This window comes from Winogradskya consettensis (genome assembly GCF_018332715.1).
GTDB lineage: Bacteria > Actinomycetota > Actinomycetes > Mycobacteriales > Micromonosporaceae > Actinoplanes > Actinoplanes consettensis.
On the sequence record NZ_BOQP01000057.1, the window covers coordinates 1 to 110,305 of the forward strand.

Consider the following 110,305-nt stretch of genomic DNA (forward strand, 5'->3'; position numbering starts at 1 on the left):
ATCCGCGTCGGCCATCCGCGCCGGCCAGACCTCGGCCCGGCTGCCGGGAACGACCGTGCCACCCTCGCTCGAACGACCCGAGTGGGCGGGAATCGACCAGCTGATCGGCGCCTATACCGCGCCTTCGCGACTCACTTCGGCTCTTGACGGTTGTCGGCAACTCGACCACGATCACGCTGCCACACGCCCCGCCCGCCCTGTTCTACGCGGCTCGGTTAGCCGGGCTCCCCTGTTCCGGAGCCCCCGAGATCGCCAACGACACCGGATATCCGATCGTCATCCGCTCCGTAGCCGGCCAGGGGCCGGTCACCGTCGCGTTCTACGGCCGCACGGGCACGCGCACCGTGACCTCGTCCGCCGATGGCGCCACCCGGACCGTCACCACCGGAGACGACCCGCCCGCGACCGGCTCCTGCCGTCAGCCCTCGTCGTAACGACCCTGCGCGGCGAACAATTCGTCACGGTGGCGCCCGAACCAGCCGAGCAACTCGGTGAGCGGCCCGGCCAGGCTCACCCCGAGCTCCGTCAGGCTGTACGTCACCTGGGGCGGCACGGTCGGCTCGACATCGCGGGCAACCAGCCCGTACCGCACCAGCGCCTTCAGGTTCTGCGACAGCATCTTCTCGCTGATCCCGCCCACCCGCCCGTGCAGCGCCGAGAACCTGTACGGCCCACCCATCAACGCCGCCACAATCAGCGTCGACCACCGATTGGTCACCTGATCCATGATCGGCCGATACGCACACTTCTTGTCGAACGTGTCGTTGGCCAGCAACCGCTGCGCCACGCCGAGCTGGTGGGGTTCCGTCACGCCACCAGCGTACTTCCCGAAAGTAAGCTGCTTTCCAGCAGTGAAGGCGAGTCATGGTTGCGGTGTTGTAGCGGCAATGTCGCGAAGGAGCTCCTTTTCGCGGTCGCGCAGATCGGCGGCCCGCTGGAAGTCCTCTTCGTCGATCGCTTTCTCCTTGGCGCGCCGGATCCGAAAAATCTCCCTGTCCAGCTCGGAACCCTCCGGCTCCACGTCTCGCAGGGGCGCGGCGGGGGACTTGCGGCGTAGGTTGGCCGTGACCGGTGTGGGGGTGTCGTCGAGGTCGGCGAGGCGCCCGGTCTGCAGGTGGCTGATGTCGCCGTTGTTGTCGAGCGCCGCGGCGAGCAGCAGGGGGAGCGACGTGCCGTGCACAGCGACGTCAGCCGGGTCGTCGAGCAGGGTCTCGTGTCCGGTCCTGATCTCGGTCTCGGTCTTGGCGGACGGCTCGACACGGTAGATCAGCCAGTGCAGCGTCCGGGTCGTGCCGTCGATGGCGGCGCCGATGCTGCGGCCGTCGGGCAGGTCGATGATCGTGAGCAGGGCCGGGCGCGTCTCGCCTCGATACATGCGGCCGTGCTCGGCGATCGGGCGCAGGCGCCAGGCCCCGTCGAAGAGCGTGCCCGAGCCGATCCGCCGGTAGAGCGCGGCAAGATCGGCGGAGGCGTAGAACATGCGCCGGTCGGTGGGAGCGGTGGTGACATGGTCGCGGATGACCCGGTCGATCACGTCGTCGATCAATGGCTCGGCCGGTGTGAGGTGCCAGCCGGCGATCGGGCGCAGGGCCCCGCCCGGATCCTGGGCGACCCCGACCAGACCGGCGTGCAGGGCAACCGTATGGATCTCGCCGTCGTTGACGTTCACGATCACGCGCGAAAGCGTGGCCGGAACGCTGCTGCTGCGAATTCCGGGCCCGTCATAACCCATCCGCCCTCCGGACGTCAGGTCGCGCGGTTCGTCGAGGGGCAGCTCCAGCAACGGGTTCGGCCGGTCGACGCTCCCGCCCCCTTCAAGGTAGGGATACAGCCGCGCGATCCACCCGGTGATCACCTTCGCGCCGTACGCATCAGCAGGGTTGTAGATCCTCCGCCAGAAAGCGACATCGACGTTGCCGCCCGCCGCCCGCACGAACTGGTCGGCGATCGGCCCCAGCGAATCACCCCACCGCTCCAGCCCGAACCGCCCCAGCCCGTCCACCCGCTCCCGGATCCTGCGCCAATCGTCCACGGTCCCGGTCAGCGTGATCTCCGGAATCCCGCAGACACAGACCAACCACACGGAAAAATACGGAGAGTACGCATCCAGCAGCACGATCTGCCCCGCCATGCGCTCCACGTCCGTGCTGGTGGAGAAGTCGCACGCGAAGAAGTCATCGACATCGAGCTGGCTGCTCAACCCCTCCACCAGCCAGCGCCACGACTCGGCGTCCGTCGGCATCGGCCCGACATGCCGGACCTCGAGCCGCTTACGCCCCGGATGCCCCACGAGCCGAGCCCGCAGATCCTCCGCGTGCAGCCGCACATGCTGAGATACACCCTGCGCGATGGTCAGCCACACCGCGTCGGGCGACAACAGCAGGGGCCGATGCCCGGCAAACGCCTGCCCCACGGCACTGAGCAGAGGATGCACCCCGTCCGGGTCGACGACCGCCACCCCCGGATCCCCGCCCATGGTCAACGCATCCGGAAACAGCCCACCGAGCGGCCGCACCGGCAGCACCTCAGCCGCCCGGACCACATCATCAACCCCAAAACTGACCACCTCCGAACCCTATCGACCGCTGCTGCCTCCGACCGCCTACCTCTGTAGCGTCCTTTGTGGATTGCCAGATGCCGGCTCAGAGATGTCTCGCCGCCCACGGACGTGATCCCCGTATTCATCACCGGCCACCCCTTCGTTGACCCAGCGGCCGGGATCAGCGCCGGTCAGGCGTTCCGCGAGCAGGAGTGCTTCCCGTTCGTCGCCACAGGTTCCGATTTCGCGGCCCTCACCGGCATATGCCTCGTCGACGGGATCCAGGGACCAGAAGTTGGCAAGGTCACCGGCGTTCTCGTCATCCGGGTCCCGAACGGTGTGCAACGAGATCCGGCACTGCCCGTCTTCGGGGCTGATCGCCACCCATCGGATCGCACGTTCGCCGTGCACCTCCGTGCCGCCGAGGAACTGCTCAACAGCTCTCCCACGTCGCAGAGCCGTTACGGAGAACTGCCGGGTCAGGTAGCGCATCCGGGGATCCTAGTAAGTCACGGTCGGGCTACTTGCCGAGCACCGCTGCTCATGTCCAGGATGCACACCGCGTTGCCGAACGGATCCTCCAGAACAGCGCACCGGCCGATGGCGATGTCGAACGGCGGCTCGCGAATCACACAGCCGCCTTGTTCATACGCCGCCACCGCAGCCAGCACGTCGTCGACGAGGTAGTGCACGCTGACATCGCAGGCGAGGTCCATGGTGTGCAGCACGATCTCGGCGTCGGTCTCCGGCATCCCCATCCCGACGGACGACTCGTCGTACCAGAGCGGCCGCAGACCAAAAACCCGGGCATAGAATGCCGTGGCCGCTTCGAGGTCACCCACCCGCACCATGACGCAGTCAATCTTCCGCAACATTCCCGCCTCCATGCGCGGCCGGGCTCCCCCAGGAGCGCAGTGGACGAACCGAGTCGGGTGCAGCATGGTCCACAACCTCGCCAGAGAGCACAGCTCTGGCTGCGTTCGAGCACGGTTACGTCATGACCGCGGGGCCGGGCGCCGAGCGCGACCGTCCGGCACACCGCTCGACCGAACCGGCTCTGCTTGCCCCGGACTGGTGTGTCGAAACGTCGCTGGCCTCAGGGTGACGGGCACGGCGCGGTCTGCGTCGGTGGTTCACTTGCGGAGGTATGGCGCCAGCGGGGGTCAGCTGATGGGGACGTCGGTGAGGCGGAGTTTGTCGGGGACGTCGAGCGTGACCGATTTTGTGGCCGGAGGTGGGGCGGGGAACCAGAGGGAGAGGGTTTGGCTGCTGCCGGGTGGGATGGGCCGGCTGAGGAGGCGGTCGCAGAGGCAGCGGTGGTCGCCGGGGTGGAGTTCGTAGTCGAGGCTGTAGGAGGTGGTCGTGCCGTCGAAGAGGCGGATGCCGGCGGCGCCGTAGCGGGCGTACGGGTCGAATTCGTCGCGGGCGGTGAAAACGCCCTGGCCGAGGAAGTCGTGGATCGTGGCTTTGTCGGGGCCGACGGTGGTGGCGATCAGGTCGAGCTGCAGGAACGGGCCGCTGAGCCGGGCTCGGCCGGGGGTGAAACGGATCGTGCCGCGGTGCAGGGGGAGCGACACCTCGACTCCTGCCGCGGCCTTGCCCACGGCGCCTGTTGTCTTGGGTAGCGTGGTCTTGGCTCGCTGGGCGGCGGACCGGCCGTCGCCTTGGAAGGAGATGGTCACCCGTCTGTTGCGGGCACGGCTCGCGGCGTCGGTGTTGGGCACGGCCGGCTGGGTTTCGCCCTTCGCCGCGACGGTCTTGGGCCATGTCGCGTCCGGTAGCGGGCCGGTGATCGCTGTGGCGACCGCCTCGGCGCGTTGCTTCGACAGTGTCTGGTTGTGAGCGGTGCTGCCGCTGTCGTCGGTGTGCCCGGTGACGGTGAGCGGGCCGGCGCCGGCTGCTTTCACGTCCGCCACGGCTGCGGCGATCGTCTTGCCGGCCTGGGCGGTGAGCTGCGAGCTGTCCAGTTTGAAGAGCACGTCGGTGTCCAGGTTGAGGTCGACGCCGTCAGCGCCGCTGCGGGTGCGCAGACCGACGTCGGAGCGGTCCGAGTAGGCGTCGAGCGCGGCGCTGACCGACACCGCACCGGTCAGGTCGAGCGGTTCCTGGGTGCGGCCGAGCGAGTCGGGCCCGGTGGGCGGGGCGGGCACCGGGCCGGCGACGATCGGCACGTCGGCGAAAACCCCCGCGTAGGGCAGCATCACCGACAGGCTGGTGACGGTGGCCGGGACCCCGGAGAAGGCGGCCTGCAACGGGCGGGTCTCGCCCCGGTCGATCCGCACCCTGGTGGTGCAGACACAGTTGCCGCCGGCCTCGGCGGTCAGATAGACACGGCGCCCCGCGGTGTCGACGAGGCGGGCGCCGTCGAACGAGGTCGTCTGCGAGGCCGAGAACTGCCGGCCCACCTGCGCCGAGCCCGCACTTTCGAGCGTGGTGGCGATGCTCAGCACCACGACGTCGCCGCTGCGGATCAGTGGCCCGACCCCCATGGTGAGCACATCACCGCCGGCGTCGACCCGTCGCGTCTCGATCGGCACGGGCGCGAGGGAGGGGCCGGAGGATGACGAGGAGGCGCCGGCCGCGGCAGGAGCCGGACCCGATGAAGCGGGATCGGGTGACGAGGAGGGGGAGGGGGCTGAACATCCGCAGAGGAGCAGCCCGGCCGCGAGCGCGGCCAGTAACCGTCTCATCATCAGACCTCCTCGCAAGCGGCTCGATACCCGCCACCATAGCGGCGTTCGCCGGCCGCACGCCGACCTCGGGTACTCCCCTGTGGATAACTATCGGCAGGCCCGGCGGACACTCGAGCCCCCGGACAGCCGCCCGCCGAACAGCCGGACAGCCGGATAGCCGGACGGACGTTGGTAACGCTGCGAAAGTCTTGAAACGGGTGAGGACCTCCGGGTGAAGTGGAGCTTGTCGAGAGTTTGTCCTTCCCGCCCAGCCAATAGTCGTACCGCCGCGCCGGATGGGCCACGAAGGTGTCGATCGAGGGCGGTGCGGTCATCCGGAACCTCCATGTGGACAGCGACGCCGTCATGGAAGGCGTCAGCGGTTGTCGACGATGCGGCGCATCTTGCCGAGGGAGCGTTCGACGCCGTCCGGCGGGATGACGTCGACGGTGACGCTGACGCCGATGGTGTTCTTGATGTGGGTGGCGAGTTCCTGGCCGGCTGTGAAGGCGGTCTCGGGGACGGCGCCGGGGCGGCGTTCGACCTTGATGGTGAGCTCGTCGAGGCGGCCCGTGCGGGTGAGGACGCATTGGAAGTGGGGGGCCAGGGCGGGCGTACGGAGGATGAGTTCTTCGATCTGGGTGGGGAAGAGGTTGACGCCGCGCAGGATGATCATGTCGTCGGTGCGGCCGGTGATCTTTTCGAGGCGGCGCATGGGGCGGGCCGTGCCGGGGAGCAGGCGGGTGAGGTCGCGGGTGCGGTAGCGGATCACCGGCATGGCCTGTTTGGTCAGGGAGGTCAGGACGAGTTCGCCGAGGGCGCCGTCCGGGAGGACCTCGCCGGTCAGCGGGTCGATGATCTCCGGGTAGAAGTGGTCCTCCCAGACGGTGAGGCCGTCCTTGGTCTCCACGCATTCGCTGGCCACACCGGGTCCCATCACCTCGGACAGCCCGTAGATGTCCACCGCGTGCAGGTCGAGCTGCTCCTCGATCTCCGTCCGCAGGTCCTCGGTCCACGGTTCGGCGCCGAAGATACCGACCTTCAGCGAGGTCGTACGCGGGTCGATGCCCTGCCGGTGCATCTCGTCCACGATGGCCAGCATGTAACTGGGGGTGACCATGATGATCTCGGGCTCGAAATCGGTGATGAGCGTGACCTGACGCTCCGTCATGCCACCGGAGACCGGGATGACCGTGCACCCGAGCTGCTCGGCCCCGTAGTGCGCGCCGAGTCCCCCGGTGAAAAGTCCATATCCATATGCGATGTGTACGCGGTCAGCAGGCCGCCCGCCCGCCGCACGAATCGACCGGGCCATCAGGCGGGCCCACGTGTCGAGGTCGTCGCGGGTGTAACCGACAACGGTGGGCCGGCCCGTGGTGCCCGACGAGGCGTGCAACCGGGCGATCGAGGTGCGCGGCACGGCGAACATCCCGAACGGATAGTTGGCGCGCAGGACGGCCTTGTCCGTGAACGGGAAGCGCGCCAAGTCAGACAGATCCGCGATTTCGGGAGAGTCCCATGCGCCGCGGTAGTGGGGGACGTTCGCGTGAGCGTGGGCGAGCGACCAGCGTAAGCGGGACAGCTGAAGGTCGCGGAGCGACGAGACCGAGGCGCGTTCGATCGGCTCCAGGGAATCTGGAAGTGGCGTTCGGGATTCCATGGTCAACCTCTCGTTTCGGCGGCTGATGGATGCTGGGTCAGTCCCGGATGCTGAGCCCGTCGAAGGCCACGGTGGTCAGGATGGTGGCTAGTTCGCCGGCGTTGCCGCGGGCAGGGCTGTACCACTCGGCGAGGGAGTTGACCATGCCGAAGAGCACGCGGGCGGCCGTTGCGGGATCGATGTCGGGGCGGATGCCGCCTTCGGTCTGGGCGGCTTTCACCAGGGCCGTCACCTCGTGGTCGAAGGCGCGGCGGCGGGTGAGCGCGTCCAGCTCCACCTCGCTGTTGCCGCGGACCCGCAGCAGCAGGGTGACGTAGGGCAGGCGGCCGGCCAGCACCAGCACGCTCAGCCTGATCAGGGTCTCCAGGCGTTCCAGCGCGGTCGCCTCGTCGAGGCCGCGCACCTGGGTCATGGCGTCGTCGAGGCCGTCGAGGGCGTGGTCGATCGCCATCCGCAGGAGCTCCTGCTTGCCCCGGACGTGGTGGTAGATGCTCGATTTGGTGATCTCGAGGCGCCGGGCCACGTCATCCATGCTGGTGGCGTCGTAGCCCCGCTCGTTGAACAGCTCCACGGCGGCGTCGAGCACGGCCTGCACGTCATGGCCCGGCCGGCCGCGACGCCCGCCAGAAATCTGTGCCATCTCGCCTCCAGACAAACTTTTGCCGATAGAGCCCTTGATTAACCGACCGAACGGACGGTAGATAATAGGTACAGCCAATCGCAAAGGAGCGCTGGTGACAACCCCCGCTGAGTTCTACCAGAGGCACCGCGAGCTGCTCGACCGTGCGATCGAGGCGGCCGCCGACCGCGACTACTGGTCGGCGTATCCCGAGTCGCCGAGCAAGTCCGTCTACGGCGAGGAGGCTGCGCCGGCGGGGGAGGCCGCGTTCCGGGCCCTGCTCGGGGCGGAGTTCCCGATCGAGGTGCCCGGTGCGACCACGACCGTGTCGACTGAGCCCGGTGCGTACGTTTCCTATCCGAAGGGTGACCCGGGCGACCTGGTCGCGGCAGCGCGCGCAGCGACCCCGGGATGGCGTGCTGCCGGACCGCAGGGGCGTGCCGGAGTCGCCGCCGAGATTCTGCGGCGGATCAACGCGCGCATCTTCGAGATGGCGCACGCGGTGCAGCTCACGACCGGGCAGGCGTTCGTCATGGCGTTCCAGGCCGGTGGAGCCCACGCGCAGGACCGTGGCCTGGAAGCCGTTGCGGTCGCGCTCGCCGAGTCGACCCGTATCCCGGCGGCCGCACAGTGGTCGAAACCGCAGCGGGGCGGGGATCCGTTGCGGCTGGAGAAGACCAGCACGGTGGTGGGACGCGGGGTCGCGCTGGTGATCGGCTGCACCACGTTCCCCACCTGGAACAGCTACCCCGGCCTGTTCGCGAGCCTGGTCACCGGCAACCCGGTGATCGTCAAACCGCATCCCGGCGCGGTCCTGCCGCTCGCCATCACCGTGCAGATCGCCCGCGAGGTGCTGACCGAGGCGGGCCTGGACCCCAACGTGGTCACCCTGGCCGTGGAAGAGCGCGGCGACGGTATCGCGGCGACGCTCGCCACCCATCCGGACGTGCGGATCGTCGACTTCACCGGATCGAGCGAGTTCGGCAACTGGCTGGAGGCGAATGCCCGGCAGGCCGTCGTCTACACGGAGAAGGCCGGGCTCAACACGGTGATCGTCGACTCGACCGCCGACTACCGGGGGATGCTGCGCAATCTGGCGTTCTCGCTGTCGCTCTACAGCGGGCAGATGTGCACGACCCCGCAGAATCTGCTGGTCCCGGCGACGGGCATCGACACGGACGCCGGGCACAAGAGTCCCGCGGAGTTCGGTGCCGATCTGGGTGCGGCGGTCGACAAGCTGCTCAGTGATCCGCAGCGGGCGGTCGGCACGCTCGGCGCGATCGTCAACGACGGGGTGCTCGCCCGGCTGGCCGAGGCGGGGACGCTCCCGGGCGTGCTGCACCCCTCACAAGAGATCGAATCCAGTCGTACGCCGCTGATCGTGCATCTTGATGTCGCCGACGAGAAGATCTACACCCGGGAGTGGTTCGGGCCGATCTCGTTCGTGATCACCACGGCTTCCACCGCGGAGAGCATTTCGATCTTCGAGCAGACCGTCGGGCATCACGGCGCGCTGACCGCACTGGTCCACTCGACATCCGATGAAGTTCTGGGGCAGGTTCGCAATGCCGCGCTGGATGCCGGCGTGCACCTGTCCGAGAATCTCACGGGCGGGGTGTTCGTCAACCAGACGGCGGCGTTCAGCGATCTGCACGGCACGGGCGCGAATCCCGCGGCGACGGCATCGCTCAGCGACGCGGCGTACATAACGGGCCGGTTCTACACCCTGCAGTCGCGGCGGCATGTCTCGTGAGTGACTTCGAGGACACCATCGCGCGTGATCAGCGGATCGAGCCCGGGGACGCCATGCCCGACGGCTACCGCAGCACGATGATCCGCCAGATCGCCCAGCACGCCCACTCGGAGATCATCGGCATGCAGCCGGAGGGGGAGTGGATCACCCGGGCGCCGTCGTTGCGCCGCAAGGCGATCCTGCTCGCGAAGGTGCAGGACGAGGCCGGGCACGGGCTGTACCTCTACTCGGCGGCGGAGACGCTGGGCGCGGACCGCGGTGACCTGACGCGGCGGCTCATCGAGGGCCGGCAGAAGTATTCGTCGATCTTCAACTATCCGACGCTGACGTTCGCCGACGTGGGCGTGATCGGCTGGCTCGTGGACGGCGCGGCGATCTGCAACCAGGTGCCCCTCTGCCGCAGCTCGTACGGTCCCTACGGGCGCGCGATGATCCGCATCTGCAAGGAGGAGTCCTTCCACCAGCGGCAGGGCTACGAGCTGCTGATGACCATGATGGGCGGGACGCCGGGGCAGCGTGCCATGGTCCAGGACGCGGTGAACCGCTGGTGGTGGCCGTCGCTGATGATGTTCGGGCCGCCGGATGACCGGTCGCCCAACTCGGCGCGGTCCATGGCCTGGAAGATCAAGCGGCACAGCAACGATGAGCTGCGCCAGCGGTACGTCGACATGAGTGTCCCGCAGGCGGAAGCCCTCGGTGTCACCCTTCCGGATGACGAACTGCGCTGGAACGCCGACCGCGGGCACTATGACTTCGGCACGCCGGACTGGGCCGAGCTGACCCGGGTCATCTCTGGCGACGGGCCCTGCAACGCCGCCCGGATCGAGCGCCGCCGCCGCGCCGACGAGGACGGCGCCTGGGTCAGGGAAGCGGCAGCCGCGCACGCGCGCAAGAGGGAGAAGGTCGTCGTATGAACCACGAGTGGCCACTGTTCGAGGTGTTCGTCCGAGCCAGACGCGGGCTCAACCACGTGCACGTCGGTTCCCTGCGCGCCGCCGACCACGAGATGGCGGTGCACCACGCCCGCGACCTCTACACGCGGCGTAACGAGGGCGTGAGCATCTGGGTGGTGCGCTCCGACGACGTGGTCGCGTCGAGTCCCGAGGACAAGGCGGCGTTCTTCGAGCCGAGCGGCGACAAGTCGTACCGGCATCCCACGTATTACACGATCCCCGGCTCCGTGCCGCACATCTGAGGGGGTCCACGATGTCCTTCGACGACGCCTATGAGGCGCTGACCGATCACGACGACGACGCGCGGTGGGCGTACGGCACGGGGTTCGCCGACCCGCTCGCCGGGGTGGACACGGCCGTGCCCGCCGGTGCCGACCGGGCCGCGCTCGCGGACTACTGCCTGATGCTCGGTGACGACGCGCTGATCATGTCGCACCGGCTGCAGCAGTGGGTGACCCGCGCGCCGGAGATCGAGGACGAGCTGGCGATCGCCAACATCGCCCTGGACCTGCTCGGCCAGGCCCGGCTGCTGCTCAGCCGCGCGGCCGTCGTCGAGGACGCCGGCCGGGACGAGGACTCCCTGGCCTATCTGCGGGAGCAGGCCGGCTTCCGCAACGTGCGCCTGGTGGAGCGCACCGACGACGACTTCGCGCACCTGGTCGCCCGGCTCGTCGTGTTCTCGTCGTGGCGGCTGGCCATTTTCGATCAGCTGACCAAATCGGCCGACCCGGTGCTGGCCGCGATCGCGGAGAAGGGCACCAAGGAGCTGACCTACCATCGCGAGTACGCCGCCCAGTGGGTCGTGCGGCTCGGCGACGGCACGGACATCTCGCACATCCGCATGCAGGACGCGGCCGAGGCGGTGTCCGCGGCGGACCTGTTCACACCGCACGAGACCGAGCTGAGCATGGCGGCAGCGGGGTTCGGCGTCGACCCGGCGAGCACCCGCACCGAGGTCGAACGGGTCTGGGCACAGGTCCTCGACGCCGCGAAGCTGCAGGCGGCGCCGTGGGGTGGCGGCGAGCCGCGGGGCGCGCACACGCCGGCGATGGCGGACATCCTCGCCGAGCTGCAGGGAGTGGCACGGGACAACCCGGGCGGCACCTGGTGACCGCCTTCGCCGTGGCAGCCCGGGTGCAGGACCCGGAGCTGCCCTGGCTCACCCTCGCCGACCTGGGCATCCTGCGCGAGGTCGAGGAGCTGGCCGACCGGGTGGTCGTGACGATCACCCCGACGTATTCCGGCTGCCCGGCCATGGGCGCGATCCGCGACGACCTCACAGGTGCGCTGCGAGCGGCCGGTTACGGGCGGGTCGAGGTGCGTACGGTGCTCACCCCGGCCTGGACCACCGACTGGATCACCCCGGCCGGCCGGGAAAAGCTCACCGCAGCCGGGATCGCCCCGCCGGGTCCCGCACCGCGCCGAGCCGCCGGGCCCGTGCCCCTGACCCTCTTTGCGGTACGTCCCCCGGTGCCCTGTCCCCGCTGTGGCGCCCCGGATAGCGAGCAGATCGCCGCGTTCAGCGCCACCGCCTGCCGGGAACTGCGCCGCTGCCCCGCGTGCCGGGAGCCGTTCGAGCACGTCAAGGAGATCTGAGGTGCCCTTCCACCCGCTGCGTGTCGCGACCGTCGACCGGCTCTGCGCGGACGCCGTCGCCGTGACCTTCGACGTGCCCGCCGGGCTGGCGGCGGAGTTCGACTTCCAGCCGGGACAATCGTTGACGGTGCGCCCGCCCGCCGCGGACGAGCGGCGTACGTATTCGATCTGTTCCGCTGCCGGTGCTCCGCCGCGGATCGGGGTGCGGGAAGTGCTCGGCGGCCTGGTCTCGTCGTGGCTGGTGCACGACGTGCGCCCGGGTGACGTGGTCGAGGTGGCGCCGCCCAGCGGGACGTTCACCCCGGATCTCGCGGCGGGCGGCCGGCATGTGCTGATCGCCGCCGGATCAGGGATCACCCCGGTGTTGTCCATCGCGTCATCGCTGCTGAGGCACCCCACTTCTCAGGTCACCATCTTTTACGGGAACCGGCGTGCGGACACCGTCATGTTCGCCGAGGAGCTGGCCGATCTGAAGGACGCGAACCCGTCGCGGCTGGAGCTGGTGCACCTGCTGTCGCGGGAGGAGCGCGAGGTCTCGCTGCTGTCCGGGCGGCTCGACGCTGCCAAGTTGCGCACCCTGTTACCGCTGCTCATCGACGTGGCGGCGGTGGATCACTGGTGGTTGTGCGGGCCGTTCGGGATGGTGACGGACGCTACCGAGGTGCTCCGGGCGTACGGGGCCGATGTGGGTGTGATCCACCGTGAGTTGTTCTGGGTGGATGAGCCACCGCCGGTTGTCGACCGGCCCCCGGTGGAGCTGGGGGAGAGCCGTGAGGTGACGGTCATGATGGACGGCCGCTCCACGACGGTCCCGGTCGCCGACGGCGACACGATCCTCGCGAGCGCCCAGCGGTCCCGGCCCGACCTGCCGTTCGCGTGCAAGGGCGGGGTGTGCGGAACATGCCGGGCCATGGTTACCGAGGGCGAGGTGGAGATGCGCCGTAACTTCGCTCTGGAGCCGGCGGAGGTGGCAGCCGGGTTCGTCCTGACCTGTCAGTCGCTCCCGTTGTCACCCAAGGTGATCGTCGATTACGACACCTGATCCCCCGTCAGGGCCACCCCGGCGGTTCAACTTTCCGTGGCAATGTGAAGAAACAAGCAGGACACATCCTGTGGCGGAGCTATGTGCGTAGTTGGTGCATGAAGTTGCCCGCCTATGAAGGGATGACGGCATGCGGTTACGGACAGTACTCAGCCTCGCAGCGGCAGGCGTGGTCGGCGCGGCCGGCCTCGTGGTGGCCCCGTTGACGTTCGCCGCGCAGGCACCCGGAAACGCCTGCGCCGACGTCGAAGTGATCGGCGCCCGCGGCACCACGGAACGACCGGGGCTGGGCATCCTGCTCACCCCGCTCGCCCAGCAGCTCACCCGCGAACTGCCGCAGAGCATCAGGACCACGGCGGTCGACTACCCCGCCAACTTCAACTACACCGCCAGCGTCCGCCAGGGCGTCACCGCACTGGCCGGCGACGTTCAGCGCACGGCCGCGGCCTGCAAGAACACCCGCTTCGTCCTCATGGGCTACTCGCAGGGCGCGGACGTCGTCGGCGATGCCCTGACCAGCCAATCGGCCCTGCCCACCGCGCTGCAGGACCGGGTCGCGGCGGTCCTGCTCTTCGGCGACCCCACCTTCACCCGCAACGAACCCTTCAACGTCACCGACGGCACCCGCTCCGGCGTCTTCCCCCGCGGCGCGGGCCGCCTGAACACCTTCGCCGACCGCACCCAGTCCTTCTGCAACCGCAACGACCAGTTCTGCCAGGGCGGCACCAGCCTCGCCGCCCACCTCGACTACGCCAAATTCGCCGACGACGCCACGGCTTTCGTCGGCGAACAACTCGGCTGACCCCACCCCGACGCCGCCGCCCCGCTCGTCGGCCAGGGGCGGCGGCGCTTCGGCCTCATCCCGGCCACATCGAAGACCCGGCGTGGTTTGGGATGCCCGGTCTGGCTGGGAAGACCCGCGTGGTTGGGGATGCCCGGTCCGGTTGGGAAGACCCGCGTGGTTGGGGATGCCCGGTCCGGTTGGGGATGCCGGGCGCGGTTTGGGATGCCTGGTCTGGCTGGGGAGGCCCGGCGCGTAGGTGGGAGGCCCGGTCTGGCCGGGGAGGCCCGGGATGGCTCGTGGGAACCTCAGGATGGCTCGTGGAAACATGGCGGCTGTAGTCATGTCCGTGAGGTGAGGTCGATGAGCACCGCCAACCCGCCCGCCCGGCTCGGATGGTCCCTCGGGCTCGGCGGGACAGCCCTGCTGGCCGCGGGCCTGTTCCGGATGACCCCGCCGTACCGCCGCCGCCGGAGCATGACCGGGCGGATTCTCCCGGCCACCACCGGTCCGTCGTTCGGACAGTTGGTGCTCGGCGGTGGCGGCTTCGTGGTCGCCGCCCTGCCCCTGTTCTGGATGGGCAAACTCCCGGCCGACATGCCTTCCAGCAAAGACCCTGGCATCGACGCCCATCCGGACTACGCCCGGGTCGCCCGCCGCGGCCGCATCGCCGGCGTGGCCATCTCCATTCTGGAGATCGCCTGGATCATCGCCTGCGCCGCCCTGTCATGACGGGTATCAACTGGCGCTTCCCACCCTGGCTCGGCCGCGGGGCGTACCGATCAGCAGGCAACCCAGCAGTAGACCGGCCACCCGGCCCGGATCGCCTCGCGGGCCAGTCCCGCCACGCCCGTGACGACCCGCAACGCGACGTCCGCAGCCAGCTCGTCGCCGTCCCGCGTCACACTCGCTGACCACTGCGCGGCCAGCGCTTCGAGCTGAGCAGCGTCGGCGTGCAGCAACCGGCTGGTCAGCTCGTCGGACAATGCGAACACCGCGCTGCCGTCGTTGACCCACGGCGCCACCATCCGCGGCACACCGGCTTCCCATAGCTCCTCGACGGACCGGCCGGACAGCGAGCTCTCCCACATGACAACGGCATCGTCGGCGCTGAGGAAAGAACCCACGACGCCGCCCGCCGGCCCCCGATTCCGCGTGGCAGCAGCCTCCGAGTCCTCAGTCGCCAGGAAGAACGTCACGTACTCGCTCACGGCCCCACCACGAACGGCCGCCACGAGTACCGCACGGCAAGCGTCGGGTCCCCGGCGAGGAAGCCCGTGAACGCTCGCACGACCTCGTCGCAGGTGCTCCATACCATCGGGAAATACACCAGGGGTCCGCTCGCCCCACCGGTCAGCCCTCCGGTGGACCACGGGCTGTCCTCGCCGGCGTCCGTGTCGATGTCCGGATAGCGGTCCAGCAGCGCCCGCACGTAGGCGGCGATGCGGGCGGTGGGCTCCACCCGATCATCGGGCTCGACGTACTGGTCGTAGAGCTTGTCGAACTTCGCGGCCGCAGCGACATCGTTGGCCGGCCGGTCCCCATCCCAGACTGCGAGGTCGTACGACATGGCCGGGATCATATGGCGGGGGTGCGACACTTTTTTGCGGGGCCGTGTCGATCCGCGCGCCGCTCGTTCGACGTGTGGGGGCGAGGGCCGAGGGACGGTCCCGCCCGATGAGGGAGAACCCGATGCCGAGGTACATGCTGATCATGCGAGGCACCGACGAGACGACCGCGGCCATGATGGCCACGCCGTTCGAGGAGATGCTGGCCACGACGGGCCGGTTCAACGAGGAGCTGATCAAGGCGGGCGTGCTGCTCGCCGCCGAGGGGCTGGACGATCCGGGGCAGGGTGTGGTGGTCGACCTCGGCGGCGAGAGCCCGGTGGTCACCGACGGGCCGTACGGTGAGACCAGGGAACTTTTCGGTGGTTTCTACCTGCTCGAGGTCGCCTCGCAGCAGGAGGCGGTCGAGTGGGCGAAGCGGATCCCGGCCTTCCCCGGCTCGAGCATCGAGATCCGCCGGGTGCCCGGCATCGAGGAATTCCCGCAGGACAACGAGTGGGTCGCCAAGGAACGCGCCTGGCGCGAAAGCGGCGCATCCGTCACGCACTAGTGAGCGTCGCGACCCATTTCCTCGGGTACGGCTTCTGCGCCGCCAAGGCGCCGGGAGACGACCCCGATGAACCGGGTCTTGCGGCGGATCACGTCCCACGGCTCCCGCTCGTCGTCGGCCCAGTCGCGGAGCAGGGCGTACAGGGTTCCGTACGGCGAGCTGTCGGCCAGCACGCCGGTGAGCAGGTCGTACATGGAGTCCAGCGAACGCCCGACGAAGTGCAGGACGCCGCCCGACATCTTCTCCTCACGCATGTGGCGTGTGTACCGAACCCCGGCCCGCCGCGACACCGATATTCCGGTGGACGCCCTCTCCCCGTCCACCGGCGCGGCCTCCGCCCGAGCCGGCCGCGACATCGGCCGAGCCGCAGCCCCCGAGGTGGCAGCATTCTGGCCGTGACCCGGCAACCCCGGGCCGCGGCAACCCCGGGCCGCGGCAACCCCGGGTCGTGCCAACCCCGGGTCGTGCCAGTCTCAGGCCGCGGCGGGGAGGTCCTCGGTGGTGAGGAGGCCGAGGACCGTGGCGTGGTCGGCGGGGCGGCCGAAGAGGTAGCCCTGGCCGTGGTCGCAGCCGATGCGGCGCAGGACGGACCATTGGGCGTCGGTTTCGATGCCTTCGGCGACTGTCTGCATGCGGAGGGCTTTGCCGAGGCCGACCATGGCGTTGACGAGGGCGTGGTCGTCGGGGTCGGTGTCGACGCCGTCGACGAAGGACTTGTCGATTTTGATGATGTCGACGGGGAGTTGTTTGAGGTAGCTGAGGGAGCTGTAGCCCGTACCGAAATCGTCGATGGCCAGGCTGACGCCGAGGCTGCGCAGGGCGCCCAGGGTCTCGATCGCCGCGGTGATGTCCGCCATGAGCATGGATTCGGTGATCTCGAGGGTGAGGTGGTTCGCGGGGATGCCCGCGTCGGAGAGGGCGGCGGCGACGTCGTCGACCAGGCCGGCGTACTGAAACTGGCGGGCGGAGAGGTTGACGTTGATCCTCAGGTGGGCGGCGGCGGGCGTTTCGGCACGCCAGCGCGCGAGTTGTGCGCAGGCGCGGCGCAGGACCCAGCGGCCCAGCGGCACGATCAGGCCGTTCGCCTCGGCCGCGGCGATGAAACAGTACGGGCTGAGCAGCCCCCGCTCCGGATGCCGCCACCGCACGAGCGCCTCGACCCCCGTGACCCGCCGGGTGCGCATGTCGACGACCGGCTGGTACAGCACCTCGAACTGGTCCTCGGCGAGGCCTCGTTCCATGTCGACGCGTTGCTGCGCCTCTTCGAGCACCGAGCGTGACATCGACGGGTCGAACACGGCGTAGGCGTTGCGGCCGGCCCGTTTCGCCGCGTACATGGCCAGGTCGGCGTCGCGCAGGAGCTGCTCGGCGGGGCGGGTGCCGCCGGCGATGCCGATGCTCAGCGAGCACGTGACCTCGCGGCTGCCGAGGCGGATCTGTTCGCGGCCGGCACGCAGCAACCGTTCGGCGAGCGCCACCGCGGCCGGTTCGTCGGTGTCCTCGAGCAGCACCGCGAACTCGTCGCCGCCGAGCCGGGCGAGGACGTCGCCGGGGCCGATCTCGCGGCTGAGCCGGGTGGCGATCGTGGCCAGCAGTTCGTCGCCGAGGCTGTGCCCGAGGTCGTCGTTGATCAGTTTGAAGTCGTCGAGGTCGAGCAGGAGCACGCCGATCTCGGTGTCGTCGATCCGGGCGACGGCCTGAGCGAGCCGGTCCCGGAACAGTGCCCGGTTCGGCAGGCCGGTCAGCGAGTCGGTGAACGCCTGCCGGCTGAGCTCCTGTTCCAGGGCCCGGCGCCCGCCGATGTCCCGCAGACTGATCACGGCCGCGCGCAGGTCCGGGTCGCCGTGCCGGTTGGTGCCGATGACGTCGAGGTGCACCCACGTGCCGTACGCGCCCTGGATCCGCATCTCGATGCGGCTGGTCCCGCCTTCCGGGGCCTCGAACAGCGCGGCCATCCAGGACCGGGCGAGGATCCGGTCGTCGGGGTGCATCAGTTCGCCGAGCAGTTCCCCGGTGAACTCGGCGGGTGCCCGCCCGAGAACGGTCTGCACCGACGGGCTCACGTAGTGGATGTGGAAGTTCCTGTCGATCGCGAACACCGCGTCGGACGACGCCTCGAGCAGCAGCTCGGCGCGGTGCTCGACCGAGCGGCGCCGGGCGTGCAGCCGTCGCCGGTTCTGCGCCCCGACCGCGCACAGGGCGGCGACGCTGGCCAGGATCGCGGCGAGCGTGACGACCGCGACGGCGTTGACGCCGACGCGCAACTGCACCAGCCCCAGCAGTCCCACGACCGAGGTCACGCCGACCGCGACGACCACGGCCGGCCCGTACAGCATCGACGAGGTGATCAACAGCAACGCCACACACGGCAGGTACGCCGTCACGCCCTGCTCGTCGTTCGCCGCGAACAGCCACAGGATCGGCAGCTCGGCCACCCACCAGAGCAGAAGCCACCGGCGCAGCCGATGAATGCGGACGTAACGCCGCCACGGGAGCGCCACCGCAGCGGCCTGCACCACGGCAGCGGCGACCAGCAGCGGCGCCACCCACCATCGGATGTCGGCCGCCCAGTTCACGGCCACGCGTACCGAGGCCAGCAGGGTCACCCCACCGGCGATCCCCGACCCCAGCCGAACCTGCCGCGCCCAGTACTCCGCGGTGTGGTCGTCGATCCCCGGCCGTTGCATGACGCCCATGATCGGCAGCCCCCACGGCCAGGTGAGGACATCCAGCTACAGCTCGGTCACGGTACGCGTCTGTGAGTTGTAACTGCGTGCGGCGACGAAGCTTCCGCGCGCGGGTGGCAGGTCGGCGAGTAGATGAAGTGCTTCGTCATGGGCGGTTTCGGTGATCTTGAGGGCCAGGCTGACGTGCGGGACGAAGTCCGGTGGCGGGGGCCAGGGGTTCGCGGCGGTCAGGGAGGTCCAGATGGCGGTCTGGAGGGCGCGGAGTTCGGCGGTCGGTGTCACCTCGCGGACCAGGGCTCGCCCGAGGATGCGCACCCGTCCGAGTTCCGCCGCGACCGGTAGCCGTAGCGGGCTCAGCCCCTGCAGCGACTCGGCGGTGATCATTGTCAGGTGCGGGCGGTTGGTCGGGTGGGGGTGGGTGGCGAGGCTCGGCAGGCCGGCGGCGGCCAGGAGTGACCACAGATGGCGTACGCCGGCCTCGAGCTGCTCGTCGGGCAGCAGTTCGACGGTGTGCACGTCACTACATCTACCAGGCCCAGATCTACCAGGCCCAGGCCTCCGGACCCGGGCCGCCGTTGCCGATCGGCGGGAAGATGTCGTCGAGGGCGCTCAGCGTCTCCGCGGAGAGCGTGGTCTCCAGGGCGAGCAGGGCCTGATCCAGCTGCCCGGGAACGCGCGGGCCGACGACCGGCGCGGTGACGCCGGGCCGGGACAGCAGCCACGCGAGGGCTACCGCGGTCGGTTCCAGGCCCAGCCCGGCGCACAGCTTCTCGTAGCGTTCCAGCGCGGCGACGTGCGGCTCGACCCGGACCGCGGCGTCGCGGGCCGTGCGGACGCCGGTGTTCTCCCGTTGTTTGCGCAGCGCCCCGGAGAGCGCGCCGAAATGCAGCGGAGAGTACGGCAGCACGCCGATCCCCAGCTCGATCGCCGCTGGTAGCACCTCGAGCTCCACGTGCCGGGTGAGCAGGTTGTATTTTGCCTGCTCGGAGACGAGACCGAGATAGTTGCGGCGATCGGCGGCGGCCTGGGCGCAGGCGAGGTGCCAGCCCGCGAAGTTCGACGAACCCGCGTACCGGATCTTGCCCTGCCGGGTGAGGATTTCCAGGGCCTGCCAGATCTCCTCCCACGGGGTGCCGCGCTCCACGTGATGCAGCTGGAACAGGTCGATCCAGTCGGTCCGCAACCGCCGCAGCGAAGCCTCGCAGGACGCGATGATGTGCCGCGCCAGGATCGCGTGGCTCTCGCTCTCGGTGGTCAGCCAGCCGAAATTCATCGTCCCGAGACAGACCCGCGACACCTGCAGCCCGGTCCGCCCCAGCTTCGTGTACCTCATGGCCCGATCCTGGCTCCGGGTACGCGGTGAGGGGTAACCGTTCGACTGTGCTCGAATGGTCGCATGCTCACGTTCGAGCTCACCGCCGCCGAGGTCCGCGTCGGCCACTCCCCGATGGCGGAGACCATGGCGAGCCTGGTCGCGCTCCAGGAAACGGACAGATTCTGGATGTACGCGTCCTGGCGCGCCCGCGTCACTCCGGCCCTCGCCGCCCTGGGCCTGAGGACCCTGCCTGCCGTGGTCGCGCACCCGCACGTGTGGCTGCCCGACTTCCTCACCCCGGTCCCCGCGATCGGGCTTCCCCGCCCCCGGCTCCGCGACGAGCTGGCCCAGATCGCGGCGACGCCGCTCGACCTGGTCGCGTACGAGATGGACCTGGCCTGGAAAGGCAGCGAGCCGCCGCCCGAGATCTCGATCTTCGCCACCGATCCGGCGCGGGGCCTGGCCGAAACGTACGCCGGCCAGGCCATGACCCTGCTCCCGTCAGCCTTCGCCGGGCCGAAGGTGTTCGCCCTGACCTCATCACCACGCGGATCGGCCCTCTGGTACCCACCGCGCGGGTTCGGCACATTGTGGAACGCCCCGGGCCCGGTCCCGGGAGCCGCGGTGTCGGCGCTGCTCGGTGCCACCCGGGCAGCCGTGCTGACGCTGGTCGCCGCACCGCACAGCACGGGCGAGGTGGCTGCGACGCTCGGAATCTCGCCGGCAACGGCGTCGCACCACCTGACGACTCTGCGCGATGCCGGGCTCGTCGTGGGCAGCAGGGACGGACGCCAGGTTCGTTACGACCGCTCAGATCTGGGCGATCAGGTCTGCGGCGACGCCTGACCCAACCACCGTTGCACCGCGGCGAAGTCCGCGTCCGTCAGGCCGGCGAGGGGATCGACCCGGTGCACGAGCGCGCGTCCGGGGTGATTCGCCGCCACCCAGCGCCGGTCGGCACCGGTCGTCTCGTCGTCCAGCCAGACGAAGGGCCGCCCGTCCGCCCACCGGGTCAGCGCGATCGTCTTCCAGTGCAGACCGTCTCCGGGGTCCTCATCCTCGTCCGGCCAGTCGACGACGGGCAGCCGGGGGAGACCGAGCAACGGTGCCACCGTCTCGTTCGCCTCGTGCATCCAGGTGGTCGCCCAGACCAGCTCGCACCCCAGCCCGATCAGCCGCCGCCCGTCCGCGGGATCGAGCCGGTCCAGCAGCGGGTTGCCGCCCTCACCCTGCGCGGTCGCCGGCCGGCTGCCCGGCCGTGCGCGGAAAGGGATCAGGGGGCCGTCGACGTCGAGGAAGATCAGCGGTGGCACGCGTGGACGGTAGCGGTCGAGCGGATCGAGGTGGCCGGAGCCCGACCGTGGTCGCGAACCGGCCGTCGCGGAAGGACGGCTGCGGCACTGCCGGCCCGCCGGTTACGCGCCGGTGATCGGGAGGGCGGTGGCGATGGGCCAGGCGAGCAGGAGGGAGCCGGCGGCGGCGGTCAGCCAGCGGGAGGCGCCGGCGCGGTTCAGGAGGGTGCTCCAGGCTGCCTGCCACAGCATGAGCAGGGCCAGCAGCGGCACTACCAGCAGGACGAAGGACGAGGTCAGGCCCGTGATCGCCGCTCCGGTCAGGGCCAGGAGCGTGATCGCCGACACGGCCAGGGTGGCGTGGACGTTGCCGTTGGTGGCGCGCTCGGTGGCGTACGTGAGGAGGGTGAAGGCGGCCCAGACCGCCAGGAGCAACCACCAGCGGATGCCCGTGGGCACGACGTGGGTCACGCCGAGCTGCAGGGGCACAGTGATCGCGCCGGCGGCGTACACCATGATCAAGACCTGGATCTTCGGTCCGGCTCTGCGTCCGGTCTTTGCCCTCATCGTGTACGCGAGGAGCAGCGCGCCTGTCACCCCCATGAGCCCCACGACGTAGCCGCCCAGGTCCAGCGGCAGCCTGTTGCTCGGCAGGATCGGGGCCAGCAGCGCACCCACCAGTGCGGCACCAGCGGCAACCACGCAGACGCGGCCGACCAGCGGCGCATCGAAGCGGAACCATCCGGCCGGCGGTCCGTCGGGACGGTCCGATGCGGCGATCGGCCGGCCGGCCAGTGGTGCGTCGGGGCGGTCCGGTCCGGCGATCGGCCGGCCGAGGAGGAGCCATGCGAGGGGGAACAGGCCGATTGCGAAGGCGAGCAACAGGAGCACCGCGCCTGCGGGACGCCGCAAGGGGGAGGGGAGCCCGCCGGGATCGGCGGGTCTGCCGAGGGATTGGTCGAGCCAGGCCGCGGTTTCGCGGTGGGTGCGGGGCGCGTACAGGATGGAGATGTGCTCGACGGCGGGGACGACCACCAGGGAGCGGTCGGGGCTGACCGCGGCGGCGGTGGTGGCGACCTCGTGGAATGCGGGGAATTCCAGAGCGCCCACCATCAGGAGCAGGTGCTGCGGGTCGCCGGTCCGGGCGATCGAGGCGTAGGGCAGGGAGATGGCGACCGTGGCGCTGATGTCCGGATGGCTTGCGGCGTAGCGAGTGACGGTTGTGGCGCCCATGGAGTGCCCGACGAGCGCGATGCGGGCGGGGTCCACATCGGGCAGCGAGCGCAGATGGGCCAGCGCGACGTCGAGGTCGTGCTGCAGCGCGTCGTCGCCGTCCGGCATGGGGTGCGTGTTGGCGCCGTGCCCGCTGAAGTCGAGCAGCACCACCACATAGCCCCGCGCGGCGAGCGTGTCCCCGAACGGTGCCATCAGCCGCGCCGACCCGGCGAACCCGTGCGCCACCACCACCCCGGGATGCCGGTCGCCGGGCGGATGAACCTCGTCCAGCGGCACCCCGCCGACGACGGCGTGCGCGTGGTGCGTGTCCCCGCCCGCGCCGGCTGACAACCACACGCCCGCGGTGGCGAGCAGGAGCGCGGCGATCGCCACGATGATGGGCAGGCGTCGATCGTTGGGCACGTCAGACCGTACCGTGTCGGACCTGGTTGAGACCGCCGTCCACGTCGTACTCACCCATGACCTTGTTCTCGCCCGCCGGGTCCGAGCAGGGCGTCGAGGGTGAAACGGGCGCCGAGCGACGCCGGACCTTTCGTGGCGCCGTCCCCGGCGAGGATTCGCAGGGCTGCGCCGACCACGAGCGGCGCGGTGATGGCGTAGATGTCGCGGCCGGCGTAAGTGATGCGGCGTTGCTCGCCGCCGCCGATCGCGACGACCTCGATGTGGAAGGTCTGCGCGGACCGGCCGTGCGCGTCCACGGCGGCCGGGCCGGAGGGGTCCGCGGCGTGCAGGTCGTCGACCGCGTTGGTGGTCATATAGGTGTCGATGTCGGGGATGTCCAGGTGGGTGGGGATGGTGGCGCTGTCCGCCATGGTGAACTCGGCGACGACCGGGCGGATGCCGATGCTGAACGCGAAGTCGGTGCGGGGCTGGGCGCCGTCGCGGAACTGCAGTTTCCCGCCGGTGTGCACCGGGCGCAGTCCGCCGCGACGCTGGGAGGAGGCCCGGCCCGTCGCGCGGGTTCCCGGGGTGGGGCGCCAGCCGCTCAGGGCGTACGCAATGGTGAGCCTTTCCGTGCCCTGGAAGGCCACGGCAGTCGCGAGCAGGTCACCGAGGCCGCCGAAGAACCCGGCTGCCGGGACGATCGGGACGGGTGCGCCGGCGTAACGGTCGAAGGTGCTGGTGACGACCTCGAGCTCCGCGGTGACGTCGAGGTACGGGATGCCGGCCCGGACCGCGGCCGTGATGGTCGGGTCGGCGGTGGCGGCGAACGGGCCGGCGCAGTTGATGACGGCGTCGGCGTCCCGCAGCGCCGTGTCCAGGTCGGTCGTGCGGTCGCAGGCAACCGGGGTCACGCCGTGGTGCTCCAGCTCGGCGATGACAAAACGGCCGGTGTGACCGGCGGCGCCCGGTACGGCGATTCGGTAGGACATGCCACCAGGATCGCCGTCGCGGACGCCGGCCGGGAGTGTCCCGAACGCCGTTACCCGTACAGTTTCGGACAGGCGTCCCTCAGAGCCGTCTCAACGAGGGCAGAGGACGCTGGTGACCATCGTGAGGTAGGCCGCGCCGGCATCCGGAACCGGTGGCCGGCCCGGGACCTTGCGCTGGTGGTCAGCAGTTCCCGCTGTTGCTGAGGTCGCAGGAGCCGACCGCCGAACAGCGCGGCGTCGAAGCGGGCGAGGTCGGCGGTGGTGGAGATCATCGCCCTCGGTCTGCCCACGGCGGCCGACGACCACCGCCGGGTCCTGGCCGTGCTGCGTTATCTGAGGGCCTGACGTCTACGCCGTCACCCGTACAGTTTCGGACATGCATTCTGTTGCCCTCGCCGTCACCGACGGCACGCCGCTGTTCGAGCTGGCCGCGGCGTGCGAGGTGTTCGGCGTGGACCGGGAGCTGGCCGACCCGTGGTACTCGTTCACGATCTGCGGCGACGACGGCGCGAGGGTGGGCGGCTGGCTGAACGCGGGCAGTTCGTGCTGGCCGAGGCGGGGCTGCTCGACGGCCGCCGCGCCACCACCCACTGGGCGCACACCGCCCTCATGCAGCGCAGATATCCGGCGGTGCGGGTCGACCCGGGCGTCCTCTACGTCGACGACACCGACGTCCTGACCTCCGCGGGCAAGGCCGCGGGCATGGATCTCTGCCTGCATCTCGTACGCCAGGACCACGGCACCGCCGTCGCCAACACCCTCGCCCGCACCCTGGTGGTCCCGCCGCACCGACCCGGCGGCCAGGCGCAGTTCATCCCGGCCGCGGTCGCCCACGGCGCCGGCCACGTCCTGGGCGACGTCCTGCCCTGGGCCCTCGACCGCCTCGACCGGCCCACCACGGTGCGTGACCTGGCCCGCGAGGCCCGGATGAGCTGCGCCGCCACTTCAGCGGGCAGCTCGGCGTACCCCCGGAAACCTATCGCCGCACCTTCCGCGCCGGTTAGGACAACCGGGCCAGGGCGAAGATCTGGCTCTCCGGCGGGCCGCCGGCCGGGGTGAAGTCGACGGTCTCGATGCTGTCGAGAGTGAAGCCGGCCTCGGTGAGTGTGGCGGCGAGCTGGTCCTGGGGGTAGCCGGTGACGTGGACGGGGACGCCGAGGAACTCGACGGGGAGGCTGTCGGCGTCGAGGTTGACCATGCCCAGGGCGAACAGGCCACCGGGCTCGAGCCAGCCGGTGATGCGGGCCAGGGTTTTCTCGATGTCGGCGCGGCTGAGCATCAGCAGGGAGAAGAAGGCGGTGACCGCCCCGAACGGGCCGTAGTCGTCGGGGAGCTCGCGGATGTCGGCGTGCCGGAACTCGGCCTGCGGGACCTGCTCGCGGGCCAGGCGCAGCATGCCCTCGGCGATGTCGACGCCGATGACGCGGTGACCGGCCTCGGTGAGCAGTTTCGCGGTGGGCACGCCGGTGCCGCAGCCGAGGTCGAGGATCGCGCTCGGGGGCAGCTGCGCGGCGATCCGTTCGACGAGGGCGGTCTGGAAGGGATTGTGGCTGTGCTCGCCCTGGTAGAGCTCGGCGAGTTGATCGAAGGCTTCCATGCGCTGGGAACCTACCAATCCACCAGCGCAAATACCATGTCCCTTTCGGACAGAACCGGCCCGGGACGTCACGTGGACGACCCGGGCCGGGATGCTGAACCTCGCTGGTGGCTACTGGCCGCCGGAGCGCCGGCGCCGGGTGACGCTGAGGACCAGGAAGCCGGCCAGGATCAGGACGGCGCCGCCGAGCACGGCCGTCATGACGTTGGCGCCGGTGAGGGCGAGCTTGTTCTCGTTCGACGCCTGGATGTCCTCGTCCTCGAGGTGCTGCGCGGTCGGCGCGACCGCGTCGGGGGCACCGTCGTCGTCAGAGGAGTCGCCGGTGGTCGCCGCCGCGGAGGACTTGCTCGGCTTCGGCGTCGAGGTCTTGTTCCCCTGCACGTTCTGCGCCGGGGTCTCCTCCTCGGCCTCGCCCGACGAGCCGCTGTCGCCCGACGAGCCACCGCTGGTCGAGCCGCCGCTGGTCGAGCCACCACCGGTCGAGCCGCCGCTGGTGGAATCGTCCGAGTCGTCGCTGTCGGCCGGGGCCTCGGTCGTCGGTTTGACCGTGGTCTTCGTCGGCTTGGGGGAGGTGGTCGACTCGGCCTGGCCGTCGGTGCCCGTGGCGGGCTTCGTCGTCGGCGGGATGGTCACGGTCGGGGACTTCGGCGGCGTGGTGCCGGTCTCGGTCTCCGGTGCGGCGCTGCTCTCAGCCGGATCCGGCTGCTCGGCACCGTTACCGCCACCGGCGTTGTCGCCGCCGCCGTTGTTGTTCCCGCCCCCGTTGTTGCCACCGCCGTTGTTGCCGCCGCCCCCGTTGTTGCCGCCGTTGCCCTGGTCGTCACCGTCGTCGCCCTGGTCATCGCCGTTGCCGCCGCCCGCGGCGGCGTTGACCTTGAGGCGGACCGCGTCGATGGCGGGGGTCTCGTTGGCGCGCTGCATCATCGGCACGCGGTGCGAGCCGTCACCGGCCCACGAGGCGCACTGGGCGGTGCCCTCCTGCGGCAGGCCGGGGACCTGGATCGTGACGGTGTCGGGGGTCGCGCCGCCCTTGCCGTCCTCGGTGGCGACGAAGAACGCCGGGACCGGGGAGGGGTCGACGGCCTCGGTGGTGCTCTCCAGCATCCGGCAGGCGGTGTGGAAGTGGCCGCGGACCAGGCCCTCGGCGGTGAGCACGGAGCTCTCGACGTAGTAGCCGCCCTGCCCGGCGGCGAGGAAGCGGTCGCGGACCAGGTTGCGGGTGCTGACCTTCAGCGTGAAGGGCTGGCCCACGGTGACCTGCTCGGGGGAGTCCGTGATCAGCAGCGTGGGGTTCTTCGCCGCCTCGCCGACCTCGCCGAACTCGGTGGACACGCAGCGGTCGCCGTCCTGGAAGCCGGTGTGCGCCGCGAGCTTCGTGTTCTCGCAGGTGTTCTCGAGGATCTCGAGGCCGTTGACCGTCTTCTTGATGGTCGCGCCCTCGGTGCACTCGGCAACCGGTTCCGGCTCGGGGGCCTTCTCGCCCTTGGCCAGCTGCCCGTCGCCCTTGTGCTGCAGCTTGCCGTTCTTGTCGACGTAGTCGCCGATCTTCGGGTCGGTGGCGCTCTTCGCGCCGCCCGGCTCCTGCGACGAGGCGGCGGCCGGGGCGGAACACGCGGCGACCTTGGTCTCGTCCGCGTTGGCGAACTGGGTGAAGCCGATGACACCGCCGATCGCCACGAGGACCGCGGCGCCGGCGATGAGACGACGGTCGGGGCCGCGGCGGGTAGCGGCCCGGCGGGAAGACGACCTTCGCATGGGTGATACCTCTTCTGTAGTCTTTCGCTCATCGTCAGCAACCTTTTCCAGGATTACCGACGCCCTTTCGGGCCCCATATGAGCTGGCTCCCGAACGGTAGGTGCCCGGGAGCCGGAAAGCCATTTCACGCCAGAACCTTTATACATTCTTAGGCGTAAATTAAAGAAGAAATATGTGAGCTCACCCGATCCGCGGGCATCAGCCGTTCGGCTGATCCGAGGGGTTCAATGCCAGCCCGACTTTTTCTCGCGGGATACGCACGCGAGGGTGATCAGCATCAGGCATCGGAGGGGGTCCGGGCAAGGGCCGCGGGGCGAGCGGGCCACCAGAACCGGTCACCCAGGAGGGTGGCCAGGGCCGGGACCAGCACCGTACGCACGAGCAGCGTATCGAGCAGCACACCCACGCCGACGATGACGCCGATCTGGGTGAGCGTGATGATCGGCAGCACCCCGAGCACGCCGAAGACCGCGGCCAGCAGGATGCCCGCACTCGTGATCACCGCACCGGTGGCGGCCAGGGCGTGCACCATTCCGTCGCGCGTACCCCGCTGGGCGGCCTCTTCTCGTGCTCTTGTCACCAGGAAGATGTTGTAGTCGACGCCGAGCGCGACGAGGAACAGGAACGAGTACAGCGGAACCTGGTTGTCGAGTCCCGGATATCCGAGAACGGTGCGGAAGAGCAGCGATCCGGCGCCCAGCGCTGCCCCGAAACTCGCGATCACGGTGACGATGAGCAGCACCGCCGCGACCGCCGCGCGCAGCAGCACACCGAGGACCAGCAGCACGATGAGCAGGATGACCGGAACGATGACCTCGAGGTCGTGGCGCGACGCGTCCCGTTTGTCGAGCGCGGTCGCCACGCTGCCACCGACCAGCGCGTCGGCGGGGAGGTCCGCTCTGAGCGTACGGATGGATTCGTAGCTCTCGGGGGTGTCGGGTGCGGCCGTGAGGGTCGCGGCGATCCGGACCACCGTCGCGGTCTGCTCGGCGATCCTGGCCTGGGCGACTCCCGCGGTCGCGGTGACGGCCGCGAGGACCTCCTGGGCGTGCGCGGGGTCGGTGAGCACGACGGCCGGGTCCGCGGCTCCGGCGGGGAACGACCGGCTCAGCGTGTCGAGGCCTTCGACGGACTCGGCCTTGACCCGGAACTGCTCGGTCTGCGACAGGCCGAGCTGGGTGCCGGGGATGCCCGCGGAGAGCGCGCCGAGGATCACGATGGACACGACGGTGACCAACCCGGGACGCCGTGCCACAGCGTTACCGACCCTCGACCACAGACCGTGTCTGAGCTCGTCGCCGACCTTCGGGATGAACGGCCAGAACAGGCCACGGCCGCAGACCACCAGCGCGGGCGGGAGCACGACCAGCGCGAAGAGCGCGGCCACGCCGATGCCCAGCGCGGCGGTGACACCCAGCGCGACCGTGTCGCCGAGGCTGGCCAGCAGCAGGGTGAGCAGGCTGAGCACGACGGTCGCGGCGCTGGCGATCACGGCCGGCCCGGCACCGCGCAGGGCCCGGCGCATCGCCTCGCGGCGGTCCTCGTGCAGGTGCAACTCCTCGCGGTAACGGGAGATGAGCAGCAGCGCGTAGTCGGTGCCCGCGCCGAACACCAGGACGGTGACGATGCCGACGGTCGAGTCACCCACGGTCAGGTCCGTGTGCCGCGAGAGCACGGCGATCAGGCCGCTGGCCACCCGGTCGGCGACGCCGACCACGATCAGGGGCACAAGCCAGAGCAGGGGGCTGCGGTACGTGATGAGCAGCAGCACCGCCACCACGACAACCGTGACGAGGAGCAGGTTCGTGTTGGCGCCCGTGAAACTGTCGGCGATGTCCGCGGCGAAGCCCGCACCCCCGGTCACCTGCGCGGTCAGGCCGTCCGGCAGCCCCTGCGCGGCGCTCGCCCGCAACTGCGCGACCCGGTCGATGAGCTCGTCGGCCGGCAGGTTCGCGGGCAGGTCCACGGCGACCAGGGCCGCGTCCTTGTTCGGGGAGAAGATCGGCTGTCCCTTGAGCGCCGTGGCGTCAGCGGCGATCTTCGCCTGGTCGGCGGCGGTCAGCGCGCCGCCGTCGCGGCTGTAGACGATCAGCGCGGGATTGCTCTGCCCCGAGGGCAGCTCGCGCTCGATCGCGGCGACCCGGGTCGACTCGGCGCCGCCGGGCAGGACCGCGGTGGGATCGTTCGAGGTGCGGACCGAGCCGGAGAAGCCGAGCACCGCCCCCGCCGCGAGCAGGGCGACGGCCAGCACCAGCCAGGCCGTCAGCCGTCCGGTCAGGGTTCGCAACACGACAAATCCTCTCGATGGCAAAGTATCTCGACCATCGAGAGTCTTACTGAGCCGGGCACGATCTGCAACACTGGGGTACGTGTACCGGGCGCGAGAGACGAAGCGGGACCTCCTCCGCGAGGAAATCGTCAACCTCCTGCGCTCCTACAGCGTCCGTGCCCAGCACGTAGGGCAGGCATTCGCGCAGCGCAACGGTTTGCACCACACGGATCTGCAGGCGCTGATCGCGGTCATGCACGCCGAGGGGCACGGCGATCCGCTGACGCCGGGGCGGCTGGGGGAGGAGCTGGGGCTCTCGTCCGGCGCGACCACCGCGGCGATCGACCGCCTCGAGCGGGCCGGGCATCTGCGCCGCAGCCGGGAGAGCAGTGACCGGCGGGTGGTGCATCTTCGCTACGGGGAGCCGGGGATGGCGCTCGCGCGGACGTTCTTCGGGCCGCTCGGGCAGCGTACCGATCAGGTCATGAAGGATTTCACCGACGACGAGCTGGCGACCGTGCAGCGGTTTCTGGCCGGGATGGACGACGCGCTCCAGGCGCACCACGACGACGTGCGCGGTTAGCGATCCTCGCGTGGCACACGCTGCGGCCAGGTGCGGGGTTCAGCAGTCACGCGCGGTAGGGGCGGCCGGTTCCAGGCGGATCGTCAGGGTTGTCGCCTCGCCGGTCACCGACGTCGAGAGGCGGCTCTCGACCGGCGTCGCCGCGACGGACCTCGGTGGGGTCGCCGCCATGCCGAAGCCCGCGACGATGGCGGTGAGGGAGGTGAGCCCGATGGCGAGGCGCTTCACGGTCGTCGGCATGGTTCCACTCTTTCCCCCGACGGTTGAAGCTGCAACGTTCTGGAGGCTGAGAGTTTCCTGATGATCCCGGCGCTGAGCGAACGAGCTGTCCAGAATCTGCGATCCGCGTACGAACGGGCGGTCGACGCCGGTGCGCCCGTCGTGCCGGCCGGTGATGTCCCCGCGGCGGCCGGCGGTCTCTACGATCCGGATCTGCGCGAGGTGCGGTGGCGGGTGCTCGCGGCGCGCGGGCTCGACGCGGGACCGCAGTGGGGTGACTCGCTGTCGGTGGCGCTGGACCGGGCCGGGCGGGCCGCTGACGGTGCGGTGCTCGGGACGCGGCTGCTGCGGTCGTGGTGGACGGGGCCGTCGCTACCCTGGGGGTCGGGCCGGCGGTCGTCGGACACCCGGCCGGCCGCGCCGCTGATCGGGGCGCTGTCCTCGATCGGGGTGCTGGGCGGGCACGGTCCTCGGCGGACACTGGCCCGGCGGACACTGGCACGGCGGATGCTGGACCGCGACGGCGGGATGATCGTGCCGCTGATCGAGTACGAGAGCAAACGCCAGGCCGTACGGCTCGGGCATTCCGTCGTGCAGAGCAGCGCGGTGCTCCTCGCCGTCCTGAGCTTCGACGCGCAGATCACGAGCCGCGGCCGGGCGCTGCACCCGCGATATGTGGCGAGCAACCAGGGCGGCCGGATGCTGCGCGACAGCGGCGTGACCCTCGCACCCGCGTTCGAGGCCGCGGTGGACATCCTGGACGAGGGCGGCGACGCCTTCACGTTCCTCCCCGCCGCGTTCTCCGAGGCTGCCCGGGACCTGCTGGACATCGCGCTCACGCTCGGCGCCCCGAACCCCGGCACGAGCCACGTCGTCGAGGCGACCCGGGAGACGGCGTGCCCGGCCGCTGACGTTCTGGTGTCACGGTTGTCGTGAGTGCGTACCGTCATCGGATGGATCTTCTGGTGGTGGGCGGCAGCGGATTTCTCGGCCGGGAGGTCGCCCGGCAGGCGCAGCTCGCGGGGGACCGCGTCACGGCGACGTTCCACAGCGGGCCGCGGGAGATTCCCGGCGTCGAATGGCGCGGGCTCGACATCAGGCACCGGGCCGCGACGGTGGACCTGGTCGGGCGGGTACGGCCGCAGGTGGTCATCAACGCCGCATACCTGCAGACAGACTGGGCGACCACCGCGGACGGCGGCATGCACGTCGCTGACGCCGCGGTGCGTGCCGGTGCGCGACTCGTGCACGTCTCCAGCGACGCGGTCTTCTCCGGGCGGGCACCCCGCTATGACGAGACGTGTACGCCGGACCCGGTCACACCGTACGGAGCCGCCAAGGCCGCAGCCGAAACCGCCGTGCGCGGCCTGGCCCCGGCAGCCGTCATCGCCCGCACCTCATTGATCATCGGCGGCGGGGAGTCCCTTCAGGAGATCGCCGTGCACGGGCTTGCCTCGGGTGCGCGTGAGGGCGTGCTGTTCACCGATGACGTGCGCTGCCCGGTGCATGTCGGGGACCTGGCGGCGGCGTTGCTGGAGCTGGCGCGGTCGGCGTACTCCGGGATGCACCACCTCGCCGGCGCCGACGCGATCAGCCGCCACCAGCTCGGGGTCCTGATCGCCCGCCGCGACGGCCTCGACGAAACGGCCCTGCCCACCGGCCTGCGCGCGGCTTCGGGCCTGCCGGGCGCCCTCGACGTACGCCTCGACTGCTCCCTGTCCCAATCCCGTCTGACCACCCGCCTGCGCGGCGCCCGCACCTTCCTGAGCTAGCGCCTCTTCTTCTTGCCGGGGTCGAGGTCGATGCGGTGCCGCAGGGCGGGGACCCAGTGGCTGCCGTAGCGTTCGCGCAGGTCGGGGCGGCGCCAGTCGTCGCCGGTGATCAGGTCGCGGCAGGTCATCGCCGGGCAGCGGCAGACCATGGTGTAGTCGTGGTCGGCGGTGCTGGTGGCGTAGTCGTTGATGAGCTCCTCGCCGGCCCGGACGGCTCGGCGGGTGACGAGGGTGTAGGGCTCGTCCCACCACAGGTTGGGGTCGCAGCTGTGGTTGGCCTTGCCGTTGGGCTGCCCGGGTGGGAGGACCAGGTGCGAGTCGTCGAAGACCGTGATGGTGTCCACGTAGCTTGTCGACCCCGTCAGTAACTGCTGCAGCTCCTGGCCGGTGACGAGGTGGCCGCCGAGCCGGGAGAGCGCGGTGCCGGCCGGGATGTCGTCGGCGGCGAAGAGCCCCTCACCCGCGATCGCCGATGCCCGGACCCGCACCGCGGGATGCAACCAGCACTCGGATTCCGGCATCGGCCACATGCCACCACGCTGGCCCTGCCCGCCCCCGACCGCAACCCCCGCGCGGCTCAAAGGCCCCCGGCGGCTCACAGGCCGCGCATCTGCCAGGCGTCGGTGATCAATTCCGTGAGGCGTTCCGCGTCGACCTTCGCCAGCCGTAGCATCACCAGTGGCAGGCCGTCGTACCCGGATGTGGTGAAGAACAGCTCGGGCTCGCCGAGCAGCAACGCCTGCTTCTCCGCCTCGTCGCCGACGTAGAGCACCGCGATGTCCGTGCGGATCACCCGCGGCTTCCCGGGCAGCCGTTCCGGATAGGACCAGACGAATCCCTTGTTGCCCACCCGGAAGTCGAAGCCGTCGCTCTCCATCTCGGCCACGCCGGTCAGCCCGAGCGCGACCCGGCGCACGTCGCCCGCGTCACAACCTTTGCGCATCCGCACAGGCTATCCGGGGGTTCGCAGGACCTCCTCCAGCGGGCGCCGGGGCGTGGGGCGGCCCGGACGGCCGTACCCGATGCGCAGGGCGATCTGTGGCACGCCGTCGCGGCGCAGCGAACGCCGGAGCTGGTCGCGGGCGGCCGGGACCTCGATCGGCTGGGAGATCATCGAGGTGGCCAGGCCCGCGCCGGTCGCGGTGAGCAGGACGCGTTGCAGGGCGAGGCCCGCGGCGACCTGGTCCACGGGGCGGTCGCCGGTGGTGCCGAGGATCGCCACGAGCGGCTCCGGTTCGAAGTCGCGGCCGGGGGTGCGGCGGCGGTCTCCGTACGGTCGCTGGGGGAGGAGGTCCTGGGGCTCGGGCAGTGGGGCGCCCGCGCTCACCGGGACCCCGTCGAAGGCCGCGGTGACGTATGTCCATCCGGCGAGTTCCGCCTGGTAGCGGGGGTTGCGCCGGAGCACCCTGTCCGCACTGCGCGCGATCTCGCCGAACGCCGTCAGCGCGGTTGTCCCCACGAGCAGTTCCAGCCACGCCGTCCCGGTCCGGGCGGCGTCGATGAGGCGTACCCGAAGCTCGGACGGCACCGGATCCGGCCAGAAAGGCCGCCGGTTGCTCATCCGCCGGGCCATCACCGAGGCAAGATCGACCTCACCGTAGGTGGGCGGCCGCGGCGTCGCGGGTGTCAGTCTCGCGATCATCTCACCGTACGCCCGGAGCGCGATCGCCGCGGGCCGGCCCGCCGCCGTGAGCGCCAGCCCCGCGTTGAACGTCGCCGCCCCGCAGGCCAGCCGCACCGCCCACCCGGTGCTGTCCGCGATCGCGAGCTGCCGCGAGCGGTCCGCGAGCACCTCGATCCCACCGTCCCGCAGCCGGAACGCCCACGGCTGCGAATTGTGCAACGAGGGCGCCCGGATCGCTGCGGACGCCGCCAGGCGCAGGTCGCCACCGGCATACCCGGCCATGGTTTCGCTCATTCCTCTACGGTCGCGCCGCCACCCGCACGGGGGTCAGGGCCGAAGGTCCCGAACCTGTGGACATCCTTGCCCGGCCCGTCCGAGATCCCGGTGTCGTCGAGGTGGTTGAACACGTGCAGCACGGCATCCCCGAACCGGAACAGCAGCCCGCTCTCCCCCCAGCCGGCGATCTCGTCGAGCGGGAGGTCACCGCTCAGGCTGCCACGCGATCTCCACCTGCCGGTCGTCGTCTAACACCAGCACGACGGGCAACCCCTGGAACCAGCGGCCGGTCGCCGGATCATGCCCGGTCCAGCCCGCCGCCAGCCGCCCGCCCGATCAGCGCGACCAGCGCGGTGTGCTGGTCGCGCAACTGGTCGCGCGCCGCGACGTACCGTGCCTGCCGGTCCGGGCCCGCCACGTTCATCATTTTCCTCCCGGGGACGCTCGCAGCTGAGGGTATTCCGGCAGGGCGAGGCTGGTGGAAGCGGAGGACAACAGGGCGCGTTCCGCGACGGTACGCAGTGCCCGGGTGGCGGTCAGGCGGTGGACGCCGTGCAGCACGCGCAGACCCCAGCGGGAGTCCGGCAACGCGATCCCGGGGACCCCCGGAGGCAGCTGCTGCGTCCTCTCGACGTGCGTGCGGAGCACTTTCTCGTACGCCCGGAAGGCGCGCGCCGGGTCGAACGGGGTGCCGCCGTCGCGTTCCGTGGCGAGCTCTCCTGCCAGGACGTGTGCTCCCAGCAGGGCGAGTGTGGTGCCCATTCCCGTCGGGGCGCCCCAGGCGGTGTCCCCGACGAGGGCGACCCGGCCGTGGGACCAGCGCGGGACGCGTACCTGCTCGATGCGCTCGAAGTAGAACTCGTCCGGCCGGGCGGCGAACCCGTCCAGGATGCGCGGGGTTTCCCAGCCGACGCCGGCGAACCGCTCGCGCAGCACCCTGATCTGCGCCCCCGCATCGAGCCGGTCCACTCCCATCGGCGGGGCCATGAAGGCGAGAGTCGCCCGCGTGGAGCCGACGTTGTCCGGGCGCAATGACGCGACGCGCCTGCCCGTGGCGGTCAGCCATCGCCACCACCGGTCGTCGTTCCCGGCGCGGTCGATCGTGCCGTAGGCGACGTACTGCCCGAGATCGTGGTAGCTCGCCCCGGAGCCGGACGGGAGGACGAGGTCACGGGTCCTGGACCGGCGGCCCTCGGCGACCACCAGCAGGTCGTACCGCTCCCGGCGACCGGTGGCCGTGACCACGTCGACGCCGTCGCCGTCCTGGGCGACCTCGACCAGGTGATCGCCGTAACGGTGCTCGACCCCGCCCGCCGTGGCCCGCAGCAGCAGCGCCGAGAGCTGTCCCCGTAGGATCTCCAGCTCGGCGGTGGGCCCGTCCTCGCCGGGACGGGCGGGAAAGACGGCGTAGACGCTGCCGTCCGGGCGCAGGAAGCGTGTCCCCAGCTCGCCGGTGCCCGCCGCGGCCACCTCGGCACGCAGCCCCATCCGCCGCAGAACCTCATGGCCCGCGCCCCGGATGTCGACGTTCTGGCCCGCGCTGCGCTGCTGCGGGGCACGTTCGAGCAGGGTCGTGGCGAAGCCGGCGCGCCGCAACCCCCAGGCCAGAGCGGGCCCGGCGATGCCGGCGCCGGTCACGAGGACCCGTGGTGGGTTGCTGTCGGTCATGCTCATGGGACCTCCTTGAAAAAGACTCTCTGAGAGAGTGACTCGCTCAGGAAGCTACTGCATGATCGAGTAGAGTGCACCCATGGCGGTCCCGGGCGAACACACCGACTCCCTCTTCGTGCCCGGCCGGCGGTCCAGGCTGCTGCAACTGCTGCGCACCTACACCGACACCCACGTCGAGCTGACCCGGCATCTGGCCCGCACGCTGGGCATCCACGCGAACGACGCCGTCGCGATCGCGGAGATCCTGTGGGCCGAAGCCACCGGCGACCCCCTGTCACCGGTACGGCTGTCCGAGCGCATCGGCCTCGCCTCCGGAGGCACGGCAACGCTGCTGAACAGACTGGAGACGGCCGGTTTTGTCGTCCGCAGCCGCGAGGACACCGACCGCCGCATCGTCCGATTGCGCCTCACGCCCCAGGCCCGCTCCCGGACCGAGGAGTTCTTCCTGCCGACCGGCGAGCACCTCAACAACGCCCTGGACGGCTACGACGACGCCACCCTGGAGAGCATGGAGCACCTGCTCACCGAGATCGTCGCAGTGACCGCAGCCCGCAACGAGCAACTCCGCGCAGACCTCAAGCGCGTGTCGTCAGGCCGTCAGGGGACGTAGCCGCCTCGACGCGTTCGCCCGTGGTGGTCATGTCCGACTCCCGCGCGTGCGAACCTAACATTTTCTGAGCCGGGATAAATCGTCCGCACGACGGAATGGTTCTCGTCGAGGGGGGCTTACTAGGCTCGGATCATGACGTTTCCGGCCGATCTGGTGCGCGACGAATGGGTCGCCGAGGGCCTCGAGCACGGTACGGCGAACGAGGTCACCGGTGGGGTGTGGCGGGTGCGGCGGGACGGCGGGCCCGTGGTGCTGAAGGTGGCGACGCCGCGGCGGGAGGGGGCGTTGCCGCATCTGGCGGCGAGTGCGGAGCCGGGGCACTTCAACTTCTGGCGCAGGGAACCGTACGCGTACGAGGCCGGGCTGCCGGGGACGGTGTTCGCCGAGGGTGGCCTGTCGGCTCCCGAGTGTCTGTCCGTGGAGGAGCGCGCGGATGGTTCGGTGGCGATGTGGCTCGAGGACGTGCCCGGTGCGGCCGGCACGACGTGGGGGCCGGCGGAGCTGGGGGATGTCGCGTACCGGCTGGGGGTCGCCCAGGCCGCGTGGGTGGGGCGGGGGCCGATGGAGGCCGAGTGGCTCGCCCGGGATTTCCTGACCGAGGGCGGCCTCGGGCTGCCCGTTCCGGATGACCTCGACTGGGACCATCCGGCGGCGGTCGCGGCGTGGCCGCCGGAGCTGCGGGCCGGGCTGCGGCGGTTGTGGGAGCGCCGTTTCGAGGTGCTGGCGGCGGCGCGGGCGTTGCCGAGGACGATGTGTCACCACGACGTGTGGGCGATGAACCTGATCGGTGCGCAGCGCGGGCCGGTGCTGCTGGACTGGGCGCACGTGGGTCCGGGCCCCATCGGTGAGGACGCGGCGAACCTCGCCCTGGACTCCTTCTCGGACGGTTTGCTCGACCTGAAACTCCTGGACGAGGCCCTGGAAACCGTGACCGACTCCTATGTACGCGGTACGCGCGGCACCCTGCACCCGGACGACGTCCGCCGCGCGATCCGGGTCGCGGGCGCGGCGAAGTTCTTCTGGATGGCGCCCCGGATGCTGGCCACCGCGGGCACCGCCCAGACCGGCTACGACAGACGTGACCTCGCGGAGCGCTTCGCCGGCCGAGCCCCGATCCTCCAGGTCATCGCCGAATTCGCGGACAGCGTCTGAGCGCGCCGGGCCATGACCCGGGCCGGCGGTGAGCCCCTGATCCCCGGAAAATGAGGCGACAGCCGCAGCGCAGGGGGATTAGCCTCCGCCGGATGCATGAAGCCTCGAGCTCCCTCACCTGGCGGCCGCTCACCAGCCAGGACGCCAGGGCGGGAGCAGACCTGCTCAACGCCATGGAGACCGTCGACAAGGTCGGCGAGTACTACGACGAGCAGGACGCCCTCCAGGAACTGACCGACCCCTATGCGGAGCTGGAACGCGGCAGCCTCGCCGCCTTCGACGGACCCGTCATGGCAGGCTTCGTGAAAGTTCGGTACCAGCCGGACGCGGACCAGGTCCATCGGATCGTCATGGACGGCGGGGTGGCCCCCGGCCACCGGCGCAGGGGCCTCGGCGCCAGGCTGGTGAAAGCCGGGGTGGCGGCGGCGAAGCGGCTGCACGCGCTGCACCACCCGACGCTGAGGCTGGTGGTCGACATCCATCGGCTCGAGGGTATCGCCGGTCTGGCGGAACTACTGGGCCCGCAAGGCTTCCTGCCGGCCCGCTACTACCAGAACATGGAGCACCCGCTCGGTGACGCGATCCGTGACACCGCGATCCCTGCCGGACTGCGGGCCGAGCCATGGTCGCAGGACAACGACGAGGAGTTCCGGCTGGTCCGTAACGAGGCGTTCAAGGATGACTACCTGTGGGCGCCGCTGCCCGCGGATTCCTGGCGCAGCGAGGTCATCAACCAGGCATTCCGGCCCGAGGTCAGCTTCCTGGTCCGGGACGTGGCGGACGGGACCCCGGCGGGCATGCTGGTGACGATGTCCTGGGACGCCAACACGGCGGCCACCGGCATCCGCGACGCGCGTTTCATGCTCATCGCGACACAACCGGGCTACCGGAAGCGTGGTGTCGCCGGTGCACTGATCGGGCGCGGGCTCCGGGCCGCAGCCGGCCACGGTTACGACCGGGTCGTCGTGCAGGTGGACTCGGCGAACCCGTTCAGCTCGTTCAGGCTCTACGAAGCGGCCGGATTTACCCCTACGCAGCGATTCGTGCGCTGGACGCTCGACGTCTGAGCCGAACGCCAGGCGGTCGCGGCGGGTCACCCGAGGGGGACGCGCCAGGTGAGGATCGTTCCGCCGGTCGGGGCGGGGGTGATGGCGAAACTGCCGCCGAGGTCGCGGGCTCGTTCGGTCATGTTGATCAGGCCGCCCCGGGCTGCGGCGGGGTCGGTGCCGATGCCGTTGTCCTCCACTCGGATGAGGACTTCGCCGTCGGCGGCGCGCGCTGAGACGCGTACCGATGAGGCTTGAGCGTGTCTTGCGGTATTGGAGAGGGCTTCGCGGAGGACGGCCAGGAGCTCCGGGACCACGTCGTCGGGGACCGCGCTGTCGATCGGGCCGGTGACGTCGAGGGTGGGGCGGAAGCCGAGCGTTTCGGCGGCGGCCTGGACGGTGTCGCGCAGTTCGGTACGCAGGGTCGTGCCCGCGGGTGCCCGCAACTCGAAGATGGAGCGGCGGATGTCGCGGATGGTGGCGTCCAGGTCGTCGACGGCCGCGTTGATCCGCTTGGCCGCCTCGGGGCGCAGTGCGTGCGGTGCCACGCCCTGGAGCTGCATCCCGGTCGCGAAGAGCCGCTGGATCACGACGTCGTGCAGGTCGCGGGCGATGCGTTCACGATCCTCGAGGACGACGAGCAGCTCGCGTTCCTCCTGGGCGCGGGCCCGTTCGAGCGCGAGAGCCGCCTGCCCGGCGAAGCTCGACAGCAGCGCCGGATCGTCACTGTTGTCGCCGGCCAGCCCCGCGACGATCAGCACACCCTGCGGCAGATCCGCCCGCGTGGCCGCCGACGGCGAGCTACCCGCGAACGCCGGGGTGGTGACGGTGGGTGGGCCGCTGGGGGAGGGCGGGCCGGCGGCGAGGGGGGCGGCCATGGCGGGGCCGTCGGGGACCGGGGCGGGCCAGTCGGCGACGTCGCGGAGGTTGACGGTGCCGGTGTGGAGGGCGTCGACGTCGACGGAGAGGATGCGGCCGACCAGGCCGTCGGCGCCGTCGGCGACCTCGATGCGGTAGCGGGCGTCCTCGAAGCCGGGGTCGGCGAGCAGGACGAGGACCAGCTCCGCGCCGGCGATCTCGCGGGCCCGGCGGGCGATCAGCTGCAGTGCCTCCTGGCGGCGGACCGTGCCCAGCAGCACGGAGGTGATCTCGGCGGCGGCGGAGAGCCAGCGTTCGCGGCGCTGGGCGAGGGCGAACAGGCGGGCGTTGTCGATCGCCACACCCGCCGCCGCGGCGAGGGCCACCACGATCTCCTCGTCGTCGTCGGTGAACTGGGCGGCGCCCTGCTTCTCCGCGAGGTAGAGGTTGCCGAAGATCTGGTCGCGGGTGCGCACGGGGACGCCGAGGAAACTGTGCATCGGGGGATGCTCGGGCGGGAAGCCGTAGGAGCGGGGATGCTCGGTGATGTCCGGGAGGCGTACGGGCTGCGGGTCGGTGATCAGCAGGCCCAGCAGGCCACGGCCGTGCGGCAGGTCGCCGATCTTCGCGTGGTTCTCCGGGGACAGGCCGTGGGTGATGAAGTCGGAGAGCTGCGTCTTGTCCGGCGCGAGCACGCCCAGCGCGCCGTACCGTGCCCCGGCGAGCGCGCACGCCGCCGCGACGATGCGTTGCAACGTGCTGCGCAGGTCGAGGTCGGACCCGATGCCGACCACCGCGTCGAGCAGGGCACGCAGCCGTTCCCGGCTGGCGACCACCTCCCCGACCCGGTCGAGCATCTCCTGCAGGAGCTCGTCCAGCCGCACCCGCGAGAGCGGCGTCAACCCCAATGAAGGCGAGCCCAGTGAAGGCGAGCCCAGCGAGAGCGGGCCGGTCGGTGCGGGCCCGGGCTCGTCGCGTGGAAGGGGCTCGTTCATGGGCCCGATAGTAGTGGCCGCCTCAGGAGCGGAGCGTAGCTGCGACGCGCCGGCCGCGGACGATGAGGACCGGGCAGCCGGCGTGGTGCAGGAGTTGCATGCCGGTGGAGCCGAGCAGGGTGTTGGTGATCGTGCCGTGGCCCCGGCTGCCGACGATCATGAGCCGGGCGTCGTGGGAGACGGCGACGAGTACGGCCGCCGCGCCGTCCGGGGAGACCACGGCCTCGGCGTCGACGTCGGGGAACCGGTCCCGCCAAGGCGCGAGCTGAGCCTCCAGCCGCTCGGTCTCCTCGCGCTCCCGTTCCGCGGCACCGACGGGCAGGGACGCCCCCGCAGCCGCGAAGGAAACCCCGCGGACGACAGCGAGCGGAGCCCCGCGCCCCGCGGCGGCGGAGAACGCGGCTTCCAGGACCGCCTCGGCGGAGTCGGAGTCGTCGACGCCGGCGACGATCGGGCCGGGCATGCCGGAGCGGCCCCGCACGACGACGACGGGTGTCCTCGCGTACGTGGCGACGCGCTGGCTGACCGATCCGAGCAGCAGGCTCGCGAACCCGCCCCGGCCCCGGTTGCCGAGCACGATCAGCGCGGCGTCCTCGATGGCGAGCAGCGCCGGCACGGGGTCCCCGTCGACGGCGACGGCCTCGATCGGGATCGCGAACGGTGCGGCCGCGCGGGCCTGGAGGACGGCGGCGTCCAGCACCGGGGCGGCATGGTGGCGGTCGTCGTACGCGTACAGGATGCGCAGTGTGGTGTCCTGGCGTGCGGCCTCTCGCGCGGCCCATCGCACGGCGGCCTCACCCGATGCTGTTCCGTCCGTAGCTGCAACGATCATGCTTCTCAGTCAACGCCGGGCAGCGTCACCGGGGAAGTGCCGAAGGTCCCGGGTTCAGCTGGTGATGTCCCGGCCGGCGAAGCGTGCCCAGGCGGCGCAGAGGAACACCACGATGTACGCGCCGGCGGTCAGCAGCCCTGGCTGCAGCGCGCTGAGCGAGACCGGGTCGCGCAGCAGCTCGCCGAAGTCCTGCCAGTGCTGGGTGAGCAGGTACGGGTGGAGCCAGTCCAGCTGCGGGATCTGCCCGAGCACGAAGCTCGCGACGGTCAGCATGGTCAGCGCGATCGTGGCCCCCATCGGCTGCTCCGTCAGCGTCGACAGGAACAGTCCGACCGCCCCGAGCGCCGTGAGGCAGACGCCGAGGTAGAGGCAGACGCCGAGCAGGCGGAGCAGCCCCGCGCCGAAGCTGATCGAGGTGCCGGAGAGCGTGGTGACGTCGCCGCCGCCGAAGAGCAGCAGCCCGGCGAGGATGCCCGAGGTCGCGACGACGAGCGGGGCGAGAAAGGCGCCCATGACGATCCCCGCGTACTTCACGGCCAGCAGTCTGATCCGCCCGACCGGGACGGTCAGCAGGTAGCGCAGGGTGCCCTGGTTGGCCTCACCCGCGACGGCGTCGCCGGCGAGCATCGCGATCGCGATCGGCAGGAAGAGCGTCAGCTCCACCCCGACCCCGGCGAGCGCGACGAAGAAGCCGTTGCTGAGGATCTGGGAGAAGAAGTCCGGGCCCCCACCCTGGCCGCGACCGGTGCTGTCCGGCGTTGCCACCTTCATGGCGACGGCAATGACGACGGGTACGGCTGCCAGCGCGGCAAGCCCGGCCTGGTTACGCCGCCGGACCGCGATCAGCCGCACCTCGGACGCGAGGAAACGGGACGAGACGCGGCGCCGGACCTTAACTTGAGACATCGAATCCCCGCCCGGTGAGCTGCACGAACACGTCTTCCAGGCTGGGCGCCTGCACGGTGAACCCGCGGACCGGCACCCCGTCGTGCACCAGCGCCGCGACGACCTTCTCCGGTGCCGCCGCGCCCAGCCGTCCCGAGGCCTCGGCCGCTGTCTCGGTGACCTCGGTGAGCCCCATCGCGCGCAGCACCGTCGCCGCGGCCCCGGGCTGATCGGTGAGCACCCGGGCCATCGGTGCGGCGTCGGCGCGCAGCTTGCCGAGCGGCTCCTGCGCGACGAGTTTGCCGCGGTGCATGACGCCGACGTGCGTGCAGACCTGCTCCACCTCGGCGAGCAGGTGCGTGCTGAGCAGCACGGTCGACCCCTCGGCGGCGAGCGCGGCGACCAGGGTGCGCACCTCGCGGGTGCCCTGGGGGTCGAGGCCGTTGGTCGGCTCGTCGAGAATCAGCAGCTCACGGGGCACGAGCAGGGCCGCGGCGATCGCGAGCCGCTGCTTCATGCCCAGCGAGTAGGTGCGGTACCGCTTGGTCGCCGCGGCGGAGAGCCCGACCCGGTCCAGCGCGGCGGCGATGCGGGCCTCGGCGGTGCGACCCTCGGCCGTACGGTCGGCGGCGTCGACCCGGCGCAGGTTGTCCCGCCCCGACAGGTACGGGTGGAAGCCCGGCCCCTCGACCAGCGCGCCGACCCGGGGCAGCACGTCGGCCGCCCGCTCCGGCATCGCCCGGCCGAGCAGCTCGTGCCCGCCCGCGGTCGGCGCGATGAGCCCCAGCAGCATCCGGATGGTGGTGGTCTTCCCGGAGCCGTTGGGCCCGAGGAAGCCGAACACGGCCCCTCGCGGGACAGCCAGGTCGACGGCGTCCACCGCGACCTGGCTGCCGAACCGCTTGGTCAGCCCGTGTGAGGCGACCGCGAGGTCTGTCATGTCACTTGCCCGCAGCCTCGTACAGCTTCTCCGGGGCGACGGCGCCGACCAGGACCCGGCCGTCATCGGTGAGCAGCGCGCTGAACAGGGCGCTCTGCAGCAGCCGGCCGCTGCCCCACGTGCCGCTGACCTTCGGCAGGCTGTTCGTGATGGCGTCGAGCTGAGCGGTGTCGGCGCCCTGGCCCTTGCCCGCCGTGGAGCCGCCGTCTTCCTTGGGCAGCGTCGCGACCAGCACCGACGTCCAGCCCTCGCCGACGACCTTCGTGCCCGCGGCCTCGGCCTTCGCGTCGGCGGCGGCCTTGTCGTCGAGCGACCCGTGCTGCTTCTCCAGCTCCGCGGCGCTCGGCTCGGTCACCTTCGTGCCGGCCGGCGGGGTGAAGACGAACTGCTCCGGGTCCGGGGTCTCGAAGCTGACCTGCTGGAACGCGATCCGCAGCGCCGGGGTGTCGACACCCTTGGCGTAGACATCGACGCCGAGCGGGATGTGCTTCTCGCCGTCGATCGCCAGGCGGACCTGACCGACCAGCGACGCGGCGTCCTTGGGCGTGAGCACCAGCTCGTAAGCGTCCCGCCCGGCGACCTTGGCCGCGCCCGTCGTGGTGACGGCCGTGCTCGGGCCGACCGCGGCGAGGGCGGCGTCAGCGGCCTCCTGCGGGGTCTGCGGCACGCCCGCCGGCAGCGCCTTGTCCTTCTTCGTCAGGGCGTCCGCCGGGATCTTCGCGTGCACGGCGGAGTTGTCGCTGCTGCGCCACGTCCAGACGTCGGTGCCGTTGCGGATCACGTCGGTCTCGCCGAGCGTGCCCAGCAGGGCGAGGCGGACCTTGTCCTCCCCGGCGTACCAGACCCGGGCGGTGTTGCTGCCCGACACGAGCTTCATGAGGTCCGCGCCGCTGCCCGACCCGCCGGTGACCCCGGGCAGCGTGGGCAGCCCCAGATCGGCGGTCTGCACGACGGTGCCGGACAGCCCGTCGACCTTCGCGCTCTGCACGTCGACCAGCAGCTGGGCGGCGCTGCGCTCCGGCAGCGTGGGGTCCGCGCTGGCCGCGATGGTGCCCGCGGCGGCGCCGCCCCCGATGACGACGACCGCGGCCGCCGTCGGAACCAGCCAGCGCAGTGCCGGCCTCGACCTGAACACACCACTCATGGTGTCCACCCTCCGTTGTCCTGCTCACAGAGTGCGCCGGGGAGCCTGTGACGCCGCTGAGAAGACCACCTAAGGGTAATGCCCTGATCAGGCCTGGGCGGTCGGGCGCACGACGATCTCGTTGACGTCGACGTCCGCGGGCTGGTCGATCGCGAACTCGACGGCCCGCGCGATGGCGTCCGGGGAGATGGCCATCGCCTCGTAGCTCGCGCGGACCTCCGGGGCGGCGATGGACGAGCTCACGAAGTCGGTGGCGGTGACGCCGGGGGAGACGGTCGTGACGCGCAGCCCGGCGCCGGCCTCCTGACGCAGCCCCTCGCTCATCGTGCGAACGGCGTTCTTCGTGCCCGCGTAGACGGCCATCCCCGGCACGACCTTGAGCCCGGCAGTCGACAGCGTGGTGACGAAGTGCCCGCTGCCCTGCGCTCGGAAGACGGGGAGGGCCGCTGCCACCCCGTACAGAAAACCTTTGATGTTGACGTCGATCATGTCCTCCCAGTCCTCGACGCCCAGGTCGTCCAGGGGTGCGACGATCCCGACGCCGGCGTTGCCGACCAGCACGTCGAGGCGGCCGAACCGCTCCTGCGCGAGGGCGACGAGGCCGGCCATGTCGGCGCGTCGCCGCACGTCGGTCCGCAGCATGACGGCCTGGTCACCGATGCGGGCCGCGAGGTCGGCCAGGCGGTCCTCCCGCCGGGCGCCCAGAACGAGCCGGTGCCCGGCCTCGGCCAGCCGCAGCGCGGTCGCCTCACCGATCCCGCTGCTTGCCCCGGTGACGGCAATGACCTTGGTCATGGTGATTCCTCCGGTACGCGTAGACTCAAGCGGACAGCTGTCCACTTGTTCCTCCGACGTTAGCGGACATGTGTCCGCTTAGCCAGCGACCCGGGAGTGTGCCCTGTGACACCGAGGCGATCGGACGCCGAGCAGAACCGCGCGAAGATCCTCGAGGTCGCCATCGCGGCGCTGGCCGTGACGAGTGACGCGACCCTGCAGTCGATCGCGAAGCAGGCGGGCGTCGGGCAGGGCACGCTGTACAGGCACTTCCCGACGCGGGAATCGTTGCTGCTCGCCGCCTACCGCGACGACGTCGAGCGCCTGATCGGCGCTGCCCCGGCCCTGCTCGCGGCGAACCCGCCCGTCGTGGCCCTCCGGTTGTGGTTCGACCGCCTGGCCGCGTACGGAAGGATCAAGCACGGGGTCGCGGAGGCCGTGCACGCCGCCACCCGGGCCGAGCTGTCCGGGGTCTACTACGACCGCGTGATCGAGGCGATCACCTCGCTGCTCACCGCCGGGCAGCGGGCCGGAGCCCTGCGGCCGGACCTCGACGCGGAGGAGGTGCTGCTGCTCGTGGGGTTCCTGTGGCGTCTCGAGAACGAGGACTGGGAGAACCGCTCGCGTCACCTGCTCGACATCGTGATGGACGGGCTCTCGCTGAGGCCACGCTGAGATCGGATTCGCCGGCTGGCCCGCACGTGCCAAGGTAGGGGAGTGCGGGTGCTGGTGGTGGAGGATGAGGAACGGCTCGCGGTCGCGTTGCGCCGGGGGCTGCAGGCCGAGGGATTCGCCGTCGACATAGCCGGTGACGGGCAGGACGGGCTCGAGCTCGCCCGGCACGGCGACTACGACGCGATGATCCTGGACGTCATGCTGCCCCGGCTCTCCGGCTACCGCGTCGTGCGCCAGCTGCGTGCCGAGCGCAAATGGCTGCCGGTGCTGATGCTCTCGGCCAAGGACGGCGAGTACGACCAGGCCGACGGGCTCGACTGCGGCGCCGACGACTACCTGACCAAACCCTTCTCGTACGTCGTGCTGCTCGCCCGGCTGCGCGCGTTGCTGCGTCGCGGCACCCCGCAACGCCCGGCCGTCCTGCGCCACGGCGACGTCGAGCTCGACCCGGCCCTGCGCAGGGTCACCGTCGCCGGCGAGGAGGTCGTCCTCACCGCCCGCGAGTTCGCGCTGCTGGAATACCTGATCCGCCGCCCCGGTGAGGTCGTCTCCAAGACCGAGCTCCTCGACCACGTCTGGGACGCCGCCGTCGACACCGCCGCGAACGCCGTCGAGGTCTACGCCGGATACCTGCGCCGCAAGATCGGCCGCGACCGCCTGGAGACCGTCCGCGGCGCGGGCTACCGCCTGTCCGGAGCCTGATGTCCTGGGTACGCCGCCTCAGTTTGCGGGCGCGGCTGTTGCTGGTCTCCGTGGTGATGCTGGCGCTCGGGCTGGCCGGCGGCGGGGTGGTCCTGGTCGCGACCATGCACTTCACGCTGCAACGCACGGCGACCAGCGAGGCCCTCGAAACGGCCAGGGCGGTGGCCGGGCTCGTGGACTCGGGGACGCTGTCCGACCCGGTTCCGGCCTCGCCGACCGTACGCGTCCAGGTCGTCGCCGCCGACGGGAGCATCGTGGCGGGATCCGCCGGCGCCGACCGCCTGACCCCGATCCTCTACGCCCGGGAGCGCAGCGCGCTCGGGGACGGCGAGGGCATGTACATCCCCGGATACCGGATCGGGCTCGACGGCCGGGCGCGGGTCGTCGCCGTCACGGCGGGCCCGGTGACCAGCCGCGTCACCGTCCTGGTGGCCCGGCCCACCCAGGATCTGACCCAAAGCGTCGACCTGCTGCGCACCACGCTGCTCGTGACCTTCCTGCCCCTGGTCGGCCTGCTCGCCCTCGTGTCGTGGCGGCTGGTCGGCGCGGCACTGCGCCCGGTCGAGTCGCTGCGCGCCGGCGCCGAGGACATCACCGGCGGGGCGCGGCCGGGGCGGCTGCCCGTGCCGGACTCGGGCGACGAGATCCACCGGCTGGCCGTGACGCTGAACGACATGCTGCACCGCCTGGAGACCGCCCGGGCCCGGCAGCGCGCGTTCGTCGCCGACGCCGCACACGAGCTGCGCAGTCCACTCACGAACATGCGTACCGAACTGGAGGTCTCGCAGCTGCTCCCGGACGACACGGACTGGCCCGCCCTCGCCGGTGACCTGCTCACCGACGTCGAACGCCTGAGCCGCCTCGTCGACGACCTGCTCCTGCTCGCCCGCGCGGACGACGCCACCACCCGGGCCCTGCCGCCCAGGAGCGAGGAGGTCGAGCTCGGGCAGTTGCTCGCGGAGGCGGCGGCCCGCTACCCGGCGATCGAATACGAACGCCCGGCGGCGCCGCTGCGGGTGACCGGCGACCGCGACGCCCTCGCCCGGGTGGTCGCGAACCTGCTCGACAACGCCGTGCGCCACGCGAGCTCCGCCGTGCGGCTGGCGGTGACGGCCGACGGCGCGTACAGGAAGATCACCGTGACCGACGACGGCCCGGGCATCCCCGCCGCCGACCGGACCCGCGTCTTCGACCGGTTCACCCGGCTCGACGACGGCCGTGCGCGCGACGCGGGCGGCTCCGGTCTCGGCCTGGCCATCGTCCGTGAACTCGTCCGCCGCCACCACGGCACGGTCGCCCTCAAGGGCACGGTCCCGCCCCCCGGCCTGACCGCCGAGGTTCGCCTCCCGGCGACCCCGTAAATTCCCCGGGAACTTTTCCGGGCCCGGTGCCGACCAATGACCGGGTCCGGCGCTGCTGCCGGGCCGACCCGAGTCGGAAGGCCTGAGATGTCCCTGCTGAAGCGTTCGGGTGTGGTCGGCGGTCTGGTCGCCGCGTTCGCCCTCGCTCTTGCCGTGCCCGCATCCGCGCATGTGACCGTCAACCCGGGCACCGCCACGCAAGGTGGCTACGCGAAGGTCACCTTCCGGGTGCCGAACGAGACGGACAGCACGAACACCACCAAGCTCGAGGTCACGCTGCCCGAGGAGACCCCGATCGCGTCGGTGTCGCTCAAGCCGGTCCCCGGCTGGACCCTCGCCGCCGAGAAGGCCGTGCTGGCCAAGCCGATCGAGGCGCACGGCGCGCAGATCACCGAGGCCGTCCGCAAGCTCACCTGGACGGCGACCGGCGACGCGGCGATCAAGCCGGGCCAGTTCCAGGAGTTCGACGTCTCGCTCGGCCCGCTGCCCGAGGCCGACCAGATGGTCTTCAAGGCCCTGCAGACCTACTCCGACGGTACGATCGTCCGCTGGATCGACGAGCCCACCACGGACGGCACCGAACCCGAGAAGCCGGCCCCGGTTCTCAAGCTCACCCCCGCGGCCGCCACGGATACCGCCGCGACGACTCCCACGGTCAGCGCCGAGGCCGAGACAGCATCGGACGACGGCAACGGGTCCTGGACCGGGATCGCCGGCATCGTTCTCGGGCTGGTGGCGCTGGTGCTCGGGCTGCTCGCGTACCGCCGCTCCGGCTCGCCGGCGCCTGCCTCGGTTTCCACGCCGGCCCCGGTGCAGGGCGGCAAGCCCTCGGCTCAGGGCGACAAGTCCTCGGTCTCCGCGACCAAGGCGGAGTGACCGGCGGCGGGGTGACCGGCGACGGAGCGATCGGCGGCGGGGTGACCAGCGGCGGAGCGATCGGCAGCGGGGTGACCGACGACGAGGTGACCGGATGGGCGCTCGCCGCCGGCCGTGGTGACGCGGACGCGGCGGCGGCGTTCATCCGGGCCACCCAGCGCCAGGTGTGGCGGTTCCTGCATCATCTGGCCGCCCCCGGCGAGATCGAGGACCTGACCCAGGAGACGTATCTGCGTGCCCTGCGTAGCCTGCCGTCGTTCGCGGGCCGGTCGAGCGCGCGGACCTGGTTGTTCACGATCGCCCGGCGGGTCGCGGCCGATCAGGTGCGCGCGGCGGTCAGCCGCCCGCGCACCGCGGTCGTCGAGGACTGGCAGGCCGCGGCGGACGCCGCCGGCGCGGCCCACCAGTCGCGCTTCGAGGACGACGTCGCGCTGCGGGACCTGCTCGGCGGGCTGCCGGGCGAGCGGCGGGAGGCCTTCGTCGCGACCCAGCTGCTCGGGCTCTCGTACGCCGAGGCCGCCGAGGTCTGCGACTGTCCGATCGGGACGATCCGCTCCCGGGTGGCCCGGGCCCGCGAGGACCTGATGGCCGTCCTCGCGGACCGGGACCGCTCGCGCCCCGCGATCTGAAGCCCACCGGCCTGATTTCTTACCCGCCGGTGTAGGCCTGGTAGGTGCGGTCGGCGCTCGCCCGGGCGAGCGCCGGGTCGTCGCCGTTCGCGATCGCGGCCTCGGCCCAGGCGTCCGCGGAGAGCCGCATGAATTCCTTGCCCTCCGCTGTCGCGACCCACGCGGCGGCGGCCTCCGGATCCAGGGTCGCCGACGGGTCGCTGAGGTAGTTCGCCATGCCGAGGAAGCCCGATTCCCAGCCCATCCCGGTGGCGGCGGGCCCGTACTGGTCCCAGAGCTCGTCGGTGACGTGGGCGACGTGTTCCAGCTCGAAACGCGTACGGTCATCGCCCTCGGCGGTCAGCCGGATCTCCACCCAGCTGACCTGGCCACCGAACTCCCAGGTGGCGGAGTATCCGTGCGGCTTGTCGCACCGGGTGATGGTGCCCCCGGCGTTGCCCTGGAACTGGAACCGGCCGCCCTCCACGAGGTCGCCCTCGATCGGCAGGAACCAGCGCGGGATGCGCTCGGCGCTGGTCACGGCGTCCCACAGGTCCTCGAGCCCGGTGTCGTACACCTGACTGAGGGTCGCGACCCGGGCCTGCCCGGCCTCCAGGACACGATCGCCGACGGTACGGCTGACGGCGCTGATCTGCTGCTTGACATCGATCACTCGGAGTCTCCCGGCCTGCTCTCACGCGTACGTTGCGCTCCTGTATAGCATAAGCCCGCACTTATGTTACTGCGCGACCCCGCCACACCCTGCCACGCTGAACCCATGCGAGCGCCCGCAGCGGCAGCGTGCCTGATGCTCCTGGCCGGCTGCACGCACGACACCCCGCAGCCCGCCGCTCCGGCTGCCGTGCCCAGCTCGCCGGCCCCGCCCACACCGTCGATCTTCCCGTCGAACCCGCTGCCGCCGCCGCCCTCCCCGTCGCCCGCACCCTCCCCGTCCTCCGCCGCGCCGGGGGCGACCCGCCCGAGCGGGTCGCCGGCGGCCACAGCGAGCACGGGCTGGGAGATCACCGTCTACTACACGGCGGTCGAGAAGCTCCACGACGGCAGGCCCGAGCAGGTCACCGGTTGCCGGAAGCTCGACTGCGCCCACGGCGACGAGGATCTCGGCGAGTACCCGGAGGACTTCGTCGACGCCGTGGAGGAGGAGGGCACCGGGCGTACCGAATCAGGCAGGTATTTGAACTGGTCCTATGACATCGGCTACTGGCTGGACACCGCCCCGCGCGACACGAACGGCCACGCACTTCACCCGTTCGTGTCCGCGGCTGCCGACCCCGGCGTCCTGGCCCGCGGCACCCGTTTCCGCATCGCCGGCTGCGGCACCGCGGACGACGGCTCCCGCCCCGCGGCACGCGTCTGCACCGCCCTGAGGAACGCCGCCTGGCAGGTCACCGACGAGTTCACCCCGGGCCTGGGCGGCAGCCATCACATCGACGCCTACATCGGCGAGGAGACCGGCCGCGACTTCACCGGCTCGCCCTGGTACCTCACCCTGCGCAACGCCACCCTGGCCGTCACCCGGCCGTGAACGCCCGGACCAGGCCGGGCTCGGATGGTACGAGCCCGCTGTCAGGACGCGTAACGCTCGCGGGACCGTTCCCGGGCCTTGGCCGCCTCGATCTCGCGATCCTTGGACGGCGCGGTCGTGACCAGCTCGTCGAGCAGCGCAGCCGTGGCAGCCGCGACGGCCTCGACCGCGCGATCGTAGGCCGCCTGGTTGCGTTGTGAGGGCTTGGCCGCCCCGGCCACCTTCCGGACGTACTGCAACGCGGCGGCATGCACCTCGTCCGGCGTCGCGGGCGGCTCGAAGTTGTGCAGCTGACGGATGTTCCGGCACATGCACCCAGCTTAAACCAGCGCGCTGGGATCCTCGGGGGGAGAGATCCCAGCGCGCCACGGTTTCACTTACAGGTTTTGGCTCCCGTCGCGTACGCCAGGCCGAAGCCGGACGCCGACGAGTCCATGAAGACCACCTCGCGTCCTACCCCTGCTGACGCGAACATCTGTGCGCCCGGGCTGCACGACGCCGGGCCGATGTACTTGCCCTGGAACGTGTACTGCTTGAGTTTCGGGTTGAGCGAGTTGTCCGGGTAGCCACCGGTCGCCATCCACGCCTCGACCGGCGCCTCCTCGGTGACGGTGAGGACCGTGCCGGACAGCGCGACGGTGTCGGCGCGGATCGCCTGCGGGGAGTTCTCCTCGAACAGCAGGTGCGGGGTGCGGGTGGCGAAGTCGAAGAGCCGAATGGAGTCGTGGTACGCCCCCTGGCTCCACTGCCCGTCGACGATCGTGCCGTAGTCGCGGTCGGTCATCCAGGCGACCGCCGTGGCGGACAGGTCGGGGTAGCTCACCCGCTCGGCGCCGAAGTCGCCGCCGGCGTATGTGGTCTTCCCGGTCGTGACGTCGTGGACCTCGGCGCCCAGTGACCAGTAGATGCCGTTGGCGTCGGGCTGCTGGAAGATCTCGTAGCGTACGTAGGAGATCTTCCCGTCCTTGACGCTCGGGGCCGTCGCGGGGCCGAACCAGTCGGGATGGGCGAGGGTGTGCACGGCCGGCGAGCTGCCGCGCAGGTAGCGCACGACGTCGAGGTAGCTCTGCGCCGGGTCGTACTGGCTCCACGCGACGAGGTCGCCGTCGAAGCCGAGGCCGTTGATGCGGTACGGGGAGCTGTAGAGCTCCTTGACCCGGCCGCCGCCGATCGGCGCCGACAGGATGCGGTTGGTCTCGTACGTCGGTGATGCGGGGTCCACGGCGACCGACAACCACACGACCCGCTTGCCGTCGGTGTGCGGGAAGCTGTTGATGCTCCCGTCGTCGGGGGAGATCCGGTACGGCGTGCCCTTGCCGTTGGTGCGGCCCGCCCAGATCGAGGTCGGCTCGGTGCGGTTCGCGTCGGATCGCGGTACGGCGAACCAGCCGCCCGCCGTGCTCGCCGTCATGTCGGCGTACATGCCGGTGTTGAGCCGGTCGATCAGGACCTCGGTGCCCTTGCCGTACAGGGTGGCCTTCCACTTCGCGGTGATCCCGCGCGAGTCGAACGCCGTCCGCACCACCTTGAGGTCGGCCTTGCCCAGGCGGAACGACGTGGCGGAGGCGAGCACCGCGTCACGCGCGTCGACGAAGTCGGACATGGGCGTCAGGTAGTCGGTGAGGGCGCGATAGACGATCTTGTCGGCGGTGGTCTTGCCGAGCTTCTGCCGCAGGTCCCAGAGGGCACCGGACACGATCGTCGAGTTGAGGTGCACACCGCCGTCGTCCATCGACGGTGTGTCGATGAGGTGCTGGAAGTCCGCTGTGGTGGCACCGTCGTCGAGGTCGCGCAGGGCGCACGTGGCGGGGGTCAGCGTGCGGCAGAGGTCGCCGCCGATCAGGCTCGCCTGCGGGTCGGACATCGGCGTGCCCGACGCGTCGACGTCGATGGCGTTACCGAAGTAGTCGGCGATCGCCTCGTTGAGCGCGCCCGATTGTCCCGCGTAGACGAGGCTTGCGGTGTGCTCGACCACGCCGTGCGTCATCTCGTGGCCCACGACGTCCGGGTCGGCAGCCAGCGGGAGGTACTCGTCGTCGCCGCTGCCGTACACCATGCGGGTGCCGTCCCAGTACGCGTTCACCCACGGGTTGCCGCCGTACGTGATGCCCACGACCGAGTCGATCGGCATGCCGGCGTCGTCGAGGCTGGTGCGCCCGAGCTTCGCCTTGTACCACTCGTAGACCTTCGTGGCGTCCCAGGCGGCGTCCACTGCGCCGGCGGCGGTCAGGTCGGCGCCGAGCGTGGTCGACGCGGAGGTGAACGGCGCCAGGCCCTCCGGCCACGCGCCGCCCATCAGGTCGTAGTAGTCGCGGCCGCGGGCGTCCCAGGTGGTGATCGGCACCGTCGTGCCGTCCGGCTGCTGGTGGGTCCGGTCCTGCAGCAGGTACGAGCCGGCGTCGGACCGGACGAGCGGGAGCGCCACGGTGGCGCCGTGCAGGGTGGTGGCCTGGCCGACGACCGGCGCCGTCCCGGTGCCCGCGGCTTTCGACTGCGTGCCGGCCGGTGCCGTGGTGACGCCGTCGGCGGCCAGGGCGGCGGCCTGCTGGCCGGTGACGAAGGACTTGATCCGGCTGACGCTGAGCAGCGGCATCCCGTTCGCCGCGCCCACGTACACGTCGCGGAGCACGGGCTGACCCGTGACGACGTCCGCGCCCTTGACGAGCACGCGCCGCGCGAGCAGGCCGGTGCCGGTCGGCATGACCAGAAGGCCCTGGTCGGTGCCGGTGAGGTCCGGGGCGGCCGTGGTGCCGGGCCGCGGGATCGAGGCCACGACGGCCGAGCCGGGGTGCAGGCTCTTGCGCACCTCCTCGACCGCCCGGGACACCGCCAGCGCTGCGGGGATCGGGGTGACGGTCGTGTCGACGTCCAGCTTCGTGAAGTAGGTGCCCGAGGTGCCGGTCACCGTACGCCTGCCGGCCGTCTTCTCCGTACGCACGACGTACTGGGCGCCGAACACGGGCAGGCCCTTGTACCTCTGGTCCAGCCGGACCGTCTCCCGTTCGCCCTGCGTCTCGACGCTCGCGGTGGTGAGCGTGCCGGCCGGATCGCCGATCCTGTAGCGGTCCTTGTGGCTCGCGAGGTGAGCCTTCGCGGCCTTGTCCGGTGCGACCGTGGCGTCGACCGGGTCGGTCACATCGTCCACCAGGGCAGGGGTGTCCGTCGCGGGCGCGGCAGTGACCGGTGCCGGGTCGGCCGGCGCCGGGGACGCCGCGTTCGCGGCGTGCGCGGTGGTTCCCAGGATGGCAGCCGCCGCCAGCACGGCGATCGTGGGTAGTGCCTTGGCTCTACGCAATTCGTGCTCCTGCAAGGTGGGGAACAGCTCGGTTCGCCTACCTCACCCCGGTGCCGGATTGCGCCACAAGAAGGACCTTGCGCATTTGCGCACATGAGCAGGTGCGCCGCCGGGTCCATGCCGGACGGCCTTACAGATTTGTAATCTCCGATTCATCGCAGCGAGAGCGCACCCGGGCATGCTCGGATCTCAGGGGCTCAGAAACATGGATGTGACGGACGTACCGTGGTCGGCAACCGGTCTTGATCCGCTGGCCGGCCGCGTCCTGGAATACCTGGTGGCGGTGCGATCGGCGGACCGCGACGAGGCGGCGTCAGCTGTCGGGGTGTCACCGTCCGAGGCGGAGCGGGCGCTGCGGCACCTCGCGGACGCGGCACTGGCGACACAGACCGGCGGTGCGGCACCACGATGGACGGCCGCGCCGCCGAGACCGTCGCTCGGCGCCCTGCTGGCCCGGCGGCGCGCAGAGCTGGCCCGCGTCGAGGACCTCGTGGAGCGGCTCTCCGAGACACACGAAGCGGTGTCCGGGCCCCGCGCCACGGACGTGGTGGAGGTGCTGAGGAGCGGGGACGAGGTGCCCGCCCGCTATCGCCAGCTGCTGATGGGAAGCTCGTCCGAAGTGCTGCATCTGGCGAAACCGCCGTATGTGACAGGTGCGTCGGCGTCCACCGGGGCGGTGGGGGTGACGCCCGGCGTGCAGATGCGATCGGTGTACGAGACGGACGGTTTCACCGACTCGGTGTCCCTCATGACGGCTCTGCGCGGGACGGGCGAGGGCGGGAAACTGCGGATGACCTCGCAGATCCCGGTGAAACTGGTGATCTTCGACCGGGCGGCCGCGCTGCTGCCGATCTGGGCGGACCGCCCGTCGTCGGGTTCGCTGGTGGTTCACTCGCCCGCACTGGTGATGGCACTCGTGGCCCTGTTCGAGAGCGTGTGGGAGCGCGCCGAACCGGTGTCACTGACGAGACGGCACGACCTGCCGGACGGGGACCGCGGGCTCCCGGCCTCGGGACGGGACCTGCGAACCCGGGAGATCCTGCGCATGATGGCGGTCGGCATGAAGGACGAGACGATCGCCCGGATCCTCAACGTGAGCCGCCGCACCCTCCAGCAGCACATCAGCGACGCGGGTGCGGTGCTCGGCGCCCGTACGCGCTTCCAGATCGCCCTGCTGGCGGCGAAGCAGGGCTGGCTGAGCGACCGGAGCGACGGCGCGGATCACCCGAGCTGAGAAATCCGTTCAGGTCGAACCGCGGGTGATGAGCGCGGTGGGCAGCGTGGTGGGTTCGGCGGGTGCCGGCGATCCGAGCAGCATGGCGACGATGGCTTCGGCTGCGGCCGTACCTATGCCGGTCTTGTCCTGAGCGACAGTGGTCAGTCCTGGCGGGACCAGGGCCGCCACCTCGATGTCGTCGAAGCCGATGATCGCGATGTCGGCGGGTATGCGCAGCCCGGCCTCGTGGATGGCCCGCATGGCGCCGACCGCCATCTCGTCGCCGGCGGCGAACACCGCGGTCGGGGAGCGGGGCAGCAGCCGTTTCATGGCGGCGTAGCCACTGTCGAGATACCAGTCGCCGGACGCGATGTCGGCGTCGGCGAGGGTCCGGCCCGCCTCGGTGAGGGCGGCGCGGAAACCGGCGAGTCGTTCGGCGGCCGGCCAGGTGTCCGGGGGGCCGGTGATGGTGGCGATGCGGTGGTGACCGCGATCGATCAGGTGCTGCGCGGCGAGCCGGCCGCCGCCGGCGTTGTCGGACGTGATCGAGGTGCACGTCGGGCCGGTGAACCGCAGATCCAGGGCGACGCAGGGCACCTCGGCGTCGACCAGGGCCAGCACGGCCGGATCGCGGCTGCCGTTGTCGATGATGACCACGCCGTCGACGCTGTGGCGCTGGACCGCACGCAGGAAACGCTGCCGGCTGTCGGGCCCGGCGCTCCGGTCGGGGGCGAGCATGAGCAGGTGCAGTCCCTGGGCGCTCAGCGCGCTCTTCAACGCGACGAGGATGTCCTGCAGGAACGGGTGCCGCCAGCCGGGGCGGCGGTGGTCGGTGTCCCACACGAGTCCCACCATGTTGGACTTCTTGGTGGCGAGGGTGCGGGCTGACTCGTTCGGCAGATAGCCGACCTCGGCGGCCATGTCGAGGACGTGCCGGCGGGTGCCGGGGCTGACGATCTCCGGGGTGTTGAAGACGCGGGACACCGTGGCGACGGAGACACCGCACCGACGTGCCAGTTCTTTGATGCTGGACATGACTCGAAGCTCCCATGTAACCGGTTTCATCACCGTATCAAGCAGATATCACACCGGTCAATGTGTTGATCTCGCGTTATTCGTTCGTCACTTGACAGAAGACGCATTGATGGGGTCAAACTCTTGGCGTCACGGGATGCACCTCAATCCTTTTTGATCGACCTCGAAACAATCATGCTCGGCACAATGTAACCGGTTTCATGAAACCGGTTACATCGCCATGGAAAGGAGATCGCCCATGCGCTTCTCACGTGCCCTGGCCACGGCTGCAGCGGCAACCCTGCTGCTGACCGCCTGCGGATCAGGCGGCGGTGAGAGCGGCGACGGCGCAACCGTCACGCTCAACGTCAGCCTGTTCGGCAACTTCGGCTACCAGGAGCTCTACAAGCAGTACGAATCGGCGCACCCCAACATCAAGATCAAGGAACACACGGCTGCCTACAACGACCACCACCGCGACCTCGCCACCCACCTCGCCACCGGGTCCGGCGCCGGCGACATCGAAGGCGTCGACATGGGCTTCATCGCCCAGATGCGCGAGGTCGGCCAGCAGTTCACCGATCTCGGCACCGACCGGCAATCCGAGTACCTGCCCTGGAAATGGCAGGCGTCGCTGACCAAGGACGGCAAACAGATCGGCTACGGCACCGACGTCGGCGGCCTGGCCATCTGCTACCGCCGCGACCTGTTCCAGCAGGCCGGCCTGCCCGCCGACCGCGACGCTGTCTCCGCCGCGTGGGCCGGCGGCTGGGACAAGTACCTCGAGCTCGGCAAGCAGTACACCGCGAAAGCACCGAAGGGAACCGCGTTCTTCGACGGCGGGGGAGCGCTGTACAACGCCGTCATCGGCCAGGCACCCGAGGGCTTCTACAGCAGCGACAACACCATCGTCGTCGCCACCAACCCCGAGGTCCGCAAGGCCTGGGACCTCGTCGTCCAGGCGATCCAGAGCAACCTGTCGGCGAAACTGATCGAAAGCTCGCCGGAATGGAACAATGGCTTCGCCAAGGGCCAGTTCGCCACGATTGCCTGCCCCGCCTGGATGATGGCCAAAATCAAGGATCAGGCCAAGAGTTTCGCCGGGAAATGGGACGTCGCCGCGGTTCCCGGGGGCGGCGGTAACTGGGGTGGCTCGTACCTGACCGTTCCCAAACAGGGAAAGCACGTCGCCGAGGCCAAGGAACTGGCCGCGTGGCTCACCGCCCCGGAACAGCAGGCCAGGAACTTTACCTCACAGGGCCTGCTGCCCTCGATCCCCGCGCTCTACGACAAGCCCGAGATCGCCGGCTACAAGGACCCGTTCTTCAACGACGCACCCGTCGGCAAGCTCTTCACCACCGCTGCCAAGGAATTGAAACCGCAGTACCAGGGCCCGCGCACCGGTGACATCCAGACCACCATCCGCGACGGCCTGGTCCGCATCGAACAGGGCAAACAGACCTCCGACCAGTCCTGGCAGCAGACCGTCAGCGACGTCGAACGCCTCGCCAAATAGCCGACCACGCACGGCCGGCGGGCACCGCGAGCGCGCACCGCACCGCCGGCCACCGCGGCGACGAAGGACCACCCATGGCCATGCCACACCTCAGCGCCCGGCTCGACACCAAGGGCTCGCCCTACCTCTACGTACTCCCGTTCTTCCTGCTGTTCGGCGCGTTCGGACTGTTCCCGCTCATCTACACCGGCTACGTCTCGTTCAACGACTGGAACCTGCTCGACGCCGGGGAGCACCGGTGGGTGGGCCTCGCCAACTACAGCGAGCTGTTCCACGACGCGTACTTCTGGAACGCCCTCGGCAACACCCTCAGCATCTGGGTGCTGTCCACCGTGCCGCAACTGCTCGCCGCCCTCTGGATCGCCCACCTGCTCAACCACCGCCTACGGGCACGAACCGGCCTGCGCATGGGCGTCCTGCTCCCCAACATCACCTCCATCGTGGCGGTGACCATCGTCTTCACCCAGATGTTCGGCCGCGACTTCGGCATGGTCAACTGGCTGATCGGCCTCACCGGGATCGGGCCGATCGACTGGCAGGCCAGCACCTGGAGCTCGCATCTCGCCATCTCCACCATCGTCATGTGGCGCTGGACCGGCTACAACGCGCTGATCTACCTCGCCTCGATGCAAGCCATTCCCCATGACCTGTACGAAGCGGCCGAGCTCGACGGCGCCTCGTCGTTCCAGCAGTTCCGCCGGATAACCGTGCCCATGCTGCGGCCCACCATCATCTTCACCACCGTCATCTCCACCATCGGCGGCCTGCAGATCATGGCGGAACCCCTGCTGTTCGCCGGCACGTCCACACCCACGGGCGGCTCCGACCGGCAGTTCCAGACCATCGCCCTTTTCATGTACGAGCAGGGGTTCCGCGAATTCCGGTTCGGTTACGCCTCCGCGATCGCCTGGACCCTCTGCCTGATCATCGCCGTCTTCGCGATCGTCAACTTCCTGCTCACCCGGCGCATCGCCAATGACGAGAAATGAGCCGTCATGACCATTCTCGCCACACCACCGACGGCCCCCGCTGAAACCGAAGAACCACGCCCGGCCCGCCGTCGCAGCTTCGGCTACCCCCGCAGGGCCTCGATCTGGACGTACGCCGCCCTGCTCGCGATCGTCGCCGGCTCGGTCTTCCCGCTCTACTGGTCGTTCGTCGTGTCCTCCCAGACCAGCGAAGCCGTCGCGCAGGTCCCGCCCGTCCTGATCCCCGGCGGCCACCTGTTCGACAACATCGCCCGCGTCTTCGACTCCACCGACTTCGGTCGCGCCCTGCTCAACTCGTTCCTCGTCAGCGGCTCGATCACCATCTCCGTGGTGTTCTTCTCGACCCTCGCAGGCTTCGCCTTCGCCAAACTGCGCTTCCGCGGCCGCAAGGTCCTGCTGGTCCTCGCCATCGCCACCTCGATGGTCCCCCAGCAACTCGGCATCATCCCGCTCTACCTGCTCATGGCGAAGATCGGCTGGACCGACCACCTCGCCGCCGTCATCGTCCCCGGCCTGGTCACCGCGTTCGGCGTCTTCTTCATGACCCAGTTCCTCGGCCGCGCCGTCCCCGACGAACTCCTCGAAGCCGGCCGCATCGACGGCTGCACCACCTTCGGCCTCTACTGGCACGTCGTCCTGCCCATCGCCCGCCCCGCCGCCGCGGTCCTCGCCCTGTTCACCTTCATGCAGGCCTGGAACGACTTCTTCTGGCCGCTGGTCGTCCTGCAGAACAACGCCACGGTCCAGGTCGCCCTATCATCGTTGGCCAGCGGCTACACCACCGACTACACCCTCACCCTGACCGGCACCCTGCTCTCGACGCTCCCGATCCTCGTGATCTTCATCGTCCTCGGCAGGCAGATCGTCGGCGGCATCATGCAAGGAGCAATCAAGGGATGACGACGCCTTTCGTATGGGGGGCCGCGACCGCGGCGTATCAGATCGAGGGAGGGGTGGCGGAGGACGGCCGGGGTGACTCGATCTGGGATACGTTCTGCCGGCGGCCCGGGGCGATTGCTGACGGGACCTCCGGGGAGGTTGCTGCCGACAGTTATCACCGGTGGCTCGATGATGTGGAGCTTCTGGACGGCCTGGGTGTCGGCGCTTATCGCTTTTCGGTCGCGTGGCCGCGGGTCATGCCGAGCGGGGCGGTCAACAAGCCGGGGCTGGACTATTACGACAGGATCGTCGACGCGCTGTGCGAGCGTGGCATCCGTCCCTTTGTCACCCTTTATCACTGGGATCTGCCTCAGGAACTGGAAGACAAAGGCGGCTGGAGAGTACGCGACACCGCGGACCGTTTCGCCGACTACGCCACGGTCGTCGCGGAGCGCCTCGGGGACCGGGTCGAGGACTGGATCACGCTCAACGAGCCGTACTGTTCCTCGATCGTGGGTTATGCCGAAGGCCGCCACGCACCCGGCGCGACCGAAGGCCACGGGGCTCTCGCGGCAGCGCACCACCTGCTGATCGCGCACGGCAGGGCAACAACGGCAATCCGCACCGTACGCCCGGAAGCCCGCGTAGGCATCACCCTCAACCTGTCCCCGGCGGTCCCCGCGAACGACACCCCGATCGACCGCGCCGCCGCGGCCCGCATGGACCTGCTCGTGAACCGCCAGTTCACCGACCCGGTGCTCGGCGGCGCGTACCCGGACGGGTTCGAGAAGCTCTTCTCCGGCGTGAGCGACCTGTCCTTCCGCCGAGACGGTGACCTCGACATCATCGGCGTCCCGCTGGACTTCCTCGGCGTCAACTACTACTACCGGATCCACGCCGCCGACGCGCCGTACGACCAGCCGGACCCGGGCCTGCGCAGCGCCAGCGACATCGGCGTTCGCTCGGTGCCCCGCGACGGCGTCCCCACCACCGACCTGGGCTGGCCCATCGAACCCCAGGGCCTGTACGACACCCTGACCGGCCTCGCCGAACGGTACCCGGCCCTGCCCCCGGTCTACGTCACGGAAAACGGTGTCGCCCAGCTCCGCGACGACCTGAACCCCGACCCGGCCCGCATCGACTTCATCACCACCCACCTCGACGCCGCCACCCGCGCCGCCGCCGACGCCCCCATCGACCTCCGCGGCTACTTCTACTGGTCCCTGATCGACAACTTCGAATGGGCCCGCGGCTTCGGCCCCCGCTTCGGCCTGGTCCACGTCGACTACCCCACGGGCAACCGCACCCCCCGGGCGAGCTACGAGTGGTTGCGCAGGCGGATCGCCGGGCTGTAGATCTTCAGAGGGCGAGGTGGTCGAGGGGGAGGGCGCGCAGGAAGTCCCCGGCGTCGAAGGCCGTGCCCGCGGTGACCAGCCCGGTGGCCGCGGTCCGGCCGTCGAGGATCCGTGTGACCGCCTCGCCCGCCAGGGGCGCACTGAACGCGTAGATGTCGCGCCCACCGGCCGACACCCGGCGCTCCTGGCCGCCACGCCGGACGACCACCTCGACCATGAACGTCTGGGCCTGCCCGGGGTGAGCAGGGGGCGGCCCGACGTGCAGGTAGCTGCTGATGCCGCGGGTCGGCAGGTGCCGGGCGATGCTCACCACGTCCGCGGTGGGGAACTCGGCCTCGACCTCCAAGGTGCCGAACGGCGGCGGAAAATCCCAGGTCCCGACCGGTCCACCCCGCCGTCACCGAAGGCGGCGGTGGCCAGTAGGTCGCCGAGACCGCCGAAGAAGCCGATCGCGGGCAGGACCAGGGTGCCGGCCGGCGGCCGGGCGTCGTCGAACATCCGCCATGCGACCAGCGTCTCCCCGGCGACGTCCAGAAACGTTACTGTCCGCTTGGTTGACGACACGGGAGAATCTTGCTCAGCAGGGTGCCGCGCGGCGCGAAACCCTGGGATGAATAGAACCGCACGGCGTCTGCGTTGTGCGCGAAGATGCCCGCGTACAAATCTCGATGCCCTGGGTCAGGGCTGTGGCTTCGGCGGGCGGGTCGGGCAGGGGGACGATCTCGGCGGAACCGGCGATCTCGCCCGCGATCTCGGCGAGCAGGAACCGGCCCTCGGGGAACGACCGCTCGAAATGCGCGCGGACGATCGCGGCGTCGGGAACCCGGTAGACGTCCGGGTCGAGGCTGACATGCCACTGCGCGTTGGCCAGCCGCAGCGTGACCAGTGCTGGGACGTCGGCGGGCAGAGCGGGGCGGATCACCGGCTGCATGGGTGAACGTTACCGGGCGGCTGTGCCAGGGACGGCCCGGCGGGGAGCGGGTAGGTTCTCGGCGTGACCGTGGACCTCGAGGAACCCGCCGTCGACGTGCCCGAGGCGACTGAAAGGCCCCGCCGCCGCCGGAGGTGGGTCGCGCCGCTGCTGGTGCTGCTGTTGCTGGGGCAGATGGCGGCCGTCATGGTGGTCACCGCCGTGCAGCAGACGCCGACGATCGACGAGCCGGTCTACGTGGGCACCGCGGTCAGTTACCTGGAGCAGCACAGCCTGCGCTACAACCCCGAGCATCCGCCGCTCGGGAAGCTCATCATGGCGGCGGGGCTGGTGTTCGCGCATCCGAAGCTGGATCCCGCGTTCCGGGGCAACCAGAGCCTGCTCGGGCGGCACGTGCTCTACGAGGCGGGCAACGACCCGTACGAGCTGATGTTCCTGGCCCGGTTGCCGATGATCGTGCTGACGCTGCTGTTCGGGCTGGTCGTCTTCGCCTTCGCCCGGGATCTGACGGGGACCGCCGGGGGAGTGCTGGCCCTGTCCCTGTACGCGTTCTCGCCCGACCTGATCACGCACGGTTCCCTGGCGACGCTGGACGTACCCGCGATCGGGTTCCTCGTGACGGCGGTGTGGCTGACGTGGCGGGCGCGCAGCTCACGGGCGTACCTCCATCTGGGTCTTGCGGGGGTTGCCCTGGGGGCGGCGATCGCGACGCGGATGAGTGTCATCCCGGCGGTGCCCGTGGTGATGCTGCTGGCGTTCCTGAGCCTCAGGAAGCAGCGGCGTTCCTGGCTGAGCGCGGTGGCGGCGGCCGTGGGTGTGGCCGTGCTCGCCGTTGCCGTCGTCTGGGTCTGTTACCTCGTGATCGATCCGCGGTTGCGGTTCCTGACGCCGACCGGGATGCCGGAGATCCACGGGTTGCGGGCGCTGTTCGTCGACCTGCTGCCGTTGCCGGAGCCGTACCGCGACGGTATGCGCATCCAGTTCGGGTTCGAGGACTCGACGTTCCAGGGGTTCCTGTTCGGCCGGCTGTACGAGGGTTCGCTCTGGTACTACCTCCCCGCCGCGCTGCTGGTGAAGACGCCGCTCGGCATGATCGCGCTGTGGCTGGCCGGGAGCGTCGCGGTGCTCGCCGTGCCCCGGCTGCGCCCGGCCGCCGTCTATCTGCTCGTCACACCCGCGCTCCTGCTGGGCCTGGCGATGACCGGTGCGCGTGACTTCGGCAGCCGTTACGCGATCTTCCTGCCGATCTTCCTCGCCGTCGCCGCGGCTGCCGTGGTCACGGTCCGCTGGCGGTGGGCGCACCTCGCCGCGGGGCTGCTCGCACTCTCGGTCGCGGTCAGTTCGGTGCGGACCTTTCCCTACTACCTGCCGTACGCCAACGAGGCGTTCGGGGGACCGTCGCGGACGCACCTGCTGCTGCACGACTCGAACGTCGACTGGGGTCAGGACCTGGGCCGGCTGGCGGACCGGCTGCGCGAGCGGTATCCCGGCGAGCAGGTCTGGCTCGTGTACAAGGGCGCGGGCGTGCCCTCGGCGTACGGAATCGATGCCCGCAACCCGCTCAAGACGCCGCCGGCGGACGTCCATGGCCTGCTCGTGGTCTCGGACAGCTCGGTGGCGAAGGCGACCGGCCGGCTGAAGGCCCTGCTCGCCACGAGCGGCGCCCCGGTCGACGAGGTCGGTCACTCGATCAGCATCTACCGCCGCCCCTGATCGCCGCGGTGAACCGGGCCGCCACCTCTGCCACGGCGGCGTGCAGCTCGGGGCCCTCGTCGACGGTGAAGTCGATCGGCACGGCGGCCAGCCACTCCTGCGCGTACATGGCCGGGTTGCGGGTGCTTCCGGTCAGGACGCACCGGTCGCCGTCCGCTTCGAGGCGCCCCATCGGTGGCCGGATGAACGGTGCCACCCGCTCCAGGGGTGCGTGGAACACCACGCGCGTCGGGTATTTCCAGCCGCTGCCCAGGTTCTCCTCCAGCGAGGCGACCGGGTCGAGGTCCGGGGGTGGGGTGAAGCGGTGTGCGGTTCTGCGTACGGCGTGGATACGGTCGACGCGGTACGTGCGGATCGCGTCCGCGGCGTGGGAATGGCACAGCAGGTACCAGCGGCCGTAGCGCACCACCACCGCCCACGGGTCGACCTCGGCCTCGAAGGTGCGCGACGTGACGACGACCCGGCACCGCTCGGCGATGGCCCCGACCAGGGCACTGGCGATGGCGGGATCCGGGCGTGCCGCTCGCGGATCAGGAGCGGCCGACGCGTACGCCCGGAGCGCCGCAGCCTGCCGCCCGATGCCCTCGGGTAGCGCCCGGATCACCTTGCTGAGCGCCGACCCGGCGACGTCCTCCGCGTCGATCGCCGCACCCCCGTCGAGGACCGCCATGACGAGGCTGAGTGCCTGTTCCTCGGTGAAGACCACGGGTGGCAACCGGGTGCCACGGCCCAGCCGGTAACCGCCGTACGGTCCCCGCGTCGATTCGACCGGGACGCCGGCCTCGCGCAGGATGCCGACATATCGCCGGGCCGCGCGCTCGGTGACGCCCAGGAGGGCGGCGAGCTGGTCGGCGGTCGTGCCCGGGCGGGCCTGCAGGATCTCGAGCGTACGCAGAGCACGCGCGGTGGGACTCGAACCGTTCGGCACGCCCGGACGATACCGGAAGCCGATTGTCCGGAACCGGCTCTAGGTTGATCCCATGACTGCAGAAACACTCATCCTCGTCGGCGGCCTGTGGCTCGACGCGTCCGCATGGAACGACGTCGTGACCGAGCTGGCGGGCCAGGATCGGCACGCTGTCCCGGTCGCCCTGCCGGTGAAACCCGCGGACACCCTCGGCGATCAGGTGGCCGCGGTGCTCGCCGCCGTCGACGCGGCACCCGGCAGGTCGGTGGTGGTCGGGCACTCCGCCGCGTGCAGCCTGGCCTGGCTGGCGGCGGATGCGCGGCCCGACCGCGTGGCGAAGGTGGCGCTCATCGGCGGCTATCCGGCCGTCGACGGCTCGACCTACGCCGACTTCTTCGAGGTCAGGGACGGACTCATGCCGTTCCCGGGGTGGACGCCGTTCGAGGGCCCCGACGCCGCCGACCTCGACGGTCCGGCGCGGCAGGCGTTCGAGGCCGCCGCCGTGACCGTTCCTGAGGGGGTGGCCCGGGGCGTGGTGCACCTGGGCGACGAGCGCCGCTACGACGTGCCGGTCGCGCTGATCTGCCCCGAGTTCACGCCCGACCAGGCCCGGGAGTGGATCGCCGGGGGTGACATCCCCGAGCTGGCCCGCGTGAAGAATCTCGACCTGATCGACATCGACTCCGGCCACTGGCCGATGCTCACCCAGCCGCTCGCGCTGGCCCGGATCCTGGCCGCGCTCTGACGCTGCGTGACATCTTTCCGGATTGGTTGCGGCGGTCCCGGGGTACCGGACGGGCCATGAACGACGAGCAGGCCCGGCTGGAACAACGGGCGTCGGACCTGATGAACCTGAACGCGATCGCGCTGGAGGAGACCGAGCAGAGCCTGCACGCGAGCGCCGATCGCCGGACCGACGACGAGGCGAGCGCCCCGGCTGCACGAGCTGGCCGACGGCGTGTCGGAGACAGCCGCTCAGATCGCCGCCCGCGCGCGCCGGCTCAGCCATCCCGGCCCTCCGGCCTGACCCGCCGCCCGGCCTGCATCCCGCCCGGCGCCTAGGGGCGCCGGGCGAATCTCAGCCCGCGGTGAGCTGCACGCGCAGCTTGGCCAGGGTCCGGGTGATCAGGCGTGAGACGTGCATCTGCGACACGCCGATCTTCGTGGCGATCTCCGACTGGGTCAGGTTGCCGAAGAACCGGAGCGACAGGATCATGCGTTCGCGTTCGTCGAGAGCGGCGATCGCCGGGCCGAGCGCGATCCGCAGCTCCGCGAGCTCCATGTCGTGGTCCATCACGCCGAGTGTGTCGCCGAGCGTGGTGGTCCCGTCCTCCGTGACCGGGGTCGAGAGGCTACGGGCGCTGTAGGCGCGGGCACCCTCGAGGCCTTCGAGGACCTCTTCCTCGGTGGTGTTCAGATGCGCGGCGATGTCGGCGACCGTGGGTGACCGGCCGAGCGTGTGGTGCAGGGTGTTGCTCGCATCCGTGATCGCCAGCCGGAGCTCCTGCAGGCGGCGCGGAACGCGGATCGACCAGGTGCGGTCGCGGAAGTGCCGGCGGATCTCGCCGAGGATCGTCGGGACCGCGAAACCGGCGAACTCGATGCCGCGCTCGGGGTCGAACCGGTCCACCGACTTGATCAGGCCGACGACCGCGGTCTGGATCAGGTCGTCGTCGGGCTCGCCCCGCCCGGAGTAGCGGTGGGCGAGGTGATGGGCCATCGGCAGCCACGCCCGCACGGCTTCGTCGCGCAGGGCGTCGCGTGCGGGACCGGGTGCGGTAGTTGCCAGTTCCCGGAGCAGCTCGGACGCGGCCTCGGGGACTCGGGTGCTGGTGAATGTCATGTCGCATCCTCTCGACGAGCGGTCTCGGACTACCCGTCTGTCGTCAGAGTAAACGACGCAGCAAACGACGCAACATGCTTGAGAGAGGTAATTGTCACTGGGCAAACGTCGCGGCGAGCGATCCGAGCAGCGTCAGGGCCTGCGCGCTGCGGGAGCCGGGCTCGGCGTGGTAGACCACGAGCTGCTGGCCGGGCGACGACCGTACGTCGAACGCGTGCATCGCCAGCGTGAGCGGGCCGACCTGCGGATGGACCACGCGTTTGGTCTCCGCGGTCTTGCCCCGCGCGTCGTTGTGGGTCCAGAGCTCCCGGAACGCGTCGCTTTCCCCCGTCAGGGTGCGGATGACGCGATCGAGCACGGGGTCGTGCGGCGACGCCCCGGATGCCAGGCGCAGGCCGGAGGTCGTCGCCCGTGCCACCTCGGGCCAGTCCGGGTAGAACGCGTACGCCGACGGGTCCAGGAAGACCTTGAACGCGAGGTTCCCGACCGGCCCGAACAGCGCCTCGCCGATCCGGTTCGCGGCGAGCACGTCGTACGCGCGGCCCAGCACGAGCGCCGGGTTGTCCGGCCACATGTCCATGAGCTGCCGCAGCTGCGGATCGATGTGCTCGGTGGCGTGCCCGGGATCCGCGCGGGGGCTCAGGCCGGCCAACCGATGCAGATGTGTACGCCCGTCCTCGTCCAGCCGCAGCGCGCGGCTGAGCGCGTCCAGCACCTGCACGGACGGGTGGCGCTCGCGGCCCTGCTCCAGGCGCACGTAATAGTCCGCGCTCACCCCCGCGAGCAGCGCGACCTCCTCCCGGCGCAGCCCGGGCACCCTGCGGACCCCGGAACTGATGACGCCGGCCTGTTCGGGCGTCACTCCGGCCCGCCGGCCGCGCAGGAACTCACCGAGTGCGTTGGTGGTCATGTGCCGACGGTACGGCGATGGACCGCCCGTCATCCTGGGTGCGCCGCACCCACGCTGCGCCGGGGTCCATATCCATCCATAGTGGTAACTGTTGTGGTCTGCCGTTCGCGTTTGGTGCCAAATTCGCTCAGAGGGTTTCCCTGGACCCCGTCATCACCGCATAGTGATCGAGGGGGCACTATGAGTGAACATGATCTGCCACCGCAATTGTTGACCGAGATCGGCAGTCCGGCCCGGGAATCCCGTCTGACCGTTGTGGACGAACTGGCGCGATTCGCGGCGGGCGACGACCTCGCCATGGCGGCCGCCGCACGGCAGGCGCTGCTGCGCATGGCGGAGGACGACAGCCGCAGTGTGTCGGCTGCGGCCGTCGCCGGGCTCGAACGCACGGCTGTCCGGCTGAACCCGGAACGGGTCGACTTCGGGCAGGTGGCGTCCGGCGCGCCACAGCTGGTCGCCGACGTCCTGGTCAGTGGTCCACCGCTCGCGGTCGCTAACACCACGGTGACCGTGTCCGGCTCGGGCCTGCGCGCGATGATGGTCGGGCGCCGGCTGCGGGTGGTGTGGGAGCCGCAATCGGACTGGCTGGACGGTTCGGTGACCGTACGCGGGCCGGCCGGCTGGGCCGACGTTCGCGTGACCGGCCAGCGGACGGCGACCGAGCCGACCCCGGCCACCACCCGCAACCTCGGCGACGTCCCGGCGAGCCGGATGACCATGCTCTCGGGGACACCCGAGCCCCGGAGACGACGGCACCGGACCCGGGCCACCGCCCTCGCCGGGGGTCTGACGGCGTTCATCCTGCTCGGCGGCGCGGGGGTCGCGTGGGCCATGAACGGCAGCGGCGAGGGCGATCAGCAGACCGTCGCGCCGCAGCCCGCCCCCTCGGCCGGCGAGCACGACCACGCCACGACCGGGCCGGCTCCCGAGGCCGGCCCGCAGGTCGCGCCGCCTCTGGCCACGGCGACTCCGGGACCTGCGGGTGTCAACCGCGTACCCCTCGCGCGAAGCGTCAAGAGCGTGGCCAAACCCGCGGCGATCGCCACCGTCGGGGTGGGCACCGAGCCGGAGGGCGTCGCCGTGTCGCCCGACAGCCGGACCGTCTACGTCGCCAACCAGCACTCCCACGTCCTGTCCGTGGTGAACGCCGCCAGCCGCAAGGTGACCTCCGTGCAGCTTCGCGCGACGCCCCGGTTCGTGGCGCTCGCGGGCGATGGCCGGCTTGTGTTCGTCTCGATGTACGAGGACGACAAGACGGGCAGCGGGGTCGCGGTCGTCGATGCCAAGTCGCTCGAGGTGGTGCGCTATCTGACGACCGGCGTGCAGCCGTACGCGCTGGCTGTCGGCCCGGACAACCGGGTCTGGGTGCCGATCCACAGCAAGCAGTCGGTCGAGCTGTTCGCGGTCGGCGACCAGCGCCCCGAAGGCCGGATCATGGTCCCGCCCAACCCGCACGCCGTGGCGTTCTCCGCGGACACCATGCGCGCGTTCACGCCCAACCACGAGTCGAACGCCGTCGGCGTCATCGACATGCGTACGGACAAAGTGGTCAAGACCGTGCCCGTCAGCAAGGCGCCGCACAGCATCGCCGTCTCCCCGGACGGGAAGATCGTGCTGGTCGCGGGGTACGACGCGAACACCGCCGACATCATCGACGCGCGCACCCTCGAACGCCGCGGCCCGTTCAAGGTCGGCAACAAGCCGCAGAGCGTCGCGTTCGCCCCGGACGGCGCGCACGCGTACGTCGTGAACGAGGGGGACGGCACGGTGTCCGTCCTCGACGGCAAGACCGGCGAGGTCACCGCGACCGTCCGGGTGGGAGGCAGCCCCCGGGCGATCGCGGTGTCACCGGACGGGTCCTCCGCGTACGTGTCGAACGGCAAGGACAACACCATCACCGTGCTCCGAGTGGGGGAATGAGCAGATGACCTCCGCAGGCTGGATCGCCCTGGCGATCTCCATCTTCGGCGCCTTCGCCTACGCCGCGGGCTCGATCCTGCAGGCGGTCGGCGCCCGGCGCAGCGTCAACACGGTCAAGACCCTGGGCCACCCGCTCTACCTCATCGGCGTCACCCTCGACATGGCCGCCTGGGTCGGCTCGATGGTCGCCCTGGGCACCCTCGCCGTCTACCTCGTCGAGTCCGTGCTCGCCAGCTCCCTGGCCCTGACCGTGCTCGCCGCGCGCATCTTCCTCAAGTCCCACCTGCGCAACCGCGACATCGTCGCCGTCGCCGTCTCCATCGCCGCCCTGACGGTGATAGCGATGTCGGCCGGCCCGCAGGAGGCCGTCGCGGCGTCGACGGGCCTGCGCATCGGCTTCCTCTCCGCCGCCGTCATGCTGGCCGGGATCGGCTGGGCCGCTGCCCGGGCCGCCCCGCCCGGGGTCGTCGCGGCGATCGCGGGTCTCTCCCTCGGCGGTGCCGCGGTGGCCGGTCGCGCGCTGCCCGTCCCCGACCAGCCGATGGCGGACATCCCCGCCACGCTGCTGAGCGTGGCGACCGAACCGCTCACCTGGGCGCTGGTCACCTTCGGCGTCTCGGGCATGGTGCTCTACACCCATGCGCTGCAGAAGGGTCAGGTAGGACCGGTCACCGCGGTGCTCTGGATCGCGGAGGTGATCGCGCCGTCCGCCGTCGCCCTGGCCCTGCTCGGCGACACCGTGCGCGCCGGGTGGGAACTGCCCGCGGCGCTGGCGGCCCTGGTCACCGTCGGCGCGGCGGTGATGCTCGCCACCGCACCGGCCACCGACGCGACCGCCCGGCCGCAGGAAGCTCTCCCTGCCGCACCGGCACGGCCCGCGCTGTCCCGGGCACCGCAGCGGGCGGTTGCCGCGGGCACGGTGGCCACAGCCGACGGTGGCCGGTTCGCTCCCCGCGGCGCGCCCGGCGTGTTCGCCGCCGCGACCGCTTCCGCGCGGCAGCCGGACATGTTCGCCGCCGCGACCGCTTCCGCGCGGCGGCCTGACGTGTTCGCCGCCGCGGAGCCGACCGGGCCGATCAGGCCGCCGCACCCCGCCGGCGGTCACGTGTTCGCCCAGCGGGAACCCACGCAGGACCTGCGGGAGCTGCCCGACGTGCCCGTGCACGACCCGGCCGAAGGACCGCCCCGCACGCACGCCGAGCACCGGGTCATCTGGTGGGGCGCGCCGCCGATCTGGACCCCTCCGGCGCGCCCGGGAGCAGCGGCCATCGAAGCCGGCCGGCAGCCTGTGCCGGAGCTGACCTGGAGCCCGCCCACCGTCCAGCCGATGTGGACGGACCCGCAGCCCGCCGACTCCGACGCCATCATGGTTTCGGGCGAGGCTGTGCAGGAACTGCGGTGGGAAGACGTACGGGCCTTTGCAGTCGAGCCGGTGAAGGCCCGCCGACGTCCGTGGGACGACGCGTGACCGTCAGCCGCCGATGACGATGGAGTCGACCCGGTCGGGGTAGAACGCCACGTGGTCCTTGATCTCGGCCACGGCGTCGTGCGGGTGCTCGTACACCCAGATGGCGTCCACGGAGCGCTCGCCGCCCGCCGGGACGGAGTAGTAACTGGCGTCGCCCTTGAAGGGGCAGTAGCTGCTCGTCCCGGTGCGGGTGAGCAGCGCGGTGTCGACGTCGGTCAGCGGGATGTACTGCACCGCCGGGTACGTCGACTCCTGCAGGGTGAGCGCATTGGTGCTGTCGGCGACGACCTTGCCGGCCACCGTCACCACCACCCGCTGCGGCGTCGGGGTCACGGTGATGGGGTGGTCCGGGCCGGGCTGCAGGACGGGCTTGTCGGCCATGACGACCTTCTTTCTGTACGCGGACAGGTCTGCGACTGAGTTCAAGGACACCCGCCGGAAAATATTCCACGGAGATATCGTGATCACGTGTCGTCAGCCCTCACCGCCGTGTCAGCAGCCGGACTCGACCACCGCGTCGTGACCCACGGCCCGGTCAGCAGCGTCACCGAGGCCGCCGAGGCCCAGGGCGTCGAGATCCAGGACCTCGTCAAGAGCCTGGTGGTCCGCCGCGCCGCCGACGACTACCTGTTCGTCCTCGTGCCCGGCGACCGGCAGATCTCCTGGCCGAAACTCCGCACCCTGCTCGGGGTCAACCGCCTCTCCATGCCCGACGCCGCCACCGCGAAGGACGTAACGGGCTACGAGCGCGGCACGATCACCCCGTTCGGCTCCCTGCGCCCCTGGCCGGTGATCGCCGACGAGCGCCTGCGCGGCCGCACCATCAGCCTCGGCGCCGGCGTCCGCGGCAAGGCCCTGCAAGTCGCCGCCGACGACACAGTCGCCGCCTTGAGCGCCACCTGGGCAGACGTCACCGATTCAGCCTGACCCGTCCATTACCGTGCCCGTCATGGCAACTTCTCTCGACGAACTCCCCAGAATCGGCGCACCGGCCACCCGCGCCCTGCACAGCGCCGGCCACATGACACTGCGCGACCTCGCCGGCGTCCCGAAGTCACAGGTCGCCGCGCTGCACGGCATGGGCCCCAAAGCCCTCGGCATCATCGAGGCCGCACTAGCGGAACACAACCTCGCCCTCTCCTGACAACCCCACCGCGCCCGAGAAGTTGATCGGAAGAGACGACACTGGACGAGGCAGTCATACACCACCGTGAACAATGGGCGGCGGCCCCCGCCGTACGAGGAAAGGTCTTGATCATGGGTTGGAACACCTCGGTGCTCTTCCGTCAGGACGTGACGGTGGACGAGGCTGTGGACGACCTCGCCATCACTGATTTCAGCGGCGAACTGGTCGGAGCCGACCAGGCTACGAGCGCCCTCAAGCCCGACGCCCTCTATGCCGCCGAGTCGGATGGCTGGGTGCAGGTCTGGAACCCGATGATGGATGTCGTCATGGGCTGGGAGCCGACCGACCAGGCCAACGCTTTGATGGTCTTCTTCAGCAGCGTTTCGAGCACATACGGCTTCACACTGTTCACGCATGGCGAACGCGCCCGGCATTACGTCTACGCCGACGGTGTGGCAGTCGAGGACGAAGGAACCCCACTGCCGGTCGAGGCCGATATCGCCCTGCCGTCCTGGGGTCCCGACGAGGACTTCCTGTGGTCGATCATCACGGCAGTCACCGGTCTCCGGTACGACGAAGAGCTGCAGTACCGCGTCTACCCAGTGTGACGGACCATCGCTGGCCATCGCTCACGACCAGCGGCAGAACAGTGTGCGGCGGGGGGCGTTGAGCCTGCCGGTATGCGCGCTGAACGTGGGCCGTGCGCGTATCGGACCCCTCGCGGCCGGCGTCGCTGCCATGATCGGGCGGATGCGGACCGGTTCAGACGACGGAGAGGCCAGTTGCGACGCTACAACTGCCGATGCGGGAAGAAGCGGTATCGAAATGAACAGGCCGCTCTGAACGCGGCGGCTCGCGACCAGGACACGCACGGGGAGGAGCCCGCGGTCTATCGCTGCCCGGGCGGGCTGGCCTGGCATCTGAGCGCGCACGGGTTCACGCCGGAGGCTCTGCCGACAGTGGGGCGCCGGCTCGCGTACGCGCTGCTGAAGGGCGGCGTGATCAAGCTGGACGATTTCGCGCGTCCGCGACGCGTCCGGCAGTGCGCGCAGCAGATGATCGGGCTGAGGTTGGCGCTGCCCACGGATGCCGACGGGCTGCGGGCAGGCGACCGTACGGGGCTGAGCCGGGTGGTACAGATCGGCCTGGACGGCTACGCAGAGGAGCAGTCACGCCCACCTGCGACGTAACCACTCTCGTTCAGCGTTTGTCGCACACCGCAACCCTGGAACCGCGATCTGCCACCCGCCCTGAGCCCAAGGTCGGATGCCGGTCGCCGCGCGCGATCGGCGGCAGATCAGTGAGTTGATCTCGTGGTGGGAAGCTGCTTGGCTCGGTTACGTGAGTGCAGCTGAAGATCTGACAGTAGCCGTCCAGCCGAAGGCGGTGGTGGTTGGCGCAGGTGAGTGGTTGGGAAGGGCCTTGGAGCCGACGGGCTTCCGATGGATACCTGGTCGGATGCGGTTGGAGCGCCGCGTCGGGGTCCTTGTGCATCAGGTTCACCTGCAGGCCAGCCGCTACAACCGAGCGGACGAGTGCGTCAGGGTCGGCACGATGCTCAATGTGCGTGACGGAGTTCTGCGGAAGTGGCGTCGAGGCAACCCAGAATCTGTAGTGCCTCCCGCCGACGACTTCGTCTGTGGTCACCTCTTGGGTTACGCCTCCGGACGGGCTGGCGGTTACCTGTACGGCGACGCCTCGGATGGCGACATCGACCTGACGGATCTCAGGATGCGGCGGCAGCGTCTAGAAATCTTCGCCGACATGTTCAGGCAGGCGGTACTGCCTTGGTTCGACGAGGCCAGCGACCCGGAACGAGTCGCCACCTCGAGAGCCGGCGACTACACCAATCGCCCGTCCGCACTGGTTGAGTGGCTGGCCAGCCGTGATCGCGTAGCGCAGATCGGCACGTACGTCCACCGCTATCTGGCCCGCACGCCCAGCGCTCAGCAGCGATACGAGGCGGGGCGAGCCAAAGGTGAGGCCGGCTTGCCGCATGCCGAACTCCAAGGCGGGGACATGGCTGAAGAGCTCGGCTGGTCGGTAGCGAAGCTGACGCCCCTCGCTATAGGTGCGCGATCAGCGGCATGAGAGCGTGCCGCCGGAATAGTGGTTGAAGATCGGTTTGTTGCTCGATCGCGGCAGGGTTGCGGTCATTGCTGAGGCGAAGTGCGGTATGGGCGGGGCCTCGCGAAGAAGACGCGCAGGATTTCCTCCGTTACGCAGGAATGCTGCCCGTGTCCGGCTTGTACGCGTAGAGCCGCCACGTCGCCCATGTCGCGTCCATTCACGCCGGACTCGCCACCGGTCGTGGACTTTGGTTGAGTGCTTTCACGTGCGCGCGTTGCTTGTCGTGTCACGCCCTGGGTGTGACGCAGAGTCCGGTGTTTGTTGGTTAGTAGGCGGCGGCGTACTTCACCAGCCAGCGGTTGGTGAACCGGCTCCAGTCGAACAGGTCACCGGCGGCGCGTCTGCGGTCACGTTCATGGTCGGCGGTGGCCTGTGCCCGGTGGGAGTTTGCCTCACGGAACAACGCTCGTGCGGCCTCGATCCAGATCAGCTTGCCGTCCGGTGTCCGGGCTTCGGGAGAGTCGTGCCGCAAGCGGGTGGTGTGGCCGAGAGCTTTTCCGAAGGCCCGCCGAACCTTGTGCTCGCGCCGGAACTCTTCGGTTGCCGCGGAGTAGTTCCGGCGCCGTGTCGGGTCACGCATCCACGCCAGTTCAACGGTCGTGAAGATCTCCAGCTGAGCGTATTTCATTTCTTTATTGTTCTCAGGGTGTTTCATGATCGGAAGGGTGGGTGTGCCATTGTCGGGTTGAGGGGGATCACACGAATTTGAATGGCGGATAGCGAGTATTCGGATAGCCATGAAGTTGTGGTGGATGGATCCCGGGAGGCGATTCTCGTGCTCAGCGCGCCACGAGTTCGTTGGCCGTCTTGTTGTCGTCGGCAGATCCGGGCACTTGTGCCTCGAGAGGTATCTTGATTGTTTGCGCGCAGTGTGAGCGGGCCCGCGAGCGACCGTCGCCGTAACGGAGTCGTCCGGGTCCGCGAGTGGTGCCGGTCCCTACGAACATTGCGGCACTGGGTGCTGGACAACCTGGCGCCGAAGCCGCGAACGAAGCCACCTCTTCGTTCGCGGACACCTTCCAGGCGTGACGGCTCACTCTGTGTCGTCGAATTGCTGCCCAGGGTCGGTGATGGCCTCCTGCCGCCGTCACCCACGACCGCTCAAAACCCACGGGCCACTCACATCGTTCCCCGGCATCAAGCGCACTCACACCAGGCCCCCGCACCAGGCCCCCGCACCAGGGCCCCCGCACCAGGGCCCCCGCATCAGGTCGGCCCGTGTCAGGCCGGCCCGTGTCAGGCTGGAGTTGTCACTTGCCGTCGGCGACGATGACCTCGGTGCCGGCTCGGCGGATGGCTTCGATGCCGGTGGGGTCGGCGGAGTCGTCGGTGACGAGGGTGGCGACGTCGGTGATGGAGCAGATGCGGGCGAGGCAGATCTTGCCGACCTTGGAGCCGTCGGCGACGACGATGACCTTGTTGGAGCGGCGGATCATCTGGGCGTTGGTGTTGGCCTCGATCTCGTCGTGGGTGGTGAGGCCGCCGCGGGCGCTGATGCCGTCGACGCCGACGACGGCGACCTCGATGTTGAGGCCGGCGAGGGCGTGGTCGGCGATCGGGCCGACCAGTTCGTAGGACTGGGTGCGGGAGACGCCGCCGGTCATGATGAGTTTGAGGCGGGGGCGCAGGGCGAGCTCGCCGCCGATGTTGAGGGCGTTGGTGACCACCGTGAGGTCGACCCGCTCGGAGAGGATCCGGGCCAGCATGTGGGTGGTGGTGCCGCCGGTCAGCCCGAGCGTGAGCAGGCCCTTGGGCAGGATGTCCGCGACCCGTTTCGCCACGAGCATCTTCGCCTCGCGGTGCTGGCCGCTGCGGTACTGCACCGGCAGCTCGTAGGCGAACTCGGCGGCCTTGGCGCCGCCGTGGTTGCGGACGACCAGGCGCCGTTCCTCGAGGTCGCGCAGGTCGCGGCGGATCGTGGCGGGGGAGACCTCGAACTCGTCGGCGAGGTCGCGGGCGTCCACGGAGTCGGTGCTGGCGAAGCGTTCCAGGATGGCTGACATCCGGTCCGCTTTGCGTATCGAGGTTCGTGCCATGGGAGTCCTTCGCAAGGTCGTGGCGTTTGACCAAACGCGCAGTCAGGCTAGTTCGTTTCTGAGCGAATAGCCAAGATTCCTTGCGCGTCTGTGAATAACTACTGACACTCACGCCATGACAGTGATCGCCTTCCTCGGCGCCGGCAGCGTGGTCTTCACCCGCGAACTGCTCGCCGACATCCTCTCCTTCGACGAACTGCGCGGGGTCACCCTCGCGCTGCACGACATCGACGCGGAACGGCTCGAGACCGCCGAGGCGATCGCCCGCCGGACCGCCTCCCAGCTGGGCGCCGAGCCGGTCATCACCACCAGCCTCGACCGCCGGGCCGTGCTCGACGGCGCCGACTTCGTCATCAACGCCATCCAGGTGGGCATGCACGAGGCGACCGTGCGCGACTTCGAGATCCCGGCGAAGTACGGGCTGCGCCAGACCATCGCGGACACGCTGGGCATCGGCGGGATCTTCCGGGCACTGCGTACGTTCCCGGTGCTGCGCGGGATCGCCGACGACATGCGCGAGTTGTGCCCGGACGCCTGGTTGCTGAACTACACCAACCCGATGGCGATGAACATCGGTTACCTCGCGGCGGTCGCGCCGGACCTCAAGGCGGTCGGGCTCTGCCACTCGGTGTTCTGGACCGTGCACGACCTCTGTGAGCTGCTCGGCGTACCCCTGGATGAAGTGGAGTACCGCGCGGCGGGCGTGAACCACCAGGCCTGGCTGCTGCGCTGGGAGCACCGCGGCGAGAGCCTCTACCCGCGGCTGGACGAGCTGCTGGCCAAGGAGCCCGAGCTGCGCCGGCGGGTACGCATGGACATGTACTCGCGCATCGGCTACTTCCCGACGGAGACCAGCGAGCACTCCAGCGAGTACGTGCCCTGGTACCTGCACCACGACAGCGAGATCGAGCGCCTGCGCATCCCGGTCGGCGACTACCTGCGCATCAGCGCGGACAACGTCGCCGAGTACCACGCGACGCGCAAGTCGGTCCTGGCCGGCGAGCCGCTCGACATCAGCCGGGAGGCCACGGAGTACGCGCCGCAGGTCATCCACAGCATCACCACGGGAACGCGCAGGATCGTGCACGCCAACGTCGCCAACACGGGTCTGATCACCAACCTTCCGCAGGGGTACGCCGTGGAGGTGCCGTGTGTCGTGGACGCTCTCGGCGTACGCCCCGAATTCGTCGGTGACCTGCCGTTGCAGTGCGCGGCACCCAACCGCGGCTTCATCAATGTCGGCGAACTGACCGTCCGTGCGGCGATCACCGGCGACAAGCGGATGGTCCGCCAGGCCGCGATGGCCGACCCGAACACAGCCGCGACCCTCACCGTGGACCAGATCTGGTCGCTGTGCGACGAACTGACCGCGGCACACGGCGATCTCATGCCCGAAGCGCTCCGATAAGCGCGGATGTGCAGCAAGGTGAGCAACATGGATTGCTCGTTTGTTGTTCACATCTTGTGAAGCGAAAACAAACGAGCATAATCCTGCACCATGAACGCCACGTCCGAGGAAATCGCCAGCCAGCCCGCCGTCTGGGAGCAGGCACTCACGCTCACCGCCGAAGCCCGTGATCAGCTCGCCGCCCCCGGCGAGCGGGTCCTGATCATCGGGTGCGGTACCAGCTGGTTCGTCGCCCAGTGCATCGCCGAGCTGCGGGAGAGCGCGGGCCTCGGCGAGACAGACGCGGTGTGCGCCTCGGAATACCGGCCTCGCCGCCGCTACGACCGCGTGGTGGCGATCAGCCGGTCGGGCACCTCCACCGAGGTGCTCGACGCGCTGCGGCAGGTGCCGCAGGGAACCCACCGGGTAGCCGTCACCGCGGTGCCCGGGATGCCCATCGACGACCTCGCCGAGGCCCGGATCCTGCTCGACTTCGCCGATGAGAGCAGCGTCGTGCAGACCCGCTTCCCGACCACCGTGCTCGCCCTGGCCCGCGCGGCGTTCGGCGAGGACCTGACCCACCTCGCGGACGACGGGCGGGCGGCACTGTCCGCCGCACTGCCCGCCGATCCGGCCACCATCGAGCATCTCGTGTTCCTCGGCACCGGCTGGACGGTCGGACTCGCTCACGAGGCGGCGCTCAAGGTGCGCGAGGCCGCACAGGCGTACTCCGAGTCGTACCCCGCAATGGATTTCCGGCACGGACCGGTGGCTGTCGCCAATGAGCACAGCCTGGTCTTCTCCTTCGGCGGTGTCCCCGCCGGTCTCGACGACGTCGGCCGCTCGGCCGGCGCCACCACCTACCGCGACGACCGCGACCCGCTCGCCCAGCTCGTCCTCGCCCAGCGTTTCGCGATCGCCCTGGCCGCCCAGCGTGGCCTCGACCCGGATCACCCCCGTTTGCTGACCCGCTCGGTGGTACTCACCGACGCGGTCTGACAAGAGATCGAGGTTCGGCAGTGATGACAACTTGGACCGGCCGGCGGGCCCGGCTTATGGCCGTGGCGAGCACGGCCCTGCTGCTCGCCGCGTGCAGCGGCGGCACGAGCGACGACGGTAAGGACGCCGCGGCGGGCTACGACCCGTCGGCTGCCGTCACCATCACGTGGTGGACCGGGCAGACCATGGAGGCCGAGAAGGTCGCCGAGAGCCTCGCTGCCGAATACCACACCGCCCACCCGAACGTCACGATCAAGACGTCGGCGGGCGCCCCGACGACCGACGACCTGCTCACCAAGCTGTCCGCCGGGTTCGCGGGTGACAGCTACCCCGACATCTCGTACGCGTTCGGCAGCTGGGCCGGCGAGCTCGGTGCCAGCGGCCGCACCCAGGACATCACGTCGTTCGTGAACGACCCGTCCTTCGCCTGGAACGAGATCCCGGAGGCGGCCCGGCTCACCGCCACCTCCGCCGAGGGCAAGGTCATCGGCGTCCCCGCGCTGGTGGACAACCTCGCGATCATCTACAACAAGAAGCTGTTCGACGCCAAGGGCATCGCGTACCCGACGAAGGACTGGACCTGGCAGGACTTCCGCGACGCGGCGAAGAAGCTGACGGACCCGGGCACCAACACGTACGGAACCGCGTACTCGGTCTCCGGCAGCGAGGACACCACCTGGCACCTGTGGCCCCTGCTCTGGCAGAACGGCGGCAAGATCCTCGACGGTAAGAAGCCCGCCTTCAACTCCGCCGCCGGGGTGACCGCGCTGGAAACCCTGCGCGCCATGGCCGTCGACGACAAGTCGATGTACCTCGACCAGACCGACGAGAAGTACATGCCGCTGTTCGCCAGCGGTCGCGTCGGCATGGTCATCAACGGGCCGTGGTCGCTGCTCGACCCGCTCAAGACCTCGAAGGTCTCGTACGGCGTGTCGGTGCTGCCCGGGACCAACGGTGACCACCAGACCATCTCGGGCCCCGACCTCTGGGTGCTGTTCGACCATGACAACGCCAACCAGGCCGGTGCCTCGCGGGACTTCGTCAAGTGGCTGACCAGCTCCGGGACCGACGCCAAGTGGAACCTCGCCGTCGGCAACCTGCCGTTGCGGACCTCGGAGAAGAGCAGCCCCGAGTTCGCGGCGTACGTCAAGGAGTACCCGGGCGGCCAGGAGTTCTTCGACAACCTGGCCAACGCCAAGCAGGCCCGGCCGACCGTCGAGGGCTACGAGGCGATGAGCCGCAACGTCGGTGACGCGATCGCCGAGGTCCTGCAGGGCGCCAAGCAGCCCCAGCAGGCGCTCGACGACGCGGCCAAGAAGTCCGAAGGGGCGCTGGAGGACTGATGGCTGTCACGTTCGCGGCGACCCCGCGTACGCAGCAGGAGAGCGCACCCCGGCCGCCCAGGCGGCGCGGCCGGGCCGCCCGCCGCAACCTCGTCGGCTGGGGCTTCGCGGCCCCCGCCACCCTCGTGGTGGTCGGACTGTCGATCTTCCCGGCGGTGTGGGCGTTCTTCATCTCGCGTACCAAGTGGAACGGCATCGCCCCGGCGACCGACCTCGGCTGGCGCAACTACGAGCGCATCGTGCAGGACCCGGACGCGGTCGCCGCGGCGAAGCACACCCTGCTGCTCACCGTGCTGTTCGTGCCGGGCTCGATCCTGCTCGGCATCCTCATCGCGGTCGCGCTCAACCAGAAGATCCGGCTGCTCGGTTTCTACCGGACCTGCATCTTCGTGCCCTACGTGGCGTCCGCCGCCGCGACCGGCATCCTCGCGAGCTTCGTCTTCAACCCGCAGTTCGGGGCGGCGAACGAGGTGCTGCGCCGGATCGGGCTGCCCACCCAGGGCTTCCTGGAGAATCCCAATCAGGCCCTGGTGGTCATCTGTCTCATCGCGCTGTGGGGCGAGGTCGGCTTCTGCGCGGTCATCTACCTCGCCGCGCTGCAGGACATCCCCGCGGAGCTGGTCGAGGCGGCGACGGTGGACGGCGCGAGCCGGTGGCGGGTGTTCCTGCACATCACGCTGCCGGAGCTGCGCCCGGTGACCGTCTTCACCACGATCTGGCAGACCATCACCGCGATGCAGCTGTTCGACCTCATCTACACCACCACCCGCGGCGGCCCGATGAACAGCACCCAGACGGTCGTCTACTACATCTACGAGCTCGCGTTCCAGACCCAGCGGCTCGGCTACGGCGCGGCGCTCGCGTACCTGTTGTTCGCGGTGACTCTGCTGCTCACGCTCGTCGTGATGTGGTACAGCCGCCGCAACGGATCGGAGTCGTTGCGATGAAATGGCGTCTTCCGTTCAGCCCGTGGCACCTGCTGCTCATGCCGCTGGCGCTCATCTTCGTGCTGCCGCTCGTGCAGATGGTCCTGACCTCGTTCATGAGCGCGCAGGAGATCAACCAGTTTCCGCCGAAGTTCATCCCGACCAGTCTGCACCTCGAGGGCTACCGCACGTTGCTGAGCGAGTCGCACATCGTGCGCTGGTTCGCCAACACCGTTCTCGTGTCGGCGATCGCGGTGGTGTCGCACCTGATCCTGTGCTCCCTGGCCGGCTACGGGTTCGCGCGGCTCAGGTTCGCGGGCCGGGGCCTGGCGTTCGTCGTGATCGTCGCCACGGTGATGGTCCCGATGCAGCTGCTGATGATCCCGACGTACCTGATGTTCGCCCGCATCGGCATCGTGGACACCCTGGCCGCGGCGTTCGTACCCTGGCTGGCCTCGGCCTTCGGCATCTTCCTCATGCGGCAGTTCTTCCTCGGCCTGCCCGTGGAGCTGGAGGAGGCCGCGCGACTCGACGGCGCCGGCACCCTGCGCACGTTCGTCAGCGTGGTGCTGCCGCTCGCCCGTCCGGCGCTCGCGACCCTCGCGATCTTCACGTTGCTGTCGAGCTGGAACGATCTGCTGTGGCCGCTGGTGGCGATCTCGGACGACACGAAGTTCACGCTGCAGGTCGGGCTGGCCAGCTTCCAGGGCACCCGGCGCACGGAATGGTCGCAGCTCATGGCGGGCAACGTCATCGCGACGCTGCCGCTGATCGTGGCCTTCCTCGTCGCCCAGCGCCGGTTCATCGCGACGATGACCTTCACCGGTCTGAAGGGGTGATGCGTGACCCGGCGGAAGTGTTCCGCCTCCGCCGGGTCACGGCGTTTTCTACGCTTCGAGGTCTGCGCGGGTGGCCTGGGCGGCGGTTCCTCCCGCTGCCCGGGTGCTCAGGGAACCCGCGGCGGCGGCCCAGCGGATCGCTTCCGCGACCGGCAGTCCGGCGAGCCGGCCGGCCAGGAAACCCGCGTTGAAGCTGTCACCCGCCCCGGTGGTGTCGGCCACTTCGACCGTACGCCCGGGAGCGGACGATTCGCCGTCAGGTCCCCAGGCCCGTGCGCCCGCCGCGCCGTTCTTCATCACCACAGTGGTGCCCCGCGCGACCAGCTTCGCCGCGGCCCTGTCCACGTCCTGCTCGCCGGTGACCGCCCGCAGCTCGTTCGCGTTCGGGAGGAACACGTCGGTGTGCGCGAGGATGTCCTCGATGGAGTCCCAGCGTTCGGCGGGATCCCAGTTGGTGTCCAGCGAGGTGGTCACGCCCGCGGCGCGTGCTCGTGCGAACACCCCCGCGAGGCCCGCGGCCAGACCCGGCTGCAGATAGAGCGATGCGACGTGTACGTGACGGGTGGCCGCCAGGTGCTCGTCCGTGACGTCCTCCGGTCGCAGGGCAGGGATCGTGCCCGGGAGCGTCAGGATCGAGCGGTCGTCGTCGTCCGGGGTCAGGATGACGCTCAGCCCCGTGGGGATCTCCGGCGCGGTCCTCGCGAGCAGCAGGGCGACGCCGCGCTCCTCGAGCCGCTGGCGGGTGATCGCCCCGAACACGTCGTCGCCGAGCGCGGTGAGCAGCGTCGTGCTCAGCCCGAGCCGCGCGCAACCGGCGGCCGTGATGGCCGCCGAGCCGCCGAGCACGAGGTCCGCGCCGGTGAGCAGCTGCTCGGCCTGCCCGAAGCGGGGCCGGACGTCGCCCCGCAGCACCAGGTCCGGATTCGCGTCCCCGACCACCAGAACGTCCATGTCTCTCCCGCCCTTGGTTGTCCATATGAACAACTCAGAATGCTCACTTGCCGGTCCATGCCCACGAATAGCAGGCCGAGAGCACCATACGCGCACAAACGGCTATTGACACCTGTTCGTTCGATCAGTTGAATCGGCGACACCCCAGGCAAACGAGGCTGCTGAAACGATGATCGTCACGGTGACCCTGAACCCCGCGCTCGACCTGACCTACACGGTCGACGCGCTGGTCCCGCACGGCACCCACCGGGTGTCCGCGGTGGCCGAGCGTCCCGGCGGCAAGGGGCTCAACGTGGCCGGCGTGCTCGCCCAGCTCGGCGAGCCGGTCGTCGCCACCGGCCTGCTGGGCGGCTCCACCGGGGCGCGCATCAGCGACCTGCTCGCCGGGCACGGGATCACGGCGGCGTTCGTCCCGATCGCGGGGGAGACCCGGCGCACGGTCGCGGTTGCCGACGGCGACGACGCGACCGGCTTCTGGGAGCCCGGCCCTCTGGTGAGCGCGCACGAGTGGACAGCCTTCCTTGACCGTTTCCGCGCGCTGGTGGGCGCGGGCGACGTCGTTGCGCTGAGTGGATCGCTGCCGCCCGGGGTTCCTGCCGACGGTTACGCGACGCTGATCCGGCTGGCCGCCGATGCCGGCGCGCAGACCGTGCTCGACACCAGTGGCGAGGCGCTGCGCCACGGTCTGGCCGCCCGGCCCGACCTGGCGAAACCCAACGCGGCCGAGCTCGCCGAGCTCTTCCCCGCCGAGCCCGCCGAGCCCGCCGAGCCCGCCGAGCCCCGTGCGGCCGGTGTGGCCGGTGCGGCCGGTGCGGCCGGTGCTTCTGCTGCGGCCGCCGCGGGTGTGCTGGCGTGCGGGGCGCGTGCCGTTGTCGTCTCCCGGGGGCCGCTGGGTCTGCTCGCGTCGGATGCCGGCGGGGTCTGGGAGGCCGCTCCCCCCGAGCGTCTCGCGGGCAATCCGACCGGCGCGGGCGATGCGTGTGTGGCCGCCCTGGCGCGGGGGCTGCGCGATCGCACGCCGTGGCCGGAGCTGCTCGCCGACGCCGTGGCGCTCTCCGCGGCGGCGGTTGCCGCACCGGTCGCCGGCTCGGTCGACCTGGACACGTACCACCGCCTGCTCCGGGCCCTGCCACCCCGCACCTGACCAACCACCCCTCACCTGCACCTGATCGGAAGGTCCACCCTTGTTCACACCTACCGGCGAGATCGTCGCGGCTGCCCGGGAATCGGGCAGCGGGGTCGGCGCCTTCAACGTCATCACGATCGAGCACGCCGAAGCCGTGGTCACCGGGGCGGAGAACGCGGGCCGGCCCGTCGTCCTGCAGATCAGCGAGAACGCGGTCCGCTTCCACCACGGCCGGCTCGCCCCGATCGCCGCCGCCGCGCGGTCGATCGCCGAGAGCTCCTCGGTCCCGGTCGGGCTGCACCTCGACCACGTGGTCAGCGACGAACTGTTCGACCAGGCCGCCGCGTGCGGATTCGGCTCGGTCATGTACGACGCGTCGCTGCTGGCGTACGAGCAGAACGTCGCCGCCACGGCAGCTGCCGTGCGCCGGGGGCACGAGCGGGGGCTCTGGGTGGAGAGCGAGCTCGGCGAGATCGGCGGGAAGGACGGCGCGCACGCTCCGGGCGTACGCACCGATCCTGCCGAGGCGGCGGCCTACGTCGCGGCAACCGGCGTGGACGCCCTCGCGGTCGCGGTCGGCTCGTCGCACGCGATGGCCACCCGCACCGCGCGCCTCGACCACGACCTGATCGCCCGCCTGCGCGACGCCGTCGGCGTGCCCCTGGTCCTGCACGGCTCGTCCGGCGTCCCGGACGACGAACTGCGCGCCGCCGTCCGAGCCGGCATGGTCAAAATCAACATCGGCACAGCCCTGAACAAGGCCTTCACCGCCGCCGTACGCGAGACCCTCGCCGCCGACCCCAAGCTCACCGACCCCCGCCGCTACCTCACCTCCGCCCGCGACGCGATGGCGGAAACGGTCACCGCGGCCCTCCTTCTCCTGGCCCAGCCGGTCACGCCGCGCTGACCCCCTCCAGGCTTTCGCCCCACCCGGTTCCGTCGCGCTGAGCCCTTGCGTGCGTGGTCACGCGACCGGGAAATCGGTGGGTGGCTTGTGCCGTCGGCTGCGATCATGCGGGCCGTGAATGACGACGGTTTGTGGTACGCGATGCCGGTGCTTCAGGGTGAGCGGATCCGGCTGGAGCCGCTGGCGATAGAGCACGCGGAGGCCTATCTAGCGGCCGTGGGCACACCCGAGGAAGCCGCCGAGATCTTCCGATGGCAGAGCCCGGCCGGTGGGGCGCTGGCGGTGCCGGCCACCGTGGACGATGCGCGCGGGCACATCATGAGCGCGCTCGCCGCCCGGGCGCGGGGTGAGCGGTTGCCATATGCGCAGATCGAGGTGGCGACCGGGCGGTTCGTGGGGACGACGTCGTTCGCCGGGCCGGATCCGGTGCTCCGGACGGTGACGATCGGGTACACGTGGCTGGGGCGGGAGTTCTGGGGGAGCGGGTACAACGCCTAGTCGAAGCTGCTCATGCTGCGCTTCGCGTTCGAGGGGCTGCGGGCGGTCCGGGTCGTGCTGGTCACCGATGTCCGCAATGTCCGGGCGCAGCGGGCGATCGAGCGGCTCGGGGCCGTTCGGGAAGGAATCCTGCGCAAGCACCGGCGTCGTGCCGATGGTTCCTGGCGGGACACCGTGGTGTTTTCGATCGTGGACGACGACTGGGCTCAGGTGTGTCGCCGCTCACTTTCGATACGAGACGGTTCCGTATCGGAAAGCCGGCAGCTACCTTGATTGACGATACGAAACAGTTCCGTATCGTATCGCGGTCGAGCTCGGGAGAGCACACTCATGGATCAACCACAGGCAGTGCAGCCCTCAGCGGGGCATCCCCGGCGCTGGGCCATTCTCGGCGTCCTGGTCATCAGCCTTCTCGTCGTCGTTCTGGACAACACCGTCCTGAACGTCGCCCTGCGCACCATCGCCGACCCGAAGCACGGCCTCGGGGCCGACCAGGGTCAGCTCGAATGGGCCATCAACTCCTACACCCTCGTCTTCGCCGGTCTGCTGTTCACCGCCGGCATCATGGCCGACCGGTTCGGCCGGCGGATCAGCCTGGCCCTCGGGCTCGGTGTCTTCGGCCTGGCGTCGCTGATCTCGGCGTACTCGCAGACGCCCGGGCAGCTGATCGGTGCGCGGGCCCTCATGGGCCTCGGTGCCGCCGCGGTCATGCCGGCGACGCTGTCCATCATCGCCAACGTGTTCGAGCCGCACGAGCGGGGCCGCGCCATCGGCGTCTGGGCCGGGGCCGTCGGGCTCGCCGTCGCGATCGGGCCGGTCATCGGCGGGCTGCTGCTCGAGAACTTCTGGTGGGGCTCGGTCTTCCTGATCAACGTGCCGGTCGTGATCGTCGGCATCGTCCTGCTGTTCGTGCTGGTGCCCGAGTCGCGTGACCCGAAGCCCGGGCGCATCGACTTCGTGGGCGTGCTGCTGTCCGTCATCGGGCTGTCGCTGCTCACCTATGGCGTCATCACCGGTGGCGAGGACGGCTTCGGTCACCCGCAGGCCTGGGGGACGCTCGCCGGCGCCGCGATCGTGCTGACCTCGTTCGTGCTCTACGAGCGGCGCATCTCGTTCCCGTCGCTGGACGTGAAGCTGTTCAAGAACAGCACGTTCTCCGCGTCCACCGGCATGGTCGGGCTCGTGTTCTTCGCGAGCATGGGCGCCATGTTCTTCAGCGCGTTCTACCTGCAGCTCGTGCGGGGCTACGGCCCGCTGGCGTCCGGCGCGCTGTTCGTCCCGTTCGCCGTGGGACAGCTCGTGTTCGCGCCGCGCAGCGCCGCCATGGTCAAGCGGTTCGGCCCCAAGGCGGTCGGCACGGTCGGGCTGCTGCTCGTCGCGGCCGGGCTGTTCGGCTGGGTGTTCATCGGGGCGAGCACGCCCATCTGGATCGTCGGTGCCCTGTTCTTTCTCATGGGTGTCGGTATGGCCAACGTCATGCCGCCTGCCACCGAGACGATCATGGCCGCTCTCCCGCGGGAGAAGGCCGGCGTCGGATCCGCGGTCAGCAACACCGTCCGGCAGGTCGGCGGCGCCCTCGGCGTCGCGGTGCTCGGAGCGATCCTCTCCTCCTTCTACCGTGACGACATGGAAGCCGCGACACAGGCCCTGCCTGACGCCGCGCGGGAGGCGGCGCAGGAATCCATTTCCGGTGCGTACGGCGTCGCGTCCCAGTCCGGGGCCGCGGGGCAGGCGCTGATCTCCAGCGCGAACGACGCCTTCCTGTCGGCGATGCACTACGCCGCCATCGGGACGACCGTCTTCGCCCTGCTCGGCGCGCTCGTCGCCGCGATCTGGCTGCCGGGCAAGCGCCCCGCGCAGGCACCGGCGGCAACCTCGGCGGAGGGTCTCGCCGAGGAACAGGGAGTGGAACTGGTCGAGGCATGACACCCGTCGTGGCGAGCAAGTGAAACCTCGGTAACAATGGATGACATGACTACCGACACGGAAGCCGGCCAGTGGCGCAAGGCACCTGGCCGGCCCCGTGACGCCCGGGCCGACGACGCGATCCTCGAGGCCGTGATCGCCCTGCTCAGCTCCGGCCAGAGCGCCGCCGCCATGTCGATGGAGGCGGTGGCGGCGAAGGCCGGGGTGGGCAAGGCGACGCTCTACCGGCGCTGGCCCAACAAGGAGACGCTGCTCGTCGACGCGATGCTGCGGATGAAGGGCCCGCCGCCGGTCCCGCAGGGCAGGTCGCTGCGGGAGGACCTGATCCTGCTCGCGACCAGGCCCATCGGCAAGGACAACGAGAAACACACCCGGGCGACGGCCTGCCTGCTTCCGGAGATCGCCAAGAACCCGGAGCTGTACGACGTCTGGCAGCGCGTCACCGAGCCCCGCCGCAACGTCACCCGCGAGGTGCTGCGCCGCGGTATCGAGACGGGTGAGCTGCGGGCTGACCTCGACGTCGAGCTGACCACGCTGATGCTCAGTGCCCCGTCGATGGCGCAGAACCTGTTCCACTTCAACCCCGCTGTGCCGGCTGAGGGGCTCGCCGAGAAGATCGTCGACGCGATCCTGCGCGGGGCGGCTGCCTGACCGCGGAGCAGGGCGGCCGGCTCAACGCGCGGCCGCGCTGCTCCGGGCGTACCCCCATGGTGGTTATCGGGCCAGGAGCGTGCGCAGAGCCTTGACCACCGTGGCCGGGTCCTCCTCGGCCATGAAGTGGCCGCTCGTCACGGTGTCGTGGGTGAGGCCGGGGGCCCAGGCCCGCCAGACCGCGGCGGCGTCGTAGCCCAGCGCGGCACCCCAGTCCTGCTGCAGCACGGTCACGGGCATGCGGAGTTCGGTGCCCGTGTCCCGGGATGCCTGGTCCTCGGCGATGTCGATCCGCGCGGACGCCCGGTAGTCGGCGACGATCGACGGGACCGCCTCGCGCGACGCCCGCAGGTACTCGGCGCGGACCTCCGGCGGGATCGAGGCGGGGTCGTTCATCGAGGCTGGGTCGTTCGTCGAGGCTGGGTCGTTCGTCGAGGCGGCGTCGTTCGTCCAGGCGTCCAGGAAGTACGCGAAGAAGTCGTCCGGGGCCGCACCGATCATCCGCTCCGGGAGACCCGGCGGCTGGGCCATGAGGTACAGGTGGAACGCGACGGCCGCGTTCACGCCGTGCAGCACGCCCCACATGTCGAGGGTCGGCACGACGTCCAGGATCGCCAGGTGGCTGATCGCCTCCGGGTGGTCCAGGCCGGCGCGGAAGGCCACCAGGGCACCGCGGTCGTGCCCGGCGAGCGCGAACCGGTCATGGCCGAGCTCCCTGGCCAGCGCGACGATGTCCGCGGCCATCGTCGACTTGGCGTACGCCGTACCGTCGCGATCCTCAGGCTTGTCGCTCGCGCCGTAACCGCGCAGGTCCGGGCAGATGACGGTGTGGTCGGCGGCGAGATCGGCCGCCACGTGCCGCCACATCAGGTGGGTCTGGGGAAAACCGTGCAGCAGCACGACGGGGGAGCCCGACCCGCCGACGACGGCGTGCAGGGAAACCCCGTCGGCTACGGGGACGGTGACTCGGTCGAATCCGGTGAACGTGGTCATGCCGCCCAGCCTGCGCGCGGGTGATGAGCGGCGGATGAGCGGCGGATGAGTGCCGGCTCCTACGATGGTGACTTGAGCGCGATGACATTCAGGGTGCTCGGGACGGTCGGTGCGGTCAGCGCGGGCGGTCCCGTGGCGCTCCGGGGTGCGCGGCCGCGGGCGGTGCTGGCGCGGCTGCTGATCGCACGGGGGCGGGTCGTCTCCGTCGACCGGCTCGTGGAGGACCTCTGGGAGACACCGCCGGAGGCTCCGGTCGCGGCCATCCGCACCTTCGTCGCGGATCTGCGGCGGGCCCTGGAACCGGACCGCGTTCCCCGGCAGCCCGCATCGGTGCTGGTCACGACCCCACCCGGCTATCTGCTCCGGGTCGCGCCCGATGCGGTCGACGCCTGGCTCTTCGAGCGTCTGGTCACCACGTCCGCCGCTGCCGGAGATCCCGGGGAAGTGCTCGCCAGGCTGGAGGAGGGCCTTGCGCTCTGGGCGGGTCCGCCATTCGCCGAGTACGCCGACCGGGGCTGGGCACGCGCCGAGATCGACCGTCTCGACGAGCTGCGGATGCTCGCCGTCGAGCGGCGGGCTGCGGCGTTGATGGCGCTCGGGCGGGCCGCCGAGGCTGTCGCCGGGTTGCAGGCGCAGGTGGGGGAGCGGCCGTTGCGGGAGGACGCGTGGCATCTGCTCGCCACGGCGCTCTACCGGTGCGGGCGCCAGGGTGAGGCGCTCGGTGCGCTGCGGCAGGCCCGGGAGGTCCTGGTCACGGAGCTGGGCGTCGATCCGGGGCCGCGGCTCAAGCAGCTCGAGGCCGACGTGCTCGCTCAGGCGCCGCACCTTTCGGGGTTGCATCGTGGCGCGGCGTCTGCGGCGCCACTTGCCGAGCAGTCTGGCGGGCGGGCTGATCCGGGGCGGCGGTTCGTCGGGCGGCGGGGTGAGCTGGGTGAGCTGATGGCTGCTGCCGGCGAGGCGGAGACTCGGGGCCGGCCGGTGCTTGCGCTCGTCGGTGGGGAAGCGGGCGCGGGGAAGACCGCCCTGGCCGAGGCGCTCGCGCGGGAGCTCGCCGGGCGTGGCTGGGCGACCGTCTGGGGGCGTAGCCCGGAACACGAGGGCGCGCCGGTCGTCTGGCCGTGGGTGCGGGGCGAGCGGCTGACCGGTGGGAGCGGGCCGGTGCTGCTGATCGCCGACGACCTGCACCGGGCCGACGGTGACAGCCTCGACCTGCTGACCGGGCTGCTCGATGACCCCGGTGAGGGCGCGGCTCTGGTGATGGGTACGTACCGCGAACACGAGGTCGGGCAGGCGCTGGGCGGAGCGCTCGCGAGGTTCGCGAAGGCCGAGCCGGTGCGGGTGCGGCTCGGTGGTCTCAGCGAGGACGAGACCGGTGCGCTGGTCGGGGACGTCGGCGAGCAGGCGACGCGGACGATCTACCGGCGCAGTGGGGGCAACCCGTTCTTCGCGCGGGAACTGGCCCGGTTGCACGCGTCGGGGTCGGCGATGGGGGACGTTCCGGACGGCGTACGCGATGTCATCCGGCACCGGCTCACCCGGCTGCCGGACGGCGCGCAGGACGTCCTGCGGCGGGCGGCCGTGCTCGGGCGCGACGTGGACCCCGAGGTGCTGGGCGGGTTCGCGGGCGTGGACGTGCTGGATTCGCTGGACGCGGCGCTGGGTGCGGGGTTTCTGAGCGAGTCGGCGGGCGCGGTCCGGTTCACGCACATCCTGGTGCGGGACACGCTCTACGACGACCTGTCCGCGCTGCGCCGGGGCCGGTGGCACGCGGATGCCGCCGGGGTGCTCGAGAAGGTGCGCCCGGACGATCACGCCGCGCTGGCGCACCATTTCGCGCACGCCGCAGGGGCCGACGCCGTGATGAAGGCCGCACGCTACGCACGGTCGGCGGCCGAACGGGCAGAAGCGCGCAGCAACCCGCACGAGGCAGCAAGACTGTGGCGCCAATCGCTCGCGGCCTGCGACCGCGCGGCCCCCGAACGGGCGGGTAGCGCCCGGGCGGCTGGCGACCGGGCGGATGGTGGCCTCGGGCGGGAGCGGTTGACCGCCGTCATGGGGCTGGGGCGGGCGCTCGCGGTGATCGGGCACCTCGACCGGACGCGGGCGTTGCGGGCGCAGGCGATCACCGAAGCGGCCGGGATGGGCGACCGTGACCTGCTCGCCCATGTGCTGACCGCGTTCGACGTGCCCGCGATCTGGCCCCGCAACGACGATCAGGAGCTGTCCGGCCGGATCGTCGCGGCGGTCGAGAGCGCACTTCCGGGAGCACCGGATGCGTTACGCAGCCGGCTTCTCAGCACGCTCGCGCTCGAGTTGCGCGGCGACACCGGCGGCCGGGGCCGGGCGGCGGCGATCGAGGCCGAGCTGCTCGCCCGGGAGAGCGGCGACCCCGCGCTGCTGGCGCCGGCCCTGAACGCACGGTTCATGCACACGTTCGAGCAGCCCGGTCAGGCCCCCGCACGCGCGGCTGTCGGCGCGGAGCTGACGGCGCTCGCCGCGGCGCACGGGCTGGTGGTCTTCGAGGTGCTCGGCCGGCTCATCCAGCTGCAGTCGGCGTGCGCGCTCGGCGACTTCCCGGCGGCGGATCGGCACGCCGCCGCGGCGGATCGGCTCGCGGGCGATTACGACCTGCCGATGGTCGGGGTGTTCACCTCGCTCTACAGTGCGCTCCGCGGCGATCGGGACGTGGTTGCGTACCGTCGAGCCTGTGCGCAGCTGGCCGGGGCGCACATGCCCGGAGTGGCGGACGGCCTGCTGGGTCTGATCCTGGTGTCCGTGGGTGAGACGCCCGGGGGCGGACTGGGACCGTATGAGCCCTGGGCGCGGCCGGGTCTGCTGCTCGCGGCGGGGAAGCGCGCGGAGGCGGCCGACGCGCTGCGTGCCCTGCCGGAGTCTCCGCACGACCTGCTGTGGGAGGCGCGGCTCTGGCTGGCGGCGCGGGCGGCGATCGACCTCGGCGCCCGCGACGTGATGGCGCAACTCTACGAGGAGTTGCTCCCGGCCGCGGGTGAGACGGCCGGGGCACAGAGCGGGATCCTGTCGTTCGGCCCGGTCGACGCCATTCTCGACGAGCTGTCCCGGTCGATCAGGAGTCGAGCGTGATCGCCGTGATGAGGAAGACGAGCAGCGCGACCGGAATGGCGAGCCCGATGATGGTCATGGGACGCAGCAGCAGGCGTTTGCCCGGATTCATCGGCGGGCGGCTGGGGCCGAACGGATTGGGCTGCGGGACGCCGAGATTGGCGACCTTGCCCCGCTTGACCAGATTGATCAGGACGGTGATCGGCGTGATGATGAACGACGCCCAGCCGTACCAGCCCTGCACCAGCGTGCGGGACGTCATGGAACGGAACGTGGCCAGGCCGCAGTCGCGGCAGAACGGGCCTTCCGCGCTGAGGAAACGCATGAAGATGATGAATCCCTGGTGCCCGCGGAACGTCACCGGGGCCGCGGGCACGCTGCCGCACATGCGGCAGGCCGTGACCGCGAAATGGCCGTTCGGGACCTGCGCCTGCTGAGCGGCATAGGGCGCTTCGGAATACGGCGCGGGGGTGTGCGGGACGGCCGCGGGTGTGGCCGCACCGAATTCGGTGGGTGCGCCGTAGAGCAGCTCAGGCCGGGGCTGCGCGGGGGGAACGGGGTGGGACACGGACTCACCTCAGGAATCGATGCGGGTGCGGAGCTGCGTCAGGCTAATTGCTCGCGACGCGTTCCGCAGCCCCGATTTCCATTCCGGCGTTCCGCAGCCGGGTCACGAGGGCGTCGCCGATTCCCGTCGCCGGGGTGAGCACGCCGCCCGGTGACGGCGGCAGCGCGTCACGGTCCAGGGCGAGCGCCAGCGCCGATTCGCCGAGCATGACGGCCGTGGCGGCGTATCCGGGATCGCCTTTCGCCTTGAATCGCGCGGAGAACCGGGCGCCTGTCGTGGTCGTGGTGAAGATGTCCATCGTGAAATGGCCCTTGCGGCGGGCGCTCTCCGACGGGCCGTCGCCCGGTTTCGGCAGGATACGGTCCAGGACGATCCGCGTGGGCCGCAGGGCGAGACCGGCCATCAGGGCGCCCAGGCCGATTTTCGTGGCGGCCGCGCGAACCGGCGACAACGGCCCGGTGCCCGTGCTGATCGTCTCGCGATATCGGAAACCGCGACCGTACGCATACCCGCGCAACGCATTGCTGCGCCGCACGATCCGGGTGTTGTACGACGCCATGACGAACGGCGCGAGCGTGCCCCGCAGCGCCGGATCCACGTCCCGGGCGGCGACCGTGACGATGTCCTCCTGCCGGCCGAGGTCCGGCTCGGCGTCCCGGTCGGGCGTGAGCGAATACGGGCTCGCCGCGATCCGCCTCGCCGCCCGGTCGGCCCGCACGGTGTCGAGCTGGGTGCGCATCGAGTCGACGGTGCCGCCGCTCGCGCCGCCGTTCATGCTCGTGACGACCAGCGTCGTGCCGGTCAGCTCGCCCGCGCCCGCCCCGGTGACGGCCGAGTGCAGAACGTGCACGCCGATGTCCGACGGGATCGAGTCGAACCCGCACGAGTGGACGATCCGCGCACCCGTCTTCGCGGCCAGCTCGTGGTTGTCGTCGATGCTCTTCCGGACGAACAGCACCTCACCGCTCAGGTCGGCGTAGTCGGTGCCCGCCTGTGCGCACGCGTGCACGAGCGCGTGGCCGTACTTCGCATAGGGCCCGGCCGCGCTGATCACGACCCGGGCGGACGCCGCCAGCCCGGCCAGCGCCGCGGTGTCCATCGCGTCGGCGACGATGACCGGCCAGTCCACGCCGAGCCTGGCGCGCACCGCGGCCAGGCGCTCGGGTGACCGGCCGGCCAGCGCGATCCGCGTTCCCGTTGGGGCGTGCGCGGCCAGATGCCCGGCGACGAGCACCCCGGCGAAGCCGGTGGCGCCGTAGACGACGATGTCGTGATCCCTCATCGCCTGATTGTGGACGTGCCCGCCACCCGGGGCAATCAGGCCGCAGGATCGCGCAGGCCGACGCAGTCGAGGTCCCAGAACGTCGAGGAGTAGACGAGCGTCCCGGTCATCCACGGCTCGTAGGCCGCGAGCCGCACGACCTGGAACGCGGCGTCGGGGATGCGCAGCGACGGCTTGCGGAACCCGAGGTCGCCGCCGGGTGCGAACCCCGAGCGCGGGTAGTAGCCCGGATCGCCCTCCAGGAACACGAGCGGAACACCCTGGGCGTCCATCCGGGCGAGCCCGTCACGGATGAGTTCCCTGCCCAAGCCCTTGTGCTGGTACGCAGGACGCACCGCGAGCGGGCTCAGCACCTGCACGTCCACGAGCTGCCGCGGCGCGTCGAGCAGGCTCCTGCTGAACATCACGTGCCCGGCGACCTCGCCCGCCTCCACCGCCACGAGCGATACGGCGTCCGGATCGTCCCGGCGCAGTGCATCGACCAGCTCGGCGACCACCGCGCCCTCGCGCCCGAACGCCTGCCGGACAATGTCGAGCACCACGTCGTGCTCATCGTCGTTCTCGGGCCGTATGTCCATGGACGCGGACGCTAACCGCCGGCCGGGCCACCCACCACCGCTTTACGCCCGAGTCAGCCGTCAGGTGCCGGAGCCCGGGCCGGTGATCAGTTCCCCGGCGACGGTGGCCATGAGCTCGCCGACGGTGCCGGCGTGCCGGTGCAGGTCGCGCAGCAGGGACTCGGTGCCGGGGCCGGCCGGGTGGTGCTCGAGGTCGGCGCAGGTGGCGGCCAGGTTTCCCGCACCGAGCGTCGCCGAGGATCCCTTGAGGCCGTGGGCGAGGCGGGCCAGGACGTCGTTGTTGCCGGCGGCCGCGGCCTCGTCGATCTCGTGCAGCACCCGGGGCAGGCGGACCGCGAACGCGTCGAGGATCCCGGCCACCTGCAGCCGCTGCGAGGCCGAGCCACCTGCCAGGGCGGCGGCCCGCTCCCGGATGGCGTCGACGTCATCCTGAGCGGGCGCGGCGGACGGTGCGGCGGGGACGCCGGTGAGGATCGCGTCGAGCTGGGGTTCCTGCAGGGGTTTGACCAGGAAGTCGTCCATGCCGGAGCGCAGGCCCGCCGAGTGGTGCTCGACCATGGCGTTCGCGGTCAGGGCCACGATGCGCGGTGCGCCGTGCGGCGGGGGATCGGCGCGGATCCGGGCGGTCGCCTCCAGGCCGTCCATCACGGGCATCTGGACATCCATCAGCACCAGGTCGTACGCGGTGGCCGCGACTGCCTCGACCGCCGCTGCCCCGGTGGCCACGATGTCGACGCGGTGGCCCCGGCGGGTGAGCATCAGCTGGGCCACGCGCTGGTTCACCGGGTTGTCCTCGGCGAGCAGGATGTGCAGCGAGCGGTGCGGAGCCTGCCCGTCGCCGAGGGTGGTGCGCAGCGCGTGGTGCAGCAGCCGCGGGCGTACCGGCCGGGTGAGGGTGAGCCGCAGCGGGCTGTCCTCCGCGCCGTCGTCGTCCGGCGCCGCCGGGTGGTCGCTCAGGGCGATGGTCGGGATCTTCGACGTGTACGCGGAGAGCTGCGCGACGGTCTCCTCATCGGTGACCACGAGGCTGATCGCCCGTTCGGCCAGCAGATCGACCGCCTCCGCAACCGAGCCGGCGGTCACGAACGGTATGCGCCAGCCGTGCATCCGGTCGGTCAGTTGATCCCGGTCCCTGCTGAGCACCAGGACCGTCGTACCGGGCGTCCGCGGTTCCTCGATCCCGGGGCTGTCGCCCACGGTGACGGTGACCGTGAACGTCGAGCCCTCGCCCGGCACACTGGTGACGGAGATGTCGCCGTCCATCGCCTCGGCGAGCCGGCGGCTGATCACCAGGCCCAGGCCGGTCCCCTCGTACGTGCGGGTCGTCGACGCGTCCACCTGGCTGAAGGGGCGGAAGAGCCGGTCCACGCGGTCCGCGGCGATGCCGATGCCCGTGTCGCGCACGGCGATCCGCAGGCCGTACCGCCCGGGTTGTGCCACCGGATCGGGCAGGACGGCCACCCCGACCGTGACCGAGCCGTGGTCGGTGAACTTGACCGCGTTGCCGAGCAGGTTCACGAGGACCTGCCGGATGCGCGTCTCGTCACCGGCGACCACGGCGGGACAGTCCGGGGCGAACTCGCTGTGCAGGTCGAGCCCCTTCGCGTCCGCGGTCAGCGCGACCAGGTTCATGGCGTTGCGGACACAGTCACGCAGGTCGAACGGGCGCTCGTGCAGCGTGAGCTCACCCGCCTCGATCTTGGAGAAGTCGAGCACGTCGTTGATGATCACGAGCAGGGACTCGCCGCTGGCCCGGACGGTCTCGACCAGTTCGCGCTGCTCGGTGTCGAGTTCGGTGTCCATCAGCAGGCCGGTCATGCCGATCACGGCGTTCATCGGGGTCCGGATCTCGTGGCTCATCGTCGCCAGGAACGCCGATTTCGCCGCGGTGGCGGCCAGCGCCTCGTCGCGGGCGGTGGCCATCGCCGTCATCGACGCGTTCACCGCGCGGGCCATCTGCTCCAGCTCGAGGGGGCCCGAGACCTCCGCGCGCCGGGTCAGGTCGCCCTCGATCACCCGCTGGGCGGCGGCCGTCACCCGCCGGGCCGGGGTGGTGATGCGCCGGGTGATGACCCGGGCGCCGATCGCCACCAGCACGAACGTGCCGATCGAGACCCAGAGGATGAGCGTACGGGTGTGCCGCGCACTGCGGTCCCCGGCTTCCTGCCGCGCCCTGAGCTGGGAAAACTCCTTGTGACTCATGGTCTCGACCACGGCTCGGAGCTGCGCCAGGTTGCTTTCGGCGACCGGCAACGCGAACTGTTCGGCGGCCATCGCCTGGATCTGCGCCACGCGGGCCTGCTGCTCGGGATCGTCCCTGGTCGCTGTGGAGAGCTGGGTGATGCCGGCCGCGACCATGCGGCCGGCGTCCTGGTATTGCGCCTGGGAGATGTCCCGCTGCTGGGCCCGGGTGACGGCTCCGTTCAGTTTGCCGAGCCCGTCCATCACCGTGTTCGAGGTCTGGAACGGGGCGCGGTCCTGCAGCAGCGTGCCGATCCGGGCGTACGCGCTGATGCCGACCACCGCCAGCGCCGCCAGGGCGAGCAGGAACCCCGCCGCCAACATCCGCCCCACGGTCCACCGGAAAGCCCGCACGAAGCTACTCTACGTAGTGAAGCGCGTACGCAAGGCTGCATTGAGCGGGGGACCGGATGACGTCCGTGCTGGTGGTCGATGACGACCCGGTGATGCTGCAGGTCGTCGAGACCGTGCTGCGCTCGGGTGGCATCGACGTGGCGACCGAGACGACGGGCCGGGCCGGGCTGCGCGCCGCGCACGACGCGCCGCCGGACTGCGCGGTCGTGGACGTGACGATGCCGGACATGACCGGGCTGGACGTGTGCCGCGCGCTGCGGGACGACGTCGAGACGGCGGACATCCCGATCATCCTGCTGACCGGGCGCGGTCAGTGGCTCGACGTGGCCTCGGGGTTCGACGCCGGCGCCGACGACTATCTGGTGAAACCGTTCAGCCCGCAGGACCTGCTGAACCGGGTGTCGGCTCTGACGGGCTGAGGGCCGGGAGGCGTACGGTCAGCGCGTTCTCCTCGATGCCCACCGTGCCGTCGTGGCGGCCGACGATCGCGCGGGCGAGCATCAGGGCGGTGGCGTTCCCGCGCCGGCCGGTGCTCGTGAAGAGCTGGTCCGCCGCGCTGTCCTGGGGCAGCGGCAGGGAGATCCGCCACTGGTCGTCGAGGCGGGTGGCGTCCAGCTCGACGGGGGTGCCCGCGCCGGTGATCGCCTGGACGGCGGCGGTCAAGCGGATGAGGGCGCCGACCAGGCGTACGGGATCGGCCAGGACCGCGCCCCCGCCCGCCGTGACCGTCACCCGGGTTCCGGGGTGGGCCGCCCGCACCTCACCGAGGAGGTCCGCCATCTCCACGCGCTGACGGGTGAGCTCGATCGTGCCGTTCTCGATCCCGCTGATCAGCACGATCTCGTCGGTGACCGCCGTCAGCCGCTCGAGGTTGCGGGAGATCCCGCGCACCGCGTCGGTGGTCAGCGCGTCGCCCAGGTCCTCCGGCAGGAATTCCGCCATCGACCGGGCCGCGGCCAGGGGCGTGCGCAGCTCGTGCAGCAGGGCGCTGACCAGCTCGGTCTTGGTCGCGACCAGTTCGGCGAGGGCGCGGTTGTGCTCCCGCAGACGCCGCCGGACCCGGGCATCGGCACTGAGATCCGTGATGGTGGCGGCACGAAGCTCGCCGACGACGTGCCAGGCGCCCTGGAGGAGGCGGTCCCCGGGCAGCGGCCAGCGGTGTGACCGCTCGGAGTCGTCGGCCCACAGCGCCCCGGCCGGCCGGAACGGGTCGAGCGTCGCCAGCGCGGCGACGTCCAACCCGGTCAGGTCGGTCCCGGCGGGGGCGCCGAACGCCGTGAGCAGGGCGGGGTTCGCCATGATGATCCGGCCGCCGGGGTCGGTGACGAGCACGCCGGTCGTCACGACGCCGAGAAGCAGGGCCGCATCCACCCGTTGATGATCGCAACCCGGTGCCGGTGATGCGGGGCTAATGGGCCATCACGCGCCGGTGCGGGGCCGGTGACGCCGGCTGAGCTACCAGGAACGGCCGAGCTACCAGGAACGGCCGAGGAAGCTGCGCCGGTAGCGGATGATCAGCCGGCCCGCGGCCTGGCGGCCGGTGACGATGAAGTGGATGCCCTCGGCGTGGACCGAGGGGACGGCGCGCTGGACCACGGAGCCTGCCACCAGGTCGACGTGGTCGGCATCGGCCGAGGCGCCGGCGGGCAGGACCAGGACCGTGGTGCCCGCGTAGACCTGCAGCTCGATCTCGACCGTGGGGTGCGCGATCACGGCCTCGGTGAAGTTGAGTCTGGCGCTGCCCGCTTTCGCGCTGATGAGCAGGCGGCGGGGGACGACCCAGCGCCCCTTGCGTTTCAGGGACGCCGCCGTCGTGCGCAGCTCGAGGAAGTCGGGGACCTGGATGGCGATCGGGCCGCCCGGCAGATCGGCCAGGTGCGGGGAGACCTCGCCGTAGGTGCGGGCCGCCAGGATCAGGGCGAGGCGTTCGTCGTACTCCTCGAGGGTGAGGCGGCCGTCGTCGAGGGCTGTGCGCAGGCGGCCGGCGGCGCGTTCGCGGTCGGCGGTGGAGATCCGCCATGCCGGCGGCTGGGGTGACAGGTCCGAGCTCACGACTTCACTCTAGGGGAATCACCGGGTTGCATCGGGATGGCCGACAGGTCGAACTTTCCGCGCGGCAGGCCCTGGCTGTCGAAGAGCTCCACCAGGTGGATCTGGGCGATCTGCGGGTCGCTGAGGTCCACTGTGCCCGCACCGCGGACAGTCACGATCTCGTCGCCCGCGGGTGGGGCCAGGTGCGTTCCCCGCTCCCGCGGCGGATCCCACTCCGGGGGCAGCACCGCGAGAGCGGAGCGGAACCCGGTCGTGCGCAGCGCCGGATCGAACGGGCCCAGATAGCCCGCGAGCGCCGCCATCAGGGGCGGATCGAGCAGCGCCGCGCTCGACGGCAGGGTCGCGATCCGGTAGGAGGCCGCGCTGCCGGCCGCGCCGGGATCGAGGACCAGGAAGAAGACCAGGCGCTCCAGGAAACCGGGCTTGGGCTCCCCGCCGAGCATGACCGGGACGCTGTCGAACTGCCAGCCGTGCCGCAGGAGCTCGTCGGCCAGCCGCTCCCGGGGCTCGTCCTGGGTGGGCTCGGCGAGCAGCGCGGCGATCGCGGCGCGCACCGACCGGCGGGCGAGGACCTCGTCGAGCCCGTCGCGGCCGGAGCGGGCGACGAAGCGGTTGACGACCACGACATGGGCCGGGTCGGCCGCCGGGAGGCTCAGCTTGCCGGCGATCGCGGTCAGCAGCTCCGCGCGGCGGGTCGAGGCGTCGAGCGAGCCGCGCTCCCACTCCGGGGTGAGGTGCAGGTCGTCGTGGCCCGGCATGAACGGATCGTCCGCCAGGATGATCGACGGCGAGGACACCTCGGGGCCGTCCGGGGTGTCGGTCACCGTCACGCGGATGTCGGCGAGCGGGCGCACGGGCGTGAGCAGCAACTGCTCGCGGACCTTGCGCAGCTGCCGGCCGGTGACCGCGGTGAGGACGTACGGCCAGAGCAGGAAGTTGACCTGTTCCCCCAGCACCAGCGGCGCCCAGCCCTCGGCGGAGTCCTTGAGCACGTCGCTCGCGTCCTCGGGCGCTATCTCGCCGGTGATCCAGAAATCGTCCGACACGCCGCCGGTCTCGACGCTGCGGTGCACGAGGAGCCAGCCGCCCGAGGTGCCGTGCGGCACCCAGACATAGCGCGTCGTCACTGTCCTTGACCCGCTGTGCCCGCTCATCCGGCCTCCTGCAGAACATCGCTCAGTCGGCGCAGAGTACTGCAAATCTCCAGGTACGGACGCCAAGTGTTCGTGATCCGACGCAACCGATCGTCCAGAACGCTCCCCCCTCTACGGTGGAGGGCGGCGCAATGGGGCGCGGGCCGGGAGGATCTATGCGGATCAGCGACGTAATCCACAACAAGGGTGGCCGGGTGGTCACCGTGACTCCTCAGACGACGGTGCAGGAGCTGCTCACCACGCTCGCCGAGCACGGCATCGGCGCCGCCGTGGTGTCGGCGGACGGGCAGGCGATCGCCGGGATCGTCAGCGAGCGGGACATCGTGCGAGCGCTGGCAGGCCGGGGCGCCGCCGTGCTCACCGAGCCGGTGTCCGCGATCGCCACCGCCCGGGTCTTCACAATCGGCCCGGACGCCGACGTCGCCGATGTCGAGAAGCTGATGACCGAGCACCGCTTCCGGCACGTGCCCGTCGTGGTCGGCGACGCCCTGACCGGCATCGTCAGCATCGGCGACGTCGTCAAGAAGCGGATCACCGAGCTCGAGGTCGAGAAGTCCGCCCTCACCGGCTACATCACCGGCGAGCGCGCGAGCTGACGCCTACGCGGTGGTGGCGATGCCTCCGTCGACGGGGATCACCGCGCCCGTCAGGTAGGCGCCCGCCCGGCCGGCAAGGAACACGGCAACACCCGCCATGTCATCGTCGCGCCCGATCCGGCGCAGCGGGGCCGCCGCCGCGATCGCCTCGCCGAGTTCGTCGAGCGTCGCCGCCATCATCGTCGACGGGAACGGGCCCGGCGCCACGGCGTTCACGGTGACGTGCTGCGGCCCCAGTTCCCGGGCGAGGTGCCTGGTGAGCTGATGCAGCGCGGCCTTGCTGCTGGAGTACGAGTAGTTGGGCCGGTGCGGAATGTGGATGGCGGCGATGCTGCCGATGTTGATGATCCGCGCCGGATCATCGGCGGTGCCGGCCTTGCGAAGCGTGGGCAGCAGCTCCTGGACCAGCCAGAACGGCGACTTCAGATTCAGATCGACGACCGTGTCCCAGGCCGCGTCCGGGAACGTCTCCAGCGGCTCGTCCCACAGGGCCCCCGCGTTGTTGACGAGAATGTCGAGACGATCCTCGCCTGCGGTCACGAGGCCGGACAGCCGCCGGCACTCGTCGTGGCGGGACAGGTCGGCGGGGATTGCCCGCACCTCACCGAACGCGGACAGCTGCTCCTGCGCCTGAGCGCAGGCTTCTGCGCTGCGCGAGCTGATGACCACGCGCGCACCTGCCTGGAGCAGGCCCCGCGCGATCATCATCCCGATGCCCCTGGTGCCACCGGTGACGAGCGCCCGCTTGCCACTCAGATCGAAAAGTTCCGCATGCGTTGTGAATTGGTTGACCACCACGTGGCGCCTCTCTCGTTGTCGAGTGCGTCTACGAGAACCCGGATCGTGCACGGGCGGGAGTCACCGCTCTTCCGGGTAACGTCAGTACCTCCCGGCACGCCGCCGCACGACCTACGGTGGTGATGTGACCGGCAGCGGGAGGGATGAGCGGGCCGGGGAGGTACGGGAGTTCCTCAGCATCCGTCGCGCCCGTCTCACGCCCCAGCAGGCAGGGTTGCCCGTCTTCGGTGGCAATCGACGGGTGACGGGGCTGCGCCGGGAGGAGGTGGCGCTGCTGGCCGGGATGAGCATCGACTACTACATCCGCCTGGAGCGCGGGAACCTGAGCGGCGCCTCGGACGCGGTGCTGGACTCCCTGTCCCACGCACTTCAGCTCGACGATGCCGAGCGGGCCTACCTCTACGACCTGGCCCGCGCGGTCACCGCGTCCGAGCGCCGGCGACCCGTGGCGACCGGGCGGATCCGGCCGGTGGTTCTGCGGATGCTCGACGCGATGACCGACCTCCCGGCCTACATCCGCAACGGGCGGTTCGACATCCTCGCCGCCAACTCGCTCGGCCGGGCCCTGTACGCCCCGGTCTACGATTCCCCGTTGTTCGCGCAGCGTGGCCCGGTCAACACCGCGCGGTTCCTCTTCCTCGATCCTGGTTCCGCCGATTTCTGGGCCGAGCGGGAGAAGGCCGCCAACGACTCGGTCGCCTTCCTGCGCGCCGAGACCGGCCGCTCGCCGCAGGACAAAGTTCTGACGGACCTGATCGGCGAGCTCTGCACCAGGAGCGACGAGTTCGCCCGGCGGTGGGCCGGGCACGCCGTGAAGTTCCAGCACTCGGGCGTGAAGCGACTCCACCACCCGCTCCTCGGGGACCTGGCCCTGCCCTACGAAGCCCTCGATCCGCCCGCCGACCCCGGGCTCCGTATCACTGTCTACTCACCCGTGCCCGGCTCGCCCGAACGCCGGGCACTCGATCTCCTGGCCGGCTGGACCGGCTCGACCGCACTCGAGCGCTGACTGTCGTCGCCGCGCCCTGACCGAGTGAAAAGGCCGGGTGGCAGGCGGGTCACGGCGACACCGAGCAGGCAGATCGCGCCGCCGAGCAGGGCCCAGGACAGCAACTATTTCATCCGACGTCCAGATGGTGGTCGCTCCGCGAGACTTCACGGGTACGCGTGAAGCCCGCGCCCATCACCTCATCGACGACCCGTACGTCGCCCTGGTCCCACGCAGCCATCCGCTCGAGAACGAACCCGGCCCCGGTCCGGTCCATCCACGCCCTGATCCGGACCTCGGTCGAGTCGGCACCCCCGGCCCGCAGACTCCTGGAAGTTCTCCGGGAATGTGCGAACCGAGGGGCCGATCTGAGCGGCTAGAAGCCGCCTGCCGTGTTGCACTTGGCCCTCTGGACGACGCAGTCCTTGACGCGCTGACCGAGGGCGGTGTTGTCCCAGGCCAGATACACATCGCCGTGCATCGAGGAGGCCATCTTGGAGGCCAGTTCGAAGCCGGCGGTGGTGCCGCTGGTGCGGTAGGCGATCACGAAGGAGATGTTCGGGATCGCGACCGGGAACTCACCCGAGCAGGTGGCGCCCCCGATGTAGCGGACGTGGGACTTGTGGTCGGGGCTGTCCAGGTGGATGCCGTCCCAGCAGTCCGGGAAGACGAGCTGGAACACCAGGTCGGCGGTCGGTGCGCAGACCGGCCAGTTGCCGTCGGCGCTGCGGCCGATCTCGCCGCCCGGGCCGGCGCAGTAGAACTGGTTGACGGTGCCGCGCGGGGTCGGCACCTGCGAGCGGGCGTCACCCGCGATCATCCGGAAGCCCTGCGGGAACGGCACGGTCGCGGACGGGTCGGCGAGCCGGGAACCGTAGTAGACCGTCACCCCGGAGGGCTCGACCGCCTGGCCGTGTTCGAAGAGCGTCGGGATCCAGTACGCCGACAGGTCCGTCGACGGGGCGCAGCTGGTCCCGGCGTTGGCGAGCAGCGACTGCGTGGTCGTGTTGGCGTTGGTGCTGGTGTTGCCGAGGAACGAGTGCATGTGTGACGCGCCGGGCAGGCCGGGGAAGACGATCGGGTCGTCCGGCTTGGAGTGGCTGTAGTGGCAGGCGGCGTTGAACTCGGAGACGCGTACGGCGTCGGCGGGGGCCGGATGCGTCGGCAGCGCCCGGAACGCCGCGAGCTGCGCGTTCCAGCGTGCCTGGTCCATCGTGACCCAGCCGGCCGGGGCCGAGCCGTCGCCGAACGTGAACCAGTTGAGGTTGACGAAGTCGCCGCCGGCCGGGTTCTGCAGGACGGCGAACACGGTCTGTGCGCCGGTCGGATGGGTGGTGGCCGTCGCCGTCCTCGTCACCCAGCTCTGCCAGCCGCCGGTGGCGGTGACGGGGAAGGTGGCGAGCAGCGGCCCGGTCGGCGAGCCGGTGCGCAGCTCGACGGCGCCGTTGCCCCCGGTGGCGGAGGCGAGCCGGGCCTGGACGGTCAGCGTCCCGGCCGGGCCGAGGTCGACGTTGTCGTAGCGCAGCCAGTCACCGGCGGCCAGGTAGGAGACGTTCAGGCCGCCACCGGTGTCGGCGGTCTGCTCGGTCGCGGCGCCGGACTGCGCCGCGTACGACTCGGCCTGGACGGTGACCGTGGCAGCCGCGGCGGGGCCGGTGGTCAGTGCCACCGTTCCGGCGGCGATCAGGAGCACGCCCAGGGATGCGGACAGCAGGGAGCGGGGTGTTCGTTTGCCCATGACGATCCTTCGGGGTAGGGGCCTCGCCGCCCGCTGAGGGGGATGAGCGGCGGTGACCGGTCGTCATCTCCTGGATACATGGATGCCACTCGATGTAACAGCGGCCGAACGTACCGCCCGGTTCCGGATTAGGTTGAAGACATGGAATATCGCCAGCTGGGCCGGTCGGGCCTCAGGATCTCCGTTCTCACCATGGGCACCATGACCTTCGGCGGGAAGGGCAACTTCGCCATGGTCGGGTCCACCGACGTCGCCGAGGCGCGGCGGCAGGTCGACCAGTGCCTGGATGCCGGGATCAACATCATCGACACCGCCGACGTCTACTCCGACGGGCTGTCCGAGGAGATCGTGGGGGAGGTTCTCGACGGGCGGCGCGACGACGTGCTCGTCGCCACGAAGGTGCGGATGCCGATGGGGTCCGGGCCCAACGACGCCGGGCTCTCCCGGCACCACATCGTGGCCGGGTGCGAGGCGAGCCTGCGCCGGCTGCGTACCGATCACATCGATCTTTATCAGGTGCACGAGTGGGACGGCCAGACGCCCCTGGAGGAGACCCTCGAGGCCCTCGACCTGCTCGTCCAGCAGGGCAAGGTGCGCTATGTCGGCGCCTCCAACTATGCCGGGTGGCAGCTGATGAAGGCCCTGGGAGCCGCCGACCGGACCGGCACCCCGCGGTTCGTCAGCGAGCAGATCTACTACTCACTGCAGGGCCGGGACGCCGAGTACGAGCTCGTGCCCGCCGCCGTCGACCAGGGGCTCGGGGTGCTGGTGTGGAGCCCGCTCGCCGGCGGCCTGCTCTCCGGCAAGTACCGGCGCGGTCAGGAGCCGCCGGCCGGGTCGCGGCAGCTGTCCGAGTGGAACGAGCCGCCCGTCTACGACCGGGAGAAGCTCTACGACATCGTCGAGGTGCTGGTGGCCATCGGCGAGGAGCGGGGCGTGTCCGCCGCGCAGGTGTCGCTCGCGTGGCTGCTGGGCCGGCCCGCCGTCACCTCGCTGGTGATCGGGGCGCGCACGGCCGAGCAGCTCACCGACAATCTCGCCGCGGCGGAGCTGAAACTCGGTGATGCGGAACGGACACGGCTCGATCAGGTGAGTGCCCCGGATCTGCTCTACCCGTACTGGCATCAGGCGCGTACGGCGAACGATCGGTTGTCGGCTGCCGATCTCACGTTGCTGAAACCGCACCTGAATGGGTGAAGCAATGATCACGCGCTCGCGTGAAATAACAAGATGAATTGCTTTCAGTCAAGGGCCGCCCCCGTGGGCGGCCCTTTTTTGGCTGCTCGTTCCGGCGCGTTGACGATGGGCGGCGCGGTGCGCTCGCGGAACAGGCCATATTGGATCGACCGAACGGGGGAGGGGCAAGAGATGACCATCTTTGAGGCAGGTCAAAGCGCTGAAAGGATGATCGATGTAGTACCTTTGGCGCTCGCGGGCAGCACCGGAGTCCTACCTGGTGCGAACGGGGTGAACGCTCTATATCGGATTCAATCCGCCGATGTCCGCCCGCACGGCAATTGCAGGAACTGGTGGGGTAATGGACATCGATTCTGTAAAGGAATTGTTTCCGGCCCTCGACGAGAGAGAAAACTGTCCACTGAAGGCTGTAAATAAATTGTCAGTCTGCTTGAGGACGTGGACGCATTCCCGGCTATGGTTTCCGCGCTGGCGGGAATTGGGGCCCGCCTCCAGCGCGAAAGGCAACGGCTTTGGCTGCCGCCGTCATGATCTTGGTTTCCTTGGTTCTCGCAGGCTTCGCCGCGGTGACCCTCTGGTGGACGATGCACGCCTGGCGTACACCGGAGACCCTCGCTTCGACCCGATTCGCCGCCCCGGACGGCGAGCACAAACTGACGTTCTCCCTCCTCGTGCCCGCGCGGCACGAGCAGGCGGTCCTCGAGCACACCGTCGAGCGGCTCCTGCTCTCCACCCACGCGGGCTTCGAGATCATCATCATCGTGGGGCACGACGACCCGGAGACCGCTGAGGTCGCCATGCGGGTCGCCGCGACCTCACCCGGGCGCATCTTCGTGGTCACCGACCACAGCGAGCAGAAGAACAAGCCGCGCGCGCTCAACGCCGCGCTGCCCTACTGCCGCGGTGACGTCGTCGGGGTCTTCGACGCCGAGGACCAGGTCGACCCGGAGCTGCTCGCGCACGTCGACCACGCGTTCCGGGCTACCGGCGCGGACGTCGTGCAGGGCGGGGTGCAGCTCATCAACTTCCACTCGAGCTGGTACAGCCTGCACAACTGCCTGGAGTACTTCTTCTGGTTCCGCAGCCGGCTGCACCTGCACGCCCGCAAGGGCTTCATCCCGCTGGGCGGCAACACCGTCTTCGTCCGCACGGAGACGCTGCGCGAGGCCAACGGCTGGGACGGCACGTGTCTCGCCGAGGACTGCGACCTCGGGGTGCGGCTCAGCAGCCGCGGCAAACGGGTCGCGGTGGCGTACGACTCCGCCGTGGTCACCCGGGAGGAGACCCCCGGGTCGGTGACCGCGCTGCTCAAGCAGCGGACCCGGTGGAACCAGGGCTTCCTGCAGGTCTACCGCAAGGGGGAGTGGCGCAAACTGCCCGGCTTCGGCCAGCGGCTGCTCGCCCGCTACACCCTGACCGGCCCGTTCCTGCAGGCGTTCTCCGGGATCGTCATCCCGATCGGCATCGCGATCGCGATCTGGGCCCGGCTGCCGGTCGGGGTCGCCCTGCTCACGTTCGTGCCGGTCATGCCGATGGTCGCGAACCTGGTCTTCCAGGTGGTCGGGCTGCGTGACTTCGGCGAGCAGTTCGACCTGCGGATCAGGTGGCACCACTACGCGCGGCTCATCATCGGCGCCTTCCCGTACGCCCTGGTGCTCGCGGTCGCGGCACTGCGCGCGGTCTGGCGCGAATACACCGGCAAGCGCAACTGGGAGCTCACGGCACACGTCGGTGCCCACTTGACGAAACCCGCTGTCGCGGAGTCAGGAGTGACCGCGTGACTGTCTTGGATCGTCCCGACGTTGCCGTGGAGCCTGCGGGTGGCACGGCGGGTGCGCTGCCGGGCGTACCGAAGAAAAATCGCACCGACCTGTATCTTGCCGGGGGCCTGACCGCCCTCTGCCTGGTGTTGCTGGCCTGGAACATCACGGGCTTCCCGATGGCCAGCGACGACGAGGGGACCTACCTCGCGCAGGCCTGGGCGGTCGCGCACGGCAAGGGCCTCGCCCATTACACCTACTGGTACGACCACCCGCCGCTCGCCTGGATTCAGCTCGCCGGGCTGTCGTGGCTCCCGGCGCTGGTGTTCCCCACGCTGCTGTCCGTCGCGGGCGGGCGGCTGGCGATGCTGCCGGTCGAGGCCGTCACGCTGCTGCTGGTCTACGTGATCTGCAAGCGGCTCGGCATGCGCCGGTGGGCGGCCGCGCTGGGACTGCTCACGTTCGGGCTGTCGCCGCTGGCCCTGACCATGAACCGCCAGATCTACCTGGACAGTTTCGCCGTCATGTGGATGCTCGCGGCGCTCACGCTGGCGTTGTCGCCGCGCCGGCACCTGTGGCACTACGCCGCTGCCGGGGGTGCCGCCGCGATCGCGGTGCTGTCCAAGGAGACCATGGTCATCACCCTGCCGGCCGTGCTGGTGGCGATGTGGCAGAAGGCCGCGCGCAGCACGACCCGGCCGTGGGCGTTCGGCGCGTTCGCGAGCGGGCTCGCCCTGGTCGGCATCTTCTACCCGCTGTACGCCCTGCTGCGCGGCGAGTTGTTCCCCGGCGACGGGCACGTCTCGCTGATCGGGGCGTGGCAGTTCCAGCTGATGTCTCGCTCGGGGTCGGGCAGCGTCTTCGACGAGGCGTCCGGCTCGGGTGCGCTGATCGACTCGTGGCTCTACTACGACTCCGTCATCCTGTTCGGCGGGCTCGCGGCCACAGTGGTCGCACTGTTCGTGCGCAAGCTGCGCGCCCCGGGGATCGCGGGCCTGGTCCTGGCGCTGGTCGCGATCCGCCCCGGCGGTTACCTGCCGGCCATGTACGTCGTGCAGGCCCTGCCGTTCCTCGCGATCCTCATCGCCGGGGTGACCGAGTTCGGGTTCGACAAGCTGCGCCCGGCGCGGGTCTGGTGGCGCTGGACGATCCTCGGCGTCGCCGTGGTCACCGCACTGGGCTTCGTCGTCCCGCACTGGTACGTCGGGGACCGCCGCGCGCTCGTCGCCAACGACAACGCGCCGTACCAGGAGGCCGCCGACTACCTGCGGACGCAATTGCCGGACCGGGCCGGTACGACGCTGGTCGTCGACGACGTGCTCTGGCTCGACGCCGTCCGCGCCGGCTACACCCGCGACAACGTCATCTGGTTCTACAAACTCGACCTCGACACGGCGGTCGCCGCGCGGCTCGCCAACGGGTGGCGCGACGTCGACTACATCGTCTCCACCCCGGCGCTGCGGCAGGACCCGAACTCCCTGCCGACGGTCGCCAAGCTGCTCACCAACTCGACGGTGGTCGCGTCGTTCGGCCCGGGCTCCGGGCCGGTCGAGATCCGCCGTGTCGACAAGGAGAACCCATGACTCTCGAAATGACACCGCCGGTCGTCGTCCCCGCTCCCGCCCGGATCCGCCTCACCGGTCAGATCGGTGTCCTGCAGGTGCCCACCGCGCTCAAACAGAGCGTGGTGATACCCACCTTCAACGAGCGCGACAACATAGGTGCTCTCCTGGAACGCCTCACCGCGGTGCTGCCCGCCGGCGAGACGGAGATCATCTTCGTCGACGACAGCACCGACGACACCCCGGACCTGATCCTGCAGGCGGCCATGGACTGCCCGCTGCCCGTCACGGTGTATCACCGCGACCACGCGATCGGAGGTCTCGGCGGCGCGGTCGTCGAGGGGATGCGGCACGCCCGGGGCGCGTGGATCGTCGTCATGGACGCCGATCTGCAGCACCCGCCGGAGATGGTGCCGCGGCTCATCGCCGCCGGCACCCGGGACGGCGCCGACCTCGTCGTCGGCACCCGCTACGCCGGCGGAGGCAGCACCGACGGGCTCTCCGCCGGGTACCGCCGGCTCGTCTCCAGCGGCAGCACCCTGCTGACCAAACTCGTCTTCCGCAACTCGCTGCTGCGGGTGAGCGACCCGATGAGCGGGCTGTTCGCCGTGCGGGCCAGCTCCCTCGACGTCGGCGAGCTGCGCCCCGAGGGCTTCAAGGTGCTGCTGGAGCTGCTCGTCCGCAACCGGCCCGGCCGCATCGGCGAGGTGCCGTACGCGTTCCAGCAGCGCCACGCCGGCGTTTCCAAGTCGAGCTTCGCCGAGGGCGCCCGCTTCCTGAAGCACCTGGCGATCCTGCGATTCGGCGCGCAGCGTACCCGGATCCTGGCCTTCGCCCTGATCGGTATCTCCGGCCTGATCCCCAACCAGCTCGCGCTCTGGCTGCTCGCCCACGTCGCCGGGGTGCACTACGTCCCCGCCGCCATCGTGGCCAATGTGATCGCCGTGGGCTGGAACTTTGCCCTGACCGACTCGTTGCTCTATCGCAACCGCCGTCATCGCAGCCTCAGCGGGCGGATGACCCGGTTCTTCCTCATGGGCAACGCTGACCTGCTGCTGCGCATCCCGCTGCTCGCCGTGCTCGTCGACGGCGTCCACCTCGGGGTGCTGGTGGCCAACCTGATCACGCTCGTCGCCTCGTTCGTCGTGCGGTTCCTGATTCTCGACCGGGTGATCTATTTGAACAAGCCGAAGACCCTGGAGGCCGCCGGATGACCTCCGCACCTTCACGTCCCCTTTTCAGCGGCGCGAACCGCGTACGCATCGCCCAGGTCCTGGTTCTGACCCTGGTCCTGGTCGTCCTCGTCCCCGGCCGGTCCTCGGCCGGGGCGAACCTGCTCGCCAACGGCGGCCTCGAAGCGGTCGACTCCACCGGCTTCCCCCTGTGCTGGGAGAAGTCCGGCTGGGGCGACAGCACGCACACGTTCGAGGTCAGCCACGCCGCGCCGCACGGCGGCGCCAACGCCATGAAGGTCACGGTCGCCGCGATCTCCAACGGCGACCGCAAGGCGATGATGCTGGAGAACCCGTCCTGCGCCCCGAACGTCACGCCGGGGCACCAGTACGACGCCTCTGCCTGGTACAAGTCGACCACCGCGAACACCGTCATGACGATCTTCCGGCACGACGTCGCCCAGGGCTGGACGTACTGGACCGACCTCGCCACGCTGCCGGTCGCGAACGCGTGGACGAAGAAGACGGTCCGCACCCCGGTCGTGCCACCCGGCACCGACCAGATCGCCTGGGGCATCACCATCTACGGCGTCGGCATCCTCGAGACCGACGACTACACCCTCATCGACGCGACCGAGGACACCCCCGGCACCACCTGCAGCGCCGGCGCCGCCTGCACCAAGGGCGCGTGGCAGGTCATGCCGTTCAACTCGCCCGTCCGCGCCATCCACACCGTCGTCCTCAAGAACGGTGACGTCCTGCTGGTCGCCGGCTCGGGCAACGACCCGGACGCGTTCGCGCAGGGCACCTTCAAGACCTCGGTCTACCACCCCCGCACGGGCACGTTCACCGCCGTGGCCACCCCCGCCGACCTGTTCTGCTCCGGGCACGTCCAGCTCTCCGACGGCCGCGTGCTCATCATGGGCGGTAACAAGGACTACCCGGCGGCGGACGCCAGCCACGGGTACAAGGGGCTCAAGGAC

General features: G+C 70.6%; 116 protein-coding genes (1 of these 116 cut by a window edge). 60 read left to right on the forward strand and 56 right to left on the reverse strand.

Going from position 1 to position 110,305, the window contains the following annotated elements; all coding sequences use genetic code 11:
• The first annotated feature begins 143 nt into the window (after positions 1–143).
• Positions 144–434 (forward strand): hypothetical protein, encoded by a 291-nt coding sequence (locus Aco04nite_RS43395; RefSeq protein WP_213003024.1) that lies wholly within the window; start codon positions 144–146, stop codon positions 432–434.
• Here the strand turns inward: Aco04nite_RS43395 and Aco04nite_RS43400 are convergent.
• The 7 genes from Aco04nite_RS43400 to Aco04nite_RS43435 form a co-directional block, all read right to left on the reverse strand.
• Positions 419–811 carry a winged helix-turn-helix transcriptional regulator gene (locus Aco04nite_RS43400; protein ID WP_203840994.1) on the reverse strand — a complete coding sequence of 131 codons (393 nt, stop codon included), beginning with the start codon at positions 809–811 and terminating at the stop codon, positions 419–421. The genes Aco04nite_RS43395 and Aco04nite_RS43400 overlap by 16 nt on opposite strands.
• Before the next feature lie 51 nt (positions 812–862).
• Positions 863–2,566, reverse strand: coding sequence for a DUF4419 domain-containing protein (locus Aco04nite_RS50330; RefSeq protein ID WP_213003025.1), 1,704 nt, complete (start codon positions 2,564–2,566; stop codon positions 863–865).
• A 36-nt stretch (positions 2,567–2,602) separates the two neighbouring features.
• Entirely contained in the window at positions 2,603–3,031 is a 429-nt protein-coding gene (locus tag Aco04nite_RS43410) for a hypothetical protein (RefSeq protein WP_213003026.1), read from the reverse strand.
• Positions 3,032–3,048: 17 nt separating this feature from the next.
• Complete coding sequence (locus tag Aco04nite_RS43415; RefSeq protein WP_308161728.1) at positions 3,049–3,480, reverse strand: VOC family protein; 432 nt, start codon at positions 3,478–3,480, stop codon at positions 3,049–3,051.
• Positions 3,481–3,702: 222 nt separating this feature from the next.
• Positions 3,703–5,076, reverse strand: coding sequence for an OmpA family protein (locus tag Aco04nite_RS43420; RefSeq protein WP_213003028.1), 1,374 nt, complete (start codon positions 5,074–5,076; stop codon positions 3,703–3,705).
• 511 nt (positions 5,077–5,587) lie between these two features.
• Entirely contained in the window at positions 5,588–6,871 is a 1,284-nt protein-coding gene (gene paaK / locus Aco04nite_RS43430; protein ID WP_213003029.1) for a phenylacetate--CoA ligase PaaK, read from the reverse strand.
• A 37-nt stretch (positions 6,872–6,908) separates the two neighbouring features.
• Positions 6,909–7,511, reverse strand: coding sequence for a TetR/AcrR family transcriptional regulator (locus Aco04nite_RS43435; protein WP_213003030.1), 603 nt, complete (start codon positions 7,509–7,511; stop codon positions 6,909–6,911).
• 91 nt (positions 7,512–7,602) lie between these two features.
• Between Aco04nite_RS43435 and paaN the strand changes: the two genes are divergently transcribed.
• The 8 genes from paaN to Aco04nite_RS43475 all read left to right on the forward strand — a co-directional run bounded on the left by paaN (position 7,603) and on the right by Aco04nite_RS43475 (position 14,347).
• The gene (gene paaN, locus Aco04nite_RS43440; RefSeq protein WP_438874999.1) at positions 7,603–9,243 is read left to right on the forward strand and encodes a phenylacetic acid degradation protein PaaN; all 1,641 of its coding nucleotides are present in this window, start codon (positions 7,603–7,605) and stop codon (positions 9,241–9,243) included.
• Positions 9,174–10,157 (forward strand): 1,2-phenylacetyl-CoA epoxidase subunit PaaA, encoded by a 984-nt coding sequence (gene paaA, locus Aco04nite_RS43445; RefSeq protein ID WP_438875000.1) that lies wholly within the window; start codon positions 9,174–9,176, stop codon positions 10,155–10,157. Before paaN ends, paaA begins: the two co-directional genes overlap by 70 nt.
• Positions 10,154–10,438: a 1,2-phenylacetyl-CoA epoxidase subunit PaaB gene (paaB, locus tag Aco04nite_RS43450; RefSeq protein ID WP_203840984.1), complete on the forward strand. Its 285-nt coding sequence runs from the start codon at positions 10,154–10,156 to the stop codon at positions 10,436–10,438. The genes paaA and paaB overlap by 4 nt, the downstream gene beginning before the upstream one ends.
• Before the next feature lie 11 nt (positions 10,439–10,449).
• Positions 10,450–11,307 (forward strand): 1,2-phenylacetyl-CoA epoxidase subunit PaaC, encoded by an 858-nt coding sequence (paaC, locus tag Aco04nite_RS43455; RefSeq protein WP_213003033.1) that lies wholly within the window; start codon positions 10,450–10,452, stop codon positions 11,305–11,307.
• Entirely contained in the window at positions 11,301–11,792 is a 492-nt protein-coding gene (gene paaD, locus Aco04nite_RS43460) for a 1,2-phenylacetyl-CoA epoxidase subunit PaaD (protein WP_213003125.1), read from the forward strand. The genes paaC and paaD overlap by 7 nt, the downstream gene beginning before the upstream one ends.
• A 1-nt stretch (position 11,793) precedes the next feature.
• Positions 11,794–12,834, forward strand: coding sequence for a 1,2-phenylacetyl-CoA epoxidase subunit PaaE (paaE, locus tag Aco04nite_RS43465; RefSeq protein ID WP_213003034.1), 1,041 nt, complete (start codon positions 11,794–11,796; stop codon positions 12,832–12,834).
• A 130-nt stretch (positions 12,835–12,964) separates the two neighbouring features.
• Positions 12,965–13,636 (forward strand): cutinase family protein, encoded by a 672-nt coding sequence (locus tag Aco04nite_RS43470; RefSeq protein WP_213003035.1) that lies wholly within the window; start codon positions 12,965–12,967, stop codon positions 13,634–13,636.
• Positions 13,637–13,978: 342 nt separating this feature from the next.
• Complete coding sequence (locus tag Aco04nite_RS43475) at positions 13,979–14,347, forward strand: hypothetical protein (protein ID WP_213003036.1); 369 nt, start codon at positions 13,979–13,981, stop codon at positions 14,345–14,347.
• A 50-nt stretch (positions 14,348–14,397) separates the two neighbouring features.
• On the opposite strand, the gene Aco04nite_RS43480 is transcribed toward Aco04nite_RS43475, so the two are convergent.
• Both Aco04nite_RS43480 and Aco04nite_RS43485 read right to left on the reverse strand, forming a co-directional pair.
• Entirely contained in the window at positions 14,398–14,826 is a 429-nt protein-coding gene (locus tag Aco04nite_RS43480; RefSeq protein WP_213003037.1) for a hypothetical protein, read from the reverse strand.
• A complete protein-coding gene (locus tag Aco04nite_RS43485) occupies positions 14,823–15,185 on the reverse strand; it encodes a hypothetical protein (protein ID WP_213003038.1) in 363 nt (120 codons plus the stop codon). The genes Aco04nite_RS43480 and Aco04nite_RS43485 overlap by 4 nt, the downstream gene beginning before the upstream one ends.
• 122 nt (positions 15,186–15,307) lie before the next feature.
• On the opposite strand from Aco04nite_RS43485, the gene Aco04nite_RS43490 reads away from it, so the two are divergent.
• Positions 15,308–15,733 carry a YciI family protein gene (locus Aco04nite_RS43490; RefSeq protein WP_213003039.1) on the forward strand — a complete coding sequence of 142 codons (426 nt, stop codon included), beginning with the start codon at positions 15,308–15,310 and terminating at the stop codon, positions 15,731–15,733.
• Here Aco04nite_RS43490 and Aco04nite_RS43495 read toward each other — a convergent pair.
• Positions 15,730–15,987 carry a hypothetical protein gene (locus tag Aco04nite_RS43495; RefSeq protein ID WP_213003040.1) on the reverse strand — a complete coding sequence of 86 codons (258 nt, stop codon included), beginning with the start codon at positions 15,985–15,987 and terminating at the stop codon, positions 15,730–15,732. The two genes, Aco04nite_RS43490 and Aco04nite_RS43495, sit on opposite strands and share 4 nt — an antisense overlap.
• Here Aco04nite_RS43495 and Aco04nite_RS43500 point away from each other — a divergent pair.
• On the forward strand, positions 15,986–16,132 hold the full coding sequence (locus Aco04nite_RS43500; RefSeq protein WP_213003041.1) for a hypothetical protein: 147 nt from the start codon (positions 15,986–15,988) through the stop codon (positions 16,130–16,132). The two genes, Aco04nite_RS43495 and Aco04nite_RS43500, sit on opposite strands and share 2 nt — an antisense overlap.
• Positions 16,133–16,206: 74 nt before the next feature.
• Here the strand turns inward: Aco04nite_RS43500 and Aco04nite_RS43505 are convergent, their stop codons facing one another.
• Genes Aco04nite_RS43505 through Aco04nite_RS43515 form a run of 3 tightly spaced genes read right to left on the reverse strand, consistent with a single transcriptional unit; the run spans position 16,207 to position 19,753 of the window.
• Complete coding sequence (locus tag Aco04nite_RS43505) at positions 16,207–18,420, reverse strand: putative bifunctional diguanylate cyclase/phosphodiesterase (protein WP_213003042.1); 2,214 nt, start codon at positions 18,418–18,420, stop codon at positions 16,207–16,209.
• A 45-nt stretch (positions 18,421–18,465) separates the two neighbouring features.
• Positions 18,466–18,936: a 2'-5' RNA ligase family protein gene (locus Aco04nite_RS43510; protein ID WP_213003043.1), complete on the reverse strand. Its 471-nt coding sequence runs from the start codon at positions 18,934–18,936 to the stop codon at positions 18,466–18,468.
• Between the two features lie 25 nt (positions 18,937–18,961).
• Positions 18,962–19,753: an aldo/keto reductase gene (locus Aco04nite_RS43515; protein WP_213003044.1), complete on the reverse strand. Its 792-nt coding sequence runs from the start codon at positions 19,751–19,753 to the stop codon at positions 18,962–18,964.
• 63 nt (positions 19,754–19,816) lie between these two features.
• On the opposite strand from Aco04nite_RS43515, the gene Aco04nite_RS43520 reads away from it, so the two are divergent.
• Positions 19,817–20,581, forward strand: coding sequence for an ArsR/SmtB family transcription factor (locus Aco04nite_RS43520; protein ID WP_213003045.1), 765 nt, complete (start codon positions 19,817–19,819; stop codon positions 20,579–20,581).
• On the opposite strand, the gene Aco04nite_RS43525 is transcribed toward Aco04nite_RS43520, so the two are convergent.
• The 3 genes from Aco04nite_RS43525 to Aco04nite_RS43535 form a co-directional block, all read right to left on the reverse strand.
• Positions 20,560–21,039 carry an HAD domain-containing protein gene (locus tag Aco04nite_RS43525; RefSeq protein ID WP_213003126.1) on the reverse strand — a complete coding sequence of 160 codons (480 nt, stop codon included), beginning with the start codon at positions 21,037–21,039 and terminating at the stop codon, positions 20,560–20,562. The two genes, Aco04nite_RS43520 and Aco04nite_RS43525, sit on opposite strands and share 22 nt — an antisense overlap.
• 111 nt (positions 21,040–21,150) lie before the next feature.
• Positions 21,151–22,665: an alpha/beta hydrolase gene (locus tag Aco04nite_RS43530; protein WP_213003046.1), complete on the reverse strand. Its 1,515-nt coding sequence runs from the start codon at positions 22,663–22,665 to the stop codon at positions 21,151–21,153.
• A gap of 50 nt (positions 22,666–22,715) precedes the next feature.
• Positions 22,716–23,636, reverse strand: a complete 921-nt coding sequence (locus Aco04nite_RS43535) for a saccharopine dehydrogenase family protein (RefSeq protein WP_213003047.1) — start codon at positions 23,634–23,636, stop codon at positions 22,716–22,718.
• Positions 23,637–24,110: 474 nt separating this feature from the next.
• Between Aco04nite_RS43535 and Aco04nite_RS43540 the strand changes: the two genes are divergently transcribed.
• Positions 24,111–24,695, forward strand: coding sequence for a DJ-1/PfpI family protein (locus Aco04nite_RS43540; protein ID WP_244876726.1), 585 nt, complete (start codon positions 24,111–24,113; stop codon positions 24,693–24,695).
• Here the strand turns inward: Aco04nite_RS43540 and Aco04nite_RS43545 are convergent.
• From Aco04nite_RS43545 to Aco04nite_RS43555, 3 genes are all read right to left on the reverse strand, one after another.
• Positions 24,637–25,233 carry a class I SAM-dependent DNA methyltransferase gene (locus tag Aco04nite_RS43545; protein ID WP_213003049.1) on the reverse strand — a complete coding sequence of 199 codons (597 nt, stop codon included), beginning with the start codon at positions 25,231–25,233 and terminating at the stop codon, positions 24,637–24,639. The two genes, Aco04nite_RS43540 and Aco04nite_RS43545, sit on opposite strands and share 59 nt — an antisense overlap.
• Positions 25,234–25,344: 111 nt before the next feature.
• On the reverse strand, positions 25,345–26,988 hold the full coding sequence (locus Aco04nite_RS49380; RefSeq protein ID WP_244876727.1) for an LPXTG cell wall anchor domain-containing protein: 1,644 nt from the start codon (positions 26,986–26,988) through the stop codon (positions 25,345–25,347).
• 278 nt (positions 26,989–27,266) lie between these two features.
• Positions 27,267–29,279, reverse strand: a complete 2,013-nt coding sequence (locus Aco04nite_RS43555) for an MMPL family transporter (protein ID WP_213003050.1) — start codon at positions 29,277–29,279, stop codon at positions 27,267–27,269.
• 79 nt (positions 29,280–29,358) lie between these two features.
• Between Aco04nite_RS43555 and Aco04nite_RS43560 the strand changes: the two genes are divergently transcribed.
• A complete protein-coding gene (locus Aco04nite_RS43560; protein ID WP_213003051.1) occupies positions 29,359–29,841 on the forward strand; it encodes a MarR family winged helix-turn-helix transcriptional regulator in 483 nt (160 codons plus the stop codon).
• A gap of 39 nt (positions 29,842–29,880) precedes the next feature.
• On the opposite strand, the gene Aco04nite_RS43565 is transcribed toward Aco04nite_RS43560, so the two are convergent.
• Positions 29,881–30,081, reverse strand: a complete 201-nt coding sequence (locus Aco04nite_RS43565) for a hypothetical protein (RefSeq protein ID WP_213003052.1) — start codon at positions 30,079–30,081, stop codon at positions 29,881–29,883.
• A gap of 60 nt (positions 30,082–30,141) precedes the next feature.
• Here Aco04nite_RS43565 and Aco04nite_RS43570 point away from each other — a divergent pair, with 60 nt between their 5' ends.
• The gene (locus Aco04nite_RS43570; RefSeq protein ID WP_213003053.1) at positions 30,142–30,996 is read left to right on the forward strand and encodes a hypothetical protein; all 855 of its coding nucleotides are present in this window, start codon (positions 30,142–30,144) and stop codon (positions 30,994–30,996) included.
• 17 nt (positions 30,997–31,013) lie between these two features.
• Positions 31,014–31,832, forward strand: a complete 819-nt coding sequence (locus Aco04nite_RS43575) for an SDR family oxidoreductase (RefSeq protein ID WP_213003054.1) — start codon at positions 31,014–31,016, stop codon at positions 31,830–31,832.
• On the opposite strand, the gene Aco04nite_RS43580 is transcribed toward Aco04nite_RS43575, so the two are convergent.
• From Aco04nite_RS43580 to Aco04nite_RS43595, 5 genes are all read right to left on the reverse strand, one after another.
• Entirely contained in the window at positions 31,829–32,353 is a 525-nt protein-coding gene (locus tag Aco04nite_RS43580) for an SET domain-containing protein (protein WP_213003055.1), read from the reverse strand. The genes Aco04nite_RS43575 and Aco04nite_RS43580 overlap by 4 nt on opposite strands.
• A 74-nt stretch (positions 32,354–32,427) precedes the next feature.
• The gene (locus tag Aco04nite_RS43585) at positions 32,428–32,775 is read right to left on the reverse strand and encodes an MmcQ/YjbR family DNA-binding protein (protein WP_213003056.1); all 348 of its coding nucleotides are present in this window, start codon (positions 32,773–32,775) and stop codon (positions 32,428–32,430) included.
• A gap of 9 nt (positions 32,776–32,784) precedes the next feature.
• The gene (locus Aco04nite_RS43590) at positions 32,785–33,750 is read right to left on the reverse strand and encodes an Acg family FMN-binding oxidoreductase (protein WP_244876728.1); all 966 of its coding nucleotides are present in this window, start codon (positions 33,748–33,750) and stop codon (positions 32,785–32,787) included.
• A 280-nt stretch (positions 33,751–34,030) separates the two neighbouring features.
• Positions 34,031–34,159 (reverse strand): hypothetical protein, encoded by a 129-nt coding sequence (locus tag Aco04nite_RS49860; protein ID WP_280519489.1) that lies wholly within the window; start codon positions 34,157–34,159, stop codon positions 34,031–34,033.
• Complete coding sequence (locus Aco04nite_RS43595) at positions 34,156–35,406, reverse strand: FAD-dependent monooxygenase (RefSeq protein WP_213003057.1); 1,251 nt, start codon at positions 35,404–35,406, stop codon at positions 34,156–34,158. The genes Aco04nite_RS49860 and Aco04nite_RS43595 overlap by 4 nt, the downstream gene beginning before the upstream one ends.
• A 76-nt stretch (positions 35,407–35,482) precedes the next feature.
• Here Aco04nite_RS43595 and Aco04nite_RS43600 point away from each other — a divergent pair, with 76 nt between their 5' ends.
• The 3 genes from Aco04nite_RS43600 to Aco04nite_RS43610 all read left to right on the forward strand — a co-directional run bounded on the left by Aco04nite_RS43600 (position 35,483) and on the right by Aco04nite_RS43610 (position 38,232).
• Positions 35,483–36,013, forward strand: a complete 531-nt coding sequence (locus Aco04nite_RS43600) for a MarR family winged helix-turn-helix transcriptional regulator (RefSeq protein ID WP_213003058.1) — start codon at positions 35,483–35,485, stop codon at positions 36,011–36,013.
• A gap of 132 nt (positions 36,014–36,145) precedes the next feature.
• Positions 36,146–37,165, forward strand: coding sequence for an aminoglycoside phosphotransferase family protein (locus tag Aco04nite_RS43605; protein ID WP_213003059.1), 1,020 nt, complete (start codon positions 36,146–36,148; stop codon positions 37,163–37,165).
• Between the two features lie 92 nt (positions 37,166–37,257).
• Complete coding sequence (locus Aco04nite_RS43610) at positions 37,258–38,232, forward strand: GNAT family N-acetyltransferase (RefSeq protein WP_213003060.1); 975 nt, start codon at positions 37,258–37,260, stop codon at positions 38,230–38,232.
• Between the two features lie 26 nt (positions 38,233–38,258).
• Here Aco04nite_RS43610 and Aco04nite_RS43615 read toward each other — a convergent pair whose 3' ends face one another.
• From Aco04nite_RS43615 to Aco04nite_RS43640, 6 genes are all read right to left on the reverse strand, one after another.
• Positions 38,259–40,064 carry a GAF domain-containing sensor histidine kinase gene (locus Aco04nite_RS43615; protein WP_213003061.1) on the reverse strand — a complete coding sequence of 602 codons (1,806 nt, stop codon included), beginning with the start codon at positions 40,062–40,064 and terminating at the stop codon, positions 38,259–38,261.
• Positions 40,065–40,086: 22 nt separating this feature from the next.
• Positions 40,087–40,896, reverse strand: a complete 810-nt coding sequence (locus Aco04nite_RS43620; RefSeq protein WP_213003062.1) for a universal stress protein — start codon at positions 40,894–40,896, stop codon at positions 40,087–40,089.
• Between the two features lie 54 nt (positions 40,897–40,950).
• On the reverse strand, positions 40,951–41,802 hold the full coding sequence (locus tag Aco04nite_RS43625) for an ABC transporter permease (protein WP_213003063.1): 852 nt from the start codon (positions 41,800–41,802) through the stop codon (positions 40,951–40,953).
• Positions 41,789–42,721: an ABC transporter ATP-binding protein gene (locus Aco04nite_RS43630; RefSeq protein WP_213003064.1), complete on the reverse strand. Its 933-nt coding sequence runs from the start codon at positions 42,719–42,721 to the stop codon at positions 41,789–41,791. The genes Aco04nite_RS43625 and Aco04nite_RS43630 overlap by 14 nt, the downstream gene beginning before the upstream one ends.
• Position 42,722: 1 nt before the next feature.
• Positions 42,723–43,865, reverse strand: a complete 1,143-nt coding sequence (locus tag Aco04nite_RS43635; protein ID WP_213003065.1) for a LolA family protein — start codon at positions 43,863–43,865, stop codon at positions 42,723–42,725.
• Positions 43,866–43,952: 87 nt separating this feature from the next.
• Positions 43,953–44,660: an SDR family oxidoreductase gene (locus Aco04nite_RS43640; protein ID WP_213003066.1), complete on the reverse strand. Its 708-nt coding sequence runs from the start codon at positions 44,658–44,660 to the stop codon at positions 43,953–43,955.
• Between the two features lie 105 nt (positions 44,661–44,765).
• Here Aco04nite_RS43640 and Aco04nite_RS43645 point away from each other — a divergent pair, with 105 nt between their 5' ends.
• The 5 genes from Aco04nite_RS43645 (at position 44,766) to Aco04nite_RS43665 (ending at position 48,882) form a co-directional block, all read left to right on the forward strand.
• Complete coding sequence (locus tag Aco04nite_RS43645) at positions 44,766–45,314, forward strand: TetR/AcrR family transcriptional regulator (protein ID WP_244876729.1); 549 nt, start codon at positions 44,766–44,768, stop codon at positions 45,312–45,314.
• A 42-nt stretch (positions 45,315–45,356) separates the two neighbouring features.
• The gene (locus Aco04nite_RS43650; RefSeq protein WP_213003068.1) at positions 45,357–46,016 is read left to right on the forward strand and encodes a response regulator transcription factor; all 660 of its coding nucleotides are present in this window, start codon (positions 45,357–45,359) and stop codon (positions 46,014–46,016) included.
• Positions 46,016–47,377, forward strand: coding sequence for a sensor histidine kinase (locus tag Aco04nite_RS43655; RefSeq protein ID WP_213003069.1), 1,362 nt, complete (start codon positions 46,016–46,018; stop codon positions 47,375–47,377). The genes Aco04nite_RS43650 and Aco04nite_RS43655 overlap by 1 nt, the downstream gene beginning before the upstream one ends.
• Before the next feature lie 87 nt (positions 47,378–47,464).
• On the forward strand, positions 47,465–48,253 hold the full coding sequence (locus tag Aco04nite_RS43660; RefSeq protein ID WP_213003070.1) for a YcnI family protein: 789 nt from the start codon (positions 47,465–47,467) through the stop codon (positions 48,251–48,253).
• A gap of 71 nt (positions 48,254–48,324) precedes the next feature.
• Positions 48,325–48,882 (forward strand): sigma-70 family RNA polymerase sigma factor, encoded by a 558-nt coding sequence (locus Aco04nite_RS43665; protein ID WP_213003128.1) that lies wholly within the window; start codon positions 48,325–48,327, stop codon positions 48,880–48,882.
• A gap of 19 nt (positions 48,883–48,901) precedes the next feature.
• Here the strand turns inward: Aco04nite_RS43665 and Aco04nite_RS43670 are convergent, their stop codons facing one another.
• Complete coding sequence (locus tag Aco04nite_RS43670; RefSeq protein ID WP_213003071.1) at positions 48,902–49,534, reverse strand: SRPBCC family protein; 633 nt, start codon at positions 49,532–49,534, stop codon at positions 48,902–48,904.
• A 105-nt stretch (positions 49,535–49,639) separates the two neighbouring features.
• Between Aco04nite_RS43670 and Aco04nite_RS43675 the strand changes: the two genes are divergently transcribed.
• Positions 49,640–50,407, forward strand: a complete 768-nt coding sequence (locus Aco04nite_RS43675) for a hypothetical protein (RefSeq protein ID WP_213003072.1) — start codon at positions 49,640–49,642, stop codon at positions 50,405–50,407.
• A gap of 41 nt (positions 50,408–50,448) precedes the next feature.
• Here the strand turns inward: Aco04nite_RS43675 and Aco04nite_RS43680 are convergent, their stop codons facing one another.
• Both Aco04nite_RS43680 and Aco04nite_RS43685 read right to left on the reverse strand, forming a co-directional pair.
• Positions 50,449–50,718: a DUF2277 domain-containing protein gene (locus Aco04nite_RS43680; protein WP_213003073.1), complete on the reverse strand. Its 270-nt coding sequence runs from the start codon at positions 50,716–50,718 to the stop codon at positions 50,449–50,451.
• Positions 50,719–50,780: 62 nt separating this feature from the next.
• Complete coding sequence (locus tag Aco04nite_RS43685; RefSeq protein ID WP_213003074.1) at positions 50,781–53,702, reverse strand: M4 family metallopeptidase; 2,922 nt, start codon at positions 53,700–53,702, stop codon at positions 50,781–50,783.
• A gap of 205 nt (positions 53,703–53,907) precedes the next feature.
• Between Aco04nite_RS43685 and Aco04nite_RS43690 the strand changes: the two genes are divergently transcribed.
• Entirely contained in the window at positions 53,908–54,936 is a 1,029-nt protein-coding gene (locus Aco04nite_RS43690; RefSeq protein WP_213003075.1) for a helix-turn-helix transcriptional regulator, read from the forward strand.
• 9 nt (positions 54,937–54,945) lie between these two features.
• Here the strand turns inward: Aco04nite_RS43690 and Aco04nite_RS43695 are convergent, their stop codons facing one another.
• Entirely contained in the window at positions 54,946–55,953 is a 1,008-nt protein-coding gene (locus tag Aco04nite_RS43695) for a LacI family DNA-binding transcriptional regulator (RefSeq protein WP_213003076.1), read from the reverse strand.
• Between the two features lie 238 nt (positions 55,954–56,191).
• On the opposite strand from Aco04nite_RS43695, the gene Aco04nite_RS43700 reads away from it, so the two are divergent.
• The 4 genes from Aco04nite_RS43700 to Aco04nite_RS43715 all read left to right on the forward strand — a co-directional run bounded on the left by Aco04nite_RS43700 (position 56,192) and on the right by Aco04nite_RS43715 (position 60,671).
• A complete protein-coding gene (locus Aco04nite_RS43700; protein WP_213003077.1) occupies positions 56,192–57,448 on the forward strand; it encodes an ABC transporter substrate-binding protein in 1,257 nt (418 codons plus the stop codon).
• A 74-nt stretch (positions 57,449–57,522) separates the two neighbouring features.
• Positions 57,523–58,437, forward strand: a complete 915-nt coding sequence (locus Aco04nite_RS43705; RefSeq protein WP_438874998.1) for a carbohydrate ABC transporter permease — start codon at positions 57,523–57,525, stop codon at positions 58,435–58,437.
• A 6-nt stretch (positions 58,438–58,443) separates the two neighbouring features.
• Entirely contained in the window at positions 58,444–59,337 is an 894-nt protein-coding gene (locus tag Aco04nite_RS43710; RefSeq protein WP_213003078.1) for a carbohydrate ABC transporter permease, read from the forward strand.
• Positions 59,334–60,671, forward strand: a complete 1,338-nt coding sequence (locus Aco04nite_RS43715; protein ID WP_213003079.1) for a GH1 family beta-glucosidase — start codon at positions 59,334–59,336, stop codon at positions 60,669–60,671. Before Aco04nite_RS43710 ends, Aco04nite_RS43715 begins: the two co-directional genes overlap by 4 nt.
• Before the next feature lie 4 nt (positions 60,672–60,675).
• Here Aco04nite_RS43715 and Aco04nite_RS43720 read toward each other — a convergent pair whose 3' ends face one another.
• From Aco04nite_RS43720 to Aco04nite_RS43730, 3 genes are read right to left on the reverse strand one after another with little or no spacing between them, the layout of a single operon-like run.
• Entirely contained in the window at positions 60,676–61,017 is a 342-nt protein-coding gene (locus Aco04nite_RS43720; RefSeq protein WP_213003080.1) for a hypothetical protein, read from the reverse strand.
• Positions 60,978–61,235: a hypothetical protein gene (locus Aco04nite_RS43725; RefSeq protein WP_213003081.1), complete on the reverse strand. Its 258-nt coding sequence runs from the start codon at positions 61,233–61,235 to the stop codon at positions 60,978–60,980. Before Aco04nite_RS43725 ends, Aco04nite_RS43720 begins: the two co-directional genes overlap by 40 nt.
• Before the next feature lie 13 nt (positions 61,236–61,248).
• Entirely contained in the window at positions 61,249–61,602 is a 354-nt protein-coding gene (locus Aco04nite_RS43730; protein WP_213003082.1) for a GNAT family N-acetyltransferase, read from the reverse strand.
• 63 nt (positions 61,603–61,665) lie between these two features.
• Between Aco04nite_RS43730 and Aco04nite_RS43735 the strand changes: the two genes are divergently transcribed.
• Positions 61,666–63,315, forward strand: a complete 1,650-nt coding sequence (locus Aco04nite_RS43735) for an ArnT family glycosyltransferase (RefSeq protein ID WP_244876730.1) — start codon at positions 61,666–61,668, stop codon at positions 63,313–63,315.
• Here Aco04nite_RS43735 and Aco04nite_RS43740 read toward each other — a convergent pair.
• The gene (locus tag Aco04nite_RS43740) at positions 63,293–64,243 is read right to left on the reverse strand and encodes a helix-turn-helix transcriptional regulator (protein WP_213003083.1); all 951 of its coding nucleotides are present in this window, start codon (positions 64,241–64,243) and stop codon (positions 63,293–63,295) included. The genes Aco04nite_RS43735 and Aco04nite_RS43740 overlap by 23 nt on opposite strands.
• A gap of 52 nt (positions 64,244–64,295) precedes the next feature.
• On the opposite strand from Aco04nite_RS43740, the gene Aco04nite_RS43745 reads away from it, so the two are divergent.
• Positions 64,296–64,967 carry an alpha/beta fold hydrolase gene (locus tag Aco04nite_RS43745; RefSeq protein WP_213003084.1) on the forward strand — a complete coding sequence of 224 codons (672 nt, stop codon included), beginning with the start codon at positions 64,296–64,298 and terminating at the stop codon, positions 64,965–64,967.
• Between the two features lie 56 nt (positions 64,968–65,023).
• Entirely contained in the window at positions 65,024–65,284 is a 261-nt protein-coding gene (locus Aco04nite_RS43750) for a hypothetical protein (RefSeq protein ID WP_213003085.1), read from the forward strand.
• A 16-nt stretch (positions 65,285–65,300) separates the two neighbouring features.
• Here Aco04nite_RS43750 and Aco04nite_RS43755 read toward each other — a convergent pair whose 3' ends face one another.
• Both Aco04nite_RS43755 and Aco04nite_RS43760 read right to left on the reverse strand, forming a co-directional pair.
• Positions 65,301–66,065: a SigB/SigF/SigG family RNA polymerase sigma factor gene (locus Aco04nite_RS43755; protein WP_213003086.1), complete on the reverse strand. Its 765-nt coding sequence runs from the start codon at positions 66,063–66,065 to the stop codon at positions 65,301–65,303.
• 94 nt (positions 66,066–66,159) lie between these two features.
• Positions 66,160–66,975, reverse strand: coding sequence for a helix-turn-helix domain-containing protein (locus Aco04nite_RS43760; protein WP_213003087.1), 816 nt, complete (start codon positions 66,973–66,975; stop codon positions 66,160–66,162).
• A 180-nt stretch (positions 66,976–67,155) separates the two neighbouring features.
• Here Aco04nite_RS43760 and Aco04nite_RS43765 point away from each other — a divergent pair, with 180 nt between their 5' ends.
• Both Aco04nite_RS43765 and Aco04nite_RS43770 read left to right on the forward strand, forming a co-directional pair.
• Positions 67,156–68,895, forward strand: a complete 1,740-nt coding sequence (locus Aco04nite_RS43765) for a YncE family protein (protein ID WP_213003088.1) — start codon at positions 67,156–67,158, stop codon at positions 68,893–68,895.
• 4 nt (positions 68,896–68,899) lie between these two features.
• Positions 68,900–70,363, forward strand: a complete 1,464-nt coding sequence (locus Aco04nite_RS43770; RefSeq protein WP_213003089.1) for a DMT family transporter — start codon at positions 68,900–68,902, stop codon at positions 70,361–70,363.
• 3 nt (positions 70,364–70,366) lie between these two features.
• Here Aco04nite_RS43770 and Aco04nite_RS43775 read toward each other — a convergent pair whose 3' ends face one another.
• On the reverse strand, positions 70,367–70,795 hold the full coding sequence (locus Aco04nite_RS43775) for a DUF427 domain-containing protein (protein ID WP_244876731.1): 429 nt from the start codon (positions 70,793–70,795) through the stop codon (positions 70,367–70,369).
• A 36-nt stretch (positions 70,796–70,831) separates the two neighbouring features.
• Here Aco04nite_RS43775 and Aco04nite_RS43780 point away from each other — a divergent pair, with 36 nt between their 5' ends.
• The 5 genes from Aco04nite_RS43780 (at position 70,832) to Aco04nite_RS43800 (ending at position 73,580) form a co-directional block, all read left to right on the forward strand.
• The gene (locus Aco04nite_RS43780) at positions 70,832–71,290 is read left to right on the forward strand and encodes an aminoacyl-tRNA deacylase (RefSeq protein ID WP_213003090.1); all 459 of its coding nucleotides are present in this window, start codon (positions 70,832–70,834) and stop codon (positions 71,288–71,290) included.
• Between the two features lie 22 nt (positions 71,291–71,312).
• Entirely contained in the window at positions 71,313–71,507 is a 195-nt protein-coding gene (locus Aco04nite_RS43785) for a helix-hairpin-helix domain-containing protein (RefSeq protein ID WP_213003091.1), read from the forward strand.
• Positions 71,508–71,620: 113 nt separating this feature from the next.
• Positions 71,621–72,097, forward strand: a complete 477-nt coding sequence (locus Aco04nite_RS43790) for a hypothetical protein (protein WP_213003092.1) — start codon at positions 71,621–71,623, stop codon at positions 72,095–72,097.
• Between the two features lie 174 nt (positions 72,098–72,271).
• Positions 72,272–72,679 carry a hypothetical protein gene (locus Aco04nite_RS43795; protein WP_213003093.1) on the forward strand — a complete coding sequence of 136 codons (408 nt, stop codon included), beginning with the start codon at positions 72,272–72,274 and terminating at the stop codon, positions 72,677–72,679.
• Between the two features lie 76 nt (positions 72,680–72,755).
• On the forward strand, positions 72,756–73,580 hold the full coding sequence (locus Aco04nite_RS43800) for a hypothetical protein (protein ID WP_213003094.1): 825 nt from the start codon (positions 72,756–72,758) through the stop codon (positions 73,578–73,580).
• Positions 73,581–73,884: 304 nt separating this feature from the next.
• Here the strand turns inward: Aco04nite_RS43800 and Aco04nite_RS43805 are convergent, their stop codons facing one another.
• Positions 73,885–74,247 carry a hypothetical protein gene (locus tag Aco04nite_RS43805; protein ID WP_213003095.1) on the reverse strand — a complete coding sequence of 121 codons (363 nt, stop codon included), beginning with the start codon at positions 74,245–74,247 and terminating at the stop codon, positions 73,885–73,887.
• 622 nt (positions 74,248–74,869) lie between these two features.
• On the reverse strand, positions 74,870–75,622 hold the full coding sequence (locus tag Aco04nite_RS43810) for a DeoR/GlpR family DNA-binding transcription regulator (RefSeq protein ID WP_239158695.1): 753 nt from the start codon (positions 75,620–75,622) through the stop codon (positions 74,870–74,872).
• Positions 75,623–75,770: 148 nt separating this feature from the next.
• Here Aco04nite_RS43810 and Aco04nite_RS43815 point away from each other — a divergent pair, with 148 nt between their 5' ends.
• The 5 genes from Aco04nite_RS43815 to Aco04nite_RS43835 all read left to right on the forward strand — a co-directional run bounded on the left by Aco04nite_RS43815 (position 75,771) and on the right by Aco04nite_RS43835 (position 81,149).
• Positions 75,771–77,063 (forward strand): alpha-glucosidase/alpha-galactosidase, encoded by a 1,293-nt coding sequence (locus tag Aco04nite_RS43815; protein WP_213003096.1) that lies wholly within the window; start codon positions 75,771–75,773, stop codon positions 77,061–77,063.
• Positions 77,064–77,153: 90 nt separating this feature from the next.
• A complete protein-coding gene (locus Aco04nite_RS43820) occupies positions 77,154–78,041 on the forward strand; it encodes an SIS domain-containing protein (protein WP_213003097.1) in 888 nt (295 codons plus the stop codon).
• A 23-nt stretch (positions 78,042–78,064) separates the two neighbouring features.
• On the forward strand, positions 78,065–79,384 hold the full coding sequence (locus Aco04nite_RS43825) for an ABC transporter substrate-binding protein (protein ID WP_213003098.1): 1,320 nt from the start codon (positions 78,065–78,067) through the stop codon (positions 79,382–79,384).
• On the forward strand, positions 79,384–80,331 hold the full coding sequence (locus Aco04nite_RS43830) for a carbohydrate ABC transporter permease (RefSeq protein WP_213003099.1): 948 nt from the start codon (positions 79,384–79,386) through the stop codon (positions 80,329–80,331). Before Aco04nite_RS43825 ends, Aco04nite_RS43830 begins: the two co-directional genes overlap by 1 nt.
• Positions 80,328–81,149 carry a carbohydrate ABC transporter permease gene (locus Aco04nite_RS43835; RefSeq protein ID WP_213003100.1) on the forward strand — a complete coding sequence of 274 codons (822 nt, stop codon included), beginning with the start codon at positions 80,328–80,330 and terminating at the stop codon, positions 81,147–81,149. Before Aco04nite_RS43830 ends, Aco04nite_RS43835 begins: the two co-directional genes overlap by 4 nt.
• A gap of 48 nt (positions 81,150–81,197) precedes the next feature.
• Here the strand turns inward: Aco04nite_RS43835 and Aco04nite_RS43840 are convergent, their stop codons facing one another.
• Positions 81,198–82,100, reverse strand: a complete 903-nt coding sequence (locus Aco04nite_RS43840; protein WP_213003101.1) for a carbohydrate kinase family protein — start codon at positions 82,098–82,100, stop codon at positions 81,198–81,200.
• 169 nt (positions 82,101–82,269) lie between these two features.
• Here Aco04nite_RS43840 and Aco04nite_RS43845 point away from each other — a divergent pair, with 169 nt between their 5' ends.
• From Aco04nite_RS43845 to Aco04nite_RS43870, 6 genes are all read left to right on the forward strand, one after another.
• Entirely contained in the window at positions 82,270–83,244 is a 975-nt protein-coding gene (locus Aco04nite_RS43845) for a 1-phosphofructokinase family hexose kinase (protein ID WP_213003102.1), read from the forward strand.
• A 40-nt stretch (positions 83,245–83,284) separates the two neighbouring features.
• Positions 83,285–84,133: a class II fructose-bisphosphate aldolase gene (locus tag Aco04nite_RS43850; protein ID WP_213003103.1), complete on the forward strand. Its 849-nt coding sequence runs from the start codon at positions 83,285–83,287 to the stop codon at positions 84,131–84,133.
• 114 nt (positions 84,134–84,247) lie between these two features.
• Complete coding sequence (locus Aco04nite_RS43855) at positions 84,248–84,631, forward strand: GNAT family N-acetyltransferase (RefSeq protein WP_213003104.1); 384 nt, start codon at positions 84,248–84,250, stop codon at positions 84,629–84,631.
• Positions 84,632–84,643: 12 nt separating this feature from the next.
• Positions 84,644–84,904: a GNAT family N-acetyltransferase gene (locus Aco04nite_RS43860; protein ID WP_213003105.1), complete on the forward strand. Its 261-nt coding sequence runs from the start codon at positions 84,644–84,646 to the stop codon at positions 84,902–84,904.
• A gap of 57 nt (positions 84,905–84,961) precedes the next feature.
• The gene (locus Aco04nite_RS43865) at positions 84,962–86,557 is read left to right on the forward strand and encodes an MFS transporter (protein WP_213003106.1); all 1,596 of its coding nucleotides are present in this window, start codon (positions 84,962–84,964) and stop codon (positions 86,555–86,557) included.
• A gap of 45 nt (positions 86,558–86,602) precedes the next feature.
• Entirely contained in the window at positions 86,603–87,208 is a 606-nt protein-coding gene (locus tag Aco04nite_RS43870) for a TetR/AcrR family transcriptional regulator (RefSeq protein WP_244876732.1), read from the forward strand.
• Between the two features lie 63 nt (positions 87,209–87,271).
• Here Aco04nite_RS43870 and Aco04nite_RS43875 read toward each other — a convergent pair whose 3' ends face one another.
• Entirely contained in the window at positions 87,272–88,201 is a 930-nt protein-coding gene (locus Aco04nite_RS43875; protein WP_213003108.1) for an alpha/beta fold hydrolase, read from the reverse strand.
• 81 nt (positions 88,202–88,282) lie between these two features.
• Between Aco04nite_RS43875 and Aco04nite_RS43880 the strand changes: the two genes are divergently transcribed.
• A complete protein-coding gene (locus tag Aco04nite_RS43880; RefSeq protein WP_213003132.1) occupies positions 88,283–91,303 on the forward strand; it encodes an ATP-binding protein in 3,021 nt (1,006 codons plus the stop codon).
• Here the strand turns inward: Aco04nite_RS43880 and Aco04nite_RS43885 are convergent.
• From Aco04nite_RS43885 to Aco04nite_RS49385, 4 genes are read right to left on the reverse strand one after another with little or no spacing between them, the layout of a single operon-like run.
• Positions 91,287–91,850 carry a hypothetical protein gene (locus Aco04nite_RS43885; protein WP_213003109.1) on the reverse strand — a complete coding sequence of 188 codons (564 nt, stop codon included), beginning with the start codon at positions 91,848–91,850 and terminating at the stop codon, positions 91,287–91,289. The genes Aco04nite_RS43880 and Aco04nite_RS43885 overlap by 17 nt on opposite strands.
• Before the next feature lie 43 nt (positions 91,851–91,893).
• A complete protein-coding gene (locus Aco04nite_RS43890; RefSeq protein WP_213003110.1) occupies positions 91,894–93,132 on the reverse strand; it encodes a saccharopine dehydrogenase family protein in 1,239 nt (412 codons plus the stop codon).
• 35 nt (positions 93,133–93,167) lie between these two features.
• Positions 93,168–93,710 (reverse strand): GNAT family N-acetyltransferase, encoded by a 543-nt coding sequence (locus Aco04nite_RS43895; protein WP_213003111.1) that lies wholly within the window; start codon positions 93,708–93,710, stop codon positions 93,168–93,170.
• Positions 93,711–93,770: 60 nt separating this feature from the next.
• Positions 93,771–96,305: an ATP-binding protein gene (locus tag Aco04nite_RS49385; protein WP_244876733.1), complete on the reverse strand. Its 2,535-nt coding sequence runs from the start codon at positions 96,303–96,305 to the stop codon at positions 93,771–93,773.
• A gap of 56 nt (positions 96,306–96,361) precedes the next feature.
• Between Aco04nite_RS49385 and Aco04nite_RS43905 the strand changes: the two genes are divergently transcribed.
• Positions 96,362–96,724 carry a response regulator transcription factor gene (locus Aco04nite_RS43905; protein WP_203835736.1) on the forward strand — a complete coding sequence of 121 codons (363 nt, stop codon included), beginning with the start codon at positions 96,362–96,364 and terminating at the stop codon, positions 96,722–96,724.
• On the opposite strand, the gene Aco04nite_RS43910 is transcribed toward Aco04nite_RS43905, so the two are convergent.
• The 3 genes from Aco04nite_RS43910 to Aco04nite_RS43920 all read right to left on the reverse strand — a co-directional run bounded on the left by Aco04nite_RS43910 (position 96,678) and on the right by Aco04nite_RS43920 (position 99,484).
• On the reverse strand, positions 96,678–97,676 hold the full coding sequence (locus Aco04nite_RS43910) for a sensor histidine kinase (RefSeq protein WP_244876734.1): 999 nt from the start codon (positions 97,674–97,676) through the stop codon (positions 96,678–96,680). The two genes, Aco04nite_RS43905 and Aco04nite_RS43910, sit on opposite strands and share 47 nt — an antisense overlap.
• A 102-nt stretch (positions 97,677–97,778) precedes the next feature.
• Complete coding sequence (locus Aco04nite_RS43915) at positions 97,779–98,357, reverse strand: DUF1707 SHOCT-like domain-containing protein (protein ID WP_244876735.1); 579 nt, start codon at positions 98,355–98,357, stop codon at positions 97,779–97,781.
• Complete coding sequence (locus Aco04nite_RS43920) at positions 98,354–99,484, reverse strand: hypothetical protein (RefSeq protein WP_213003112.1); 1,131 nt, start codon at positions 99,482–99,484, stop codon at positions 98,354–98,356. Before Aco04nite_RS43920 ends, Aco04nite_RS43915 begins: the two co-directional genes overlap by 4 nt.
• Before the next feature lie 182 nt (positions 99,485–99,666).
• Here Aco04nite_RS43920 and Aco04nite_RS43925 point away from each other — a divergent pair, with 182 nt between their 5' ends.
• Positions 99,667–100,107, forward strand: coding sequence for a CBS domain-containing protein (locus Aco04nite_RS43925; RefSeq protein WP_213003113.1), 441 nt, complete (start codon positions 99,667–99,669; stop codon positions 100,105–100,107).
• 3 nt (positions 100,108–100,110) lie between these two features.
• Here Aco04nite_RS43925 and Aco04nite_RS43930 read toward each other — a convergent pair whose 3' ends face one another.
• Complete coding sequence (locus Aco04nite_RS43930; protein ID WP_213003114.1) at positions 100,111–100,905, reverse strand: SDR family oxidoreductase; 795 nt, start codon at positions 100,903–100,905, stop codon at positions 100,111–100,113.
• A 124-nt stretch (positions 100,906–101,029) separates the two neighbouring features.
• Here Aco04nite_RS43930 and Aco04nite_RS43935 point away from each other — a divergent pair, with 124 nt between their 5' ends.
• Positions 101,030–101,914: a helix-turn-helix transcriptional regulator gene (locus Aco04nite_RS43935; RefSeq protein WP_213003115.1), complete on the forward strand. Its 885-nt coding sequence runs from the start codon at positions 101,030–101,032 to the stop codon at positions 101,912–101,914.
• Positions 101,915–102,023: 109 nt separating this feature from the next.
• On the opposite strand, the gene Aco04nite_RS43940 is transcribed toward Aco04nite_RS43935, so the two are convergent.
• On the reverse strand, positions 102,024–102,170 hold the full coding sequence (locus tag Aco04nite_RS43940) for a hypothetical protein (RefSeq protein WP_213003116.1): 147 nt from the start codon (positions 102,168–102,170) through the stop codon (positions 102,024–102,026).
• Positions 102,171–102,269: 99 nt separating this feature from the next.
• Positions 102,270–103,631 (reverse strand): DUF1996 domain-containing protein, encoded by a 1,362-nt coding sequence (locus tag Aco04nite_RS43945; protein WP_213003117.1) that lies wholly within the window; start codon positions 103,629–103,631, stop codon positions 102,270–102,272.
• A gap of 141 nt (positions 103,632–103,772) precedes the next feature.
• Here Aco04nite_RS43945 and Aco04nite_RS43950 point away from each other — a divergent pair, with 141 nt between their 5' ends.
• The 5 genes from Aco04nite_RS43950 to Aco04nite_RS43970 form a co-directional block, all read left to right on the forward strand.
• Positions 103,773–104,828 (forward strand): aldo/keto reductase, encoded by a 1,056-nt coding sequence (locus tag Aco04nite_RS43950; protein WP_213003118.1) that lies wholly within the window; start codon positions 103,773–103,775, stop codon positions 104,826–104,828.
• A 527-nt stretch (positions 104,829–105,355) separates the two neighbouring features.
• Positions 105,356–106,609, forward strand: a complete 1,254-nt coding sequence (locus tag Aco04nite_RS43955) for a glycosyltransferase (RefSeq protein ID WP_213003119.1) — start codon at positions 105,356–105,358, stop codon at positions 106,607–106,609.
• Complete coding sequence (locus Aco04nite_RS43960) at positions 106,606–108,171, forward strand: ArnT family glycosyltransferase (protein ID WP_213003120.1); 1,566 nt, start codon at positions 106,606–106,608, stop codon at positions 108,169–108,171. The genes Aco04nite_RS43955 and Aco04nite_RS43960 overlap by 4 nt, the downstream gene beginning before the upstream one ends.
• Positions 108,168–109,364 carry a glycosyltransferase gene (locus Aco04nite_RS43965; protein ID WP_213003121.1) on the forward strand — a complete coding sequence of 399 codons (1,197 nt, stop codon included), beginning with the start codon at positions 108,168–108,170 and terminating at the stop codon, positions 109,362–109,364. Before Aco04nite_RS43960 ends, Aco04nite_RS43965 begins: the two co-directional genes overlap by 4 nt.
• A protein-coding gene (locus Aco04nite_RS43970) for a galactose oxidase early set domain-containing protein (RefSeq protein ID WP_213003122.1) crosses the window boundary here: on the forward strand, positions 109,361–110,305 show its start. It continues 1,152 nt past the right edge of the window; the window shows 945 of its 2,097 coding nt (coding positions 1–945); it begins with the start codon at positions 109,361–109,363; its stop codon lies off the right edge, out of view. The genes Aco04nite_RS43965 and Aco04nite_RS43970 overlap by 4 nt, the downstream gene beginning before the upstream one ends.

Bases quoted from the DNA above. Each gene is read 5' to 3' on its own strand.
- paaC (WP_213003033.1), top strand. From the start codon at position 10,450: ATGTCCTTCGACGACGCCTATGAGGCGCTGACCGATCACGACGACGAC.
- Aco04nite_RS43495 (WP_213003040.1), bottom strand. From the start codon at position 15,987: ATGCGTGAGGAGAAGATGTCGGGCGGCGTCCTGCACTTCGTCGGGCGT.
- Aco04nite_RS43485 (WP_213003038.1), bottom strand. From the start codon at position 15,185: ATGTCGTACGACCTCGCAGTCTGGGATGGGGACCGGCCGGCCAACGAT.
- Aco04nite_RS43880 (WP_213003132.1), top strand. From the start codon at position 88,283: ATGACATTCAGGGTGCTCGGGACGGTCGGTGCGGTCAGCGCGGGCGGT.
- Aco04nite_RS43590 (WP_244876728.1), bottom strand. From the start codon at position 33,750: ATGAGCGAAACCATGGCCGGGTATGCCGGTGGCGACCTGCGCCTGGCG.
- Aco04nite_RS43810 (WP_239158695.1), bottom strand. From the start codon at position 75,622: ATGTCAGCCATCCTGGAACGCTTCGCCAGCACCGACTCCGTGGACGCC.
- Aco04nite_RS43535 (WP_213003047.1), bottom strand. From the start codon at position 23,636: ATGTCCTACCGAATCGCCGTACCGGGCGCCGCCGGTCACACCGGCCGT.
- Aco04nite_RS43410 (WP_213003026.1), bottom strand. From the start codon at position 3,031: ATGCGCTACCTGACCCGGCAGTTCTCCGTAACGGCTCTGCGACGTGGG.
- Aco04nite_RS43595 (WP_213003057.1), bottom strand. From the start codon at position 35,406: ATGAGCATGACCGACAGCAACCCACCACGGGTCCTCGTGACCGGCGCC.
- Aco04nite_RS43625 (WP_213003063.1), bottom strand. From the start codon at position 41,802: ATGTCTCAAGTTAAGGTCCGGCGCCGCGTCTCGTCCCGTTTCCTCGCG.
- Aco04nite_RS43505 (WP_213003042.1), bottom strand. From the start codon at position 18,420: ATGCAACGGCCGGGGATCGACGACCACACCGCGGAGTACTGGGCGCGG.
- Aco04nite_RS43755 (WP_213003086.1), bottom strand. From the start codon at position 66,065: ATGACATTCACCAGCACCCGAGTCCCCGAGGCCGCGTCCGAGCTGCTC.
- Aco04nite_RS43955 (WP_213003119.1), top strand. From the start codon at position 105,356: ATGATCTTGGTTTCCTTGGTTCTCGCAGGCTTCGCCGCGGTGACCCTC.
- Aco04nite_RS43435 (WP_213003030.1), bottom strand. From the start codon at position 7,511: ATGGCACAGATTTCTGGCGGGCGTCGCGGCCGGCCGGGCCATGACGTG.
- Aco04nite_RS43600 (WP_213003058.1), top strand. From the start codon at position 35,483: ATGGCGGTCCCGGGCGAACACACCGACTCCCTCTTCGTGCCCGGCCGG.
- Aco04nite_RS43570 (WP_213003053.1), top strand. From the start codon at position 30,142: ATGATCCCGGCGCTGAGCGAACGAGCTGTCCAGAATCTGCGATCCGCG.
- Aco04nite_RS43605 (WP_213003059.1), top strand. From the start codon at position 36,146: ATGACGTTTCCGGCCGATCTGGTGCGCGACGAATGGGTCGCCGAGGGC.
- Aco04nite_RS43875 (WP_213003108.1), bottom strand. From the start codon at position 88,201: ATGACCACGTTCACCGGATTCGACCGAGTCACCGTCCCCGTAGCCGAC.
- Aco04nite_RS43860 (WP_213003105.1), top strand. From the start codon at position 84,644: ATGCTGCGCTTCGCGTTCGAGGGGCTGCGGGCGGTCCGGGTCGTGCTG.
- Aco04nite_RS43700 (WP_213003077.1), top strand. From the start codon at position 56,192: ATGCGCTTCTCACGTGCCCTGGCCACGGCTGCAGCGGCAACCCTGCTG.
- Aco04nite_RS43620 (WP_213003062.1), bottom strand. From the start codon at position 40,896: ATGATCGTTGCAGCTACGGACGGAACAGCATCGGGTGAGGCCGCCGTG.
- Aco04nite_RS43750 (WP_213003085.1), top strand. From the start codon at position 65,024: ATGAACGACGAGCAGGCCCGGCTGGAACAACGGGCGTCGGACCTGATG.
- Aco04nite_RS43710 (WP_213003078.1), top strand. From the start codon at position 58,444: ATGACCATTCTCGCCACACCACCGACGGCCCCCGCTGAAACCGAAGAA.
- Aco04nite_RS43500 (WP_213003041.1), top strand. From the start codon at position 15,986: ATGTGGCGTGTGTACCGAACCCCGGCCCGCCGCGACACCGATATTCCG.
- Aco04nite_RS43635 (WP_213003065.1), bottom strand. From the start codon at position 43,865: ATGAGTGGTGTGTTCAGGTCGAGGCCGGCACTGCGCTGGCTGGTTCCG.
- Aco04nite_RS43515 (WP_213003044.1), bottom strand. From the start codon at position 19,753: ATGAGGTACACGAAGCTGGGGCGGACCGGGCTGCAGGTGTCGCGGGTC.
- Aco04nite_RS43950 (WP_213003118.1), top strand. From the start codon at position 103,773: ATGGAATATCGCCAGCTGGGCCGGTCGGGCCTCAGGATCTCCGTTCTC.
- Aco04nite_RS43745 (WP_213003084.1), top strand. From the start codon at position 64,296: ATGACTGCAGAAACACTCATCCTCGTCGGCGGCCTGTGGCTCGACGCG.
- Aco04nite_RS49380 (WP_244876727.1), bottom strand. From the start codon at position 26,988: ATGCGAAGGTCGTCTTCCCGCCGGGCCGCTACCCGCCGCGGCCCCGAC.
- Aco04nite_RS43800 (WP_213003094.1), top strand. From the start codon at position 72,756: ATGCCGGTCGCCGCGCGCGATCGGCGGCAGATCAGTGAGTTGATCTCG.
- Aco04nite_RS43615 (WP_213003061.1), bottom strand. From the start codon at position 40,064: ATGAACGAGCCCCTTCCACGCGACGAGCCCGGGCCCGCACCGACCGGC.
- Aco04nite_RS43680 (WP_213003073.1), bottom strand. From the start codon at position 50,718: ATGTGCCGGAACATCCGTCAGCTGCACAACTTCGAGCCGCCCGCGACG.
- Aco04nite_RS43765 (WP_213003088.1), top strand. From the start codon at position 67,156: ATGAGTGAACATGATCTGCCACCGCAATTGTTGACCGAGATCGGCAGT.
- Aco04nite_RS43925 (WP_213003113.1), top strand. From the start codon at position 99,667: ATGCGGATCAGCGACGTAATCCACAACAAGGGTGGCCGGGTGGTCACC.
- Aco04nite_RS43575 (WP_213003054.1), top strand. From the start codon at position 31,014: ATGGATCTTCTGGTGGTGGGCGGCAGCGGATTTCTCGGCCGGGAGGTC.
- Aco04nite_RS43845 (WP_213003102.1), top strand. From the start codon at position 82,270: ATGATCGTCACGGTGACCCTGAACCCCGCGCTCGACCTGACCTACACG.
- paaB (WP_203840984.1), top strand. From the start codon at position 10,154: ATGAACCACGAGTGGCCACTGTTCGAGGTGTTCGTCCGAGCCAGACGC.
- Aco04nite_RS43770 (WP_213003089.1), top strand. From the start codon at position 68,900: ATGACCTCCGCAGGCTGGATCGCCCTGGCGATCTCCATCTTCGGCGCC.
- paaK (WP_213003029.1), bottom strand. From the start codon at position 6,871: ATGGAATCCCGAACGCCACTTCCAGATTCCCTGGAGCCGATCGAACGC.
- Aco04nite_RS43865 (WP_213003106.1), top strand. From the start codon at position 84,962: ATGGATCAACCACAGGCAGTGCAGCCCTCAGCGGGGCATCCCCGGCGC.
- Aco04nite_RS43825 (WP_213003098.1), top strand. From the start codon at position 78,065: ATGACAACTTGGACCGGCCGGCGGGCCCGGCTTATGGCCGTGGCGAGC.
- Aco04nite_RS43470 (WP_213003035.1), top strand. From the start codon at position 12,965: ATGCGGTTACGGACAGTACTCAGCCTCGCAGCGGCAGGCGTGGTCGGC.
- Aco04nite_RS43945 (WP_213003117.1), bottom strand. From the start codon at position 103,631: ATGGGCAAACGAACACCCCGCTCCCTGCTGTCCGCATCCCTGGGCGTG.
- Aco04nite_RS43830 (WP_213003099.1), top strand. From the start codon at position 79,384: ATGGCTGTCACGTTCGCGGCGACCCCGCGTACGCAGCAGGAGAGCGCA.
- Aco04nite_RS43805 (WP_213003095.1), bottom strand. From the start codon at position 74,247: ATGAAATACGCTCAGCTGGAGATCTTCACGACCGTTGAACTGGCGTGG.
- Aco04nite_RS43695 (WP_213003076.1), bottom strand. From the start codon at position 55,953: ATGTCCAGCATCAAAGAACTGGCACGTCGGTGCGGTGTCTCCGTCGCC.
- Aco04nite_RS43820 (WP_213003097.1), top strand. From the start codon at position 77,154: ATGAACGCCACGTCCGAGGAAATCGCCAGCCAGCCCGCCGTCTGGGAG.
- Aco04nite_RS43890 (WP_213003110.1), bottom strand. From the start codon at position 93,132: ATGAGGGATCACGACATCGTCGTCTACGGCGCCACCGGCTTCGCCGGG.
- Aco04nite_RS43690 (WP_213003075.1), top strand. From the start codon at position 53,908: ATGGATGTGACGGACGTACCGTGGTCGGCAACCGGTCTTGATCCGCTG.
- Aco04nite_RS43730 (WP_213003082.1), bottom strand. From the start codon at position 61,602: ATGCAGCCGGTGATCCGCCCCGCTCTGCCCGCCGACGTCCCAGCACTG.
- Aco04nite_RS43815 (WP_213003096.1), top strand. From the start codon at position 75,771: ATGACAGTGATCGCCTTCCTCGGCGCCGGCAGCGTGGTCTTCACCCGC.
- Aco04nite_RS43965 (WP_213003121.1), top strand. From the start codon at position 108,168: ATGACTCTCGAAATGACACCGCCGGTCGTCGTCCCCGCTCCCGCCCGG.
- Aco04nite_RS43835 (WP_213003100.1), top strand. From the start codon at position 80,328: ATGAAATGGCGTCTTCCGTTCAGCCCGTGGCACCTGCTGCTCATGCCG.
- Aco04nite_RS49860 (WP_280519489.1), bottom strand. From the start codon at position 34,159: ATGATGAACGTGGCGGGCCCGGACCGGCAGGCACGGTACGTCGCGGCG.
- Aco04nite_RS43840 (WP_213003101.1), bottom strand. From the start codon at position 82,100: ATGGACGTTCTGGTGGTCGGGGACGCGAATCCGGACCTGGTGCTGCGG.
- Aco04nite_RS43585 (WP_213003056.1), bottom strand. From the start codon at position 32,775: ATGCGCAAAGGTTGTGACGCGGGCGACGTGCGCCGGGTCGCGCTCGGG.
- Aco04nite_RS43870 (WP_244876732.1), top strand. From the start codon at position 86,603: ATGACTACCGACACGGAAGCCGGCCAGTGGCGCAAGGCACCTGGCCGG.
- Aco04nite_RS43940 (WP_213003116.1), bottom strand. From the start codon at position 102,170: ATGGACCGGACCGGGGCCGGGTTCGTTCTCGAGCGGATGGCTGCGTGG.
- Aco04nite_RS43790 (WP_213003092.1), top strand. From the start codon at position 71,621: ATGGGTTGGAACACCTCGGTGCTCTTCCGTCAGGACGTGACGGTGGAC.
- Aco04nite_RS43760 (WP_213003087.1), bottom strand. From the start codon at position 66,975: ATGACCACCAACGCACTCGGTGAGTTCCTGCGCGGCCGGCGGGCCGGA.
- Aco04nite_RS43905 (WP_203835736.1), top strand. From the start codon at position 96,362: ATGACGTCCGTGCTGGTGGTCGATGACGACCCGGTGATGCTGCAGGTC.
- Aco04nite_RS43785 (WP_213003091.1), top strand. From the start codon at position 71,313: ATGGCAACTTCTCTCGACGAACTCCCCAGAATCGGCGCACCGGCCACC.
- Aco04nite_RS43545 (WP_213003049.1), bottom strand. From the start codon at position 25,233: ATGGAAGCCTTCGATCAACTCGCCGAGCTCTACCAGGGCGAGCACAGC.
- Aco04nite_RS43475 (WP_213003036.1), top strand. From the start codon at position 13,979: ATGAGCACCGCCAACCCGCCCGCCCGGCTCGGATGGTCCCTCGGGCTC.
- Aco04nite_RS43565 (WP_213003052.1), bottom strand. From the start codon at position 30,081: ATGCCGACGACCGTGAAGCGCCTCGCCATCGGGCTCACCTCCCTCACC.
- Aco04nite_RS43715 (WP_213003079.1), top strand. From the start codon at position 59,334: ATGACGACGCCTTTCGTATGGGGGGCCGCGACCGCGGCGTATCAGATC.
- Aco04nite_RS43895 (WP_213003111.1), bottom strand. From the start codon at position 93,710: ATGGACATACGGCCCGAGAACGACGATGAGCACGACGTGGTGCTCGAC.
- Aco04nite_RS43630 (WP_213003064.1), bottom strand. From the start codon at position 42,721: ATGACAGACCTCGCGGTCGCCTCACACGGGCTGACCAAGCGGTTCGGC.
- Aco04nite_RS43705 (WP_438874998.1), top strand. From the start codon at position 57,523: ATGGCCATGCCACACCTCAGCGCCCGGCTCGACACCAAGGGCTCGCCC.
- Aco04nite_RS43490 (WP_213003039.1), top strand. From the start codon at position 15,308: ATGCCGAGGTACATGCTGATCATGCGAGGCACCGACGAGACGACCGCG.
- Aco04nite_RS43580 (WP_213003055.1), bottom strand. From the start codon at position 32,353: ATGCCGGAATCCGAGTGCTGGTTGCATCCCGCGGTGCGGGTCCGGGCA.
- Aco04nite_RS43660 (WP_213003070.1), top strand. From the start codon at position 47,465: ATGTCCCTGCTGAAGCGTTCGGGTGTGGTCGGCGGTCTGGTCGCCGCG.
- Aco04nite_RS43640 (WP_213003066.1), bottom strand. From the start codon at position 44,660: ATGACCAAGGTCATTGCCGTCACCGGGGCAAGCAGCGGGATCGGTGAG.
- Aco04nite_RS43520 (WP_213003045.1), top strand. From the start codon at position 19,817: ATGCTCACGTTCGAGCTCACCGCCGCCGAGGTCCGCGTCGGCCACTCC.
- Aco04nite_RS43675 (WP_213003072.1), top strand. From the start codon at position 49,640: ATGCGAGCGCCCGCAGCGGCAGCGTGCCTGATGCTCCTGGCCGGCTGC.
- Aco04nite_RS43610 (WP_213003060.1), top strand. From the start codon at position 37,258: ATGCATGAAGCCTCGAGCTCCCTCACCTGGCGGCCGCTCACCAGCCAG.
- Aco04nite_RS43655 (WP_213003069.1), top strand. From the start codon at position 46,016: ATGTCCTGGGTACGCCGCCTCAGTTTGCGGGCGCGGCTGTTGCTGGTC.
- Aco04nite_RS43415 (WP_308161728.1), bottom strand. From the start codon at position 3,480: ATGCTGCACCCGACTCGGTTCGTCCACTGCGCTCCTGGGGGAGCCCGG.